The organism is Promicromonospora xylanilytica (genome assembly GCF_054782895.1).
Genome location: NZ_BAAGRP010000007.1, coordinates 740,353 through 855,032, shown reverse-complemented (window position 1 = coordinate 855,032; position 114,680 = coordinate 740,353). Strand labels below are relative to the sequence as shown.

Genomic DNA, 114,680 nt, shown 5'->3' with positions numbered 1-114,680 from the left:
CTACTGAACGCGGAACCGCTGAACCCGGAGGCCCGTCGTCGTGACCTGACGGTCCGGGAGCTGGCCCACCGCTGGTGGCGGCCGGCGACCGTGGTCCTGGTGCTGGCGGTCGCGGTGCTGTGGCGGCTGGTCGCCCCGGACCTGGGCGCGCCGCCGAACCTCGAGATCGCTACCGCCGCGACGTTCCTCGCGGTGCTGCTGCTGCGCAACCGGTGGGCCGCCGTGGTCCCGTTCGCGGTGGTCGCGGTGAGCGACGCCGTGCTCGGCAACACCCAGATCATGTGGTTCACCTGGTCGGCCTGGGCGGTGGTCGGTGCGGGTGCGATCCTCGCCCGCCACCTGCGGGGCCCCAGCCGGTATGTCGCGGCGCTCGGCCTCGGCGTGGGCGGCTCGCTCTGGTTCTTCGCCTGGACCAACTTCGGGGTCTGGCTCATGGACGGGATGTACCCGGCGACGCCGGACGGGCTGCTCGCCAGCTATGTGGCCGGGCTGCCGTTCCTGCGCACCATGCTGCTCGGCAACCTGGTGCTCGTTCCGCTCGCGGCCCTCGTCGCCTCGCTGGTGGAGCGCGCCGAGGTGGCTGCCGTCGCGGCGCCGGCGGCGGTCAAGGGCTAGGGACTCCGCGCCGGCGCCCGCGCCGGGTCCGCGCTGGCTCCGCGCTGGCTCCGCGCCCGCTCCGCGCTGGCTCCGCGCCGGCTCCTTGAGTTCGGTCGGTTGCTGCGCCGACACCTTGAGTTCGGTCGGTTGCGATGAGATCGGTCAATCAAATGACCGATCTCATCGCAACCGACCGAACTCATCTCTGCGGGCGGGCAACTGACCGAAGTCAGGAGGGCCGGGCACAGCAACGGGCCCCAGTTCTCGGCCGCCCTGGTGCGGGAAGAGCACTCAGCGTTTCTGCTGCGGCACTATTGCGGTTACAGTCAGTAGCGGTCCGCGCGCGGACCCTGGCGCTCAGGACCGAACGCCGGTGGACCTCAACGAGGAGATCCGATGCCGCTCGACACCGATTCGCACGCCCAGTTCGCGCCTCCGCCGGCTGCCCGACGTCGCAGGGCGCGCCGCTGGACCGCCGTCGTCGCGGCGCTGGCGGCGGTTGCGCTGCCGGCCGTGGCCGCCGTCCCTGCGACCGCAGCCCCGGCCCCCGCGATCGCACCCCTGGCCCCCGCGGCAGCCCTCGCGGCGGCCCCCGCGACAGCCGCGCCCGGTACCGCCCTCTCCGGCACAGCCCTCCCCGGCACAGCCCTCCCCGGCACCGACGTGCCCGACGTCCCCGTCATCCCGGACCAGGCCACCACCGCCGACGCGTTCTACACCCCGCCGTCGCCCCTGCCGGACGGGCAGGACGGGGAGGTGGTCCGGTGGCGCGAGGAGCCGCGGTGGCTCACTGCGCGCAACTACCTGCTGATGTACCACTCGACGAACGCGACCGGCGTGGACGTCCCCGTGACGGGGCGTGTCCTCGTGCCGAACACGCCGTGGCGCGGCGAGGGCCCGCGGCCGATCGTCTCGGTGGCGAGCGGCACGCGTGGTGTCGGTGACGCGTGTGCGCCGTCGCGCTGGCTCGACTACGAGCGCCCCTTCATCGAGCCGATGCTGCTGGCCGGCTGGGCGGTGGTGGTGACCGACTACGAGGGTCTCGGCACGCCGGGCATGCACACCTACGTCGTCGGGCAGTCGGAAGGGCGGGCCGTCATCGACATGGTGCGGGCTGCCACGAACCTGCCCGCCACCGGGCTCGAGGCCGGCGGCAAGGTGGCGTTCTCCGGCTACTCGCAGGGTGGCGGGGGAGCGATGTGGGCGGGTGAGCTCCAGCCGAGCTACGCGCCGGAGCTCGACCTGGTCGGCGTCGCGGCGGGCGGCGTGCCTGCCGACCTCAACGAGGTGGCCGAGGGGCTCGACGGAGGGGTCGGGTTCGGCTTTCTGCTGATGGCCGCCTACGGGCTGGACGCCGCCTACCCCGAGCTGGATCTCGAGGACTACCTCAACGAGCGCGGCCGCGAGACGTACGAGAGGGAGCAGGACGCCTGCGTGGACGCCGTCCTGGGGCACGCGTTCCAGAACATCGGCATGTTCACGACGACGAACCCGCTGCTGACGCCCGCCTGGCAGGCGCGGGCCGCCGAGAACCGGCTCGGGGCGAACCCGCCGGACGTCCCGATCCACCTCTATCACGGCACGCTCGACGAGATCGTCGCTCCGAGGCAGGCACGGACGCTGCGCGACGAGTACTGCGCGGCGGGTGCGGACGTGCGGTGGGAGTGGCACCTCGGGGAGCACGTCACGACGATGGTGACCGCTGCCCCCGGTGTGCTGGTGTTCCTCGACCGGCGGTTCAAGGACCGTCCGTTCCTGGCGCACTGCTGACCGGACTGTTCGACAGCCCTTGACAAAGCCCCTGGTGAGGGGCGCTTTTCTGGATCACGACGACAGCCCTCGGGTGAAACCGGGGGCCGTCGTCGGTGCGTCGTGCGCCGTTGGCTCGGCGTTCACGTCTGATTGGCCGTCCGGTTGGTCCGATTGGTGACGATTGCGAAGCACGAGTCCACGACACATGAACAGTCCACGACACGAACAAGGGGTCCCGCCATGGCCAACATCAAGGTCACCTTCCAGGAGATGGAAGACGCCGCACAGCGGATCAAGCAGGAGTCGGACGACATGCAGGCCAAGCTGGACCAGCTTCGGTCGATGGTGGACAACCTGGTGCAGGACGGCTACGTCACCGACAAGTCCTCCAAGCGGTTCGACGAGTCCTACAAGGAGCTCGACAAGGGTGGCAAGCAGGTCATGGAGGGCCTCACCGGCATCGGCGAGTACCTGAAGCAGGCCGCCGAGGCGCTGCGCAAGACCGATGAGGAACTCGCCAACGCCCTGAACAAGTAGCCGTGGCAGACCTTGTCGTCACCAAGGAGGTCCTCGAGGACTCCGCAAGGGATCTCAAGGCCATCAACGACGAGTTCAAGGACATGTCGAAGCTGTGGGACGGCGGCGCCGTCTGGGGTCATGAGGTCGTGAAGCGAGCCATGGACGACTTCATCGACGACTGGTGGGTCAAGCGGGAGAAGCTCCAGGAACAGCTCAGCAACCTCACCAAGAAGATGGACGAGGCCGCGAAGACCTGGACCGACACGGAGGACCAGCTGACCTCCACCTTCGACAAGAAGTAGAGCAGCAGAACAGGAGACGGATGAGCGCCGCCCGCCAGGGAAACTGGTCGCTGGTCGATCACGACTCGGACCCGGTCCCGGCCGATCCATCGGAGCTGGACAAGGTCATCGCCCACTACAAGAAGATCTCCGAGGCGATGACCGAGCAGGCAGCCCTGCTCAAGAGGATCGGCGACGGCGACGTCCGTCTCCTCAAGGGCCAGTCGGCGGACGCCCTGCGCAAGCGCGCACGGGAGAGCGCAGGGGCGCTCGACAAGGCGGCCGGCCGGTACGCCGACGTGTACACGGCGCTCGACGGCTACGAGCCGGCGCTGACCACGGCGCGTACCGACACCTGGAACGCCCTGACCGAGGCGGAGAGCGCCAGCAGTGACCTCCAGGCCGCCGAGAACATGCCCGATCCGGTCAGCGCGCCGCGGCCGGACGACGCCAAGCCGCTGACCGACACGGAGAAGAAGGAGTCGGCGGACCGCAAGGCTGCCATCGACAACGCCGGCTCCGGCATCGCGGCGGCGAAGCAGAAGGTGGCCTCTGCTCTCGAGGCGCTCCGGGTCGCCGCTGAGACGGCCGCCGCCAAGATCCGTGAGAACTGGCACGTCGACGGCCTGCACACCTCGGGCTGGGACGCCTTCGTGCACCGGCTCAACAAGTTCCTCAAGAAGCTGGTCGAGATCCTGACGTACATCGGGTTGGCGCTCGCGGTGCTGGCGATCCTGGTACCAGGGCTGAACTTCATCGCGTTCATCGGCATCGGGGTCGCCGTGGTGTCACTCGCCGCGAGCTTCATCCTCGCCGCCCAGGGTGAGGGCAGCTGGATCGGTGTGATCTTCGGCGTGCTCAGCCTCGTCGGGATCGGTATCGCGGCGAAGATGGCGAGCAACCTCAAGCACGTGCAGAAGCTCGGGCTGACGAAGGGGGCCACCGCGAAGCTGGACCGGCTGAACATCGACATCCTGAAGAACCTGCGGATCTTGCGCGTCAGCACGCAGGCGGGCCGCCCGAACATCAGCGCGATGATCAGCGAGCGGCTGTCGAAGGTGGTGCTCGAGGCCAAGAACATCAAGGCCTTTCTCGCCAAGACCGAGGTGAGTCCTGGCTGGTGGCACGTCTTCAAGGATCCGAAGTGGGTGTTCAGGGTGGACGTCAGCCGCTTCAAGGCGCAGTTCGCCGACGGCTTCAAGGGGATCCCTGGCAACTACCGCTGGGACCGCCTCATCGGCATCAGCGACATCAGGGACGTGAGCAAGATCGCGGGCAACGTCGGCCTGTTCGGCTCGATCTTCCAGATCAAGCCGTGGATGTACGTCGGCCCGATCTCGTACACGCTCGGCTGGTTCGGGCGGCCCTTCAGCATGTTGAACCCGTCCGTCCTGAACCCGAACGACCAGCGGAACAGCAACTCGGGCTGGCACGACGCCACCTATTCCGGGCCGACCAGTGAGAACCCGGTCTGATGGCGCGCGACGGATGGACCTGGCGGGTCGACCCGCCAGAGGGCTGGCTGCTCGTCCCTGCGACCGGTGCCCTGCCCCCCGACCTGATCGCGATGTGGGAGGCGGAGGCGGCAGCCATCGTCAGGGCATCGTTCGACGACGGCCCCGCACCCGAGGGTGACGAGGCACCGGACGAGGTCCTCGAGGCGCTCCGTGACCGTGTCGCCACCGAGTCGGTGGCCGGCCTGCGTGCGTTCGCCGACGGTGTGATCGACGCGGGCGCCGTCGTCGTGGCCACCTGGGGTGTGCTGGACCAGGCGCCCGTCCCTGTGCTGGTCACGGTTGGTGTCGAGCCGCCGGACGACCCAGGGGACGACCTGATGACGGCCCTCGGCGCGACCGGCGGCAGCCCGGTGGCCCCACCGAGGACCGAGCACCTCGCCCTGCCCGACGGCGACGGCATGCGCGTGATCCGGATGGACCTCGACCCCGAGACGGGCGCCGCCTGGATGAGCGTGGCACTGGGCCGGCGCACCGAGCATCCGGACGCCGTGGTCGACACGGTGCTCCAGTGGCGCTCGCACGACCTGCTCAACGGCCCGGCGATGGTCGAGCTGCTGGACGAGCTGCTGCCGGCCGTACTCATCACCAGGAGCACCCCGTGACCGACACGACCACCGACGCACGGCTCACCGACGGACGGCCGACCGACTCGTGGGCCCTCCTGCTCCCGCCCGGCTGGGTCCGCTTCCCGACCGCCGAGGAGTACCTCCGCGAGCTGGACGAGGCGATCGAGGAGGTCGTCGCCAGGGCGCTGCCCGCCGACCTGCCGCGCGACTCGGCGGAACCGCACCGGCGCATGCTGGCCGACGGCCTGCGTGCGTCACTCGCCGATGCGCGCGCGGCGGGAGCCGGCGCCGTCTACCTGCCGACCGAACCCATGAACGGCGTGATCGTCCCCGCCTCCCTCACCGAGCTGGAGCTGGTCAGCGATCCCGGTGCCAACCCGCTCGAGGTGGTGTCGGAGGTCGTGGCCGACGACTACGAGGAGAGCGAGCTGGTCGAGGTCGACGGTCGGCCGGGCGTCCGCGTCGTCGAGACGACGATCGACGCGCACCCGGAGGGTGACCTGCCCGAGGTGTCGACCCGGCAGGTCGTGTACGTGGTGTCCCGCGACGACGCGGAGGGCGAATGGCTCGCCCTCTCGTTCAGCACCGTCTGGAACAGCGACGAGGGTGAGCGGCTCGCCGAGGCCCTCGTCTTCTTCTTCGACGCCGTCATGACGACCTTCCGGTGGGCCGGCCCCGGGACGACCCCGCTGAACCTGCCCGAGCGAGGCGTCCCCGGCACCACCGTGTGAGCCCGGACGACCGGGACGACCGACCGAACCTCTTGCCCGACGCGACACATCTGAAGACGGAGCAACCGTGCACCACGCCCAACGAGCCGCTGCTGCACTCGCGGCGGCCGCCCTGTTCACGACGGCCGGCGCGGCCTGGCCGGCCACGGCGGGGCCTGGCGGCGCGCCCGCCCTGGACCGGCCGGCCCTGAGCAGGGAAGCCGCTGACGACGACGGCGCCACGGTCAAGTACTACGTGGTGAAGACCGGGCCGAACGGCGAGCAGGAGTTCCTGTTCGACATCGCCCAGCGGCTCCTCGGCGACGGCAACCGGTTCGAGGAGATCTTCCAGCTCAACGAGGGACGTACGCAGCCGGACGGCGGCTCCCTCACCGACCCCGCCGTCCTCCTGCCGGGCTGGGTGCTGCAGCTGCCCGACGACGCCACGGGGGAGGGCGTCGAGCTCGGTGCGCTGCCGAAGGCGCCGTCGATCGGGGGCGGCGCGGCGGAGGCGACGGCGGCACCCGCCGTGCCGTACTACGTGGTCGGCCGCACGCCGGAGGGCGAGACGGAGTACCTGTACCTGATCGCCGAGCGCTTTCTGGGCGACGGCGAGCGGCACCCGGAGATCTTCCGGCTCAACGAGGGCCGTACCCAGCCGGACGGCGGGGCGCTCACGGACATGGACGTCGTCGAGGTCGGCTGGGCGCTTCAGCTCCCGCCGGACGCGGAGGGCCCGGGGCTGCGGCGCGGTCCGCTGCCGGGACCGAGTCCGGCCGCCGAGGCGAGCGCTCCGGTCGAGGCGAGCGCTCCGGCGGGCGTCGCGGACGCAGCGGGCGGACCGTCCTGGCTGCTGCCCGTCCTTGTCACCGGTGGTGCGGTCGTGCTGCTGGGCGCCGCTGCCTTCGGCGGTCTGCTCCTGGTACGCCGCCGGCGGGCGGGCAGGGCGGAGCCGTTCGACGACAGCCTGCTGCGGACCGACACGTCGGCCGCGTGGATGGTGGACAGGGCCCTGCGGGTGCTGGTCGCCGCATGCGAACGGGACGGCCTGGACCTGCCGTCGGTCACCGGGGTGTTCATCGAGGGCGCGGCCATGCGGCTCCGCCTCGGCAGCCCGGCCTCGCCCGCGCCTGCGCCGTGGGTGGCGAACGAGGACGGGCAGAGCTGGTCGGCGCCGCTCGCGAGACTGCAGTCGGCACCGGCGTCGGAGGACTCGACCGTGCGGTTCGCGCGCCTGGTCACGATCGGTGTGGGCGAGAGCGGCAGGGTGCTGGTGGACTTCGCGTCGGCGCGTGGCGTGATCAGCCTGGACGGTCCGACCCGTGCGCGGCACGAGGTGCTGCGCCGCTGGTTGGGTGAGCTGACCGGCAACCCGTGGTCCGACGACCCGCGCGTGCTCATGGTCGGCAACGGACTGCCCCAGCCGGAGCTCGCGGAGCGGCTGTCCGCGATCGAGCAGGTGGTGCCGGAGCTCGACGCGGTGGGCGGTGGCGTGCTGGTGCTCTCGCAGGCGCCGTCGGCGGCGCAGCAGGACCTTCTCGCCGCCCGGTTCGCCACCCCCGGCTTCGGCTGGGTGGTGATCGTGCTGGGTGAGACCGCGTCGGCGAAGTGGCGGCTCACGGCGACCGAGGACGGCTGGTTGCGCAGCGGGTTCCTGCCCGACGTGCGGTACACCGAGCAGACGGCGGTGCGACGTGCGGGTGAGTGACGTGCGAGGAACCAGGGCCCTGCGCGCCCTCGTGGCCGCGACCCTGACGGTCCTGCTGGCCCCTGTGCTGGTTCCCGTGCTGCCTGCGGCGGCCGACGTGCCCGATCCGGTCCTGCTCTCGCAGGGCAGGCCCGCGGTGGCGTCGTCGCTCGAGAAGCCCGACTTTCCCGCGCGCCAGGCGGTGGACGGCGACCCCGGGACGCGCTGGTCCAGCGGTTTCAGCGACCCGCAGTGGCTGCGCGTCGACCTGGGGCGGTCCACGGTGGTGCGCCGGGTCGAGATCGACTGGGAGGTGTCCCACTCGACGGCGTACGCCATCGAGCTGTCCGCGGACGGCGAGATCTGGGAGCAGCACTGGTCCACGGCCGGCGCCGACGGCGGCACGGACGTGATCCTCATCGAGGGCAAGGGCCGGTTCGTGCGGATGTACTCCACCGCCAGGGTCGGTACCGCGGGCAACTCGATCTGGGAGATGCGGGTCTACGGCGACCCGGCGCCCCCGAAGAAGGAACCTGAGCCCACGCCGTCCAAGAAGGTCGCGGAACCCGAGCCGTCGGCCTCCGAGCCGGAGGCCGAGCCGTCGACGTCGTCGCCGGCACCAGCGGCCGCCCCGGCACCGGTGACGTCGGCCCCGCTGGTGCCGGAGCGCACCGGCCCGCCGGGATCCGTCCTCTACTACGTGGTCGGCAAGGAGCCGGACGGCAAGGTCGAGAAGCTGAACGACATCGCCGAGCGGTTCCTCCGGGACCGGAACCGGTGGCCCGAGATCGCGGAGCTGACCGAGGGGCACCGGCAGCCCGACGGGAAGTTCCTGACCGATCCGCGCACGCTGACGGCCGGGTGGGTGCTCAAGATGCCCAAGGACGCGTCGGGCGAGGAGCTGACGTTCGGCCCGTTGCCCGGCTTCGAGGAGCCGTCTCCGTCGGCCTCCGCGTCTCCGTCGGCCGAGCCGTCCCCCGAGCCGACCGTCGAGGTGGCCGGCATCGACGAGGCGACGAGCGCTACCCCCATCGGCCCGGCCTGGTACGTGGTCGGCGCGGGCCTGGCGCTCGCGGCGCTGGTCTGGCTGGCCGTCTGGCTCCTGCGGCGCCGCAAGCGCCAGGAACCGTTCGACGACAGCCTGCTGCGCACCGACACCTCGGCCGCGTGGACGGTCGACCGGTCGCTACGGGTGCTGATGGCCGCGTGCGAGCGGGACGGGCTGGAGCTGCCCGCCATCACCGGCGTGTTCATCGAGGGCAGCTCGCTGCGGCTGCGGCTGACCAACCCGGCGGCCCCGGCCCCTGAGCCGTGGGCGGTGAGCGAGGACGGGCAGAGCTGGGCGGCGCCGCTGGCGCGGCTGCAGTCGGGGCTGGCGTCGGACGGCTCGACGGCACGGTTCGCCCGGCTGGTCAACGTGGGCATGAGCGAGACGGGCCGGGTGCTGGTGGACTTCGCGTCGGCACGAGGCGTGATCAGCCTCGACGGCCCCACGCGGGCCCGGCACGAGGTGCTGCGCCGCTGGCTCGGCGAGCTGACCGGCAACCCCTGGTCGGACGACCCGCGCGTGGTCATGGTCGGCAACGGGCTGCCCCAGCCGGAGCAGGTGGAGCATCTCGCGGGGATCGAGCAGGTGGCCCCCGAGCTGGAGGTGGGGCAGGGCGGCGTACTGGTCCTGTCGCAGGCGCCCTCCGCGGCGCAGCAGGACATGCTCGCGGCCCGGTTCACCGCAGCGGAGTTCACGTGGGTGGTGATCGTGCTCGGCTCCGCGCCGTCGGCGCGGTGGCGGTTCACCGCGGGGGACGACGGCTGGCTGCGCAGCGGGTTCCTGCCCGACGTGCGCTACGACGAGCAGACCGCCGTGCGGCGGGGAGGCGAGTGAGATGCAGGCACTGATCACGGCGCGGTACGGGGTGCGCGACGTGCTGCTGTCCCTCGACCTGGACGAGCGCACGACGGCCGAGGACCTGGGCGAACGACTGGCCGCCGAGGTGGGCGCGCCACGAGGCAGCACGATGTACGTGGACGGGTTCCCCGTGCCCACGCGCTACGGCACGGGCGACGACGTGCTCGTGGCGTCGTCGGGGGTCCGGGACGGCGCCGTGGTCACGTTCACCGCCGACCCGGCCGGGGCGCACGGCGTGACGGGTGGTCCCGTCGACCTGTGCGTCACGGGCGGCGCCAGCGCCGGCGCGGTGGTCCGGCTCGGCGTCGGGGAGTCCGTCGTGCAGGTGGGGCACGACGGGCGGGTCCGCGTCGACGAGCCGCGCGAGGGCGGGCTGGCCGCGATCGCCGTCGTCGTCGCGCTGGACGGCGGGGTGCGGGTGCGCCGCGTGCCGGATCCCCGGTCCGCCGCGTCGCAGGTCCACCTGGACCGGCTGGATGATCCCCTGGGCGAGGACGAGGCCCCTTGGGCCACCGGCACGCAGCTCCGCATCGGCGGCTGCGTGCTCACGGTCCAGCCGGCCACACGGCCCGACGCCGACCTGCGTCCCGCCGCCCAGCCCGGCCACCTCGACTACAACCGGCCACCGCGGCTGCTGCCCCCCATGCCAGCGACGCACTTCCGCCTGCCCGCCGAGCCCTCCCCGCCCGCCCGCAACCCGCTGCCGTGGCTCGCCATGGCCATGCCCGCGGTGCTGGGCATCACGATGGCGTTCGTGTTCCAGTCGCCGTACTACCTGCTGTTCGCCCTGGCCTCACCGCTGATGGGATGGGGCAACTGGTGGATGCAGAAGCGCAACGGCGTCACCACGCACAAGGAGCGCCTGAAGGAGCACGCCGAGGAGCGTGCGGCCCTCGAGGAGGAGGTCCTGGACGCCGTGCGGCGCGAGCAGCACCGGCGCCGGGTCTCCAGCCCCGGAGCCGCCGAGCTGCGGCTGATCGCCACCACCCCGACGCGGCGTCTCTGGGAGCGTCGCAGTACCGACGGCGACCACCTGGTCGTCCGGCTCGGTCTCGCCGACGCGACCAGCCGGGTCGAGGTGGAGGACAGCGCCGAGCCGGAGCACCGCCGCAAGACGCGCGCGACCGTGCGGTCGGTGCCCGTGACGGTGCCGCTCCGGGAGGCCGGCGTGGTCGGCCTCGCCGGTCCGGGGGACTGGCCGCGGCGTCGTGCCCGCTGGATCGTGGGTCAGCTCGGGGTGCTGCAGAGCCCGCGCGACGTCCAGGTCTACGTGCTGACCAGCTCCGAGCACGTGCAGGAGTGGGCCTGGGCGGCGTGGCTGCCGCACGTGCGCCCGGCGTTCGGGCAGGCGGCCGTCGCACTGCTCGGGACCACCACGGAGACACTGGCGGCCCGCGTCGCCGAGGTGACCTCCCTGATCACCCAGCGCCGGGCCGCCATGGACGCGTCGAGCGCCAAGGTCCTGTCCGGCCCGCAGGTGGTCGTGGTGCTCGACGGCGCCCGGCGGCTGCGCGCGCTGCCCGGCGTGGTGTCGATCCTGCGGGACGGCCCCGGCGTGGGCGTGAGCGTCGTGTGCCTGGACGGCGACGAGCAGCTCCTGCCCGAGGAGTGCACCGCCGTCGCGCTGGCCCGTGTCGACGGCGGTATGACGCTGCGCAGGCAGGACGCCGACGACCTGCGCTCCGTGCTGGTCGACGAGGTGACCGACGACTGGTTCGAACCCGTGGCGCGCGCCGTCGCCGCCGTGCACGACGTGACCGCCGCCGAGGGCGAGGGCCTGATCCCCGACTCGGCCCGCCTGGTCGAGGTGCTCGGTATCGAGGAGGTCGACGCCGAGCAGATGGTGGCCAGGTGGCGCGCCATCTCGAACGGCGGGAAGGGCAGCACCGAGGCGGTGATCGGCGTGTCGCTGGACGGGCCGTTCGCCCTCGACATGGTGCGTGACGGGCCGCACGCCCTGGTCGGCGGCACCACCGGTTCGGGCAAGTCCGAGTTCCTGCAGACCGTCGTCGCGTCGCTCGCGGTGGTGAACACGCCCGAGACCATGAACTTCGTGCTCGTCGACTACAAGGGCGGCGCGGCGTTCAGCCAGTGCGAGCAGCTGCCGCACACCGTCGGCATGGTCACCGACCTGGACTCCCACCTCGTGGAACGTGCCCTGGACTCCCTCAAGGCCGAGCTCACGTTCCGGGAGCACGTGCTGGCGGACGCGGGTGCGAAGGACCTCGAGGACTACCTCGACGCGCAGAGCCGTGGGTACGTCGGCCCGACGCTGCCCCGGCTCCTGATCGTCATCGACGAGTTCGCCTCGATGGCACGGGAGCTGCCCGACTTCGTCTCCGGTCTGGTCAACATCGCCCAGCGGGGCCGGTCGCTCGGCATCCACCTCATCCTCGCCACGCAGCGCCCCTCCGGCGTCATCTCGCCCGAGATCCGCGCCAACACCAACCTGCGGGTCGCCCTGCGGATGACGGACAAGGGGGAGTCGAAGGACGTCATCGACGCGCCGGAGGCCGCGGAGATCGCCAAGTCGCAGCCCGGGCGGGCCTACGCCCGCCTCGGCCACGCCTCCGTGATCCCCTTCCAGTCGGCCCGCGTGGGTGGGCGCCGGCTGTCCCTGACCGACGTCGGGCAGGTGGAGGCCCCGTTCGTCGCGCGCGTGGCCGTCGCCGACCTCGGGGGCGCCCCGCCGATGCGGCCGCGCACCAAGCGCAAGCAGGACGTCGAGACCGACCTCGCCGCCCTCGTCGAGACCCTGCGGGAGACGGCGCGGGCGGGCGAGTGGCCGGAACCCCGCCGGCCGTGGCTGCCGCCGCTGGCAGACCTGCTGCAGCTCTCCGAGATCGAGCAGCCCGCGTCGCCGTCGGCGTTCGCCTGGGCCGTCGAGGACTCGCCGGCGGCCCAGCACCAGGGCCCGGCCGTCATCGACCTGGACAGCTTCGGTCACCGGTACGTGATCGGGGCGTCGGGCAGCGGGCGCTCGACCACGCTGCGCACCACGGCGTTCGCCGCGGCGTCCGCCATGCCGGTGGCCGACCTGCACCTGTACGCGATCGACTGCGGCAACGGAGCGCTGATGGTGCTCAACGAGCTGCCGCACACCGGCGCGGTGGTCCAGCGCGGGCAGACCGACCGGACCCAACGACTCCTCGCGCGGCTCCTGACCGAGCTCGGGCACCGTCAGCAGGTGCTCTCGGCAGGGAACTACGCGAGCGTCACCGAACAGCGCGAGCTCGCCGACCCCGCTGAGCGGCTGCCCCGGGTGCTCGTGCTGATCGACCGCTGGGAAAGCTTCATGAGCAGCTACGGGGAGGTCGACAGCGGTGCGCTCGTCGAGGCCGTCCACGAGCTCCTGCGCGACGGCGCGGGCGCAGGCATCCACCTCCTGGTGGCCGGCGACCGCAGCCTGCTCTCGAGCCGGATGAGCGTGCTGACCGACGACGCCGTCGTGCTGCGCCTCACCGACCGCTTCGACTACGGCATGGCCGGCATCAACCACAAGAAGCTGCCCGAGGAGATCCAGCCGGGCCGCGGCTTCAGGTCCGGCAACGGGCTGGAGGTCCAGGTGGCGATCCTCGGGGACGACCCGTCGGGTCGCGCGCAGACGGCGGCGGCCCGCCGGACGGCGGCCGAGATCCGTGAACGTTCGGACGTGGCCCCCGGCACCGGACCGTTCCGCGTGGACGACCTGCCGTCGACGATCACCGTGGACGCCGCCTACCAGTACGTCGGCCGGGAGGCGGCCCAGCCGATGTGGGCCCTGCTCGGCGTGGGCGGTGACGACCTGGCGGCGTTCGGCATGGACCTGGCGAACGACGCGCCGGCCTTCCTCGTGGCAGGGCCGTCCCGGTCCGGTCGGTCCACGATGCTCGCCGTCATGACGGAGTCCCTGCTGCGCGGCGGTACCCAGGTGGTGGTGCTGGCGCCACGGGCGAGCGTCCTGCGCGACTTCGCGGGCCGGGACGGTGTGCGCGCGGTCCTCACCGACCCCGAGGTCACCGAGGAGGACCTCGCGCCCCACCTCGACCCCGACGGCACGCCGGTGGTGCTGGTGGTCGACGACGGCGAGCTGGTGACCGACGCCCCCGCGAAGACGTGGCTGCGGGCCTACCTGCGCACCGCCTCCGACAACCAGCGCGGGCTGATCCTCGGCGGCGACGCCTCCGAGATCGCGGGAGGGTTCTCCGGCTGGCAGGTCGACGCCAAGAAGAGCCGCCGGGGCGCGCTGCTCAGCCCGCAGGACCGGTTCGACGGTGACCTGGTCGGGGTGAGCCTGCCGCGGTCGGCGGTCCAGTCCCAGGTCGCCCCCGGTAAGGCGTTGGTCCATCTCGGTTCGGGCGAGCTGAGCACGTTGCTGGTGCCGACGCTGTAGGGCCGGCTCTGCCCGGACAGCATGCCCTCCGACCGGCACCCGACCGGCGCCCGGCGGTCGCGTGGGGCGGCACCGTCGTGCCACCGTAGGAGCGTGCCAGCGCAGGACCCGACCGATCTCGACGCTGCCGTCGACGCGCTCTACACCCGAGCGCTCGACGAGTTCGTCGCTGCCCGCGACGCCGCCGTCCGGCAGGCCACCGACAGCGGCGACCGGGTCGGTGCCGAGCGCGTCAAGCGTCTGCCGAAGCCGTCGGTCGCCGCATGGGTGGTCAACCAGGTGGCACGGGACCACCCCGAGGAGATCGCGGCGCTCGCCGACCTCGGTGACGAGCTGCGGTCCGCGACCCAGGACCGGGACCGCGGCCGTCTCCGGGCTCTGGACCACCTGCGTCGGGAGCGCACCGACGCCCTGGTCCGTACGGTTCGCGAGGCCGGCGAGGTGCGTGGGCGGGCGGTGTCGTCCGCCGTGCTGGACCGCCTGACGGAGACGCTCACCGCGGCCGTGATGGACCCGGACGCCGCCACGGCGGTCCGGGCCGGGCGACTCTCGCGGGCCCTGCAGCACGTCGGGTTCGGGATCGTGGACGAGCAGGGCGAGGAGGCCGACCTCGTCACGCTGCACCCCGTGGAAGCCGACGAACCCGCCGATGACCGGGCCACCGCCGACGAAGACGCCGAGCTGGCCGCGGCGGAGCAGGCGGTCGAGGAGACCTCCGCCCGGGTCGACGAGCTGGAGTCGCGGCGCGACGCGGTCCGCGAACGGCTGCGCGCGGCCGCCGAGGCGATCGAGAGCGGGCAGGGCGACGTGGAGCACCTGGACCAGGAGATCGAGCGGATCACGGCGCAGCGCGACGAGGCCCGCCAGGCACTCGACGACGCGCGGGAGAGCGCTGACGAGGCACGAGCCGACCTCACCGCCGTGGAGGACGAGCTCGACGACGCCGTGGAGCGCGCCGCGGAGGCACGCCGCCGTCGGCGGGCGGCACGCGGGCGATGAGCCGCGGCGGGCTCGGCCAGGACCAGGAGACGCACGGATCCAGCAGATGCACGAACCTTTCTGTCGCGTCTTGAGCGTTGAAATGACTGTGGTTAGCGTCCCTCTCGATGCGCGGCACCGGCGCCGTGCGTGGAAGGAGAACGCCTGAGATGACTGGCTTCGAGAACGAGTTCCCTGTCGACCGGCGGTCGGTCCTCGCGGGCGCCGCGGGCCTTGCCGGCTCGCTGGCGCTGGGGTGGGCCCAGCCCGCTGCCGCGGCGTCGGGCACGGGAGCGGCGGGCACGGGGGCAGCCGCCGCCGGCGCACCGCACCGCGACCCCGCGAGCTACCCGGACAACTGGCCCGACCCCGAGCCGTACGGTGTCGCGGACACCCGGCTCGACCTGTGGCCCCGTGAGGACAACTCCTTCATCCTGCCGCTGGAGCTTCGTCCCCGTGACGAGGAGCGCGGTCAGGTCTGGATCCGCGACACGTACGTGAACTGCTTCGTCGTCGACGGGCGGCCCGTCTACGTCGCGACGGGCACCACGCGCGTTCCGGGACTGTCCGCGGCCGGGCCGTGGAACGACGGCATCTTCGTGTGGGTGGCCAGCTCCCTGCGCGGACCGTGGAAGCTGGTCGACACCACCGGCATCCGGCCCGACGCGGACAAGGGCAAGGTGTGGTCGCCCGAGTTCGTGGACGAGAACCGGCCGGGGCGCACCGTCGTCGCGCCGTGGCAGGAGTACTGGCACGACTCCGGCCAGTTCGGCAAGCGGGGCAACACCTGGGCCCCCGAGGTGCACTACTTCCGCGGCACCTGGTACATCGTGGCCTGCATGGGGGACCACTCGCGCAAGGTGGGCTCGTTCATGCTGGTGAGCGAGGGCGGTGTCGAAGGTCCGTACCGCCTGGTCGAGGGCAACCTCGAGAAGCCGTTCGGCGAGTCGTTCATCGGCGGGCCGCGCTTCATCGAGCCGGGTGCCTACCACCACATCGACGGCAGCCTCTTCTCCGAGGGCGACGACGCGTGGCTGGTGCTGCACAACGATCTCTACGCGAAGTTCCGGGACGACATGGAGGACATCGTCCCGGCCACGAACCTGCCGACGTTCCAGCAGACGCCGTACACGCCCGAGCCGTACCTGGAGGGCGCGTACATGTTCAAGCACGGCGGCAGGTACTACCTGTCGCACGCGGCGTGGGACCGCACGTCGACCAACCCCGACGGGAGCACGCGGAACGCCTACGACCCGCCGGGGCCCGGCCGCGTGCAGTACCAGTACGACCTCATCGTCGCCGTGTCCGACAGCTTCGAGGGTCCGTTCACCGAGCGCTGGACCGCCGGCGTGGGAGCCGGGCACAACAACATCTTCCTCGACCGCAGCGGCAAGCCCTGGGCGACGTTCTTCCGCAACCCGGCGCAGGGCTACTGGGCCGACCCGTCGCGCGTCGACGACGCCGCCGTGGCCGGCGTGGTCCGGCTGGAGTGGACAGGGCCGGAGGGCAACCGGCTCTACGTCCAGCGGCGCGCGGGCGGCGGCTCGGGCCGGTAGGCCTCTCGTCGGGAGCCGGCCAGAGCTACGCCCGCGGGAGGCGCACCGGGTCGACGGCGATCTGGAGCCGCTCGCGCACCCACCAGTCCCCGGTGCGCCCGCGCTCCTCCGGCGTGGTGTACCGGTACCGGTGCAGCACGGCGCGGACGGTGCGCGGCGGCCGGCCGTCGAACGGGTCGCGGTGCAGCAGTCGCAGGGTGGCAGGGTCTGCCTCCAGCAGCCGCCGCAGGAACACGGTGAACCACCGGGCGGGGTGCCCGAGGGGGAGGAACCACATGAGCCAGTCCAGCCGCAGGTGGTACGGCGCCACCTGCGGCGGACGCCGGCCCAGGGGACCGGGCTTGCCCCGGAACTCGTACTCGGCCCAGTCGTCGGGGCCCGGGTGCTCGGCGAGGGAGCCCTCCACGGTGATCTCGTCCCGGTGCCGGGTCATCGAACCGAAGGCGCCGTAGGCATTGACCAGACGGAACGGCTCGAAGCTCGCGTTCATCCGCTGGTGGCGCGACACCAGGTTGAGCGCGGGCCGTACGGACAGCACGAGCAGCAGCAGCGCCACGGCGCCGACCACGGCCACGAAGGCGAGCGGCGCTGAGGGTGCGGCGGCCGCGGGAGCCGCCGCGGCGCCGTCGGGCAGGCCGAGCAGCCCGCCGAGCAGCCCGCCGAGCCAGGCCCAGGTGCCGTCGTCGACCACCCCGAGGGCGAGCACGATGGTGGCCCAGTTGAGCCACGCGAAGTTGCCCGTCAGCACGAGCCAGCCCTGGGTGAGGGCGAACACCACGCCGGCGACGGACGGCAGCGGCTGGGGCAGGAAGAGGAGCCACGGCACCAGCAGCTGGCTCACGTGGGTGCCCACCACCTCGAACCGGTGCCACCGGGGGGGCAGGTGGTGCGCGTGCCACGAGAAGGGGCCGGGCAACGGCTGGGTCTCGTGGTGGTAGTACAGCGCGGTCAGGTCGCGCCACGCGGGGTCGCCGCGCCACTTGATCAGGCCGGCGCCGAACTCCAGGCGGAACAGCAGCCAGCGCACCGCGACGACCATCACGAACGGCACCGGTACGGCACCGGACCCGAGGAAGGCGACCAGCAGGCCGGCCTCGCACAGCAGCGTCTCCCAGCCGAACGCGTAGAAGGTCTGCCCCACGTTGACCAGCGACAGGTAGAGCCACCACAGCGTGAGGAACACGAGCGCGGGCACCCACCACGGTCCCGCCTGCGGCAGCCCCACGACGACGCTCGCCCCCAGCAGCACGCCGCACCACCCGACGCCGACGAGCAACCGGTCCGAGTAGCGCCAGCGGAACAGCGAGGGACCGTCGCGCCAGTGCGTGCGCGCCACGTAGGCAGGAACCGGCTGGAGCCCGCGCTCCCCGAGCAGGGGCCGGAACTGGCGCAGCGCGCCCCAGAACGCGAGGGCGTACAGCGCACCGAAGCCGCGCTGGAGCACCGTGCGCGCCACGTCGTAGTCCGCGCTCGTCCACCAGCCGAGCCAGTCGGGCAGGGTGCCTGCCATGCGACCACGCTAACCGGCGCCGGGCTGACGCAGCGCAGGCAGGACGCGCTCACCGAACGCCTCGACGAACGCGTCCTGCCGGCGCCCCACGTGGTGCAGGTAGAGACGGTCGGCTCCGGCGTCGCGCAGGGCGGCCAGGCGCGCCGTCAGCTCCCCGAGGTCGGCGGAGACCAGCACGGCGCGCCGGACCTCCGCGATCCCGACGTCCCGGGCCCTGGCGTCGAACGCGGCGGTCGTCGCGGTGTCGGCGGCGGCCTCCGGGGGGCCGGTGTTGGTGCGCCACTGGTCCAGCGCGACGGCCTCCGCCTCGGCCAGGTCCGGGGCCCACGAGAGGTGCACCTGCACCGTGACCTCGCCTCGGCCGCCCGCCTCCCGGTAGGCCTCGACCATCTGGCGCAGCTCCGGGACGGGCTTGTTCACGGTGATCAGGCCGTCCGCCCAGGCGGCGTGCCGGGCGGCCGTGGCCGGCGTCAGGGCAGGGCACAGGAGCGGCGGCACCACCTCGGGCAGCGTCCAGAGCCGCGCGCGGTGCGCGACCACCAGACCGGAGTGGTCCACCTCCTCGCCGCGCAGCAGGGCGCGGATCACCTCGACGCACTCCGTCAGCCGCGCGTCCCGGTCCGCCTTCGGTGGCCACGGATGCCCGGTCACGTGCTCGTTGAGGTTCTCGCCCGAGCCGAGGGCCACCCAGAACCTGCCGGGGAACATCGCCCCGAGGGTGGCCACCGCCTGCGCCACCACCACCGGGTGGTAGCGCTGACCCGGGGCGCACACGGTGCCGAACGACAGCCGGGTGCTCGCCAGTGCGGCCCCGAGCCACGGCCACGCGAGGCCGGACTCGCCCTGCCGTTCGCTCCACGGGGCGAGGTGGTCGGAGCACATGGCCGCGTCGAACCCGGCGTCCTGCGCGAGCCGGGCCACGCGCAGCCCTTCGTCCGGCGGGAGCTGCTCGTGGGAGACGTGAAGGCCGACGACCGTCACGCGCCGCCCCCGCCGCCGGCGGAGCTGCCCGCGCTGCCCGCCTCGCCGTCGATGGTGCGGCGCAGCCACCGGTAGCCGAACCCCGCGAGGGGGATCGTGCCGTCCGTCTCCACCGGCGGGTAGTCCTGGTCCACGTGCACGTCGACGTACCGTGCCGCCCCCGCGCGCAGGGCCGAGATCTCCTGGGCGGGCAGGACCGCCTCGACGTCCTCGTCGGCCAGGTTGGCCAGCAGCAGCACGCTGGACTCCTCGACCTGGTACCGCAGCGCCAGGACGGACGAGACGCCCACGTCCCACGGCTCGGGCCGGGTCCTGCCCAGCTCGCTCATCCCCAGCCGGGCCCGGACCAGCCCGCCGACCCGGTGCAGCAGCGACCCGGCGCGCACGTTCTGCTCGTCCACGCTCACCTGGTCGGGGCCGAAGGGGCCGGTGACCACGGGCGCCTGGAACCGGTCCTGCGGGGCGCGGGAGAAGCCGGCGGACGGCGTCGTGGACCACTGCATGGGCGTGCGGACGGCCTCCCGCTCCGGCAGGTCGAGGTTCTCGCCCATCCCGATCTCGTCGCCGTACCGCAGCACGGGCGGCCCCGGCAGGGAGAGCAGCACCGCGTGCGCCAGGGCGAGGTGGCGTGCGTCGCCGCCGAGCATCGGGGCGAGGCGACGCCGGATGCCCCGGCCGTAGACGCGCATCGAGTCCTCCGGGGCGAACGTGTCGAGCACCTCCTGGCGCTCGTCCTCGGTGAGCCGCTCCAGGTCCAGCTCGTCGTTGTTGCGCAGCCAGTGCGCGTACGTCGACCCCGGCGGGGGAGCCGGCTGCTCGCGCAGGGCCCGCTCCAGCGGCTCGGCCTCGCCGCGTGCCAGGGCGAGGAAGACGTGGTTGTTCGACCAGAAGTCGAGCAGCATCGTCATGCCGTGCTCGCCGTCGGCCCCGAAGTAGTCGGCGTAGCGGTCCGGCTCGACGTCGACCTCGCCGAGCAGCACCGCGCCGGTGCGCTGCGCGGACACCGCCGCACGCAGGTCGCGGACGAGCCACTGCCCGTCCGTGTCCGGGCGGGCGGCCATGGCGCGCTCGAGCATCAGGGGGACCGCGTCCACCCGGAAGCCCGAGACACCCATCCGCAGCCAGAACGACACGATCCGGTGCAGCTCGTCCCGCACCCGGGGGTTGTCGAGCGCCAGGTCCGGCTCGTGCGCGTAGAACGCGTGCCGGTAGAACTGCTGCGCCTCCTCGTCCCACGTCCACGTGTCCGGCTCCACGTCGGGGAACATCGGCTTGATGTCGGTGCGTGGCTCGTCCGACCACACGTAGTAGTCGCGGTACGGCGAGCTCCGGTCGCGCCGCGCCTCCTGGAACCACGGGTGCTGGTCCGACGTGTGCTGCGTGATGAGCTCGACGAGCACGTGCAGCCCCAGGTCGTCGGCCGTCTCCAGCAGCCGTGCGACGTCGGCCAGGTCGCCGAGGCGCGGGTCCACGGCGAGGTGGTCGACGACGTCGTAGCCGCCGTCGCGGAACGGCGACTCGTAGAACGGCAGCAGCCACACGCAGGTGGCGCCGAGCCCGCGCAGGTAGTGCAGGCGCTCGATGACGCCCGGCAGATCGCCCCAGCCGTCGTCGTCCGAGTCGACGAACAGGCGCGGGTCGAGCTGGTAGATGACCGCGTCGGTGAACCATGTGGAGCGCATCGGCGGTCAGCTCCCGGGGTGCGCGTGGTCGTCCGTCCTCGGGTTCATGGAGTCGGGGTCAGCGTCGGGGTCGGCGTCGGGGTCGGCGTCCGGGTCGTAGCCCTGGTCGGCGTCACCGCCGCCTCGGGCGGTGCCCGCGTTCTCGCTCGCCTCGCGGCCGGCGCCCGCCGCCGCGCCGGTGCGCGGGTTGAGCTGGGCGGGGTCGGCGTCCGGGTCCTCGGCAGGGTCGTAGCCGGGCTGGTCGGTCATCGTCGTCTCCTGTCCGGTAGGGCGTGGCCGGTACTGGACCGCTGGGCTCCCTCTCGCACCGTGTCACGGGACCGGGTGGCTCGCACTCGGCGGCGACCGAGCCGTCCCGCGTGGTCGGCAGAACGTCAGGAGGTCGGCATTCCGAGCTGCCGATCTTCTGACGTTCTACCGACCACGCGGGTTTCGGGGTGGACGGCACGGGCGCGGTGCGGTGAGGTTGCGGGCATGAGGTGGCGCAACGGCGAGCACGGGTACGGCATCGTCACCAAGGTCCTGCACTGGTCGACCGTCGCGTTGCTGCTCGCCCAGCTCGCCGTCGGGTACGTGATGGACGACGAGGCCGACCCGGCAGACGTCGACTGCGACCCGGCCGGCGAGGACCGCAGCGGCGGCGACACGTCCGATGCCGAGGAACAGCGGCTCGACCGAACCGAGGACCGGTGCGAAGGGGCCCAGGAGGCCCTGGAGGAGCGCGCGGACGACGCCGTCGGCGCGGCGTGGTCGGACCTGTGGGCGGGCGACCTGACGGGCGGCGGGCTGACCCTTCCCGGGTGGCACGTCCTGCTGGGGCTGGCGATCGTGGCGGTGGGCGTCCTGCGCGTGGTGTGGCGCCGGACGACGCCGCTGCCACCCTGGGACGACCGGCTCACGGAGACCGACCGCGTGGTGCTGCACCGGACCGAGCGTGTCCTGCTCGCGCTGCTCTTCGTGGTCCCGGCGACGGGGATCGTGCTGGTGGCCGGCGGCGGCGACCTCGTCCCGCTCCATGCCGTGGCGCACCTGTGCTTCTACGCCGCGCTCCTCGTGCACGTCGGCGTGGTCGTACGACGCAGGGTCGTGGGCCGGATGCTCTGATCAGGCCGCAAGGGGCAGCGTCAGCCGGAAGCAGGCGCCCTCCCCGACGCCGCTCTCCAGCTCGACGTCGCCGCCGTGGGCCCGTGCGATCGAGCGCGCGATGGCGAGCCCCAGTCCGGCACCCGCCCCGCCCTCCCGGTTGCGGGAGCGGTCGGCCCGGTAGAAGCGGTCGAAGGCGCGGTCGGCCTGTTCGGCGCTCATCCCCGGTCCCGCGTCCGCGACCTCGAGCACGGCGCGGCCACCGCAGGTGCCGACGCCGATGCGCACGGCGGTCCCCGCGGGCGTGTGGGCCGCGGCGTTCCCCACGAGGTTGGTGACGACCTGGCGCAGCCGGGCCTCGTCGGCGCGGACGGGGGCGGGCCCCGCCGCCCCGTCGCCGCCCGGTCCGGTGAGGTCGACCGAGCGGGTGGGGTCCAGCGCCCGCACGTCGAGCCGCGCGTCGCTCGCCAGGGTGCGCAGGTCCATCGGCGTCCGGTCGAGCTGGTCGGGCGCCTCGTCCAGCTGGGCGAGGACCAGGAGGTCCTCCGTGAGCGCCGCCAGGCGGGTGGCCTCGCGGTTGATCCGTCGCATGGCGTCGTCGACGTCGGCCCGGTCGGGCAGCGCGCCCATCTGGTAGAGCTCGGTGGAGCCCTTGATGCCGAAGAGCGGGGTCCGGAGCTCGTGGCTGACGTCCCAGACGAAGTCCCGCATCCGCGTCTCGGACGCGGCGCGGTCGGCGAAGGCCTGTTCGAGCTGCCCGAGCATGGTGTTCAGCGAGCCGGCGAGGTGGCCGATCTCCGTACCGGGCGGCGCGAGCTCGGGCACACGCTGGGTGAGGTCACCGCCGGCGATCGAGGCGGCCGTGTGCTCGATCTGGCGCAGCGGACGCAGGCCTCGCCCGAGGGCGAGCCAGCCCACCGCCGTCAGCAGGACGAGCAGCACGCCGCCGCTGAGCACGCTGCTGCGGCGGAGCGCTGCGATGGTGGCCTCGCTCTCGGTGAGCGGCGCGGCCGCGATCACGGTGCCGTCCTGGCCGAGGGTCGGCCGGGCGGCGGCGCGCCACCGTTCGGCGCCGTCGGCGCCCGGGAGGCCGACGACCTCGCCGTCGGTTGGCACGGTACGCAGGTCGTCCAGCGCCGGCAGGGTGTCGCCGTCGAGCTCGGCGGAGCGGAGGTCCTGGTCCACCTGCCCGTCCGCGTCCAGATATACGAGGTACGGGGCGCCGAGCAGGTCGAGCGCGGGACCGAAAAGGTCGTGGGCCGCGTCGAGCCGCAGGGGCGTACCCGGCGAGGCGCGCGAGACGAGCTCGGTGAAGGACCGCAGCTGGCCGTCGACGCGGTCGAGCTGGTACCGCTCCAGGTGCTGGGAGAGCAGCGCGCTGATGAGGCTGAGGCCCGCCAGCAGCAGACCGGTGGTGATCACCAGGAGCCGCGCGCGCAGGGACGACCGCCGCAGGGACAACCGACCCGACCGCTCCGGGGAGGACCGCCGCCGCGGCCTCACTGCCGCGGCTCCCGCATCACGTAGCCCACCCCGTGCACGGTGTGGATGAGCTTGGGCTCCTCGTTGTCCACCTTGCGCCGCAGGTAGGAGATGTACGTGTCGACGATGCTGACGTCGCCGCCGAAGTCGTAGCTCCATACCCGGTCGAGGATCTGCACCTTGGACACCACGTGCCCCGCGTTCTCCATCAGGTAGCGCAGCAGCCGGAACTCGGTGGGCGAGACCCGCAGAGGCCGTCCGGACCGGGTCACCTGGTGCCCCTCCGCGTCGAGCTCGAGCGCGCCGACCGTCAGCAGGTCGGCCGGGTGCTCCGCGGTGCGGCGCAGGATGGCGCGGATCCGGGCGATCAGCTCCTCCAGGTCGAACGGCTTGGTCACGTAGTCGTCGGCGCCGAGGGACAGCCCGGTGACCTTGTCGGCCTGGCGGCCCCGCGCGGTGAGGAACAGGACGGGTACGGGGCGTGCGCGGCCCGGGTGCTGCTCGCGCAGGCGCCGCACGACCTCGAACCCGTCCATGTCCGGCAGCATGACGTCGAGCAGCACCAGGTCGGGCGGCTCGGCGACGGCAGCGGCCACCGCCGCACCGGCGGTGGCCGCCGACGACACCTCGAACCCGGCGAACCGCAGGGTCGCGGAGAGCAGCTCGCGGACCGTGTCCTCGTCGTCGACCACCAGCAGGCGCTGGGCGCCCGCCGGCGGCCTGGGTGCCCCACCTGTTCGCTCCACGTCGCTCAGGGTACGGAGTTCCCGGGGGCGGCCGGCGGACGAACGGTCCCGTGCCGCAGGCGGCATCACACGTCACGCCGCCGGAAGAGGACGAACGCGACCGTCACCACCGCCGCGACCCCGAGGCACATCCCGGCCAGGTTCAGCCACGGGTCCGGGTAGGCGGGGTCGGGGACGGTGGCGAGGACGGCGGCCGCGCCCTGGCTCGGCCAGAAGTCCAGGACCCAGTCGAGCCACCCGGGGAACAGGCCCGAGAACCCAGGGACCAGGAAGACGATGGCCACCAGAGCGACGATCGCGCCCGCCGTGGCCCGCAGGATCGTGCCGAGGCCGACCGCGAGCAGTGCGATCGCCGTCAGATACACGCCGCCACCCAGAACGGCGGAGAGGACCCCCGGGTCGTCGAGGCTCGCGTTCGGCACGCCCTGCGCGGCGAGCATGGACTGCCCGAGGAGGAACGAGCTGAACATGAGAGCAGGCCCCGCCACCGCCGCGACGCCGGTGAGCAGCACCGCCTTGGCGGCCAGCAGCCGGTGCCTGCGGGGTGTGGCGGCCAGCGACGTCTGGACGAGGCCGGTCGCGTACTCCGAGGTGACGACCAGGATGCCCAGGACACCGAGGATCAGCTGGGCGATGAGGTACGTCGTCAGGCTCTGGTTGGTCGGGTCCCAGTCCGCGCGCTCCGCGGCGGTCAGGTCCGCGTACTCCACCCCGGCGGTACTCATGCCGAGAGCGGTGATACCCAGCCCGGCGAAGCCGAGGCAGGCCAGGGTGTACCAGGTGGAGCGCAGGCTGCGGAACTTGATCCACTCGGCGTGGACGGTGCGCGCGAAGGGCACCGTGCGGGCTGCGGCGGAGGCTTCGGGCGCGGCCGCGCCGCGGGCTCGGGCGAGCGTGGTCATGAGGTGGCTCCCAGGTACTCGAGGCTGTCCTTGGTCAGTTCCATGAAGGCGTCCTCCAGCGAGGCGAGCTGCGGGGCGAGCTCGCTGAGCACCACGTCGTGGTAGGCGGCGAGCCTGCCGATCTCCGTGCTGGTCATGCCCACCACGACGAGCGAGGACTCGAGCCCGTCGCGCACCGTGGCGCCAGCGGCCGTGAGCAGGCGGGCGAAGTCGGCCGGTTCCGAGCACCGGACCAGCACCGTGCCCTGACCGTTGGCGGCCATGAAGTCGCTCATGCTGGTGTCCGCGATCAGCTTTCCGCGGCCGATCACGACCAGGTGGTCGGCGGTCTGCGCCATCTCGCTCATCAGATGGCTGGAGACCAGCACCGCGCGGCCCTCGTGGGCGAGGGAGCGCATGAAGCCCCGGATCCACCGGATGCCCTCCGGGTCGAGCCCGTTCACCGGCTCGTCGAAGATGAGCACCCGCGGGTCGCCGAGCAGGGCCGCCGCGATCCCGAGCCGCTGCCGCATACCGAGCGAGAACTCGCCGGCGTGCTTGCGGGCGACGCTCGTCAGGCCGGTCCGTTCGAGCACCGCGCCGACCCGGCCGGCCGGTAGACCGTTGCTCACCGCCAGTGCCAGCAGGTGGTCGTGGGCGGTCCTGCTCCCGTGGACGGCGCCCGCGTCGAGCAGGGCACCCACGCGGGTCAGGGGCACGGGCAGGTCGCGATAGTCGCGGCCGCCGATCGTGACCGAGCCCCGGGTCGGCGTGGCCAGGCCCATGATCATCTTCATGGTCGTGGACTTGCCGGCGCCGTTGGGGCCGAGGAACCCGGTCACGTGGCCGGCCTCGACGGTGAACGAGAGGTCGTCCACCACGGTGTCGGGTCCGTAGCGTTTGGTCAGTCCGTGTACGTCGATCCTGTTCATGGGGGAGACGGTGCCGGGCGGTGCTGGCCGGGTTCTGGGGACCTCTGTGAGGTTCCGGTGAGTCGGGCGCGGCGCCGGCGCGCCGTGCGCCGGATACCGCGCCGCCGGAGGGCCGGCTCACAGGAAACCCGGAGGTCCGGTCTACCGGCCGGCCTCGTCGCTCGCCGGGTAGGTCACGTTCGTGGCCGCGTCCACCGACGGCGCCGCGCCCCACCGGCCCAGCTCGTGACGTCGGGGCGCGGCGCCGACGACGAGGTGCCAGACCGTCCAGCCCCGTGCGGCGAACGTGTTGGCGATGAGCAGGCGGTGGCAGCGCCAGGGCATCGGCTCACCGCAGAGGACCGCCACGCGCTGGTCCGTCGCCAGCCTCGTCAGCCGCTCGACCCCCTGCCGGTACGGGGCGGAGAGGGTGTAGTCCGCGTAGTTCCTGAAGCTCGTGTTCTGCCAGCCGGCGTTGATGCCGGGATCCACCTGCTGCTTGGGACGCCGTCCGCCCAGCTCGGAGAGGTGGAGGTAGTCGATCCCCGCGCGGGCCAGCCACCGCGGCATCCGGTCCTGGTCGAAGTGCGGGGTACGCCGTGACCCGGGCTGGGCCCGGACGTCGGCGATCAGCTCGATCCCCTCCTCGTCGAGCGGCCGCAGGAACTCCGGTTCCGGGCAGGTCCAGTGGCCGATCGTCCACAGCCGAGCGTCGTCCGGCGTCTCCGGTCTGGTCATCCCTGTCACCTCCGGTGGCGGGGCGCGCGTGGCACGGACCCCCGCCACCACGATGGCATGCCCCGCGGGCCGCGGCTCTGGCAGCCTGATCCGGTGCCGGCCGAGGGTGCCGCACGGAACGGAGCCGGTGTGGCATCGGACTACCTCACCGTCCCGGCCGGTTTCGCGGCCCGGACCGTCCGGCGTGAGCAAGCGGCAGGGCGGCAGTGGATCGACCGGCTCCCCGGAGTGGTCGGGCGGCTCCTGGAGGAGTGGGACCTCACGCTCGCCGGCCCGCCCGTCGCGGGGAACGTGGGCCTCGTGTGGGAGGTGCGACGCGGGGACGGGTCCCGCTGCGTGCTGAAGGTGGGCTGGCGGGACGCCGAGACCCGAGGCGAGGCCGCGGCGCTGCGCCGGTGGGACGGCAGGGGCGCGGCGCGGCTCTTGGCGTCGCGCGACGAGGCCGGGGCGCTGCTGCTGGAACGGCTCGACGCGGGAACGAGCCTGACGTCCGCCCCGATGGGCACGGCCGTCGAGGTCGCCGCCCGGCTGCTGAACCTCCTGCACGTTCCGCCGCGGTCGGGGTTCGACGACGCGCTCGGGCTGGAGTCGAAGGTGCTGGAGCCGGGCGAGGCGTACGGCGAGCGCATCCGCGAGCTGCGCCCCGACGTCGTGCGGGCCTTCCGGAGCGTGCCCCACGTGCTGCTCCACGGCGACTTCCACTACGAGAACGTGCTCCGCTCCGGCGCGTCCTGGAAGGCCATCGACCCCAAGCCGGTGCACGGCCCGCGGGAGTGGGACCTGGTGCCGCTGCTGCGGAACCGCTTCGCGGAGTATCCGGCGGGGCCGCGTCTGCTGCCGGGGATCCGGGAGCGCCTCGACTCCCTGGTCGCGGCCGCGGGGTGCGACCCCGGCCGGGCGTACCTGTTCGCCCGCTACCGGGCGCTCAGGGACGCCGACTACGCCCGCCGGATCGGTGACACCGGGTTCGAGGAGGTGGCCTCCGCGATCGCGGAGGCCACCTCGTGCTCACGCCGCCCGGGCGAGCCGGGCACGTAGGGTCAGCTCGCGCGGCGCAGCGCGACGGTCGGGAAGTCGACCGGGACGTCGAGCGCGATGTTGACGTAGTTGGTGAACAGGTTCAGGGCTACCTGCGCGATCACCTCGACGATGTGCTCGTCGCCCCAGCCCTGGTCGCGGACCGCCTGGACGTCCTCGGGGGTCACCTGCCCGCGCTGCTCCACGACCTTCAGGGCGAAGCCGAGGAGAGCGGCGGTACGCGGGTCGTCGGACGCACCCTCCTGCGCGGCGGTCAGCTCCTCCCGGCTGAGGCCGGCCTTGCGGCCGAGAGCGGTGTGGGCGGCGAGGCAGTACTCGCACGAGTTGCGGTTCGCGACGGCGACGGCGACCTGCTCGCCGAGCGCCGGCCCGAGCGTTCCACCGGCGAACGCCCCGAACGACGACCACATGCTCGTCAGTGCTGCGGGGGAGTTCGCGACGGCCCGGAACATCGCGGGCACCGTGCCGAACGCGGCGTGGATCTGGTCGAGCTGGTCCTTGACGCTGCCGGTGGTCGACTCGTGCTCAACAAGGTGGACAGTGGACATGGAGATGCTCCTTCAGCCGTGATCTGGACCGCCTCCCGCGAGGTGCCGCGGTGGCGTGCTCCTAGACTGGCCGCCGCAGATGGACGGATGGCGCACAATCGTCCGTGGTTCGTACCAGATCGTCTGGCACACTGGTCGAGTGGCTTCCATCGACCGGCTCTCGCCGCTTCTCGAACAGTTCCGGGTGCGCACGCACGTGTTCCACACGGGCCCGCTGTGCGGCGTGACGACGTTCGCCGCGACACCGGGCCGGGGCTTTCTGCACGTGCTGCGGCGCGGCGAGATGGCGCTGACCTATCAGGGGCCCGCCGGCCGGCTGGAACGCATGGAGGTCGACCGGCCGAGCCTGCTCCTCTACCCGCGGCCCTTGGAGCACTCGTTCCACAACGCGCCGACGGAGGAGTCCGACTTCGCCTGCGCGACGCTCGACTTCGACGGCGGTGTGACGCATCCGCTCGTGCGCACGCTCCCGCCCGTCCTGGTGCTGCCGCTCGAGGCGGTCGACAGTCTGGGCCCGTCGCTCGACCTGCTGTTCGCCGAGATCGACAACGTGCGCTGCGGCCGCCGGGTGCTGGCCGACCGGCTGTTCGAGGTGGTGCTCATCCAGCTCTTCCGCTGGGTGCTGGACCACACGGACCAGCTCGCACTGCCCGCGGGGCTGCTGACCGGGCTCGCCGACGAGCGCCTCGCTCGCGCGCTCGTCGCGGTGCACGAGGCCCCGGGCCGGCCGTGGACGCTGGCCACGATGGCGCGTGAGGCGAACATGTCGCGCAGCGCGTTCGCCGCCCGTTTCAAGGCGACGGTAGGGCGTCCGCCGGCCGAGTACGTCACCGGGTGGCGGCTCACGATCGCCCAGGACCGTCTGCGGGCAGGGGCGTCCGTCGCCCGGACCGCCACCGAGCTCGGCTACGCCAACTCGCCGGCGTTCTCCCGGGCGTTCACGCGCGAGCTGGGCCGCTCTCCCCGCGCGTGGCTCGCCGAGGCGCGCTGAGCGACGCCGGTCCGGGTTCCCGTCCGGCCCACCCGCGCGGCGGCGCCGCACGGGTGGGCCCGGCCGTCACGGGGTGGCGGCGGACTTCGCCGACGCGAGGCGGGTCGCCTCGGCGAACTCCTCCCGGACCGCGGCGGACGGCGCCGGGGTGAACAGGCTGACGACGATCGCGACGAGGGCGCCCAGCACGAAGCCGGGGACGAGCTCGTAGAGCGTGTCGGCCAGCGGGGACCGGCCCCAGGCGAACGCGACGACCGCGCCGACGACCATGCCGGACAGCGCGCCCCAGCGGGTGAGCCGGCTCCAGTACAGGCTCAGGATCACGATCGGCCCGAACGCCGCGCCGAAACCGGCCCAGGCGAACCCGACCAGGTCCAGGATCGTGTCGGTGCGGTCGAACGCGATGATCGCGGCCACCACGGCGACCAGCAGCACGCCGGCGCGGCCCAGCATCACCTCGGTGCGGGCCGTCATCGCCCGGCCGGTGATCTTGACCAGGTCCTCGACCAGGGCGGACGACGAGACGATGAGCTGGGACGAGATGGTCGACATGATCGCTGCGAGCACGGCGGCCAGGACCAGGCCCGCGACGAGCGGGTGGAACAGGATCTGCGACATGTAGAGGAACACCGTCTCGGGGTTCTCCAGCGTGTCGCCCTGGACGTTGACGTAGGCGACGCCGATCAGACCGGTCAGCACGGCGCCGAGAGCGGTGAGGATCATCCAGCTGATGCCGATGCGGCGACCGGCGACGGCGTCCTGCGGGGACCGGATCGCCATGAAGCGCACGATGATGTGCGGCTGGCCGAAGTAGCCGAGGCCCCACGCCGCGGCCGAGACGACCCCGGTGACGGAGGCGCCGGCGAGGAACGACAGGTGGTTCGTCGCGCCGCTGGTCTCGGCGGCGAGCAGGCCCTCGCGCACCGGACCCCAGCCGCCGATGTCGATGAAGGCCATGACCGGCACGGCGATGAGAGCGATCAGCATGAGGATGCCCTGCGCGACGTCGGTCCAGGTGGCACCGAGGAACCCGCCGAACAGCGTGTAGGCGAGCGTCACGCCGCCGACGACCCAGATGCCCGTCGTGTAGTCGAGGCCGAACGAGCCCTCGAAGAACGTGCCGCCGGCCACCATGCCGGACGAGACGTAGAACGTGAAGAACACCAGGATGATGACGCCGGACGAGGCGCGCAGCAGCCGTGACGTGTCGTGCAGGCGGTTCTCGAAGAAGCTCGGGATGGTGATCGAGTTCTTCGCCGTCTCCGTGTAGGCGCGCAGGCGGGGCGCCACGAACTTCCAGTTGAGCCACGCGCCGATCGTCAGGCCGATGGCGATCCAGGACTCGACGAGCCCGCTCAGGTAGATGGCGCCCGGCAGGCCCATCAGCAGCCAGCCGGACATGTCCGACGCGCCGGCGCTCAGCGCGGCGACGCCCGGGCTGAGCCGGCGCCCGCCGAGCATGTAGTCGTCCAGGTTGTCGTCCGTCCGGCGGAACGCCGCGTAGCCGATACCCAGCATCAGTGCGAGGTACGCGACGATCGCGATCGTCTTCCAGGCCTCGGGGGTCATGGAGTCGCTCCAGTTCGTTGCGGAAGAAAATTACGTGCGTTGGTCCTTGAGCCCGGAAGTCTCGCACGAAGAAATCTTGGCGACCGTCGTCATCGACACAACCGAATCTGGATCGTTAGATGGCCCTACGCCAGCACCGCACCCTTCGACGCCGACTGGACCAGCTTGGAGTACTTGGCGAGCACGCCCCGCGTGTACGCGTGGGGGAGCGGCGCCCAGCCCGCCGCGCGCGCGGCGAGCTCGGCCGGTTCCACGAGGATCTCCAGCGTCTTGGACGCCACGTCGAGCCGGATGCGGTCGCCGTCGCGCACGAACGCGATGGGCCCTGCGTCGACGGCCTCCGGGGCGATGTGGCCCACGCACAGCCCGGTGGTCCCGCCGGAGAACCTGCCGTCGGTGATGAGCAGCACGTCCTTGCCGAGGCCCGCGCCCTTGATGGCGCCGGTGATCGCGAGCATCTCGCGCATGCCCGGCCCGCCCTTCGGTCCCTCGTAGCGGATGACGACGACGTCGCCGGCCTGGATCGTCCCGTCCTCCAGGGCGTCGAGCGCACCGCGCTCGCGCTCGAACACGCGCGCGGTCCCCTCGAACACGTCGGAGTCGAAGCCGGCCGACTTCACGACGGCGCCCTCGGGCGCGAGCGAGCCGTTCAGGATCGTGATGCCACCGGTCTTGTGGATCGGGTCGTCCAGGGCACGCAGGATCTTGCCGTCCGGGTCGGGCGGGGCGATGTCGGCGAGGTTCTCGGCCATGGTGCGGCCGGTGACGGTCATGACGTCACCGTGCAGCAGTCCGGCGTCCAGCAGGGCCTTCATGACCACCGGCACACCGCCGATCCGGTCGACGTCGTTCATCACGTACTGCCCGAACGGCTTGAGGTCGCCCAGGTGCGGCACCCGGTCGGCGACGCGGGAGAAGTCGTCGAGGGTCAGGTCGACCTCGGCCTCGTAGGCGATCGCCAGCAGGTGCAGCACCGCGTTCGTGGACCCGCCGAACGCCATGACCACGGCGATCGCGTTCTCGAACGCTTCCTTGGTCATGATGTCGCGCGCGGTGATGCCCTGCTCCAGCAGGTTCACCACGGCCTCGCCGGACCGGTGCGCCCAGACGTCGCGCCGCCGGTCGGCCGACGGCGGGGCCGCCGAACCGGGCAGCGACATCCCGAGCGCCTCGGCCGCCGACGCCATCGTGTTGGCCGTGTACATGCCGCCGCACGCGCCCTCTCCGGGGCAGATCGCCCGTTCGATCCGGTCGACGTCACCCTGGCTCATAAGTCCGCGCGAGCACGCCCCGACGGCCTCGAAGGCGTCGATGATCGTGACCTGCTTCTCCGTACCGTCCTCGAGCTTGACCCAGCCCGGCATGATCGAGCCCGCGTAGAGGAACACGCTGGAGAGGTCCAGGCGCGCTGCCGCCATCAGCATGCCGGGCAGCGACTTGTCGCAGCCGGCCAGCAGCACCGAGCCGTCCAGGCGCTCGGCTTGCATCACGGTCTCGACGGAGTCGGCGATGACGTCGCGGGACACGAGCGAGAAGTGCATGCCCTCGTGGCCCATCGAGATGCCGTCGGAGACCGAGATGGTGCCGAACTCCAGGGGGTAGCCGCCCGCCGCGTGCACACCCGCCTTGGTGGCACCCGCCAGCCGGTCGAGCGAGAGGTTGCACGGCGTGATCTCGTTCCACGAGCTCGCGACGCCGATCTGGGGCTTGGCGAAGTCCTCGTCGCCGAGCCCGACGGCCCGGAGCATCCCGCGTGACGCCGTGGCCTCCAGGCCGTCGGTGACCTGGCGGGAACGGGGCTTGATGTCGGTCGTGCGCTCGGCGTGGCTCATGGGACCCATCCTGCATCCTGCCCGCCCGCGTGTCTCCTGCCGTTCGCGGGCGGGTCGCCACCCGTCGGGCACCCGGCCGGTCGGGGCCGTTCTCGTCTGCCGGGCATCGTGATATACATCGGATGTTTTCGCTCGAACGTCTCCGGAAAGCGAGCAACGGTGCCGCACGACGTCGTGGACGCACATCATCACCTGTGGGTGCGTTCGCGCGCGCCCCAGGACTGGATCGACCCAGTCACCATGGCCGCGATCGACGCCGACTTCACTCCTGCCGACCTGCCCGCCGCCGTGCACGGGGTGACCGCCACGGTCGTGGTCCAGTCCGCGAGCTTGTGGTCGGAGAGTCGCGAGCTGCTGGCGATCGCGGCGTCCGACGGCGGGCGCGCGGCCCGGATCCGCGGCGTCGTCGCCTGGGCCGACCTCCTGGACCCCGGCGTGGGGGACCACGTCGCCGCGCTGCGCGAGGGGCCCGGCGGCAGCGCGCTGGCCGGGCTACGGACCCAGGTGCAGGCCGAGCCGGACCCCGACTACCTGGACCGCGCCGACGTCCGCAGGGGTATCGCGGCGGCCTGCGGCGCCGGGGCCGGGCCCGGTCTCGTGTTCGACCTGGTGGTGCGTGCCGACCAGCTCCCGGCGTGCGCGCGGCTCGCCGCGGCGCTGCCGGAGGTCTCCTTCGTGCTCGACCACCTGGGCAAGCCGCGCCTCGACGCCGCCGAGCCCGGCGCAGCGCACGCCCTGGCCGCCTGGGAGCAAGGGCTGACCGAGCTCGCCGCCCGGCCGAACGTGACGGCCAAGCTGTCGGGTCTGGTCACCGAGGCCCGCTGGGACGGCTGGCGGGCCGACGACCTGCGGCCCGCCGTCGACCACGCGCTCGAGGTGTTCGGGCCGGACCGGCTCATGTTCGGCTCCGACTGGCCCGTGGTGCTCCTCGCGAGCGACTACGGCGCGTGGATGGCGGCCCTCGGGGACCTGCTGGCCGGGCTGAGCGCGGCCGAGTCCGCGGCGGTGTGGGCGGGGACCGCACGGCGTGCGTACCACCTGGGGCGCGCGCACGACCTCGACGACGCGCAGGACCTCGACGAAGGGCACGTATGACAGCCGGGACCACAGCAGGGGCCGTGCCCGCGGGCGAGCTCGCGGGCGTCCGCGCCGTCGTCACGGGCGGCGCGTCGGGCATCGGGGCGGCGATCGTGCGGGCCCTGCTCGCGCGGGGCGCGCGGGTCACGTCCCTCGACCGCGTGACCGACGGCGTCCCGCCGGGCGCCGGCGCCCAGGTCGCCGACGTGACCGACGACGCGGCGGTGCGCGCCGCCGTCGAGGCCGCCGCGCGGGCGATGGGCGGCATCGACGTCGTCGCCAACAACGCGGGGATCGGCGCGCAGGGCACCGTCGCGGACAACGACGACGCCGAGTGGCTGCGGGTGCTGGACGTGAACGTGCTCGGGATCGTGCGCGTGACCCGCGCCGCGCTGCCGTACCTGCGGGAGTCCCCGCACGCCGCCGTGGTGAACACCTGCTCCATCGCCGCGTGGACCGGCCTGCCGAACCGCGCCCTGTACTCGGCCTCCAAGGGGGCGGTGCAGGCCCTCACGCTCGCCATGGCGACGGACCACGTGCGGGACGGCATCCGCGTCAACTGCGTCAACCCGGGCACCGCCGACACCCCGTGGGTGAGCCGGCTGCTCGATGCCGCCGAGGACCCGGCCGCCGAACGGGCGGCGCTCGAGGCGCGGCAGCCCTCCGGCCGGCTCGTCAGCGCCGACGAGGTGGCGCACGCCGTCTGCTACCTCGCGAGCCCGCTCGCCGCCGCGACCACGGGCGCGGTGCTCGCCGTGGACGGCGGCTCGCACGCCCTGCGCACCCGAGCGCCCGGGCAGGGCTAGGCCGGGGGCGGGCCGAGATGGACACGACGGCGGTGCGCGCCACCGGGGTCCGGCTCACCACGCTCGGCCTCGGCGCCGCCCCGGCGGGCAACCTGTACCGGGCGACCACCGACGAGGAGGCGCACTCCACCTTCGAGGCCGCCTGGGCCGCGGGCGTCCGGTACTTCGACACCGCGCCGCACTACGGCCTCGGGCTCTCGGAACGACGGCTCGGCGCGTTCCTGCGCACCCGGCCGCGCGCCGAGCTCGTGGTCTCCACCAAGGTGGGGCGACTGCTGGTGCCGTCGCCCGGGACGGCGCACCGTCGCGACCCCGACATGTTCGAGGTGCCCGCCACCGCGCGCCGGGTCTGGGACTTCTCGCGCGACGGCGTGCTGCGGTCGCTGGAGTCGAGCCTGGAGCGCACCGGCCTGGACCGGGTCGACGTGGTGTACCTGCACGACCCCGACGAGCACTGGGAGCAGGCCGCGCACGAGGCGTTGCCCGCCCTGCTGGAGCTGCGCGACCAGAAGGTGGTCGGGGCGGTCGGTGCCGGGATGAACCAGTCGGCGATGCTCACCCGGTTCGTGCGCGAGACCGACGTCGACGTGGTCATGTGCGCCGGGCGGTTCACGCTCCTGGAGCAGCCCGCGCTCGCCGACCTGCTGCCCGCGGCGGCCGAGCGGGGTGTGGCGGTCGTCGCCGCGGCCGCCTACAACTCGGGCATCCTCGCGCACGACTCCCCGCCGTCGGACGCGACGTACGACTACGCGCCCGCCGCGGCGGGCCTGCTCGACCGGGCCCGCCGGATCGCCGCGGTCTGCGCCGACCACGGCGTGACGCTGCCGCAGGCGGCGCTCGCCTACGTGCGCACGCACCCGGCGGTCGCGAGCACGGTCGTCGGTCTCGGGACGCCCGAGCAGGCGCGACAGGCGGGGGAGCGAGCGGCGGCACGCGTGCCGGCGGACCTGTGGCGCGCGCTGGCCGACGCGGGCCTGCTCGCCGCCGCGGCCGTTCCGGTACATCCGTAGGACAGGCGAGTCATCTGATCTATCGTGGTCCCGAGGCGGCTCGAGGGGTCAGTTCGGTGTCGATCTGGCCAGGGATCTTGAGATGCATCCGATGTCTGCGGTATGAATGCGACTAACACGGAGGCAAAGGAGCATCACGTGTCGGACAGCCCAGCCCTCTTGCGCGCGACGGGGATCAGCAAGTCCTTTCCCGGGGTCCGCGCGCTCGACGACGTGCACCTCGACCTGCGGCACGGCGAGGTGCTGGCGCTCGTCGGCGAGAACGGAGCGGGCAAGTCGACCCTCCTGAAGCTCCTGTCCGGCATCTACCAGCCGGACGCCGGGGCCATGGAGCTCGACGGCACGCCGATGAGCCCCGCCGGCCCCCGGCAGGCGAACGAGCTGGGCATCAGCGTGATCCACCAGGAGTTCCACCTGATGCCCGACCTGAGCGTCGCGCAGAACATCTTCATCGGCCGCGAGCCCCGGCGGGCCGGCCTCATCCGGGACGACGAGCTCGTCCGCCGGGCAGCCGCGCTCTTCGAACGCCTCGGCATCCCGCTGGACCCGCGGCAGCCCGTCGCGCACCTCAGCGTGGCCGGGCAGCAGATGGTGGAGATCGCCAAGGCCCTCTCGTTCGACGCCCGCGTGCTGATCATGGACGAGCCCACGGCGGCGCTCACCGAGACCGAGGTCGCCACCCTGTTCCGGATCGTCCGCGACTTCGTCTCCCCGCGCACCGGCGTCATCTACGTCTCGCACCGCATGGACGAGGTCAAGGAGATCTCCGACCGCATCACCGTGCTGCGCGACGGCCGCTACGTGGACACCCTGCCGACCGACCGGACCGACACCCGGGAGGTCATCGCGGCGATGGTGGGCAGGCAGCTCGAGACCGGCGTGCGGCCCGACCCGGCGGCGTCCGGCACGAGCGAGCGGGAGGTGGCGCTCGCGGTGCGCGGGCTGAGCACGCGCAAGCTCCTCAAGGACGTGTCCTTCGAGCTGCACCGCGGCGAGATCCTCGGCTTCGCGGGGCTCATGGGCGCAGGGCGCACCGAGGTGGCCCGGGCGATCATCGGCGCGGACCGCTCGACCGGTGCGATCGAGGTGAACGGCCGCCGGGTCACCGTGCGCAACCCCGCTGACGCCGTGCGCCACGGCATCGGCTACCTCTCGGAGGACCGCAAGCGCTACGGCCTGCTCCTGGACCAGGACGTGGTGCGCAACGTGATGCTGTCCTCCCTGCCGGGGATGACCCGGGCGGGCTTCGTCCGCGACACCGCAGGGCGCCAGGTGGCCGCCGAGATGGTGGACCGGCTCGCGATCAGGACGCCGTCGGTCACCCAGACGGCCAAGAACCTCTCGGGAGGCAACCAGCAGAAGGTGGTCCTCGCCAAGTGGCTCGTGCGCGACTGCGACGTGCTGATCGTGGACGAGCCGACCCGCGGGATCGACGTGGGCGCGAAGGACGAGATCTACGGCCTGCTCACGAGCCTGGCCGCGCAAGGAAAGTCCATCATCGTGATCTCGTCCGAGCTGCCGGAGGTGCTGCGGCTCGCCGACCGGATAGTCGTCATGTGCGAGGGCCGCGTCACCGGCACCCTCGCCAACGCCGACGCGACCCAGCACGACATCATGGAGCTCGCGACGCGGTTCGGTGCCGACCGCTCGCTCGTCACGACCGGAGACGCACAATGACCGGAGACGCACAATGACGACGACGTCCACGACGACCCGCAGGCCCGCACGGTTCGGCAACCGGCAACAGCTCCAGCAGGTCCTCGCCTTCGCGGGGCTCGTGGTGATCTTCGCCTTCTTCTCGATCGCCAGCCCGTACTTCCTGGACTGGGCCAACGTGAAGGGCATCCTGCTGGCCACCGCCGTCACCGGGATCATGGCGCTGGGCGCGACGTTCGTCATCGCGACCGGCGGCATCGACCTGTCGGTCGGCACGGGCATGACCCTGTGCTCGGTGATGACGGGCGTGTTCCTGGCGAACCTCGGGCTGCCGCTCGTGGTCGGCGTGCTGGGCGGCCTGGCGATCGGGGCGCTGATCGGTCTGCTGAACGGCCTGAACGTCTCGTACCTGCGGCTGCCGCCGTTCATCGCGACGCTGGCGATGATGATGGTGGCGCAGGGCCTCTCGCTCGTCATCTCGGGGACCAAGCCCATCTACTTCAGCGACGTCGGCGGGTTCGACCAGCTCGCCGCCGGGGAGCTGGTGCCCGGCCTGCCGAACGCCGTCCTGATCTTCTTCGTCGCCGCCGTCATCGCCGGTGTCACGCTGAGCAGGACGCTCACCGGCCGCTACGCGCTCTCGATCGGTTCCAACGAGGAGGCGACGGCGATCTCGGGCGTCGACGTGCGGCGGTGGAAGGTGGTCATCTACACCGTCGCCGGACTGTTCACGGGCCTGGCCGGCGTCGTCATGGCCTCGCGGCTCAACTCCGCGCAGCCCGGCCTGGGCCTCGGGTACGAGCTCGAGGCGATCGCCGCCGTCGTCATCGGCGGCACCTCGCTGCGGGGCGGCAAGGCGACGATCCTCGGCACCGTGATCGGTGCGCTGATCATGGCGACGCTCACCAACGGCCTGCGGATCATGTCGATCCCGCAGGAGTGGCAGAAGGTCGCCGTCGGCATCGTGATCGTCCTGGCCGTCTACGCCGACATCCTGCGCCGGGGCAAGGAAGCCTGACGTGACCGTGACCACCGAAGGAGATGGACCCACATGAACAGCAACACCAGCACGCGCCGAAGGTTCGCCACCGTAACCGCCGCGTCCGTGGCCGCGGTCCTCGCGCTCGCCGCGTGCGGCTCGGAGGGCGAGCAGCCGGGAGCGGGGGACAAGCCCTACGTGGCCCTCGTCTCCAAGGGCTTCCAGCACCAGTTCTGGCAGGCGGTCAAGCAGGGGGCCGACGACGCGGCGGCCGAGCTGGACGTCGAGGTGACGTTCGAGGGCCCCGAGACGGAGACCGAGGTCGAGAAGCAGCTCACCATGCTGCAGACCGCCCTGGACAAGAACCCGGACGCGCTCGGCTATGCCGCCCTCGACTCCGAGGCGTCCATCCCGATGATGACCGACGCCGAGTCGCGGGGGATCCCCGTCATCGCGTTCGACTCCGGCGTGGAGTCGGACGTGCCGGTGACCACCGTGTCCACCGACAACCTGGCCGCCTCGGCCGAGGCGGCCAAGCACATGGCCGAGCTGGTCGGCAGCGGCAAGATCGCGATCGTCGGGCACGACCAGACGTCGCAGACCGGCCAGCAGCGGGTCGAGGGGTTCACCCAGTACGTCGAGGAGAACGCGCCCGACCTCGAGATCGTCGACACCCAGTTCGCCGGGGGCGACCACCTCAAGTCCGCGGACGCCGCGAAGGCGATCATGCAGGCCCACCCCGACCTCAAGGGCATCTACGGCACCAACGAGGGCTCCGCCATCGGCGTGGTCAAGGCGGTGCAGGAGTCCGGCAAGGCGGGCGAGCTCACGGTGATCGGCTTCGACTCGGGCACGGCGCAGACCGACGCGATCCGGGACGGCCTCATGGCGGGGGCGATCACCCAGGACCCGATCAAGATGGGCTACGAGACCGTCAGGGCGGCGGTGGCGGCCATCGAGGACGAGGAGCTGGAGCCGGTCATCGACTCGGGCTTCTACTGGTACGACAAGAAGAACATCGACGACGAGGAGATCGCCGCGGTCCTCTACGAGTAGCCCCGCGACGTGTCAGAGCCGGCTACCCGCGTCAGAGGCACAGGTCACTCCGGTGACCTGTGCTTCTGACACGTACGGCCTGACACGTACGGGAGGGGCTGACAGGTCGGTGGGTCAGGGGACCTCGTTCAGGTTCTCTGGTCTGGGGAGGGAGTCCTCCACGCCCAGGAGGTGGCTCGCCATACGGATCCGGGCCGCCTCCGGGTCGTGCGCGGCGAGCGCCCGCCAGATGGCCTCGTGCTCGTCGTGCGTGCGCTCCTCGATGCCCTCCGTGTGCAGCACCCGCCACAGGCGCGCCCGCACGGTGCGGCCGGCGAACGACTCGATGAGCGCCTCCAGCACGGGGTTGCCGGTGTGGGCCGCGATCACCCGGTGGAACGCGATGTCGATCTCGATGAACTTGTCGTGGTCCACGGGATTCGCGTGCAGCACGTCGCTGACCTGGTCCAGGATCGCCCGCGCCTCGGCCACGGCGGCGTCCGGCATGCGGCTCGCCGCGAGCCCGGCGGCCTCGGTCTCCAGCACGCGGCGCACGCTGTGGAACGCGGGCATGGCGCCGTCGTCCTGGAGGTCGAGGACCAGGGCCATGGGGGAGAGCAGGCGGCCGGGGTCGAGGCTGGTGACGTAGGTGCCGTCGCCCTGACGGGTGTGCACGACGCCGAGGATCGACAGGGCGCGCACGCCCTCCCGCAGCGAGCCGCGCGAGACCTGGAGCGTGTCGGCCAGGTCCTTCTCGATCGGCAGCCGGTCGCCGGGGCGGAGCCGGCCGTCGAGGATCATCCTGCGGATGCCGTCGACGACCTCGTCAGTGCGGGACATGGTCCGCAGTATCGCGCACCCAGTACGTCCCGTGCGGGAACCTGAACCGGTCCAGGGACGCCTCGTACATCCGGGTCGAGTAACCGGGGCGGGACGGCAGCACGTACGCGGTGCCGGCGCCCCGGTCGGCGACGAGGCACGGGTCGGTGAAGTGCTCGTGCAGGTGGTCCACGTACTCGGTCACGCGGCCGGTCAGGTCTCCGCCGACCGCCACGTAGTCGAGCACGGAGACGTGCTGCACCATCTCGCACAGGCCGACGCCGCCCGCGTGCGGGCACACCGGCACCCCGAACTTCGCCGCGAGCAGCAGCACGGCGACGATCTCGTTGACGCTCGCCAGCCGCCCGGTGTCGAGCTGGCAGTAGTCGATCGCGCCGGCCTGGAAGAGCTGCTTGAACATCACGCGGTTGTGGCAGTGCTCGCCCGTGGCCACCCCCACCGGCGCGACGGCGCGGCGGATCGCGGCGTGCCCCAGGATGTCGTCGGGCGAGGTCGGCTCCTCGATCCACAGCGGGTCGAACCGGGCCAGCACCCCCATCCACTCGATCGCCTGCGGCACGTCCCAGACCTGGTTGGCGTCGATCATCAGCGCGCGGTCCGGGCCCAGCACCTCACGTGCGATGGTGAGCCGGCGCACGTCCTCGGTGAGGCTCGCCCCGACCTTGAGCTTCACGTGCTGGTACCCGGCGTCGACGGCCTCCTGGCACAGCCGCCGGAGCTTGTCGTCGCTGTAGCCGAGCCACCCGGCCGACGTCGTGTACACCGGGTAGCCGGTCCGCTCCAGGTGCGCGAGCCGCTCCTGCTTGGTGCCCTCCCGTTCCCGGAGGATCGTGAGTGCGTCCTCGCGGGTCAGGGCGTCGGAGAGGTAGCGCAGGTCGGCGACGTCGACGAGCTGCTCCGGCGTCATGTCGACCAGCAGGCGCCACAGCGGCTTGCCCGCCCGGCGGGCGACCAGGTCCCAGAGCGCGTTGAGCACCGCGGCCAGCGACAGGTGCACCACGCCCTTCTCAGGCCCGAGCCAGCGCAGCTGGCTGTCGGCGGTCAGGCCGCGGTAGACGGCGCCCATGTCGGCGGCGAGCTCGTCGACGTCCCGGCCCACGAGCATCGCGGCCTGCTGGCGCGCGGCCTCGGCGACGATGTCGTTGCCGCGGCCGATGGTGAACGTCAGGCCGTAGCCGCTCAGGTGTGCGCCACCCGGGTCGTCCGGGTCGGGGGCGTCGGTCTCCAGCACGACGTAGGCCGCCGAGTAGTCGGCGTCCTTGTTCATCGCGTCGGAGCCGTCGGCCGTGACCGACGTGGGGAACCGCACGTCCTCGACGCGGACACCTCTGATCGTGGCCATGCCCGCTCCTTCGCAAACATCGGATGAACTGCCAGCAATCTACGGAGGACTGGCGCGAGGGTCAAGGTGTTGGAGTGGCGGATGAGGGGATTGGTTTGATCAATGAGGTAGGTGAGGGCGGGCAGTGCCTGAGTTCGGTCTCTTGCACCGCCCTCGGAACGACTTCGGTCCGTTGCCATGAGATCGGTCATTCAACCGACCGATCTCATGGCAACCGACCGAAGTCAGATCTCAACCGACCGATCTCATGGCAACCGACCGAAGTCGCTCGTACCCGCCCACAGTCACCCGCATCCGGTCCTCAGGTGTCGCCGGCGGTCAGACCAGTACCTCGCCGTCGCGTGCGACGACCCGGCCTCCGGCCACCACCAGCGCCCGGCGCGGAGCGCGGACCACGGCGTCCGGCACGTTCTCGGCGTCGACGAGCACGACGTCGGCCGGGGCGCCGGCCGCGAGGTCGTGCACGGCGCGGCCCACGAACCGCCCGGCGTCGGCCGAGGCGATCCGGGCCGCGGTGACCAGGTCCTCGTCGTACCGGAAGCCCGACAGCCGGGCGAGCTGCGTGGTCAGTGCCAGCAGGTCGCCGGTGCCGTACGGGGACCACAGGTCGCGGATCCCGTCGGTGCCCAGGCCGACGGCGACCCCGGCGTCTCGCAGCGCGTGCAGGGGCAGGGGAGCCCCGCCGATCGGTGCGACGGTGGTCATGGTGATCCCCGCCTCGCCCATCGCGGCGACCAGCTCGGCCTGGCGCGTCGGGGCCAGCTGACCGACGGCGAAGCCGTGCGCAACGTTCACCCGACCCTGAAGGCCGGTGCGCAGCGTCCGGTCGATGATCAGCTCGATCTGGAACGCGCCCAGGTCACCGCCGTCGTGCAGGTGGATGTCGATACCGACGTCGCGCCGCTCCGCGATCGCGAACAGGCCGTCGAGCTGGCCCACCGGGTCGCGGTCGACGGAGGCTGGATCGAGGCCGCCGACATGCTCGGCGCCCGCCATGGCGGCGGCGTCGAGCAGCTCGAGCACGCCCGGTCGGCGCAGCACGCCGTCCTGCGGGAACGCCACGATCTGAGCGGTCACGGCGCCGCCCAGCGCCGCGACCGCCGCACGTACCGTCTCGATGCCGCGCAGGCCCACGCCCAGGTCGACGTCCACGTGCGTGCGGACCGCCGTGGTGCCGGTGCGGACCGACTCGCGCAGCACGGCGAGGGTCACGTCCACGCCGGGGATGCCGAGCTCGTCGCGGTGCGCCCGCTCGTGCGCGATGCGGCCCTGCACGCCGCCCTCGCCGCCGTAGCTCACCCACGGCTTGCCCCACCACGACTTGTCCACGTGAGCGTGCGCGTTGACCAGCCCGGGCAGCGCGAGCAGCCCACCGCCCTCGATGACGCCGTCACCCGCGCCGTCCCGACCCGCGCCATCCCGACCCGCATCGCCCTCACTCGACTCGGCAGCCGCGGGTCCGGCCGGGTCGTGCGGGACGATGGCCGTGATCTGGCCGTCCTCGAAGTGCAGGTCGCTGCGCGCGCCGCCCCAGGGGCGTACGTCGCGCAGGACGGTGCCGGTGGTGGTGCTCATCGGGTTCCTCTCACTGTGGTCTCTCGGGCGCGGAGCGTGACCGGGACGATCGTCAGGACAAATGGTATCCCATTTGCGGGTAGCGGGGCCTGGCCCCCCGTCCGGGCGGGCACCCCTGGCAGGATGGCGACATGACCACGCCGCCGGCCGAGTCCTCCGGGCAGAGAGGTTTTGCGCCCGAGTCGGCGCGCGTCGCACGTGTCGTGCGCGAGCAGATCGTCGACGGCACGCGCGAGCCCGGCAGCCGGCTCGTCGAGCGTGACCTCGCCGCGGAGCTGGGTGTGAGCCGCATCCCGGTGCGGGACGCGCTGCGTGCGCTCGCCGCGGAGGGACTGGTGACCCCGCGCCCGCGCAGCTGGGCGGTCGTGCGAGAGTTCACGGATGCCGACGTCGCGCACCTGCAGGAGGTGCGCGAGGCCACGGAACCGCTGCACTTCCGGCTCGCCGCCCGGCGCCGTGCACCGGACCAGCTCGCCGCGATGACGGAGGCGTGGGAACGCGAGGCCGCCGCGGCGGCCGAGGGCGACGGGCCGGGCGCGCGCCGGGCGGCGGCCGACTTCCACGAGGCGGTGGTGGGTGCCGCCGGCAACCCCGTGCTCGCCGAGCTGCACGCCGTCACCGCCAGCCGGGTGCGGTGGCTGCTGGCCCAGCACTCCGACCTCGCCGGCATCGCGGACGAGCACCGGGCGCTCCTCGACGCCGTCCGTGACGGTGACGAGGAGACCGCTGCCCGGCTCGCGCGCGAGCACCTGCGCACGAGCCGGGCGGCGGCCGCCGAACGTACGCGCGCTGGAGCGCCCTGACACGTCGACGTGGCCGAGGCGGCTACCCGCGCCGTCGGCGGTCGGCCTTGCCTGTCCAGTGCCCCACCCAGACGGCGCCCAGCAGCGCCAGCACGCCGATCAGCACCGGCGCGGCGGCCAGCGGCGCGACGGCGGCCACCGCCGAGACGAGCAGGGGGCCGCCGGTGTTGCCGATGTCCCCGCACAGTCGCCAGCCGCCGAGGAACTGCGCGCGACCCTCCTGCGGCGCGGCGTCGGCTCCGAGGGTCATCACGATCCCGGAGCCGAGCCCGTTGCCGAGCGCGATGACCGCCATCACCAGGCCGACGCCCAGCGCGGAGTCGGTCAGCGGGAGCAGCAGGCACCCGACGCCGACCGCGAGCACCACCGGCACCGCCACGACCTGCCGGCCACGGGTGTCCAGCAGCCAGCCGCCCGGCAGGGTCAGCGCGATGTCGATGGTCGCGGCGACCGCGAACAGGAGCGAGACCACGGCGGCCGAGATGTGCACGTGGTCGGCCCACAGCGGCAGCAGCCCCGTGCGCACCGACCGCGAGGCGCCGATGATGATGACGGCCACGCCGAGGGTGAGCAGCGTGCGCCGGTGCTGCCACAGCACCGAGTGCACCGGGAGCGGTGCGGCGGTGCGGGCCACGCGCCCGAAGTCGGGCATCCGGGTCACGATCAGCGCCGACGCGAACGACGCGCACGCCGCGAGCACGAACACCGAGCGCACCCCGAGCAGGTGGATGAGCAGGGCGCCCAGCAGCGGGCCGATCAGCACCCCGAGGCGCATCGAGCCGCCCAGCAGCGCCATGCCGCGCGCGCGGTGGCTGACCGGCACGGCGTCGATCAGGAACCCCTGTCGGGCCAGCAGGAACGCCGTCCAGCTCATCCCGCTGACGAAGACGCACACGCACAGCAGCCAGACCGACGGCACCAGGAACGCGGCCGTCATCGCCACCGCGTCGATGATCCCGGCGATCACGAGGGTGCGCCGCTCGCCCAGTCGCGCCACCAGCGCGCCCGAGGGGAGGGAGTTGGCCAGCTGTCCGATCCCCAGGAGCGCCACCACGAAGGCCGCGACGGCTGTGCTCGCCCCGAGGTTGGCGGCGTGGATCACCAGGATCGGCAGCACTGCGCCGTGGCCGATCGAGCTGACCACGGACGGCAGGTAGGCGACGACGGCGATGTCGCGGAAGCGGAACGCCGGATCGTCAGCTGGGTCGCCGGTTCCGGTCACGCCAACATCCTGCCAGATAGTTAGCCGCGGCAACGACCCGGGCTATCGTGCGGACCGTTGACGCGCTCGACCGCCTCCGCTAGTGTTCCCGTTCATCGACACAGCAGTCCCGTTCAGTGGGACCGCACACAATGGGGTGGAGATGTGGAGATGAGTACGCTCACGCGCCGTACGGTCCTGCGGGCGATCGGGACGGCCGGGCTCGCCGGTGTCGCGGCCGCGGTCGCAGGCTGCGCGCCGACGATCGGGACCGGCGAGCTCCCGCGGATCGCCGCCGCCTATGACGGCCCGCCGATCAGGCTGCGGTTCTGGAACGGGCTCACGGGCGGTGACGGTCCGGTCATGCGGGCACTGATCGCCGAGTTCGCGCGCGAGCATCCGAACATCGCCATCGACATGTACGCCTTGCCGTGGACGGACTTCTACCAGAAGTTCCCCGCCGCGGTCACGAGTGGTCTGGCGCCGGACTTCGCACTCATGCACAACTTCCAGGTGGCGACGAACGCCGCGCGGAAGGTGATCATGCCCGTCGACGAGGTGCTTGACACCGTCGGCCTCGTGGAGGCCGACTACCTTCCGGTCGTCTGGGACTCCGGTGTCTACCGGGGCCAGCGCTGGTCGCTCCCGCTGGACATGTGGCCCGACTCGCTGTTCTACAACCGCCGGGTGCTGGAACAGGCCGGGCTGGATCCGGACGCGCCGCCGGTCGACCGTGCCGGGTACGAGCTCGCGCTGGACGCGCTGGCGTCGTCCGGGGTCCAGGGCCACTGGCTCCCGGCCGTGGACCCGCAGGGCGTGGGGAGAGGGTTCGACTCCCTGCTCTGGCAGTTCGGCGGCGAGCACTATGACAGCGCTGGCAGGACCGCGACGTTCGCCGAGCAGGCCGGTGTGGACGCGCTCGTATGGCAGCAGTCCCTGATCCGTGCGGGCTGGAGCCCGCGCAACGTCAGCGGCTCCGACGCCTCCATGGCGTTCAAGAACGACCAGAACGCGTTCCTCTGGGGCGGTCCCGGCGCCCTGATCAACGACCTGGGGTCGGTCGACGGGCTCGACTGGGACGTCGCCCCGCTGCCGCAGATCGGCGGTCAGCGCGCGGCGTTCTCCGGCTCGCACCAGTTCGTGGTCTCCCGCCAGCCGAGCTTCGACGCTGACCGCCTCGCCGCCGTCGTGACGTTTCTCGGGTGGATCCTCGCGAACTCGATCGGCTGGGCGACGGCGGGACCGGTGCCCGCCCGGCTGCCGATCCTGGCCTCGCCGGAGCTGGCGGACCTGCCCGCGCAGGCGCACGTCGCCGAGGGCGTCGAGCACATCCGGTTCTACCCGCTGGTGCCGGGGATCGCGGAGGTGCAGACGACCATCCTGTACCCGGCGGTCGGTGACGCCCTGCTCTCGCTCGGCGACCCGCGCGGCGCGCTGGACACCGCGACGACCCAGGCGTCCTTCCTGCTCCAGGAGAACGTCGAGAAGTACGGGAGGGCCTGACATGACCACCATCGCCTCGCCGCGCACGGGTCGCCCCCAGCGCTCTGCCGGCTCCGCGCGGGCTCGGTCCGCCGCGCGCTCGCCGCACCGGCCCCGGCCCTGGACGCCATACCTCTTCCTCGCGCCGTTCCTGCTGATCTTCGGGACGTTCGTGCTGGCGCCCGCAGTGTCCGGGATCTGGATGAGCCTGCACAACTGGGACTTCTTCCTGCCCGACCGGCCGTTCGTCGGGCTGCAGAACTACGTGGACCTGTTCACGCCCGACGCGCTCGTCGCGCAGCAGTTCTGGGAGAGCATGCGGGCGACCGGCCTGTTCGTGCTGTTCTCGGTCCCGCTGCTGATGGCGATCCCGCTCGGCCTCGCCCTCCTGCTCAACCAGCGCTTCCGCGGGCGCACCTTCTTCCGGGCGGTGTTCTTCGCGCCGTACGTGCTGGGCGTCAGCGTGATCGGCCTGCTCTGGCAGTACCTCCTCAACGGCAACACCGGTCTGGTGAACGGGTACCTGGCGGAGCTCGGCATCACGGAGGCGGTGCCGTGGCTGACCGCGACCCCGTGGGTCTGGGTGTCGCTCGTCGGCGTGACGGTCTGGTGGACGATGGGCTTCAACTCCGTGGTCTACCTCGCGGGACTGCAGAACGTCGACGAGGCGCTCTACGACGCGGCCAAGGTGGACGGCGCGGGCCGCTGGGCCCAGTTCGTGCACGTCACGATCCCGCAGCTGCGCCCGGTCCTCCTCTTCGTCCTCACGATGACGGTGCTCGCCTCGGCGAACATGTTCGGCCAGTCGTACCTGCTCACCTCTGGCAACCCGTCGAACGAGACGCGCACGGCGATCATGTTCATCGCCGAGGTCGGGCTCGAGCAGTTCCGCATGGGCCTCGCCGCAGCGATGAGCTACCTGCTCGCCCTGCTGCTGATCGCCGTCAGCGCGCTGAACTTCCTGTTCCTGCGACAGAAGGAGAGCTGAGATGGCAACGACGATCGAGCGGCCAGGCAGCACCGACCGGCCTGCGGCACCGCGGCCGGCCACGGCCCGCCGGAGCGGCGAGAGGGCGAGCGGCCGCGGCGTCGTCGGGACCCTGCTCCTCTACGCCATGCTGCTCATCCTGTCCGTGATCATCTTGGCCCCGATGCTGTGGATGCTGTCGACGTCGTTCAAGACGACCGGTGATGCCACGGCTCTCCCGCCGCAGTGGATACCGCCGACGCCGACCCTCGAGGGCTACACCAAGCTGTTCGCCGACGCGCAGGCGCCCCTGCTGCGGTGGCTCGGGAACTCGGTGCTCGTCGGCGTGCTGCACACTGCGCTCGTGCTCGTCACCGCCTCGATGGCGGCCTACCCGCTGGCCCGGATGCGGTTTCCGGGCAGGCGGGTGGTGTTCGCGCTGATCATCGCGACGCTGTTCGTCCCGGGATTCGTCTTCCTCATGCCGAACTACCTGATCGTCGACGGGCTCGGCTGGCTCGACAGCCTCTGGGCGCTGGTCGTGCCGGGCGCTGCCAGTGCGTTCGGCGTCTTCTTCCTGTGCCAGTTCTTCGCGAGCATCCCGGCGGAGCTCGAGGAGGCGGCTCTCATCGACGGCGCCAACCGCTGGCAGATCTTCTTCCGCGTCGTGCTGCCGCTCTCCAAGGCACCTCTCGCGACCCTCGGGCTCCTGTCCTTCCTCGCCAGCTGGAACGACTTCCTCTGGCCGCTGTACGTGCTGTTCAACCCGTCGCAGCTGACCCTGCCCGCCGGCCTGGCGACGCTCCGCGGCGCCTACGCGACCGACTTCCCCGCCGTCATGGCCGGAGCCGCGATCGCGAGCATCCCGGTGCTGATCCTGTTCGCCTTCGTGCAGCGCTTCGTGATCGCCGGCGTCGCCAGGTCCGGTCTCAAGGGATGAACGGACACCGGGAGAGAATGGCCGCGTGAATGACACGAGCAACCGGACCTCCGCCGACGGTGGGACCGTCGGCACCCTCGCACGTGGCCTCGACATCGTGGAATGGGTCGCCGCGACGCCGGGCGCGACAGTTCAGCGGCTCTCGGCGGACCTCGGTCTCAGCCGCAGCGCGGCGTACCGCATCGTCGGCATGCTCAAGGACCGCGGCTACGTGGTCGGCGAGACAGAGCTGCGCCTCGGGCCGGTCATCATGCGGCTCGGACTGCAGGCGCTGGAGGGCCTCGACATCCACGCCGTCGGGCCCGAGTACCTGCGCGAACTGGTCGAAGAGACCGAGGAGACGGCGTTCATCGCCGTCTTCGACGACGACCAGATGTGCTACGTGATGCAGGAGGAGGGACCGCAGGTCGTCCGGGTGCTCTCCAAGCTCGGCGGCCGGGCCCCGCTGCACGCGTCGGGCCTCGGCAAGGCCTATCTCTCTGCGTTGCCCGAGGCCGAGCGCGGACTCGTCGTCGAGCGCATCCCCCTGACCGGCTATACCGCGACGACCTTCACCACCGCACCAGCGCTGCACGCGGAGCTCGACCGGATCCGCGACCAGGGCTGGGCCCTCGACGATGCCGAACGCGAGCCAGGGGTGCGCTGCATCGCCGCGCCGATCCGTGGCGCCGGCGAGCTCCCGGTCGCCGCGATCAGCGTGGCAGGGCCGCGCGACCGCATCGTCGCCGCCCAGCCCGCGATCGTCACGGCGGTGGTCCGCACCGCCGCCCGTATCTCCGTCGCGCTCGGCGCGGCGCCACCGTCCCACCCGCTCTCTCACGACACCTGATCACGACACCTGATCACGACACCTGATCACGACACCTGATTGGACTCCATGGGCACCTCCGACCCTCGCATCCGTTCCGTCCGGCTCGCTCGGCTCGACACGCGCTATCCACGCACCGTTGGGCGCAACGCCCGGCTCGGCAGCCACGGCAGCGGCCCCGACTCGGACGTCGCGGTGCTGGTCACCGAGGACGGCCGAACCGGCTGGGGCCTGTTCGAGGGCCCACCGGGCGACGTCGGCCGGGTGGAGGGCCGCCTGCTCTCCGAGCTGATCGGCGCGGGCACCGGTGTCCTCGACGACGCGGACCGCTGGCTCGACATCGCCCTGCACGATCTGCTCGGAGTCGTGCTGGACGCTCCGGTGCACGCGCTGCTCGGCGGGCGTGGCTCGGTGGACGTCCCGGTCTACGACGGCGCGATCTACTTCGACGACCTCGACCCGCAGGACACGCCGCGCGGGATCGAGGTCCTGCTCGAGGAGTGCCGGGCCGACGCGGCTCGTGGCTACCGCGACTTCAAGCTCAAGATCGGCCGGGGCAACCGGTGGCTGCCTCGTGCCCAGGGCGACGTCCGTGACATCGAGGTAACGCGTGCCGTCCGCGACGCGTTCCCGGACGCGCGGATCCTCGTCGACGCGAACGACGGGTACGACCTCGACGGGTTCGTCACGTATCTCGAGGCCGTCGCCGACGTCGGGCTGTTCTGGGTCGAGGAGCCGTTCCTCGACGACGCGGACGACCTCGCCGCGCTCCGCGCGTGGCTCGACGCGAAGTCGCCGGAGACCCGCATCGCGGAGGGGGAGACCTCGCCCGACGTCGGCGCGCTGCTTCCCCTCGCAGCGGCGGGGTCCATCGACGTGCTGCTGATGGACGTGCTGTCATACGGCCTCACGGCGTGGCGGCGGCTGATGCCGGACCTCGCGGCGGCGGGTGTCCACGGTTCGCCGCACGCGTGGGGGCGGCCGCTCAAGACCCGCTACGCCGCACACCTCGCGGCGGGACTCGGTAACGTCGAGATCGTCGAGGGTGTGCCGGGCGACGTGGCCGGCGTCGACCGACGGCTGCTCCGTCCGGTGGACGGTGTGCTGCGGCTCGACGGCTCCCCGGGCTTCGGCGTCCCGCTGCCCGACGAGGCCCACCTGCGACAGCTCGTCCGATGACCTGACGAGCGGCTGCCCTGACGGGCACCGATGAGTCCGTCCGCGCTCCCGCGTCTACCTCCTGACCGCATCGACGAGCACGGGAGCACATGATGGGCCTCATCGAGATCGAGCTGTTCGCCACCCTCGACCTGGTCGCGCAGGCGCCCGGCGGCCCCGACGAGGACCCGGCTGCGTTCCGGTTCGGCGGCTGGCAGGCACCCCTGCTGGACGACGTCGCCGGTGCGCAGATCGATGCCGCGTACCGGGGCACCGACGCACTGCTGCTCGGCCGCCGGACCTACGACATCTTCGCCGCCTACTGGCCGCACCAGGAGGGCGGCCAGGCCAACCAGATCGCCACGCTCTTCAACAGCGTGCCCAAGTACGTCGCCTCCCGCGGTACGCCCGACCTGCCGTGGGCAGGGTCCACCCAGCTCGGCCCCGACCTGCCTGCGGCCGTGCGGAAGATCCGCGACCGGCACGAGCACATCAAGGTCGTCGGGAGCCTCGACCTGGTCCAGACGCTCCTGCGCGAGCAGCTCTTCGACCGGCTCGACCTCTGGCTGTACCCGATCGTGCTCGGTGAGGGCAAGAAGGTCTTCGACGGCGGCGAGGTGCCCACGAACCTGACACTCCTCGAGCCGCCCGAGGCGGGCCCGAAGGGCGGGGTGCAGCTGCGCTACGGGCTGGCCGAAGGCACCCCGGCGACCGGGGACATGGCCGCGCCCGACCGCGGCGTGGGGCGCGAGGGCTGACCGCGCCACCGCGCTCGCGGCCGTGGGCGGCGTCACGCCATCTCTGGCACGTGGAGGTGCGCGAACGCGACCTCCAGCTCCTCCACGTCGTCGATCCTGGCGCCGAGCTCTCCGGCGACCCGTTCCCGGAGCCCGGCGGCGAGCGCACGGCTGGCCGCGACGGCGTCGCGGTCGTCGAAGGCCGCCGTGCTGACGACCCGGCCGGCCTCCCGGTCGACCATCAGGCTGGCGCTGCAGAACCCGTCGAGGTCCTGGATCTGCGGCAGCACCACCATCCGGTACGTGTCGATGGCGTTCTCGACCATGTCCCGGTCGCAGCTCAGCCAGGTGAGGCGGGCGCAACCGCCGTCGGGAACGGCGTGGTCGCGGTGGACGACGGCGACCTCCCACTCGTGGACGTACCTGCCGGACGCGGCGCCGAGGGCGCGCTCGGCACGGTCACGCAGCGGACGCACGGAGGTGGCGCTCGCCTGCATCGCGTCCTGGGACGACCACGCCGTCGTGGTGACACAACGGGCGGACTCGCGGTCGACCAGCATGGACATCCCGACGCAGCCGTCCATCGCGGAGACGGCGGGGAAGATCTCCTCGCGAACGATCCGCAGCCCGTCGTCGACAGCGGCGGGCTCGCCGTGGATCTCGGTGGTGCGTATGTACATGGCGGACTCCCTGTGTTCGTCAGCAGCGTCCGGACGGCGCCGCCGTCCCTTCTCACGCTCCGCCGCCGGGCGGCCTGGGTCAAGCCCGGTCCGGCGCGGATTTCCGGGTCAGGCGGGGTCGGGCCGGGGTCGGGTCAGGCCGGCGGCACCGCGGTGCCCGTCGACTCCCGCCAGACGATGTGCTGGAGGGCAGGCCCCCGTTCCGGCGGTTCCTCGCCGCGCAGTGCCGCGACGAGGAACCGCATCGCGTGGCGGCCGGCGGCCCGGAAGTCGACGTCGACCGTGGTGAGCGACGGCAGGGTGTAGGCACCGAACCGGGCGTTGTCCCAGCCGGTCACCACGATGTCCCCCGGTACGGACCATCCGCGCTCGGCGGCGCCGCGCAGGACACCGATGGCCAGGTCGTCGTTGGCCGCGATGACGGCGACGGGAGGCGTGTCCTCGGCCAGCGCGAGGACAGCCTGCCGGCCGGTCTCCGGCGGCCACTCCCCGCCGAGCACACCGAGCGACTCGACGCCGAGGCGCTCGACGGCGGCGAGGTAGGTCTCCTGCCGGGCACGCGCGGACGAGAACCCCTGCGGCCCCGCGACGTGCACGAACCGGCGGTGACCTGCCGCGGCGAGCGCACGGACGAACACCTCGATCAGGCCGGCGTCGGCCAGCTCGCCCACGCTCCGCATCTGGTCGTCGAACGCCGTCGCGGCCAGGACGGGCGGCGTCTCCCGGCCGTCCGACAGGGCTGAGCCGAGCACCGGCACGAAGGTCAGGATGCCCTCGTACTGCCCGCCGGCGGCCAGCTCGAGCACCCGTTCGGTCCGGTCCTCCACGGTGCCCTCGACGCTGTGGGTCTCCATGACGTAGCCGGCCTCGTCGGCCACCTGGCTCGCGCCGTTGAGCATGCGCATCTGGTTGTCGAAGGCGACGCCCATGATCACGGCGAGCCTGCCGGAGCGGCGGGTGCGCATCGACCGTGCGGCGAGGTTCGGGCGGTACCCGATCGAGTCGGCGACCTCCAGCACGCGCTCGCGGGTGGTGGGGGAGATCGCGCCCTTTCCCGTGAGGACGTAGGACACGGTGGTCTGCGAGACGCCGGCAATGCGCGCGACGTCGCGGCTCGTAGGCGGTATTGACACGCTCACATTCTCCATCCCCTTGACAGTGGTCCCGGCAGCCCCCAACCATAGTGACACGTATCAGTGACACGTATCACCTGGCCCGGATCTTGGGCCGCGACCCTCAAGGAGGAGGTGTCCATGTCTGTCGTCGAGCTGCACAAGCTGGCGCGCAGGTCCCCGCGTACCTCGCAGGCCACGCCGGACAACAAGGCGGCGCTCGCGTTTCTCGGGCCATGGGTGCTCGGCGCGCTCCTGCTCACGCTCGGCCCGGTCCTTGCGTCCCTCTACCTGGCGTTCACCGACTACAACCTGCTGCAGGACGCGAGCTGGGTCGGACTCGCCAACTTCGAGCGCATGCTCACCGATGTCCGGCTGCATCAGTCGTTGGTGGTCACCTTCGTCTACGTGCTCGTCGGGGTGCCTGGCCAGCTACTGGTGGCCCTCGCGCTCGCCCTGCTGCTCGACCGCGGGCTCCGTGGCCGCGCGATCTACCGCTCGGCGTTCTACCTGCCCAGCCTGCTGGGCGCCTCCGTGGCCATCGCGGTGCTGTGGCGCCTGGTGTTCGGGGGCGAAGGGCTCGTGAACGCGATGCTGGGCCTCGTCGGGATCAACACCACCACGAGCTGGATCGGCAGTCCCGACACGGCCCTCGGAACGATCATCCTGCTGCACATCTGGACCTTCGGGTCGCCGATGGTGATCTTCCTGGCCGGCCTGCGACAGATCCCGGTCGAGCTCTACGAGGCCGCCGCAACGGACGGGGCAGGGCCGTGGCGCCGGTTCCGCGCCGTCACGCTGCCGCTGCTGACCCCGATCATCTTCTTCAACCTCGTGCTGGCGACCATCAACTCGTTCTCGTCCTTCACCCAGGCGTTCATCGTCTCGGGTGGAACCGGCGGGCCGTCCGACTCGCTGCTCTTCTACACGCTCTACCTCTACCAGGAGGGCTTCTCGTCCTTCCGCATGGGCTACGCGTCGGCGCTGGCCTGGCTGCTCGTCCTGATCATCGGCGTGTTCACCGCCATCAACTTCTGGCTCTCGAAGTACTGGGTGCACTATGAAAACTGAGTCCACTACCCGACCCCGACCCCAGCCGCACCGGCCCACCGCCATCGCGAGGGCAGCACGTCCGGTCACGGACCGGCGTCCGGAGGGCCGCCAGGTCCGGCAGGTGCTCCGCAGGGTCGCGAAGCACGCGCTGCTCGTCCTGGGCGTCATCACCACGCTGTACCCGGTGCTCTGGATGGTGGTGAGCTCGCTGCGCCCGGACGGCGAGATCTTCGGCAACCCGTCACTGCTGCTGACGACGTTTCACGTCGAGAACTACGTCTACGGCTGGACGGCACTGGGCAGGCCCTTCAGCGTGTACCTGCTCAACTCGGCGCTCGTCGTGATCGGCTCGATCATCGGCAACCTCGTGAGCTGTTCGATGGCGGCCTACGCGTTCGCCCGCCTGCGGTTCCGGTTCCAGGGACCGGCGTTCGCCTACATGCTCGTCACGATCATGCTGCCCGTGCACGTCGTGATCGTGCCGCAGTACATCCTGTGGGCGCAGGCGGGGCTGGTGAACTCGTTCTGGCCGCTCATCGTGCCCAAGCTGCTGGCGACCGACGCGTTCTTCATCTTCCTCATGGTCCAGTTCATCCGCGGGCTGCCCCGCGAGCTCGACGAGGCGGCCCGCATCGACGGGGCAGGACACGGCCGGATCTTCTTCCTGATCATCCTGCCGCTGATGAAGCCGGCTCTGGCCACCACGGCGATCTTCACGTTCATCTGGACGTGGAACGACTTCTTCTCCCAGCTCATCTACCTGACCGACCCGCAGCAGTACACGGTCCCGATCGCTCTGCGCTCCTTCATCGACGCGCAGTCGAGCTCGTCGTTCGGCGGGATGTTCGCGATGAGCGTCGTCGCCATCGTGCCTCTCGTCCTCGCCTTCGCCCTCGGCCAGAAGTACCTGGTGCAGGGCATCGCCACCACCGGGCTCAAATGAGCCCCCGGACACGAAGGAACCCCGCCATGAACCGGATCCGCCGGACCGTCGTCGGCACCGTCGCCGCGACCATGACGCTCACGCTCGCCGCGTGCGGCGTCGCGCAGTCACAGGGATCGACCGAGCTCGCCGACGAGCCCGTCACGCTCCGCGCCACGTGGTGGGGCGGAGACACCCGCCATGCGCGTACCCAGGAGGTCTTCGACCTCTTCGAGGAGAAGCACCCCAACATCACCGTCGAACCGGAGTTCTCCGACTGGACCGGTTACTGGGAGAAGCTCGCGACCGCCACTGCCGGGGGCAACGCGGCCGACGTCATCCAGATGGACCAGCTCTACCTGGCCTCGTACGCCTCGCGTGGCAGTCTCGTCGACCTCGGCACCCTGCCCCAGCTCGACACGTCGGGCCTGGAGCAGCCGGTGCTGGACATGGGCGCGTGGCAGGGGGCTCTCTACGGGATGCCGATCTCGACCACCTCGACCGGCCTGCTCGTGAACACCGACCTGATCGAGGACGTCGGGGTCCCGCTGCCCGACACCTCCACCTGGGACTGGACCGAGTTCGAGACCTGGGCACAAGAGGTCACCGAGAAGTCGTCGGGTGACACCGTCGGCACCGGCATCATGAACAACGAGTTCGCCCTGCAGCTCTTCGCCCGCCAGCACGGAGACCGGCTGTTCTCCGAGGACGACATCGTGATCAAGCCCGAGACGCTGACCGCCTTCTTCCAGCTCGCCCTCGACTGGACGTCGGGCGGCGCCGCCGCACCGGCGTCCAACCAGGCGGAGTCGACCGGCCTGGCGCTCGACCAGACACCGTTCGCGACCGGCAAGACCGCGGCCGTCTTCACGCCCTCGACCATGATCACCGCGTACGCGGCGGCCAGCGGCGCCGAGCTCGAGCTGGTACCCCTGCCGACCCCCGACGAGGACACCACGAAGTACGACTACTTCAAGCCCGGGATGTACTGGTCGGTGTCGTCCAAGTCGGAGCACCCCGCCGAGGCAGCGCTGCTCGTCGACTTCCTGGTGAACGACCCCGAGGCGGCCAAGATCATCGGCACGGAGCGGGGTATCCCGGCCAACGCCCAGACGCTCGAGTCGCTCGGCCAGGACCTCACGCCCGAGGAGCGGAAGGCCGCCGACTTCGCCGAGCAGCGTGCGCCGCACCTGGGCGAGGCGCCGGCGATCGTCCCGAACGGCGCCTCCGACATCGACACGATCCTGCAGCGCTACCTGCAGGAGGTCATGTTCGAGGAGCTGACACCGCTGGACGCGGCCGACGCGATGATCGCCGAGGTCCAGAGCTCCACCCAGGCTGCCAAGTGACCGGAGGAAACGTGCTCAAGATCGGCATCATCGGGACCGGTGGGATCGCCCGCACCCACATCGACGGCTATCGACGGTTCCCCGCCGAGTGCGAGGTCGTCGCCCTGTGCGACATCGCGCCGGGCAAGGCCGACGCCACCCGCGCCGAGCTCGGCCTTCCGGCGGCTCGGACGTACGAGCGGGCCGAGGACCTGCTCGCGGCCGAGGACCTGGACCTGGTCAGCATCGCGACGCCGCCGTCCACCCACGCCGAGCTGACGATCGCCGCCCTGCGAGCCGGCGTCGACGTGCTCGTCGAGAAGCCGATGGCGCCGTCGCTCGAGGAGTGCGACGCGATGATCGCGGCCGCCACCGAGAACGACCGGATCCTGTCCGTCGTCGCACAGAACCGGTTCCGCGACGACCTGGCCACGCTCAAGGAGGTGCTCGACTCGGGCCTGATCGGCGCCGTCTCCCACGCGCAGGTCTCGTCCGCCTGGTGGCGCGGCACCGCGTACTACGACCTGTGGTGGCGTGGCACGTGGGAGTCGGAGGGCGGTGGGTGCACGCTCAACCACGCCATCCACCACCTGGACCTCACCGCGTGGATGCTCGGCGAACCCCGCGCCGTCACCGCCGTACTGACCAACGCCGCGCACGAGAACTCCGAGGTCGAGGACCTGTCGGTCGCCGTCCTGCAGTACGACCGCGCGCTCGCCGAGGTGACCAGCTCGGTGGTGCACCACGGCGAGGAACAGGCGATCGTCGTCCAGGGCCGACACGCGCGGGTGTCCCAACCATGGAAGGTGGTCGCCGACGTCGCGGAGCCCAACGGCTTCCCGGCCTCCGGCGGAGACCCCGCGCGCGTCGCCAAGATCGAGGCGCTCGCCGCCTCGCACACCCCGCTGGAGCACGAGGGGCACGCGGGACAGATCGGCGACATGCTCGGGGCGGTACGGGACCGGCGGCGTCCCGCCGTCGACGGATCGGAGGGCCGCCGCGCCATCGAGCTCGTCACCGCGATCTACGTGGCGGGGATCGAGCGGCGCACCGTCGACCTGCCCCTGCCGGCGGCCGACCTCTACTATCGCGCGGGAACGCTCGTCCGGCGCGCCCCGCGCTTCTTCGAGAAGACGGCGGCGGTGGCCGCCCTGCCCGGCGAGATCACCGTCGGCAGCAGCAGCGACGACTGACCCGTTCCGAGAGACGTTCGAGAGAAAGAGGCCTCATGACGAAGACCAGCGGCGCCGCCTACGCGCCGGAGCCTGTCCCCGATCCGGTCGTGAAGTCCGGCGACTTCCCCTTCGCCGCGGTGCGCCTGGACCACGGGCACATCTACGGCATGTGCGAGGGCCTTGCCGGCGCCGGCGGGACCCTCAAGTGGGTGTACGACCCGGACCCCGCGAAGGTGGCGGCGTTCCGCGACAAGTTCCCGGACGTGCGGGTGGCGCGCAGCGAGGACGAGGTGCTCGACGACGACGAGGTCCGCCTCGTCGCCGGTGCGGCGGTCACGTCGGAACGGTGCGCACTCGGCCTGCGCGCCATCGAGGCGGGCAAGGACTACTTCACCGACAAGGCACCGCTGACGACCCTGGAGCAGCTCGCGGCGGCTCGGGAGGCGACCGCGAGGACCGGGCGCAAGTACGCCGTCTACTACTCCGAGCGGATCCACGTCGAGGCAGCGGTGCTGGCCGGCCAGCTCATCGACCAGGGAGCGATCGGCCGGGTGCTGCAGGTGATGGGGCTCGGCCCGCACCGCCTGGGCACCGGCCGTCCCGACTGGTTCTTCGAGAAGGAGAAGTACGGCGGGATCCTCTGTGACATCGGTAGCCACAACTTCGAGCAGATGCTGCACTTCGCCGGCGCCAAGGACGCCGAGGTCGGGTATTCGGCGATCGCGAACTACCACCACCCCGAGCACCCGGGGCTCGACGACTTCGGCGAGGCGACGATCGTCATGGACAACGGGGCCAGCGGCTACTGCCGCGTCGACTGGTTCACCCCGGACGGCCTGAGCACGTGGGGCGACGGACGTACCTTCGTGCTGGGCACCGATGGGTACGTCGAGCTGCGCAAGTACGCCAACATCGGCACCGACGAGGGCCCTGGTCACGTGTTCCTCGTCGACGGCAAGGGTGAGCACCACCTCGTCGCGGACGGGAACGTGGGCTTCCCGTTCTTCGGCCAGCTCATCCTCGACTGCCTCGAGCGCACGGAGTCCGCGATGACCCAGGAGCACGCGTTCAAGGCCGCCGAGCTCAGCGTGCTGGCCCAGCGGGGGGCGCGGGTCCTCACGCCGTGAGCCACCGCCTGCCCGCCCGGTGCGCCGGGCGGGCAGGCGGCTCGACGACAGGCCGAGGCTGCCGTCCCGGCTCAGGGCGCCGTGACGTGCGTGATGCTCACGATGTCGCCGCTGGGGTCGTAGAGGTAGGCGTGCTCCGTGCCGCTGTTGCCGAGCACGGCGCTCGTCCGCCCGTCGTACGTCGCGTCGGCGCGGTCGGTTCCCGGGCCGACGTAGACCCGGTAGAGGCTGCCGGGGTCGATCACCGCACCGTCGGCTACGCGCAGCACGGCGTTGCCGTAGTCGCGGACCACGTAGCCGGTGAGGTCGACGGGACGGTCGGAGGTGTTGCGCAGCACCACGTGCTCGCCGTTCTCGGGCTGGAGGTCGTCCCCCGGCGCGTCGGCGACGATCTTGTCGATGACGACGTCGCCGGCGCGCCGGAACGGGTCCTTGCCCGCGAGGACGGCACGGGCGACGTCGGGCACGTTCGTGAAGGCGACGTCGTACCCCTGGTCGGCGGCCATCTCGATCAGGACGGGGCTGTCGTCGACCTCGCTGACCACCTCCAGCCCGAAGGACTGCGCGCGGGCGACCTGCGTCGCGGTGGTCCGCGCCGGGTGCGCAGCGACGGCATCGGCCCAGGTGGCGAGCTCCGCCAGCACGTCGTCGTCGGCGTTGAAGTAGGTGTAGCCGCTGGCCAGGGCGAACAGCGGCACGTCGGGGAGCAGGGCGTCGAGCTCGCGCAGGGCGGGCTCGCTGAACGACTGCACGTAGATGAGCGGGGCGCCGTTCCTGGCCCGCAGATCCTGCGTGTAGCCCCAGTGCCGCAGCTCGTCGGCCACGTTGCGCACGATCCCCGGGTACAGGTCGGGGTTCTTGATCTCCGGTGCCAGCCCGGCCCGTCCGTCGTTGAGGGCGAACCACTCGCGCATCGTGAGGATCTTCTCCCCGGCGTGGGCGGGGGAGAACCACGAGCCGGCGTCGAGCTGCCTGATCTCCTCCAGGGTGAAGTCGCGGACGTTCCACGGCGCGCGGTCCGGGAACACCTCCTCGACGTCGGTGGTCCGGCTCAGGGTGTCGTCGTGGATGACGACGAGCTCCCCGTCCTTGGTCTGGGCGATGTCGCCCTCGAGCACGCCCGCGCGGTCGGCGAGCGCGCGCTGGTAGGCGGCGGTGGTCTCCTCCGGCGTGACCTTCGACGCGCCACGGTGCGCCCAGACCACCGGCGCGTCCGGCTTCGTGTGTGGTTCGGACCCGCTGGCGGGCGGCGTGCCCTCGCCGGGGGCCGCGAGCGCGGCGGTCAGTGCGAGTGCGGCAGCGGCTGCTGCCGCCGCGTGCGTGGCGCGTGCGAAGGTCAGACGCATGGTGGGACGTCCCCCGTGGTCGTTCGAGATCAGGTCGACCCGGACGCTAGGCCGCGGACGTGAACTGCCCCGTGCGTGGTCGTGAACGGGTGCTGAATGGCGCTCTGCCCGCCTGGTAGCGTGCCGACCTCACCGAACCGGCGACACGGTCGGCGGCCCGAAGGGGAGTGATCTCGACGATGGCGTTGGAGCGACACGGACTCGTGGTCGACGTGGTCCCGGAGAAGCGCGAGGAGTACCTGCGGCTGCACGCGGCGGTCTGGCCGCAGGTCGAGGCGACCCTCCAGGCCTGCAACGTGCACAACTACACGATCTTCGTGCTGGAGAACACGCTGTTCGCCTACTACGAGTACACGGGCTCGGACCACGCGGCCGACATGGCGCGGATCGCGCAGGACCCGGTCACGCGGGAGTGGTGGACGCACACCGACCCGTGCCAGACCCCGTTCGGGAAGGACGCCGCTCCCGGCGACACGTGGCGGGACATGCGGGAGGTCTGGCACCTGGAGTAGGCGCCTGTCCGACCCGGACCGCGCGGGAGCGGGTGAAGTCTGCCCGGCAGCCCGAGTGTTACCGGCCCTTTCGGGACCGGTTCATCCCGGGTTCACCCGGCCTGCCGATGCTGTGGACGCTCGTGGCCCGTGCGCCACCTGCCCCCATTGCACAGCGGCAAGGAGTCTGGGATGTTCGGTCATCGTCGTGCGGCAAGCCGCTGGACCCGAGGGGTGGGGGCTGGCCTCGCGGGGGCCTTCGTCCTCACGTCGCTCAACCCGGTGGCCGGGGCGGTCGCGGCGGAGCCCGACGACGCCGCGGCGCACCCGACGTTCCTCGGCAGCACGTTGTACACCGGTGAGTTCCACTCGCACACCTCGGTCAGCGACGGCGTGCAGCTGCCCCCCGACGCCTTCGGCCACGTGCACGAGGAGACCGACGCGGACTTCTTCACCGTCTCCGAGCACGACGTGATGTGGGACATCCGCAACGGCGACGACTTCATCACCGACCCGGCCCAGGCCGACTCCACCGAGTGGCGGCGGGTGCACGAGCAGGCCGAGGAGTTCAACGCGGCGCAGGACGACCTCGTGGCCATCCCGTCCATCGAGAACACCTGGTACGACGGGACCGGGCACATCAACACGTTCAACGCCCCCTGGCACGTGACCGCCCGGGCGACGTCGAAGGGCTCCGTCGACGGGTTCACGAACTCGTTCGGTACCGGCGACATGAAGTATGACCTGTACACCTACTTCGCCCGCCTCAAGCAGGACCAGGACGCGATCGGCCAGTTCAACCACCCGAGCCCGACGTCGAAGGGCAACTTCTTCGGCTTCAACGGCCTCACTGAGCAGGTCGACGCGAGCATGGGGCTCATCGAGGTGAAGTCGGCCGGCCAGGCGTCCCAGTACCAGGACGCCCTGGACAAGGGATGGCATCTCGGGCCCGTCTACAGCGGCGACGAGCACAGTGCGACGTGGGTCTCCGGCAACCCTGCCATCACCGGTGTGTGGGCGACGGACAAGTCGCCCGAAGGCCTCTACGCGGCGATGCGGAACCGCAGCACGTACTCCACGCTCGACGTCAACGCCCAGCTCGGGTTCGGCGCGAACGGCCGCCTCATGGGCTCGATCCTGCCCGGTGACACCCCCGAGATCGACGTCGAGGTCTGGCTCAAGGACCCGGACACCGCCGCGGCCGACCGGTTCACCTCGGTCACGCTGATCACGAACGACGGCGCGGTCGCGCACGACTTCGGAGACCCGGGCAGCAACGACGTCACGTTCGACGTGACGATTCCGGCCGACGACGGCGACTTCTTCTACGTCCGCGCCGAACAGGCCGACGGCAACCACGTCATCTCGGCGCCGGTCTGGGTCGGCGACAGGGTGCGCGGCGCGAACTACGCCCCAACCATCACCGTCCCCGATACGGTCCCGGCGACCGCGAGCTACGGCGACACCATCGAGCTGCCCGCCGCGACCGCGACCGACGATTCCGGTACGAAGCCGACGGTCGCCTACGAGGTGTTCGACTCGCGCGGCGAGGTCCCCGTGGTGGACGGGGCGTTCGAGATCCGCTCGTACGACGACGCGTTCGTGGTCGTCAAGGCCACCGACGACCAGGGGAACGTCTCCGCCGAGCTGGTCCGCGTCACGGTCGCCCAGGACGAGCTCGACCCGGCCGGCGTCTTCCAGCACTTCGGTTCCACCGCCGTCGTCGCCCAGCAGCCGGGCGGCGCCGGCCTCGCGGTCTCCACCGACCGCCGCATCGCCACGGTCTACGCACAGGTGCGCGAGGCCGGAGCAGGCTCCTGGTCCGACGCCGAGGTGCTGACCTCCGTGGACGACGAGGCGTACGAGGTCGACGCCGTCGGCAACGACGAGCCGGAGTACCAGCACTCGATCACCGGGCAGACCCTGCGCGGCCACGAGTTCGACGTCACCGGTCTGGTCGAGGGCATGTCCTACGAGTACCGCTTCGGCGTCGCCGTCGAGGGGCAGGCGCCGGCCGCGGACGATGCCGGCGCGTGGACGGGTATCAAGGGGGAGCTCGTCGCCGGTGGCGCGGCCGACGAGCCGCTGTACTGGCTCGGCGACCTCCAGGCGAGCAGCCACGACGCCGCCGACGTCGGGCTGCTGCGCGACGTGCTGGACCGGCTGCGCACCGAGGCGCCGGGCGGTACCACGCTCGTGCAGACCGGTGACCTGGTCGACAACGGGGGCCGGGGACAGTACTGGGACGAGGCCGCCGACCACGTCTTCGACGGCCTGGACCTGCAGTACGCGCCAGTCGTTGGCAACCACGAGACCTACGGCGACCTGGACTACGACTCGTTCACCGAGGACCGCGCCAAGATCTTCTCGAACATGTTCGCCACGCCCGACAACGGCGTGGTCGGGGAGAGCAACTACTCCTTCGACCGCGGCGACGTGCACGTCGCGGTGCTCAACTCGAACATCGACCTGGACCGGCAGCTCACCTGGCTCAAGGACGACATCCGCTCCTCGACCTCGAGGTGGAACGTCGTCACCGGCCACTTTTCCTACTACGGCGGCCGCCACGCCGACGACGCGAGCGTGGCGGCCGACCGGTCCGAGGTCACCAAGGTCCTCGCCGATCTCGGCGTCGACCTCTACCTCGGTGGGCACGACCACGTCTACAAGCGCTCCACGATCTACGACGGCCGGCTCGCCGCCACCGAGCGGGAGGAGGTGCTCGGCACCACGTACGTCACGCTGGGCTCGGCCGGCCCCAAGTTCTACGACAACACGGCGCACTGGTGGGACGACGTCGTCTTCGACGAGGACACCCAGGTCGGCACCGTGATGACAGCCGACGACGACGGCCTGGAGCTGACCACCTACACGCTCGACGGCCGCGTGGTCGACAGTCACACGGTCCGCAAGCCCACGGGGGAGTGGGCGCTCGGCTCGGTCGAGGTCGACCCCCGGACCCGGACCGTCGACGGCGTGGGCGTGCGCTCCTTCGAGGGCAGCCGCGACTCGCTGGCCGTCGCCGTCGGCACGTACGACGCCGACCAGGAGCGGCTGCGTGACCTGCGCGTGACGCAGGTCGAGCTCGACCACCGCGGCCGGGAGCAGTACGTCGAGCTCGACACGCCTCTGCCGGTCGACCCGAGCGACACCGTCAAGGCGTTCGTGTGGGACAGCCTTGCGGGCGGTATGCCGCTGCGGCCCGCCGTCACCGTCCGCGAGGGGATCGCCGGCAGCGGGACGGCCGAGGACCCGTATCTGCTCGAGACCGCCGACGACCTGCCGAAGATCGCGAACGACCCGGCCGGCCACTACCGGCTGGAGGCCGACCTCGACCTGTCGGGCGTCGCCATGGACCAGCTCGGCCGTGGTGCCGACTTCGAGGGCACGCTGGACGGCGCCGGCCACACCATCAGGGGTTATACGGCCCCGGCCGACCAGGGCACCGGCCTGTTCGCCGCGAACCACGGCACGATCAGGAACCTCGCGGTCGAGGGAGACGTCACCAACGACAAGACCACGGCGGGGCTCCTCGCCGACCTGAACCACGGCATCATCGAGAACGTCCGCACCGCGGGCCGGATCACCGCAAGGCAGCGCGTCGGCGGGATCGTCGGCGACTCCTACGGCGTCGTGCGGAACAGCTACTCGTCGGCCGACGTCCGGGCCGCCGCCCTGTACTCGGGCGGCGTCGTCGCGATCGCCATGGGCGGCTCGGTGACGGAGAACGTGTTCGCCACCGGCCACGTCTCCGCCGACACCCGCAACGCCGGCGGCGTGGTCGGGTACGGCTACGACGAGACGGCCGTCCACCACGTGGTCTCGATCAACGCCTCGGTCACCTCGCCGTCGTTCACGCACGGCGTCGTCGGGCGTGTGGGTGACGGCCAGGTGGCCGACCTCCAGGACAACTGGACCAGCGCTGCCACCCCCGTCTCCGCGCCGTACCTCACCGAGCCCGGCTCGCCCACGAACTGGAAGGGCGGCGTGGCCCCGGTGTCCGAGGTCCGCACGCGGGCGTTCTACGAGGCCCGCGGCTGGGACTTCGCCACCGTGTGGGACTGGAGTGCCACCGGTCTGCGGCCCGTCCTGCGCGCGGTGCCGGAGGAGGTGGCCTCGGTCCCGGCCCCGGACCTGCCTACCGACGAGCGCGGCTTCCACGTGATCGACAGCCCCGACGACCTCGCCGAGCTGCGCGAGTTCGGCGCGTACGACTACGTGCTGGGAGCGGACCTCGACCTGTCCGAGGTGGCGTACGAGACACCCACGGTGCCGTTGCTCGGAGAGCTCGACGGCGCTGGCCACACCATCACCGGCCTGACCAGCAGCACCGGCGGACTGCTCGGCACGGTCGGCGGCTACGTGCACGACCTGGCGGTCGTCGACGCGTCGGTGACCAAGGACGGGCAGGGCGCGGGCATCCTCGCGGCCGGCCTCGCGGACGACGGTGTGGTCGAGCGCGTGTACGTCACCGGCTCCGTCACCGCACGCACGTACGCGGGCGGCCTCGTCGGATCGTCGTTCGGCACCATCCGCGACGTCTACTCGACCGCCGCGGTGGCCACGACCACCGGAAACTACGCGGGCGGCCTCATCGGCGTCGACGACTCACGGAGCCTGCTCGAGAACAGCTACGCCACCGGCACGGTGGCCTCGGGCGGCACGACGGCGGGCGGGCTGACCGGGTACTGCCGCGACTCCACCTGCGAGGTGCGTGACAGCTTCGCGCTCAACCCGAGCGTGACCGCGTCGTCGATCGCGCACCGCGTCGTCGCCCGCGCCGCCGGTGGCCAGACGGCGACGCTCGCGAACAACTACGCCGTCGAGTCGATGACGTGGGGCGTGCAGTCCGTGCCCGCGACGGGGCCGGCCACGCTGAACGGTGAGACCAAGAGCGTCGCGGCCGCCCAGGACGTCACCACGTGGGACGAGGGGCTGGGCTGGGACTTCGAGTCGGTGTGGCGGTGGGACGAGAACTTGCGGCGTCCGGTCCTGCGCGGCGTCTCCCCGAGCGCACCAGGCACCGAGGGAGCCGGGACGGTCCGCGCGACGGCACCGATGTCGGCTCCGCGCACGGTGCAGGTGGTGGACGCCGACGGCGTCGCGATCTCGCACGAGGTGATCGCGGCCGACGGGCCCGCCGTGACGCTGGCGTTGCGGGCGGGCGCCGCCGCAGCGGGACAGCAGCTGTCGGTACTGGTCCAGGACCGTGGCTCAGACCTGGAGCGCCCCACGGCGGAGTCGGTCGTGTACCTCAACGAGGTCACGCTCGACGAGGCCGGGAACGCGGAGATCTCGATCGTGCTGCCCGACGGTGACGCGAGCGGCTACGACCTGGCGGCGAACTCCGAGGGCGCCGAGGCGCGGTACTCGAGTGGCTTCGAGCCGCCGCTGCGCACCTCGGTCCCGGTGATCACGTCGGACGACGGCAAGGGCCGGATCAGGCCGGGGGCATGGCTCTCGGTCGAGGTGGGCCACTGGTACCCGGCTCCGGACCTCTCCTACCAGTGGCTGGCGGACGGTGCGCCGATCGACGGAGCGACCGGCGAGCGGTTCCACCTCATCGGGCGCTGGAAGGGCCACGAGATCACCGTCGAGGTCACCGGCACGCTCGACGGCTACCGGACCGCCACGGTCGGGTCGGAGGCCGTTCGGACCAGCTGAGACCTGCCCGTGATGGACGCTTGTCCGGATCACTCGCGGATAAGGTTAGGCTTACCTGCGTGACTCCTACTGCTCTCCGTGGCGACGGCCTCGTGCTGGGCTACCAGCGCACCACCGTCGTGCACGGTGTCGCCGTGCACCTGACGCCGGGCGTCGTGACCGCCCTCGTGGGACCCAACGGGTCCGGCAAGTCGACGGTGCTCCGCTCGCTCGCACGCCTGCACCCGGTGCTGCAGGGCACGGTCAACCTCGGCGCCACCGCGGACGACGCCGTGGACGCCGCGCCGCTGTCCGCACGCGAGTTCGCCCGCCGCGTCACGCTGCTCGCCCAGTCCCGTCCGCACCCGGCCGGGCTGGAGGTGCGCGACGTCGTGGCGTTCGGTCGGCACCCGCACCGCCGGCGGTTCGCCCCGCTCGCCGATGGCGACCACGCCGCGATCGACCGGGCGATGGACATCACGGGTGTCGCCGCCATGGCGCGCCGGGGCGTCGACCAGCTCTCCGGCGGCGAGCTGCAGCGCGTGTGGCTGGCCACCTGCCTGGCCCAGGAGACCGGCGTCGTGCTGCTGGACGAGCCCACCAACCACCTCGACCTGCGCTACCAGGTCGAGACGCTCGACCTGGTGCGCGACCTCGCCGAGGAGCACGGCACCGCCGTCGGCATCGTGCTGCACGACCTGGACCACGCCGCCTCCGTCGCCGACGACGTCGTCCTGCTGCACCAGGGCCGCGTGCTCGCCGCCGGGCCGCCCGCGCAGGTCTTCACGGCCGAGCACCTGTCGCTCGCCTACGGCCTGCCCATCGACGTCACCACCGACCCCGGCACCGGGCGGGTCCGCGTGCATCCACGCGGCCGTCACCACGGCCGGACCCGCTGAGACCACCACCATCCCACCGGCCGCGCCGCGCACGGTCGGAACGCACAGACACGACGTGTCACGAACCTCAAGGAGACCCATGTCCCCGCGCTCCACCGCGTCCCTGGCGGGCGCCGCCCTGATCCTCCCGCTCCTGCTGGCGGGCTGCGGCACCACCGACCCGAGCGCGGCAGCGCCGGCCCCGACCGAGGCGGCCTCCGGCGACTGCGCCGACGCGTCGACCTCGAGCGGTCCGGTGTCGCTGACCGACTCGTTCGGCCGCACGGTGGAGCTCGACAAGCCGGCGGAGCGGGTGGCCGTGCTGGAGTGGCAGCAGACGGAGGACCTCCTCAGCCTCTGCGTGAACCCGGTGGCCGTCGCCGACATCGAGGGCTACACCACCTGGAACGACGCCGAGGAGCTGCCGGAGGGCGTGACCGACGTCGGCACGCGCGGCGAGCCCAACCTCGACGCCCTCTACGCGACGGACCCCGACCTCGTCGTCATCGAGGCGTACACACCGGACGACGAGATCATCGCCAAGCTCGAGGCGTACGACGTACCCGTGCTGGCCACCAAGGGCGGCGACGGCGCGGACCCGATCGCGAACATGTTCTCGACCTTCGACCTCATCGCGGAGGCCACCGGCCGCACCGAGCGCGCGGAGACCGTCACCGAGGAGTTCGAGCAGCACGTGGCCGACGCCGCGGCGACGATCGAGGAGGCCGCACCGGAGCACACCGAGTTCGTGTACTTCGACGGCTCGGTCGACGGCGGCAACGTCGCGCTGCGCCCGTTCGGCCAGGGCTCGCTGGTCGGCGAGCTGGGCGAGGAGCTCGGGCTCACCAACGCCTGGAAGGGCGAGGTCGACCCCGCCTACGGACTGGGGCAGTCCGACATCGAGGGCATGACCAAGGTCGGGTCGGCCACTCTCCTGCGGACCGGCACCAAGGAGGGCGAGGACGACTGGGCCACCGAGCTGGTCAAGAACGACGTCTGGGCCAACCTCCCCGCTGTCGCCGAGGACCGTTCCCACGCGTTCCCCGAGCACATCTGGACGTTCGGCGGCCCGCGTTCCGCCGAGAAGATCGTCGACGCGTACGTCGACGTCTTCGCGAAGTGACGCGATGACCGTCACCCGGTCGCCGTCCCCCGCGGACACCCTGCCCCAGGCCCCCGCCTCCCGGCCCGCCGCCTGGGCGACCGGTGCCGCCGCCCTGGTCGTGCTCGCGCTGGCCGTGCTCGTCGTGGGTGCGTGGCACCTGACGCAGGGCACGTCCGGCGTCGGTCTCGGTGACCTGCTGCGCCTGGCCACCGGGCAGAGCACGGACGACGCGGGTGCGGTCCGCGACATCCTCGTCGGCTCACGCCTGCCGCGCCTCGCGGCGGGCGTGGCCGTCGGGTTCGCGCTCGGGGTGGCCGGTGCGCTCTTCCAGTCGATCGCCCGCAACGCGCTCGCCTCGCCCGACACGCTCGCGGTGACAGCGGGCTCCTACCTCGCGGTCGTCGTCGTGTCCGCCTTCGGGCTGACCATCCCCTTCTGGGCCTCGGGGGCCGTCGCGTTCGCCGGCGGCATCGCCGCAGCGGGCCTGGTGCTCGGGCTGGCGGGCGGCGGCGGGACGTCGACCACGCGACTGGTACTGGCCGGCTCCGCGGTCGCGCTCGCGCTGCAGGCCGCCACCTCCGCGCTGCTCATCCTGTTCGAGGCCGAGACCACCGGGCTGTTCGCCTGGGGCAGCGGCTCGCTGAGCCAGCTCAACCTCACCGCGTTCTGGCGGGTGCTGCCCGTCGTCGTGCTCGTGACCGTGGCGGGGCTGGCGCTCTCCCGGCGACTGGACGTGCTGGGCCTCGGCGACGACACCGCTGGTGCGCTGGGCGTGCCGGTGCGCTCGACGCGCGTGCTCGGCGTGCTCCTGGCCGTGCTGCTCACCGCGGCGGCGGTGACGCTCGCGGGCCCGCTCGGGTTCGTCGGTCTCGCCGCGCCCGTGGTCGCCCGGCTGCTCGCGCGGGTGGTCCCGGCACTGCACCGGCACGCGATCCTGCTGCCGGCCGCCGGCCTGCTCGGGGCCTTCGTCGTGCTGCTCGCCGACGTCGTGGTGCGTGCCGTGCTGGGCGCCGAGGAGGCGCTGTCCGTGCCGACCGGCGTCGCGACGACGCTCGCGGGCGCCCTGGTCATGGTGCTGCTGGCGCGACACCTGCGCGACGCCGGACCGTCCCGCCGGCCGGCTGCCGCCACGACCGGGCCCCGCACCACACGCCGGTTCGTCGTCGTGCTGAGCGTCTGTGCCGCCCTCGCCGTCGGTGTGGCGCTGCTGGGTCTGCTCGCCGGGTCGACCTGGCTCCGCACCGGCGACATCGCCCTGTGGCTGCAGGGGCAGGGGCCCGCCGTGGTCCAGTTCGCGCTCGACGAGCGTGCGCCGCGCGTGCTGGCCGCCGTCGCCGCGGGGGCGGCCCTCGCCCTCGCCGGGACGATGGTGCAGGCGACGGCCCGCAACCCCCTGGCGGAGCCCGCCATCCTCGGGATCACCGGGGGAGCGGGCCTGGGCGCGGTGATCGTGGTGACGGCCGTCGCGGGCACCGCCTGGGGCAACGGGATCGCGGCGAGCGACGGCTCGATGCTCGTGGCCGCCGTCGCGGGCGGCCTGCTGGCCTTCGCCGCCGTCTACCTGCTGGCCTGGCGCGGCGGGCTCCACGCCGACCGGCTCGTGCTCGTCGGTATCGGCCTCGGCTACCTGACCACGGCTCTGACCACCTTCCTGCTGCTGAACTCCGACCCGTGGAACACCCCGCGCATCTACACCTGGTTGTCGGGCACCACGTACGGGCGCTCCTTCTCCCAGATCGTGCCCGTCCTCGTGGTGCTGGCGCTCGCCGTGCCGCTGGCGGTACTGGTGCGGCGTGAGCTGGACCTGCTCGCGGTCGACGACGACACGCCGCGCCTGGTCGGGGTCCGGCTGGAGCACAGCCGGCTGCTCGTGCTCGCCGTCGCGGCCGTGCTGGCCGCGACGAGCGTGACGGCCGTCGGCGTCGTGGGCTTCGTGGGCCTCGTGGCCCCGCACGCCGCGCGCGCCCTCGTGGGCGGCAGGCACGCGCGGGTGCTACCGGTGGCGATGCTGCTCGGGGCCGTCCTGCTCGGCCTGGCCGACACGCTCGGGAGGACCGTCATCGCGCCGGCCCAGCTGCCCGCCGGGCTGGCGGTCGCGCTGCTCGGGGCGCCCTACTTCGTGTGGCTGCTGGGCCGCACCCGGGCCTGACCGGCGGAGGCCGGCGCGGCAGGCCCCGTTCAGCCGGCGTTGCGGGCTCGCGCCATCCGCTCCTCGCGGAGCGCGACCTCGAGGGCCACGTACGCCAGCACGTCGAGGAACAGCCCGAACGCCGCGGTCCACTGCACGGCGCGGAACACCAGGAGCTGCGTGAACAGCAGGCTGATCAGCACCGCGCGACGCACCCAGACGGCGCCGCGCAGATGGTCCCGTCGCCAGACGGAGACCCCCACGGCGAGCAGCGCGAAGGACGCCCCGACGGCCGCGAGGATCGCGACCCCCGTCCACTCCGGCAGCCCCGGGACCAGCCCCCGCGCCACCCGGACACCCACCAGCGCCTGGGCGGTGCCGACGAGCAGGAGCACACAGACCACCAGCCACGCGGCCCAGGCCCGGTCCACGAGCGTGTCGAGCCACCTGACCACGCGGTCGACGCCGCCGCGGACCGGGTCGGGCACATCCGTGTCGTCGTCGGGCACCGCGTCGATCAGGCTCGCGACGCGCTCCGCACCGGGCTCACCGGCGCCCTTGGCGGCGAGCATGCGTGCCTCCTCGCGGGCGGCCGGGGTGAAGCCACCGGCAAGACCGGCGGTGAGCCGGTCGGCCGCCACGGCGAGGTACTCGGCCGGGTGGTGCGCCCTGCGACCGTGCAGCCCCTCGACGACCAGGACGAGCAGCACCGTGACGACGTAGATGATCGCGGCGGTGGGTGCGTAGAAGTAGTCGTTGTCGGCCGTGACGAACTTGCCGACCTCGTCGATGAACAGCCCGAAGCCGACACCGCCGAGCACCGCGCCGAGCGACCGCGGCGCCGGGCCCACGTAGGACAGCAGCAGCATGATCGCCAGCGCCATGAGGAGCCCGCCCCACAGGACGTGGGCGACATGGAGGCCGCCCCCACCGATCTGCGGGTAGCCCGTCGCGGCCAGCGCCGCCCGCGTGGTGAGCACAGTCACGACGCTCGCCACGAGGAAGGTCACCAGGTGCCGCACCGCCGCGGTGTCGCGGGGCGCCCCGAGGCGCAGCAGGTGACCGCGGCCGCCGAGCCCACCTGATCCGGTCCTCTGCATCACGCTCTCCCTCCGTGCCGCTCCACGACGACGCTTGCGCCGAGACCTCCAGTCTGTCCCGGCACACCCGCGCCGGCGACCATCATGGCAACGAACCGCGCGTACGGCGTGGAGCGGCACGGATGTCCAGGGGCCGGGATCAGGAGGCGGCGGCGCCGGCCTCGGCCGTGGTGACGTCGGTCGTCACGGCGAGGCCGCGTGATGCCTCGAAGTCGGCGCCCAGGGCCGCGAGGCGCCCGTCGGCAAGCGCCAGGGAGTCCGAGCCGAGCAGCTGGTGCAGCGGCGCCACGTCCGTGGTCGCGACCGTGATGACGGCCGCCGCGGCCTTCACCGGATCGCCGAGCTGCGTGCCCGGCATCGCCAGGTGCTGTTCGACCATCTCCCGGACAGCCGGGTAGGCGTCGCTGGTCGACGACGGCAGACCGATCGAGACCGGGCGCAGGAAGTCGGTACGCAGGTAGCCGGGCTCGACCAGGTGCACGCGGATGCCGAGGTCACCGACCTCGGCGGCCAGCGACTCCGTCAGCCCCTCCAGGGCGAACTTGCCGGCCGCGTACAGGCCCCAGCCCGGGAAGGGCACCAGCCCCACGATGGACGAGACGTTGATGACATGGCCACCTCTGCGCTCGCGGAATCCCGGCAGCACCGCGCGCAGCACGTTCCAGACGCCGAAGACCTGCACGTCGAACATCGCGCGGGCGTCGGCGTCGGAGACCTCCTCGACGGCGGCGAGGTAGCCGTAGCCGGCGTTGTTCACGACCACGTCGAGGGTGCCGAACCGCTCGGTCGCCGCGGCGACCGCCCGCGCGACCTGAGCCTCGTCGGCGAGGTCCGGAGCCAGCGCGAGGAGGCGAGAGGTGTCGGTCCCGTCGAGCGCCGCGGTCAGCCGGTCGGTCGAGCGGGTGGTGGCCGCGACGTTGTCGCCGCGTTCGAGCAGCTGCCGGACCAGCGCGAGGCCGAGGCCTCGTGAGGCGCCGGTGACGAACCAGGTGGCGGGACGGTCGGTGGGGTAGGTCATGGTGGTGTGCTCCTTGGGAGGTGGACGTCGGTACGTCGTGCCGACGCCTCAACCCTCCTGGTAGCGCGGGCGCCGGAACGCTCCATAGCCGGTCCCGTGCGTACTGGGTACGCCAGGACGAGGACCAGGAGTCCTACCCGTACCGGTGCCGCCCCGCAGGACGGACGCCCAGAATGGAGGCATGACCGAGAGGAACGCCGAGCTCGCGGACTTCCTGCGCCGGGCGCGCAGCCAGTGCGACCCCACCCGCGCCGGCCTGCCGGCCGACGGCCGGGTGCGCCGGGTGCCCGGGCTGCGCCGCGAGGAGGTCGCGTTCCTCGCCGGGGTGTCGACCGACTACTACGCGCGCCTCGAGCAGGGCAGGCGCATCGTCCCGTCCCCGTCGGTGGTGGACGCCGTCGGTCGTGCGCTGGGGCTGGACGAGGCGGGGCGGGCCCACCTCGCGGACCTGCTCGACCTGAGCTCCACGAGCCCGCGGCCCCGCACGCGTCCCGTCCAACGGGTGCGTCCGGGCCTCTACCAGCTGCTCGACGCCCTGGGGGACGTGCCGGTGCTCGTGCTCGGCCGCCGCGCCGACGTGCTCGCGCAGAACCGCATGGGCAGGGCGCTGTTCACCGACTTCGAGCGGTTCCCGGCGGCGCACCGCAACTACGCGCGCTGGATGCTCCTCGACGACGAGGCGCGCACCCTGTTCGTCGACTGGGAGGAGCAGGCGCGGGTCTCGGTGCAGAACCTGCGGCTGGAGGCGGGGAACGACCCCGCCGACCGGGCCACCGCCGAGCTGGTCGAGGAGCTGCGCGGGGCCGGCACCGAGTTCGGCCGCTGGTGGGACGAGCACCGGGTCAACCAGCGCACGCACGGCTCCAAGCGGCTGCGCCATCCCGTGGTCGGTGACCTCACGGTCGAGTACGAGACGCTCACGCCGCCCGGCGACGCCCACACGACGCTGTACGTCTACTCGGCCGAGCCGGGCTCGCCGTCCCAGCGGGCGTTGAGCCTCCTGGCGAGCTGGTCGCTGGCCGGCCCCGTCAGCGCACCACGGCCGCGATCGCGCTGACCTCGATGAGCGCGCCGGGCACCCCCAGCCCGGCGACGCGCGCCGCGAGGACCAGCGGCGGTTCGTCGGACGCGAGCAGCGGCGCGATCGCCCCGTACGCGGCGGCGAGGTCGACGCCGTCGACGAAGAGCACGGTCCACTGCACGACGTCGGCGAAGGTGGCACCGGCCGCGGCCAGCGCGGTCCCCGCGTTCTGCAGGGCACGCGTCGACTGTGCGGCGACGTCGCCCGCGCCGACGAGCGCGCCCTCCGCGTCCACGGAGTCCTGCCCGCCGACGTAGACGGTGGTCGCGCCCGGCGGCACGACGGCGACGTGGCTGAAGGCCGGGCTCGAGACGAGCCCCTCGGGTCGAAGTCGCTGTATGCGTTCCATGCCCGAGATGGTGGCACGAGCCACTGACACGGCACGGCGACTGACACGGCACGGCGACTGACACGGCACGGTGACCGGCCGTGCCTCCCTCAGTCGAACAGGCGCCTGAACACGTTCGTGTCCGCGAGGTCGATGAGCTCGTCGCCGCGCCCCGACATGACGGTACGGATCGCGTACAGCGTGAAGCCCCTGACCTGCTCGGCCGAGATCGCCGGCGGGATCGACAGCTCCTGGCGGGCGGTGACGACGTCGACCAGCGCCGGGCCGTCGTGGGCGAAGGCCGTGCGCAGGGCACCCTCGAGATCGTCGGGCTGCTCGACCCGCTGACCGTGGATACCCATCGCGTTGGCGACGTCGGCGAAGTTCGGGTTGTCGAGCCCGGTGCCGAAGTTCACGAAGCCGGCCGCCTTCATCTCCACCTCGACGAAGTTCAGCGAGGAGTTGTTGAACACGACGACCTTGACGGGCAGCTTGTTCTGCCGGATGGTCAGCAGCTCGCCGAAGAGCATCCCGAGGCCGCCGTCCCCGGACAGGGCGATCACCTGCCGGTCCGGGAACGCGGACTGGGCGCCGATGGCGTGCGGTACGGCGTTCGCCATGGTCCCGTGGCTGAACGACCCGAGCAGGCGGCGGCTGCCGTTCATCGTCAGGTATCGGGCCGCCCAGACGACCGGGGAGCCGACGTCCGGGATGAACACCGCGTCGTCGGTGGCCAGCTCGCTGACCAGCCGCGCGAGGTACTGCGGGTGGATCGGCGCACGGTTGCGGTCGTTGTCCGCCAGCTCGTCGAGGTCCTTGCGGGCTTTCGCGTAGTGCTTGAGCGAGGCGTCGAGGTGCCTGCGGTTCGTGCGGTCGTCGAGCAGCGGCAGCAGGGCGTCGACGGTGTCGCCGACGTCGCCGACCAGCCCGAGGTCGACCGGGGTGCGCCGCCCGAGCTGCTCACCGCGCAGGTCGACCTGCACGATCTTCGCCTTCGACGGGTAGAACTGCTGGTAGGGGAAGTCCGTACCGAGCATCAGCAGCGCGTCGCAGTCCTCCATCGCGCGGTAGCCCGACGTGAAGCCGAGCAGCCCGGTCATGCCGACGTCGTAGGGGTTGTCGTACTCGAGGAAGTCCTTGCCGCGCAGCGCGTGCACCACGGGCGCCTTGAGCTTCTCGGCGATCGCGACCACCTGCCGGTGGGCGCCCTCGGTGCCCGCGCCGCCGAGGATCGTCACCTTCTTGGCCGAGTTCAGGATGTCGGCGGCCCGCCTGAGCTCGTCGTCCGCCGGCCGTACGATGCTCCGCGTAGCGCGGATCGGCGCCGACTTCTTGCGGCCCACGCTCTCGGCGAGAAAGACCTCGCCAGGGATGACGACGACGGCGACGCCCCGCTTCTCCACCGCGGTGCGCATGGCGATCTCGAGGACGCGGGGCAGCTGCTCCGGGATGCTCACCAGCTCGGTGTAGACGCTGCACTCGCGGAAGAGGTCCTGCGGGTGCGTCTCCTGGAAGTAGTTGCTGCCGATCTCGGTCGTCGGGATCTGTGCCGCGATCGCGAGCACCGGCACCCGGCTGCGGTTGGCGTCGAACAACCCGTTGACCAGGTGCAGGTTGCCCGGTCCGCAGCTCCCCGCACACACCGTGAGCTCGCCGGTCAGGGTGGCCTCGGCAGCCGCCGCGAACGCGGCCGACTCCTCGTGCCGCACCTGTTCCCAGGTGACGCCCCCGCTGGTGCGGATCGCGTCGGTGAACCCGTTCAGGGAGTCTCCGGGCAGGCCGTAGACGCGTCGCACGCCCGCGTCCTTGATGATCTCCACGACGGTCTCGGCGACATTGGCCATGTGGGTGCACCTTCGCTCGTCAGCGGTCAGCTCTCGATCCAGCAGGGCCTCGAACCTAGTCCGGGCCGCATGCCGTCGCAATGCCAGGTGCCGCGAATCACAGCGGGGGCGGGCCGCGGCCCTACGGGCTGGATCCCCCTACGGGCTGGATCCCCTATGGGATGTACGACTCGGCGAGCTCCGCCACCTTGTGGGCGTAGGACACCGACTCGTTGTAGGTCCCCAGAGCCATGGACCAGCCGTCGTCGGTCGTGACGTCGCCGCCGCTCTCGCACAGGTAGAGCGCGGCCGTCAGGGCGGCGTCGTCGATCTGGTTCGGGTCCGCCTCGCCGTCCAGGTTCCCGTCCTCGGCGTAGTCCTTCCAGGTGGTCGGGATGAACTGCATGGGGCCCACGGCGCGGTCGTACTCCTCGTCACCGTCGAGCTCGCCCTCGTCGGTGTCGAGGATCTCCTTGACACCCTCCCTGCCGTCCAGCGCGATGCCGATGATGGACGGGCTCACGGTGCCGTCGGTGGCCGCGCTCGCGCCGCCGTAGCTGCCGTGGATGGTCTCGACGGCGCCGATCCCCGCCAGCGTGTTCCAGCCGACGCCGCACTCCGGCTGGGTCCGCGCCAGCCGGAGAGAGGCACCGGCGTAGGCTGCAAGGGCTCGCTCGGGGATCGCCGTGCGCTCGGCGACGTCCTGGATCCAGCCGGGCCGGGCCAGGTCGGCGAGGGGGACGTCGTCGGTGTCGGCGGAGGGGTCGTCGGCGGACTCGGGCACCAGCTGGACCGGTGCGGGTGGGAACTCAAGTACCGGCGGGCCCTGACGTGGTGCCGCGCCGGTGCCGCAGCCACTCACGAGCAGTGCGGTCGCGACGATAACGATCCCAGCTCTCGGTGTTCTCACGGTGCAGACATTACGGCCATCCGGAGTCGCCTCCGTCCATCCTGACAAGACCTCCAGCACATGTGCGCATCTGGACGCGGCCGCAGGTCACCGGCCGGACACTAGGCTCACGGCATGCCCGTGCCTCCCGCTTCCCCCACCGTCGCTGCCCCTACGGGCACCACCCCGGCCGCGCGATGACGGTGCTCGAGTACGCGGGGCCGGCCACGGAATGGCTGCACGCGCTCCCGCTCGGCAACGGACGGCTGGGCGCGATGTGCTGGGGCGGTGCCACGGCACGGTTCGACCTCAACCACGAGGGGGTGTGGTCCGGATCGCCTGTGGCCGAGGCGGCGTCCGTGCCCGGCACGGAGCGGGAGGCGCAGGCGCACCTGGCGCGGGCGCGCGGCGCGGTGGCGGCGGAGCGCTGGGGCGACACCACCGAGCCGCTCCAAGCCCTCCAGGCGCCCTACGCCCAGTCGTTCCCAGGGCCGCCCGGTCGCGGTGACCCGATCGAGCGCCATGGACCGCGCCCTGGTACGCGACGTGCTGCGGTCGGTCACGGAGCTCGCGCAGCGCGTCGGCCCGGACGCCGCCGACCTGGCCGGGCGAGCCGCCGCCGTTGCTGTCGGAGCTGCCCGGCATCGTGGTGGCGGCGGACGGCAGGGTCCAGGAGTGGGGCGCCGAACAGGTCGAGATCGACCCCCGTCACCGGCACGTGAGCCATCTCTACCCCCTGTTCCCCGGCGACGAGCCGCTGAGCCCGGCCGAGGAGGCCGCGATGGCGGCGTCGCTGGAGCACCGCGGCGACGACTCGTCCGGCTGGTCGCTCGCCTGGAAGATCGCCCTGTGGGCCCGGCTGCACCGACCCGACCGCGTCTCCGACCTGCTCGAGCTCGTGTTCCGCGACGCGACCGGCGTGCACGGGCAGTGGGCAGGCGGCCTCTACCGCAACCTGTTCGCCGCGCACCCACCGTTCCAGGTCGACGGCAACCTCGGGTACGCGGCGGCGCTCGCCGAGTGCCTGCTGCAGAGCCACCGCGGCTACGTCGAGCTCCTCCCGGCGCTCCCGGCCGAGCTCGGCTCCGGCTCCGCCGTCGGCCTGGTCGCACGGCCGGGCGTCGTCGTGGACCTGGACTGGGCGGACGGCGACCTCGTGCGGGCCGTGGCGCGGCCGCGCACGCCCGCACGGCAGGGAACGGTGACGCTGCGCTGGCAGGGGCGAGAGGTGCGGCGCCGGCTGGGGGACGGCGCTTTCGTCCTGAGGCCGGACGACTTCGCCGGCCACGACGGGAGCACCGATTCACCCGGGTGAGACGTCCAGGTGTGGGCCGTTCGGTCTCGGTCAGGGGACCACCGCGAGCGGATGCACCGTGCCGGTGCCCGCGTCGACGAGCGCGGCGTGCGTCAGCGCGCCCGTCAGCGGCACGATCTCGTAGGCGGCCTCGAGCACCAGCGGGGTCTGGTCCAGGCGGACGCGGGTCGCGACGGTGACGTGCGGTGTCCAGGTTCCCGGTACGTAGTGCTTGTGCAGCTCTTCCGGTGAGGCGCCGAGCACCTCGACGACCTGCTCCTGGCGCGCGGCGAGGCCGCTCGTCACCGCGGGGATCAGGCTCATCCGGCCGCGCCGGAAGGCCGCTACGGCGTCGAGCTGGACCGTGGTCGGGCCGGCGTCGGGCAGCGACTCTACGGCGGCGCGCACCGTGTCCAGGTCCCAGCTGCGGAGCACCGCGAGAGACAGGTGCGGCACGTGCCGGCCGTGCGTGTGCGTGGCCGGCGTGGGCACGCCCTTGACCTCCAGCCGCTGCCACAGCTGTCGCAGGACCCGCTCGGTCGGCCTGTCGAACAGCAGGCATACGGCCAGTGCCACGGGGTCCAGCCTAGGCCGCGGCCCGTAGGGGCTGTCGATGTCAGTGACTGGGGGCAGGATCGTGGTGACGGAACCGACCTGGAGGACATCATGGCTGACATACCCACGACGCCCCGGACCTATCCGCACGGCGTGCCCAGCTGGATCGACCTGGAGACGGAGGACGTCGACGCGGCGCTCGGGTTCTACGGCGACCTCTTCGCGTGGCGGTTCATCGAGAAGCAGCCGCCGGGGACGCCAGGACGCTATGTCGTCGGGTCGCTGGACGGCACGGAGGCGACGGCGGTCGCGGCCATCGCCACGCCCAGCGCCGGGTACGACGGGGAGGCGGCGTGGCACACCTACCTCGCCGTGGACGACGTCGACGCGGCCGCCGTACGGGTCGCGGAGCTGGGCGGCGTGGTGAGCTCTCCGCCGGAGTCCGTGGGACCACCGGAACAGCCGGCGGGCCGGATGGCGCGGATCGTCGACGCGCAGGGCGCGCCCTCCCGGCTGTGGCAGGCGGGTACCCGACTCGGGGCCCAGGCGGTCAACGGGCCGGGCACGTGGAACTTCAGCAACCTGCTCACACCGGACGTGGACGCCGCTCTGCGGTTCTACGGCCCGTTGCTCGGCTGGGAGCGCACGGACGACCTCGGTGCGGGCATGGCGCGCGTACCCGGGTACGGCGACCACCTGGCACGCACGGTCGATCCCGGCATCCATGAGCGCCAGGCGGCCGTCCCTCCGGGGTTCGCCGACGTCGCGGCAGGGGTGCTGCCGTCCGGCGGGCCGGCGCGCTGGTCGGTCGCCTTCGCGGTCGGCGACCGGGACGCCTCCGCCGAGGCCGCCGAGCGTTCGGGCGCGCGGATCCTGTCGACCGAGGACGGCGAGTGGAGCAAGGAGGCGACGATCCGCGACCCGTTCGGCGCCGAGCTCGTGCTCGCCCAGTTCGACCCGCCGGAGTCGTTCCTCGAGGCGATGGGGCGGGCATGAGCACAGGCCGGCACGTCGAGCCTCCCGCACGATGTTCCGGACAGGTTCTCGGCCGGGTCACGTGGGAGTCATCCTCGCGTCGCGTGGCCGGGGCAACGTCACGTCCTGCCCTGTTCCTGCCTCTCAGGAGATCGACCATGCGCCTGACCCCACGCCTTTCCGCCCTGCTCGCCGTCACCGCGACCGTCGCCGGTGCCTCCGCGGTGCTGCCCGCCTCGCCTGCCCTGGCAGCCGGTCCCCCTGAGCACGTCGACGTCGTCAACACCGCTCACCGCGGGGCCATGGGCCACGCGCCCGAGAACACGCTGGCCGCCTTCGCCGTGGGCGTCGAGATGGGCTCCGACCTGATCGAGTCGGACGTGCAGCGGTCCAAGGACGGCGTCCTGGTTCTCATGCACGACACGACGCTGACCCGCACCACCGACGTCGAGCAGGTCTTTCCCGACCGGGCGCCCTGGCGCGTCAGCGACTTCACGTACGAGGAGATCCAGCGGCTCGACGCCGGCTCCTGGTTCTCCGAGGAGTTCGCCGGTGAGCCGGTGCCGACGATGGCGCAGATGATCGAGCTGGTCCGGCCGACCCGCGCGGGCATCCTCATGGAGCTGAAGTCGCCGGCGCTCTACCCGGGGATCGAGCGGCAGGTCGCCGAGGAGTTCGCCGGCTACCCCGGTTACGTGGAGTCGGCGGTCCGCGCCGAGCGACTGGTCGTGCAGAGCTTCGACTGGGCGTCGATGGAGCGGTACCACGAGGCGCAGCCGTCCGTCCCCGTCGGCCTGCTGGGTCGCCCCGCCGAGGCACTCCTGCCCGAGCTGTCGACGTGGGCCGACCAGATCAACCCCGGCTACACCACGTTCGACGCGGCGTACGTCGAGACGGTCCACGAGCTCGGCATGGAGGTGCACACCTACACCGTCAACACGGCCGGCGACATGAACCGGGTGCTCGACCGGGGTGTCGACGGCGTGATCACCAACTTCCCCGACGTGCTCGAGGACGTGCTCGCCGAGCGCCGTACCGCGGGCTGACCCGCGGACCGTCCTGGCCCGGCCTGCGGAGGGCCGAGCCAGGACGGCGCACCACCGGACCGAGGCAGGCGACTCCGGTCACGCGTCGGCAGGGAACGCCTTGCCCGGGTTCAGCAGCCCGCGCGGGTCCAGCGCCCCCTTGATCGCCCGGTGCATCGCGAGCGCCACGGGGCTGAGCTCGGCCGCCGCTCCGGCCAGCTTGAGGAGCCCGACGCCGTGCTCGCCCGTGACCGTGCCGCCGAGCGCCCGGCACTCGTCGACGATGCGGTCGAACGCCGTCTTCGCGCGGGCCTTCGCCGCGTCGTCGCCCTCCGGGGCGATGATGAGCGGGTGCAGGTTGCCGTCGCCGGCGTGCGCGATGTTCGCGATCACGACGTCGGCCTCCGCCGCGATCTGCTCGATGCGGGCGAGCATCACGGGCACGGCGGCGCGCGGGACGCAGACGTCCTCCGTGAGCACGGGTCCGAGCCGTTCCAGCGCCGGGTACGCGAGCCGGCGGGCGAGGAAGAGCCGGTCGACCTCGTCCGCCGTGAAGGCGCGCTCCACGTGGGTGCCGCCTGCGTCCTCGAAGAGCGCGGCGACCTGCCCGGCCAGGGCCTCTCCCGCGCCTCCCGGCTCGTCGACCTTCGCGAGGAGCAGCGCGGCGGCACCCTGGGGGAGCGTCCACTCCTGCCAGTCGGCGACGGCGCGCAGGCACGTGCCGTCGATGAGCTCCAGCGCCGCGGGCACGATGCCGGCGGCGGAGACGGCGGCCACGGCGTTGCCGGCGTCCGCCAGCGACGAGAACCAGCCCACGACCGCCCGGTCCTCGCGGCCGCCGAGCGGCCGCAGCTTCAGCGTGACGTCCACGATGATGCCCAGCGTGCCCTCGGAGCCGACCATGAGTCCCGTCAGGTCGTAGCCCGTGACGCCCTTCGCGGTGGTGCGCCCGAGCCGGGCGACCGAGCCGTCGGCGAGCACGACGGTCATCCCGAGCACGTAGTCGCGCGTCACGCCGTACTTGACGCAGCAGAGCCCGCCCGCGTTCGTCGCGACGTTGCCGCCGATGGTCGAGATCGCCTGGCTCGCCGGGTCCGGGGGATACCAGAGTCCGTCCTCGGCCACGCGCCGGCGCAGGTCGTCGTTGAGCACGCCCGCCTCGACGACCGCGAAGCGTTCCGCGACGTCGACCTCGCGGACCCGGGTCATGCGTTCGAGCGACAGCACGACGGCACCGGTCATCGCGTTGGCGCCGCCGGACAGGCCCGTCCCGGCGCCGCGCGGCACGATCGGCGCGTCGTGCTCGGCGGCGATGCGCACCGTCGCCACGACGTCGTCGAGGCTCGTCGGGAGGACGACGGCGGCCGGCGTCGCGTAGTCGGCCCACTCGGCGTCGTCGTGGGCGTAGCGCTCGACGGCCGCCGCGTCGGTGAGAACGGCGTCGTCGGGCAGGGCGGAGGTGAGGGCCGCGGTCAGCGCGGCACGTTCGTCGTCGACCATGGCACCCGGATCGTAGCTTCCGGGACCCGGTTCAGTCCTCGCGCCGGGGCTTCGACGAACGCATCCGCTTGGTGGCGGACCGCTGCTTCTTGGCCGTCAGCCGCCGCTCCTGCGAGCCGCGGGTCGCCCGGGTGGGGCGGCGGGTCCGCGGGGGCGGAGCCAGCCCGTCGGCCACGAGGGCCGCGAGGCGCCGGGCGGCGGCGTCACGGTTGCGCCGCTGCTCCCGGTGCTCCGAGGCGACGACCGTCAGGGTGCCGTCCACCAGACGGTCCCCGAGACGCTCGACCAGGCGCCGGCGCTGCGCGTCGCTCAGGACGGCGGACCGCACGACGTCCCAGGACAGCTCGACGCGCGAGTCCGTCGTGTTCACGCCCTGGCCGCCGGGGCCGGAGGAGCGGGAGAACCGCTCCGTGAGCTCGGCCCGGGGGATGGTCAGCGCGGCGGTGACCGCGAGGCCGGGGCGGACGGGGGATGGCATGGGGCCATCATGCCGCCACCGGTCCAGCTCTCACTACCGTGGCGGACCCTGGAACAGGTCCAGGACCCGCCACGCGACGGTCGGGGCTCAGGCAGGCGCCTTGATCGCACCGCCGTGCAGCGCCCAGTTGGACCCGACGGCGCTGGGCAGCGTGGGGGAGGACAGCAGCACGATCACGCGGGCGATCTCGGACGGCTCGATCAGGCGCCCGGTCACCATGCCGTTCTGCTCGGGAAAGCCGTCCAGCACGGCGGCGTGGCTGACGCCCATCGCTGCGGCGACCTGGGCGGTCACGCCGTCGTCGCCGGTCAGGAGAGATGTGCGCGTCGCACCAGGGGTGATGACGTTGACCCGCACGCCCGCGCCACCGACCTGCTCGGCCAGCCCACGGGAGAAGGCGTTGACCGCCGCCTTTGCCGTGGAGTAGGACAGCGGTGCCCGGTGCGGCATCAGCGCCGAGTCGGAGCCGACGTTCACGACGGTGCCCCGTGCCCTCGTCAGCGCGGGCAGAGCGGCACGCGTGGTCCGCACGGCGCTGAAGAAGTTCAGGGCGAGAGCCTGCTCCCAGACGTCGTCGTCACCGCCGAACGGATCGGCGAGCACGCCGTCGGGCAGCACCCCGCCCCCGGCGTTGTTGACCAGCACGTCGAGCCGGGGGTCGTCCGCGAGGGCCGACTCGACCACGCGCAGCGGTCCGTCAGGCGTGGAGAGGTCCGCGGCCAGGAACGTGGCGCCGGTCGCCGCGAGTTCCGGGGTGCTGCGCCGGGAGACGGCGGTGACCGAGGCGCCCTCCGCGAGAAACGCCTGGACGGTGGCGAGGCCGATCCCTCTGCTCGCTCCGGTGACCAGGACGCGCTTACCTGCAAGGCCGAGATCCATCATGTTCTCCCGTTCGTGGGGCCGAGTTCCGACGTGCTAACTGGATCACATCCGACCCGATACGGTCAATAACCGAGACATCAATGTCTCGTATGGTCTCGGGACGGCTGCGCGCCCGGCTCGGATAACATGAGCGCGGGAGGCGATGCGTGATGAGCGAGGACGTCCGGTCCAGGCCGGTACGAGCGGATGCGCAGCAGAGCATCGCCCGGATCCTCGACGCGGCACAGCGCGTGCTCGCCGGCGACCCGGGCGCCTCGATGGAGCAGATCGCGGGGGCTGCGGGGCTGGGCCGGGCGACGGTGCACCGGCACTTCCCGTCCCGGCAGTCGCTGCTCGCGGCGCTGGTCGATGATCTCAACGCCCGCTACAGGAGCGCCTTCGACCAGGCCCGAGTGATGAACGGCCCGCCACTGGTAGGCCTGTACCGCCTCACCGAGACGGCCTTCGAGCTGAAGGTCAGCCATCCCTTCGTCATCAGCCTCACCCCCGGGCAGGGTCCGGGGAACCCCGCGTCGGACCCCGAGATCCAGGACGGGCTGGAGCGGCTCTTCGCCCGGCTCCGGGCGGCGGGCGAGATCGCGGTCGACGACCCGGCGTGGTGCCGGCGTCTCTACGTCGCGCTCCTGCACGAGGTCCACGAGCTGCCCGGTGACTCCCCTGTGCTGACCGGGGCGGGGGACGCGCCGGACGATGACCTCGACGCCCGGGTCGAGCTGCTGGTCAGGACGCTGCTGGGCGCGCTGGGCGGTCGCGTGGGGTGAACGGGGGGACCGGCCAGGTGGGGACACCTCGGTGGTCTCAACCGCCGACGGCGCGCTCCGCGAGCTGGTCGACGGCCCTCGCGATCCTCGGCCCGAACATGACCGCGTCGTTGTGCCCAGCCCCCGGGAGCACCACGTGCTCGACCAGCCGGGGTGCGGCGCGCGCCACGGCCTCGCTCTGCGCCGGTGGCACGACGTCGTCGCGGGTGCCGTGCACGACCGTGACCGGGACCTGCGTCGCGGCCACGTGGTCGAGGACCGGGTACCGGTCCCTGAGCAGGGTCTCCACGGGCAGGAAGGGGTAGTGGTGCGCGCCGAGGTCGGCGAGGGAGGTGAAGGGTGAACGCAGCAGGAGGCCGGCGGGTGGCACCTCGGCCTGGAGCGCGGCGACGACCCCGGTTCCGAGCGACTCGCCGAAGTAGATCGTCCGCTCGGGCGGGTAGCCCCGCTCGGCCAGTGCCCGCTGGGCGGCCCGAGCGTCGAGAGCGAGCCCGGCCTCCGACGGGCGGCCGGGGTTCGCACCATAACCGCGATAGTCCAGCAGGAGGATCGCGAAACCGTGCTCCGTGAGCAGCTCGGCAAGTCCCGCACGCCCGAGCCGGTTGCCGCCGTTGCCCGGCGCGACCAGGACGGCGACCTCGCGGTCGCGCACCTCGGGCGCCGGCGGGACGAACCAGGCCGCCAGGTCGAGCCCGTCGGCGGTGGCCAGCGTGACGTCGACGCCGCTGTCGAGCGTCGACGCCACCGGGCCCGGTGACGAGCGGTCGGGGTGGTACACGAGCTCGTCCTGACCGAGCCAGGCGGCGCAGACCGCCAGGCCGGCGACCCCCGCCAGGATGCCGGCCGTCAGTGCCGCCGTCCGCACCGCGCGTCGTAACGCTGCCATGCCCTCATCTTCCGCCGCCCTTGGCCGTCGCCGCCAAGCAGCCCCGCCGTGGCGTGCCAGGACCCGCCCCGGCGGTCTCGTCGTGCGTCACCTGCTCCTGGCGGTGAGGAACTGGTCGGGCCGCAGGGCACGGGAGACGATCCGGGTGTCGCCGATCCAGCCGTAGAAACCCTGCCCGTACCGTTCGGCGGACTGGGTGCCGCCGATCGCGAACGGCTTGCCGAGCGTCGAGATGCCGCGCGACTCCTCGGCGGCGTTGCGCACGATCTTCGAGCCGTCGACGTACATCACGGTGTGCCGGCCGTCGTTGACGATCGCGACGTGCATCCATCGGCCGACCGGGATCGCGTGGCTCCAGGACGTGGGGTCGGCGTCGACCGGCACGGGGTAGACGACGAACTGCAGGAACCGCTCGCCCGACAGGTTCAGGCTGCACGTGCTCTCGTCGTCGGACCAGCCGCTGTGCTTGCCGGCGTCGCCGGCGCGGCCCTCCCAGCTGAGGATGCCCATCCAGGCGTGGTCGCCCTCGAACGGCTCCGGCAGCTTGAGGAACGTCTCGATGGTGTAGCCGGACTCGAACGTCGCGCTGTTGATCGGGGCGTCGGGCCCGGTCCGCAGCACGGCGCCGCGGTCGGGCCCCTTGCCGCCGTCGAAGCGCAGGCTGGCGTGGGCCGGCTGGGCGTCGTGGTGCTCGGCCGACCAGGTCAGCGCCTCCGGCGCGCTGGCGTGCAGCAGCGACGAGGTCAGGTCGTTGCCGTTGCCGGTCAGGTCGCGGGCGATCGTCCCGGGCGCCACGGGGGCGCCGTCGGCCCCCGCCGCGGCCAGCCCGGCGTCGTCGAACCGCCAGTACGCGGCGGTGCCTCGCGGCATCACGGCCGACGGCGGCAGCGGGGCCGGCACCACCGGCGGCGCGAACGCGGCGAAGCGCTCGTCGAAGTCGATCTCGACGGTGAACCGGTCGACGTCCCCGCTGAGCTCGACGTGCTCCGTCTCCAGCGGCGTGGGGTCCTTCTTCGACTGCAGCCAGGGCGAGAACGTCTCGACGTCGATGACACCGCGCGCCAGGTCGAAACCGTAGTACCGCACCATGCCCGCGCCGCCGTAGTAGCGGTCCTGGTAGTTCGTGATGTGCAGGTGCACGGCGTTGCCGTCGTCGTTGGTGAGCGTGGTGCGGCCGGACGGCCAGTAGTGCCCGCCGAGCGCGAGGAAGATCTGGTCGTTGCCCCGGATCAGGCGGTCCCAGAGGCGCTGCCCGTTGTCGGACAGGTGGGCCTTGCCGTCGTCCTCGGCCCAGACGAGGTCGTGGGTGGTCAGGATCGTCGGCAGCGAGCCGTGCTCGTCCAGCACCCCCTGGGCCCAGGCGAGCCCGGCGTCGGAGGCCCGCCAGTCCAGGGCCAGGACCAGCCACTCCCTGCCGCCGCCACGCACCACGTGGTAGCTGTTGTAGCCGTCGGGGGACGAGCCGCCGTACGTCTTCATGCGGGAGAACCGCTGCGGCCCGAAGGCGCGCAGGTACGGCGAGTCGCCCCGCTGGTCGTCACCGCTGACGTCGTGGTTGCCGGCCAGCACGCTGTACGGCAGGCGGCCGGCGGCCTCGAACGCGTGGCTCGCCGCACGCATCTCGGTCGCGGTGCCGTGCTCGGTCACGTCGCCGAGCTGGGCCATGAAGACGATGTTGTCCCGGGCCTGCTCGCGCACCAGGTGGCGCAGTGTCGCGCGCACCGGCTCGGCGTCGGAGCCGCCGTCGTCCAGGAGGTACTGGGTGTCGGGAAGGACCGCGATCGTGAACCGCGGGTCGGTCGTGTCGGCCCGGCCGCCGTGCGGCGTGACGGGAGCCGGTGCGGCGGCGGCCGGCGTCGAGCCGGCAGCCGCCGAGGCTGCTGAGATGATCGGGACGGCCGCCGCTGCCTGGAGCAGGGACCGGCGGGAGAGCTTGTTTTCCACACCTCGCATCGTGGTGCGGGTTGCTGGCGCAAGGGTGACGTCGAGTGGAACGGTGGCTGACCAAACGATCACCGGCTGCCGGGACGCCCCGTCATGCGGCAGGCGTCCCGGCAGCCGGTGGTGTGGTGCTCAGACCTGGTTCGCGCCGCCGTCGACGGATCGCGCCGACGCGCACCACGGGCTCAGCGCACCAGGCTGTTGTCGTGCACGGCCGCCAGCCGCGCCTTCACACTGAGCAGGGTCTCGATGATCAGGTCCTCGCGCCCGTCGCCGAGCCGGCTGATCGGCACCGCGACACTCATGGCGTCCACGGCGCGATGGCCGAAGGGGAGCGCGACGCCGAAGCAGCGCACGCCCATGCACGACTCCTCGCTCTCGGTGGCGTAGCCCTGGTAGGCGGCGCGGTCGATGATCTCGAGCACGGCGTCCTTGTCGGTGGTCGTGTGCGGGGTGATCGCGGTGATCGACTCCGGCACCAGGCTGCTGCGGGACTCGACGGGCATCTCGGCGATCAGGGCGCGTCCGAGCGAGGTGGCGTACGCAGGGAGCCGGCGCCCGACGGCGGAGTGCATGCGCAGCGGGTGCACCGACTCGCGCTTGGCGGTGTAGATGACGTCGGCGCCGTCGAGCCGTCCCAGGTGGACCGTCTCCTGCGTGGCGGCGGCTACCTCGTCGAGCACGGACGTGGCACGGGCAAGCACCGGGTCTCCGTCGAGGTAGGCCGAGCTCACGACGAGCGAGTGGATGCCGAGCTGGTAGACGCTCCCGGTCGGGTCCGTCTGCAGCCAGCCCCGGTCGGTCATGGTCCGCAGCAGCGCGTGGAGGCTGCTCTTGGGAATGCTGAGACGCGTCGAGAGCTGTAGCTGGGTCCCGGGGCCGTTGGCCGCGATGTCGTCCAGCAGATCAAGGGCACGGGCGGCTGATTTGACCGGTCCGGCTTCGTTGGTGCTGGTCGTATCCCTCTGGAGCTCCCTCTGAAGCTGCATGAACACTCTCCTCTGGTCCTGTGACGGGGTACCGGGACCGCCCCGGGGGTGATTCTGACACTACCCCCCTGGTTCGCATACATGACCAGGTTTCGGCCCCTTGACCCGTGACCAGGTTCACGTCTATGGTCGGGGCAATTCACACTTACGAACGCAGTTCACACACTGAGGGGTAACTTCGTGATCCAGGTTCGATATTCGACATCTCCGTCCAGTGCGGAGACGGCCACTACTGCGGACCTGCGAGAGAACTTCCTCGTCGGCGACCTGTTCGTGAGCGGCGAGGTCCGCGGCACCTACACCCACGAGGACCGGATGGTGGTCGGTGGAGCAGTTCCCGGCACCGGCCAGGTCGGCCTGCCTGCCTGGACCGACGTGCTGGGCACGGAGACCCACCTCGAGCGTCGCGAGCTCGGCGTCATCAACGTCGGTGCCGCGGGCCACGTCGTCGTCGACGGCGAGAAGTTCGAGCTCGAACACCTCGACGGCCTCTTCGTCGGGCGGGGGAGCGACGTCTCCTTCGTCGGCGCGGAGGCGGCCTTCTACTTCGTGTCCGCCCCCGCCCACGCGACGTACCCGACGACGGCGCTCAGCCACAGCGAGGTGGTGCCGGTCGCGCTCGGCTCGACCGAGGCGGCGAACGAGCGCAACCTCTTTCGCTACGCCTGGGGACAGGAGCTGGAGACCTCCGTCCTCCAGTTCGGTGTGACCGTCATCGCCGACGGTTCGGTCTGGAACACCTTCCCGCCGCACCTGCATGCCCGCCGCACCGAGATCTACTGCTACGTCGACCTCGACGAGCAGGACCGCGTCTTCCACCTCATGGGCGAGCCCGGCGCCACCCGTCACCTCGTGGTCCGCAACCGCGAGGCCGTCATCGCGCCGCCGTGGTCGATCCACTCCGGGGTCGGTACCGGGTCGTACGCCTTCATCTGGGCCATGGCCGGTGAGAACAACGCCTACACCGACCTGAGCCCCGTGGCGGTGGAGGACCTGTGACCACCTACCCGGCCGCCGAGCCCACCACCGACACCCGCTCACCCTTCGACCTGCACGGTAGGTGCGCCGCGGTGACCGGTGCGGGGCGCGGCCTCGGCCAGGCCATCGCGCTCGGGCTCGCCCGGGCGGGTGCCGACGTCGTGCTGCTCGGCCGACCGGGCAACCAGGAGGCCACGCGCGACCTGGTCGCCGACCTCGGTGCCAAGGTCGACGTCGTCGACCTCGACGTCGGCGATCTCGAGGCGGTCGAGCAGGTCAGTGCCGAGCTGAACGGCTCGCGTCAGATCGACGTCGTGATCAACAACGCCGGGATCATCGACCGCGCCGACTCCGTCGACGTCGACCGCGCCTCCTGGCAGAAGGTGCTCGACGTCAACCTCAACGGGCTGTTCTTCCTCACTCAGCAGCTCGGCCGGCCGATGGTCGAACGAGGTCACGGCAAGGTCGTCAGCATCGCGAGCCTGCTGTCCTTCCAGGGCGGCCTGCGCGTGGTGTCGTACGCAGCCAGCAAGCACGGCGTCGCCGGGGTGACCAAGGCGCTGGCCAACGAGTGGGGGCCCCACGGCGTCCAGGTCAACGCGATCGCACCGGGTTATATGGTCACCGACAACACCAGAGCGCTCCGCGAGGACGCGGACCGCTCACGCTCCATCCTCGAACGCATCCCGGCCGGCCGCTGGGGAACCGCCGAGGACATCGCCGGTGCCGCCGTGTTCCTCAGCTCCTCCGCCGCCGACTACGTCAACGGCCACGTCCTGGCCGTCGACGGCGGCTGGATGGCCCGCTGACCGTCCCCCACAGCAGTCCCACCGCCGGACACCCGGCACAGAACGAAATCGAGGAATGACAATGAAGTTCACCTCTCGACCCACGGCCGCCGTCATCGGCGTCGCCCTTGCTGCCGCCACGCTCACCGGCTGTACCGAGACCGCCGCCGGAGGCGACGGCGCCGCCGCGGCCGGTGCCTCTGCGACCCGGCGGACGTCACCCTGGTCGGCCAGGTCCGCAACGAGTCCAACCCGTACGAGGCCGCGTGGCTGGACGGCGGCGACGCCTTCGCCGAGCAGGTCGGCCTCACCCAGGAGCGCCTCACCTACGACGGGGACTCGACACGCCAGCAGGAGCAGATCAGCCAGCTGCTCGCCGGCGACACCGAGTGCCTGGTCATGAACATCCTGCCCAACGGCGACTCGGACACCCCGCCCATCGTCGAGGGCGCACAGGAGGCCGGCGCCTACCTCGTCACCCAGTGGAACAAGCCGGCCGATCTCGCGGTCACCGACTACGACTCCTGGCTGTCGCACATCACCTACGACGGCGTGGAGTCGGGCAAGCAGATCGGCGACGCGCTCGCCGAGGCCATCGGCGGCTCGGGCGGCATCGTCGCGCTGCAGGGCATCCTGGACACGGGCGCGGCCAAGGACCGGTTCGCCGGGCTCGAGGAGTCGCTGGCCGGTAACCCGGACGTCGAGCTGCTCGACGACCAGACCGCCAACTTCTCCCGCGCCGAGGCCCTCGAGGTGACCAAGACGCTGCTCACCAAGCACGGTGACGACGTCAAGGGCATCTGGGCCGCCAACGACGACATGGCGCTCGGTGCGCTCGAGGCACTCCAGCAGGCGGGTCGTGACGACGTGGCGGTGGTCGGCATCGACGCCGTGCCGGACGCGCTCACGGCGATCGAGGACGGCACCATGACGGCCACCGTCTCCAGCGACGGGCCGTGGCAGGGCGGTATCGGCCTGGCCATCGGCTACTGCGTGGCCACGGGCGAGCTCGCCGTCGAGGACATCGCCGACGACGACCGCGCCTGGTTCGCCGAGCAGTTCCTCATCGAGCAGGACAACGTCGCCGACTTCGTCTCGCCGGAGGTCAGCGACTCCGACTTCGCCTGCGACAACGTCTTCAGCCGTTCGCAGGGCGCGATGTCGTGACCATGACATCCCCCACCGAGACCGGCAGAGAGGCCGGTAGCGAAGCCGGTACCGAAGCCGGCACCGACGTCGTGCAGGCGCAGCGCCCCCGGTCTCGGCGGGGGGTGTTGCTCAGGGACACCGGCCCGTCGATCGCCCTGATCGTCATCTTCGGGGTCTTCGCGATCCTCAGTCCCGACTTCCGCACGGTCTCCAACGTGCAGAACGTCCTGGACGCCGCGGCGGTCCTCGCCGTCGTGACCTGCGGCATCAGCTTCGTGCTGATGATGGGGTCCATCGACCTCTCCGCCCCTGGGATCATGGGGGCGTCCGCGATCACGGTCGCCCTCCTGGTCGCCAACAACCGCAACGACAACGACTTCGGGCTCCTCGGGATCGCCGCCGCCGTCGCCCTCGGGGCCGCGCTCGGCTGCCTCAGCGGGCTCGCCCTCGTCATGCTCAAGGTGCCGTCGTTCATGACGACCCTCGGCGTCTCCGCCGTGGGCCTCGGCATCGCGACCCTCCTGTTCGCTGGCGTGCAGCCCAACATCACCGACCCGATGCTCGAGGGCTGGGCGGTCGAGCGGTTCCTCGGTCTGGCGCGCCTGACCTGGATCGCCCTCGCCTGCGTGCTCGTGGGCTGGCTGATCCAGCGCTACACGCGCCTGGGCCGGTACGCCTTCGCGATCGGCGGCGCCGAGGAGGTGCTGGCGCTCTCCGGGGTGCGGGTCGCGCCCTACAAGGTGGCGGTCTTCACCATGGCCGGTGCGTTCTACGGCCTCGCAGGCGTGCTGGTCACCAGCCAGCTCGGCGCCGGCCTCGTCCAGGCGGGCAGAGGTTACGACTTCTCGTCCATCACCGCCGCGGTGGTCGGCGGCACCCTGCTCATCGGCGGCCGCGGGGGCATCCTCCACTCCGCGGTCGGCGTGCTGCTGGTGACCGTCCTCACCAACGGCCTCGTCCAGGTCGGGGTGAGCCCCTACTGGCAGGGCGGTGTCCAGGGCCTCATCGTCGTCGCGGCCGTCGCGGCGGCGGTCATCCCACAGCGTCGTAGGAACCAGGTGACCAAGTGACCACAAACCTGCAGACCCAGCCCGACCCGCTGGTGCCGGCCTCGGCGCCGGCCCTCGAGGTACGCGGTCTGGTCAAGCACTACCCGGGCGTCAAGGCCCTCGACGGCGTCGACCTCGTCGTGCGCAGGAACGAGGTGCTCGGCCTCGCCGGCGAGAACGGTGCAGGCAAGTCCACGCTGCTCAAGGCCCTGGTCGGACTGGTGCGGCCGGATGCGGGCGAGATCTGGGTGCGCGGTGAGCGGGTGCGGCTGGGGAGCATCGGCGACGCCGCCGACCACGGCATCGGCATGGTGTTCCAGGAGCAGTCCCTCGTGCCCAACCTCACCGCGGCCGAGAACATCGTGCTCGGCAGCGAAGGCCGGGGCGTGCGCCGCGGCATCTACCGCTGGGACACGATGCGCAAGCTCGCCCAGGAGCAGCTGGACAAGATCGGGTCGCACATCGACCCGCTCGCCCGCACCGACAGCCTGAGCTTCGCCGACCGGCAGATGGTCGAGATCGCCAAGGTGCTCCGCATCGAGGAGCGCACGTCCCACCCGCCGGTGATCATCCTCGACGAGCCCACCTCTGTGCTGGAGTCCAAGGAGATCGAGACCCTGTTCACCCAGGTGCGCCGGCTGCGCGAGCTCGCGTCCGTCGTCTTCGTCTCCCACCGGCTGGACGAGGTGCTCGACGTCTGCGACCGGGTCGCCGTGCTGCGCGGTGGCCAGTCGGTGGGCGAGGTGTCGGCAGCGGGCGCCGCCCCGGCCGAGCTGCACCGGATGATGATCGGATCGACCGGGTCCGACGACCACTACCACGGTGCGGCCGCCGGGCCGTCCGACGAGCCACGCAGACCTCGTCTCGTGGTGCGTGGCCTGACGGGCACGACGTTCCGCGACGTCGACCTCGACGTCCACGCCGGTGAGATCGTCGGCATCGTCGGTGTCCACGGCTCGGGCCGCGAGGACGTGTGCAGGGCCCTCTTCGGCGCCGAGCCCACCACGGCCGGCGAGGTCGTGCTCGACGGCAAGAAGCTCGACCTGTCCGGCACGCGCGCCGCGTGCGCGGCCGGCATCGGGTACGTACCGGCCGAGCGCAAGACCGAGGGCATGGTCGGCCCGATGTCGGTGGCCGACAACATGACGCTCACCAAGCAGCAGTCCCGCTGCACCGGCCCCCTGGTGCGGCCGCGGAAGCAGGCGAAGCTCGTGGACCGGTGGATCGAGCGGCTCTCGATCCGCACCCCGCACCGGGGCACCGCGATCCAGCGCCTGTCGGGCGGCAACCAGCAGAAGGTGGTCCTGGCTCGCTGGCTGGTGGCCGGCGACGTCCGGCTGCTGCTGCTCGACCACCCGACCCGTGGCCTCGACATCGGAGCACGCTCGGAGGTGTACCGCCTGATGCGGGAGCTCGCGGCGAGCGGAGTGGCCACGGTGCTGCTGGCCGACAGCCTCGAGGAGGCGATCGGCATGTCCGACCGGATCATCGTGATGAGCGATGGCCGCGCCACCACGGAGGTTGCCGCCCCCGCCGGCGGAAAGCCGACCCCGCTCGACCTCGTCAAGGAGATGGTCTGACCATGTCCGCACCCGTCCTCGCCAAGCCGGCCGGCGCCGACCCGGCGGTCACCGGCCGCCCGACCGTCGGCCAGCGCCTCACGTCGTTCATGCCGGTCATCGCGCTCGTCGTGCTCCTGGCGGCGCTCACCATCGCCGACCCGGACTTCCTGACGCTCAGCAGCCTCACGGCGGCGGTCCGCACCTCCGCACCCCTCGTCGTCCTCGCGGCGGGCGCCACGCTGGTGGTCCTGTGCGGCGGCATCGACCTGTCGATCGCCGCGCTCTGCTCGCTCGCGACGGTCTTCTTCGCGTTGTGGCTGCCCGACCTCGACGGGCTCACCACCGTCGCGGTCATCGCGGCCACCGGCGCGATCGGCGCGCTGCAGGGCGTCGCCCACGTGCTGTTCCGCATCCCGTCGTTCATCGTCACGCTCGGCGGGATGAGCATCTTCTCCGCGGTCGCGCTGGTGATCTCCGACGCCGGCCCGATCCGGGTGGTCGACCGCGACGCCACCAACTGGCTCACGCTCTACGTCGGTGGCGTGGTGCCGATGGCCTTCGTCGTCGCGCTGCTCGTCGTCGTGGTGGTCTCCCTGGTCCTCCGGCTCACCCCGCTCGAGACCTGGGTACGGTCCATCGGCTACTCCGAGTCCTCGGCGCGGCTGGCCGGCGCGCCGGTCGACCGGGTCAAGGTCGCCGCCTTCACCGTCTCCGGGGCCTGCGCCGGCCTGGCCGCGGTCATGCTCGTCTCCCGGAACTTCAGCGGCAGCCCCACCATGGCCGACAACCTGCTGCTCCCGGCGGTGGCGGCCATCGTGGTGGGCGGTACCGCCATCACCGGCGGGCACGGTTCGCTCTGGCGCAGCCTCGCCGGGGCGCTCGTGGTGACCCTGCTGCGCGTCGGGCTGCCGATCGTGGGCGTCCCGTCGGCGTACGAGCAGATTCTCTACGGTGCGATCATCGTCGCCGCCGTCGCGCTCACCCTCGACCGATCGAAGGTGCTGATCATCAAGTAGTCGTGGTCCTGCCCCGCCTCACCTCACGACCGTCCCTGAACCCCGAACCCAACCCACGGAAGGCTCGCCATGTCCGAGAGCTCCCATCTCCTGCCCGCAGTCTCCTCGTTCCTCTCCTCACCCAAGCAGCTGCTGATCGACGGCGAGTGGGTGGACGCCAAGGAAGGCCAGACCTTCGCCACGGTGAACCCCGCGACCGCAGAGGTCCTCGTCCAGGTCGCCCAGGCCTCGGCGGTCGACGCCGATCGTGCGGTCGTGGCCGCTCGCAACGCGTTCGAGACGGGCCCGTGGTCGACGATGACGCCGCGTGACCGTTCGCACCTGCTGTGGCGCATCGGCGACATGATCGACGAGCGCGCCGAGGAGTTCGCGCAGCTCGAGTCCCTCGACAACGGCAAGAGCCTCGCGTCCGCCCGGGGCGACGTCGGCGTGGCCGCCGAGCTGTTCCGCTACTTCGCCGGCTGGGCCACCAAGATGGAGGGCACGACGATCCCGATGTCGGTGCCCGGCCGCGACTTCCACGCCTACACCCGCCGCGAGGCCATCGGCGTCGTCGCGGGCATCGTGCCGTGGAACTTCCCCCTCACGATGGCCGCCTTCAAGATCGTCCCGTCGATCACGGCGGGCAACACCATCGTGCTCAAGCCGGCCGAGCAGACCCCGCTCACCGCGCTCCGGCTCGGCGAGCTGCTGCTGGAGGCCGGCGTCCCGGCCGGCGTCGTCAACATCCTGCCCGGGTTCGGTGACGCGGGCGCCGCCCTGGTCGACCACCCCGGCGTCGACAAGGTCGCCTTCACCGGCAGCACCGAGGTCGGCAAGAAGATCGCCGCCGGCGCCTCGAAGAACCTCAAGAAGGTGTCGCTGGAGCTCGGCGGCAAGGCACCCAACATCATCTTCGCGGACGCCGACCTCGACGCCGCGATCGCCGGAGCCGCGCTCGCGGGCTACTTCAACGAGGGCCAGTGCTGCGTCAACGGCTCGCGCCTCTACGTCCAGCGCGAGGTGTTCGACCAGGTGATCGAGGGAGTTGCCGCGGCGGCGCGGGCCATCAAGGTCGGCGACGCCTTCGACCCGGCGACCACGATGGGGCCGCTGGTCTCGCAGGAACAGCACGAGAAGGTCATGGGCTACGTCCGTGGCGCGGTCGCCGACGGCGCCACGCTCGCCGCGGGCAGCCCTGACCCGGCTGCCGAGAACGGCTACTTCTTCGCCCCGACCCTCATCACCGGTGTCACCGAGCAGATGGCCGTCCAGACCGACGAGATCTTCGGGCCCGTCATCACCGCGATCCCGTTCGACACGGAGGACGAGGTCGTCGCGGCGGCGAACAACACCGTCTACGGGCTGGCCGCAGGTGTGTGGTCGCGCGACCTCAGCACGGCTCACCGGGTCGGGAGCAGGCTCCGGGCCGGAACGGTCTGGCTCAACACCTGGCACGCCGACGACGTCACCCTCCCGCGGGGCGGCTTCAAGCAGTCCGGCTGGGGCCGCGAGCTGGGCTCGTTCGGCCTGGACGACTACACCGAGCTCAAGACCGTCATCGCAGAGCTGCGGTGACCGTGCGCCGCAGGCGCTGAGAGGAAGACGCAGGAACAACCCGGAGTGAGGTCTGGGCGGCCGCCCCTGTGCGGGGCCGGCCGTCCGGGCTGCCGTCATGCCCATGAACCACATGCGAAAAGGAATTCAACGATGAATTTGCTACGCAGAGCCGGCCGGCGCCGCGACGCGCGCCGCGTCCGCAGAGCGCCCGCCCACCTGGCCGCCATGCTGACCGCCCTCGCGGTGGCCGTGCCCCTCGGGGCCGGTGTCGCGCAGGCCGCACCCACGACGACGGCCTCCGCGGAGGCCGCCGTCGGATCCGTCGACGACGGCGAGCTGCGGGTGCTGCTGTTCTACAAGCCCAACTTCCACGCCTCGCACGTCCAGGCCCGCCAGGCCGTGCGCGACCTCGCCACGGATCTGGGCGAGGAGTACTCCCAGCCCGTCGACATCCAGGAGACCGACGACCCCGCCGCGTTCACCACGGAGAACCTCGCGACCAAGGACGCCGTGGTCTTCGCCCAGACCGGAGGCGTGCTGTTCGACGTGAACCAGCGTGCCGCGCTGGAGAGCTACATCCGTGGCGGCGGCGGATACATGGGCCTGCACTACGCAGGCTGGTCGGTCGGGCAGAGCGAGCACGACGTGAACCCGTTCTACGCCAAGCTCGTCGGCGCGATGTCCGAGGGTCACCCCGAGAACCCCGCGGTGCGCCCGGGCCGGGTCGTGGTCAAGGACACCGCGCACCCGCTGACCCAGGGGCTGCCCGCCGAGTTCACCCGCAGCGACGAGTGGTACGACTGGCTCGTCAACCCGGCCCCCAACGTGCGCACCCTGTTGGAGGCCGACGAGACGTCCTACGGCATGGGTGAGAACGGCACGACCCACCCGATCACCTGGTGCCAGGAGATCGACTCCGGCCGGTCCTGGTACTCGGGGATGGGTCACGAGGGCAGCGCGTACGCCGAGGCCCCGATCCGCACGCACATGAAGAACGGCCTGGCCTACTCCGCCGGCCTCCTCACGGCCGACTGCTCGGCGCCGGACAAGTCCGAGCAGGGCTCGTGGAGCGGCGTCACGCCCTGGCCGCTGGTCCCGATCAACGCGGCGCTGACGTCCGACGGCAAGGTCCAGTCCTTCGGCAGCGTCTCCTCCGGCTGCACCGACGGCACGCCCTACGACTTCGGCGGCAACTCGTGCGTCACCCAGGGCGGCCAGATGGAGGTCGACATCTGGGATCCTGACGAGCCGCGCACGGCGGCCAACGTCACCACGGGGCTCGTCGAGAACACGACGTACACCGACCTGTTCTGCTCGATGCAGGTCCAGATGCCGCACCGGCGAGCCACGCTGACCGTCGGTGGTGACGACGGACTGGGCGGCAACGCGCCCAACGACGCGGCTCTCGGCGTCACCAGCTACACGACCAACCAGGGGCTGCGCAACGAGGCCCCGATGAACTACCCGCGCTGGTACCCCACGGGCACCACCCTTCCCGACGGCTCCGTCGTCGTGCAGGGGGGCAGCCTCAAGGGTGGCCCCGGTGGCCCCGGCGTGCTGACCCCGGAGATCTACACCCCGGACGAGGGCAGCTCCTGGAAGCTGCTCGAGGGCGCCACGAGCGCGGCGGCCTACGGCGACGGCGGGAACGGCAACGGTCCCGACGAGAACCGCTGGTGGTACCCGCGCGCATTCGTCGCGCCGGGCAACGGCAACGTCTTCAACATCTCCGGCACCCAGATGTTCGAGCTCGACCCGTCGGGCGACGGCGCGGTGACCCTGCGGGGCACGCTGCCCGCCGAGATCGCCGACCAGGACGGGCTCGGCAACCCGGTGGGCGCCACGTCGACCGCGACCATGTACCGTCCCGGCAAGATCCTGCAGGTCGGCGGTGGCTGGTGGGTCAACGGCGGAGGCCCGGCCGGCGCGCGTGCCGGCTTCACCGTCGACATCACCGGCGGCACCGACGCGCCGGTGGTCGAGGCGACCGAGCCGATGAAGCACCAGCGGCACTGGGCCACCTCCACCGTGCTGCCCGACGGCAACGTGATCGTCACCGGCGGTTCCCGCGCCAACAACGGCAACGGGGGCTACGTCACCAACGCCGAGATCTGGAACCCCGACACCGGCAGGTGGACCGAGGTGGAGGTGCCCTACGAGCACGCCCGCCTCTACCACTCGACCGCGCTGCTCCTGCCCGACGGCCGCCTGATGCTGGGCGGCGGCGGGACGCCAGGCCCGCGCAACTACACGGACGTGGAGTTCTACTCCCCGTCCTACCTGTTCGACGGCGACGAGCCGGCCGTGCGCCCGGACGTCACGGCCGTCCCGAAGAAGGTCGGCTACGACGGCACGTTCGACGTGCGGACCGACGGTCCGGTCTCCCGCGTCACCCTGGTCCGCAACGGCTCCGTGACACACGGGTTCAACAACGACCAGAACTTCCAGGACCTGGCGTTCGCCCAGGACGGTGACAACCTCACGATCGAGACCCCGGTCGACGGCACCTACGCCCCGCCCGGTGCGTACATGCTGTTCGTCTTCGACGAGGACGGCACGCCGTCAGTGGCCGACATCGTCCAGATCGACCCGACGGTCGAGATGGACGCCCGCGCTCCGCACCTGGTCGACCAGCTCGAGTACCCGCGGATCCCGGCCGAGTGGCGCTCCGCCAACCCGCCGGCGGTCGTGGACGTCGCTCCCGGCGACGGCCGGATGTCCCCGTGGGAGGTCGACAGCACGGTCCAGCTGGTCCGCGCGGCCGCGCCCAGCCAGGGCGGTCTCGGCCTGACCGGGTACCACCTCGGTGTGGGGAGCGAGGGCAGCCTGACCCGCACGCTCAAGGGTCTCGACCCGGGCCGTGAGTACCGGATCTCCCTGCGCTACGCCCGCGACAGCCGGTCCGCCGGCACCGCACCGGGCACGGCGAACCTCTCGGTCGGCGACCTGTCGGCGACCCTGACGGCGGAGGCGGACGTGTCGTCGCAGGACGCGTTCGGGAAGTACGTCGGCACGTTCGTCGCGGGGGCGCGGTCGCAGGACCTGACGATCACCGCCGGAGACTCCGGTGCGGGCGTCATGATCGACGACCTCGTGGTCGTGGGCTCCGATCCCGGCGCCTCCGACATCCCGGTCCACTACGAGTTCGAAGAGGGCTCCGGAACCAGCGCCGCCAACACCGGCACGGAGATGTCCGTGGGCGCCGCCACGCTGACGGGGGAGAGCGGGTGGAGCGACAGCGGCGTGCTCGGCGGCGCGGTCGATCTCGCCGGCGGGACCAACGCCAACGCGGTGGACCTGCCCGACAACCTGCTCCAGGGCGAGGCGAGCTTCAGCACCTCGTTCTGGGTCAAGCCACGCACGACCTCGGACTGGGCCGGTCTGTTCCACCTCGGCGACGGTCTCGGTGACGCGGGGAGCTTCTTCCAGATCCAGACGCGGACCAACGCCTCCGGCGCCACCGGGCTCGCGGCCACGTTCAAGGCCAAGGGTGCGGCGCTGCAGGAGCGGGTCTACGCCACGCCGACTCGTGACGTGGCCGTGGACGAGTGGAACCACGTCGCCTTCACCCGGCAGGGTGCGACAGGGACGCTCTACCTCAACGGTGAGCCGATCGCCTCGCGCGACGACCTGACGATCGACATGACCGACGTCGGGCCGACGGCCAACAACTGGCTGGGGCGCAACGGCTACCCGGACCCTGCGTACGACGGCCTCATGGACGACGTGCGCGTCTACACCTCGACGCTGAGCGACGCCGACGTCGCGGCGATGCACGCCGACGGCACCGCGATCGCCACGACCACCACGGTCACCGTCGAGCAGGCCTCCCCGTCGCCGTTCGGCGAGCCGGTCGACGTCTCCGCCGTCATCGAGGCCGGTTCTGATGCGGCTCCCGCGGGCGTCGCGGAGCTGTGGGTCGACGGGACCCGCATCGGCGGCCAGGCCGACCTGGTCGACGGAGCGGTGCGGTTCACCGGCGTCGCCCTCTCACCGGGCGAGCACGACGTCGAGGTCCGCTTCCTCGCCGACGACGGATGGCGCGACTCGGCGCAGACCGTCAAGCACACGGTCGAGCGACCGCCGCCGGGTGAGGGCACGCCGATCCACTACGCCTTCGACGAGGGTCAGGGCACCACGGCGGCCAACACCGGTCTGGACGGTTCGGTCGGGGCGGCGACGCTCTCCGGAGCGGCCGGCTGGACCCCGGACGGCAAGTTCGGTGCGGGCATCAACCTGCCGGGCGGTGCCTCGGGCACGGGTAACCAGGTCGAGCTGCCGGACAACATCGAGGCGGGCATGGACGACCAGTTCAGCGTCTCGCTCTGGACCCGTCCGGACGCGCTGCCCATGTGGGTGCCGCTGCTGCAGATCGGCAGCAGCACCGACACGTTCTTCCTGCTGCAGTCCAACACCCAGGCCAGCGGCGCGACCGGCTTCGCCGCGACGTTCAAGGCGCCGGGCGGCGGACAGGAGCGTCTGGTGCTGGGGCAGGGCAACGACCTGCCGCTGAACGAGTGGACGCACGTGGTGTTCACCCAGAGCGGCTCGGTCGGCAAGATCTACTTCGACGGCGAGCTCCAGGCCACGCGCGACGACTTCACCGTCGACATCGGTGACGTCGGCGTGGGCGGCCAGACGACGACCAACCTCATAGGCGGCACCAGCTGGCCGGATGCCCGCTGGGACGGCCTGGTCGACGAGTTCCGCATGTTCGGGTACGAGCTGACCGCCGAGCAGGTGGGTGAGCTCCACACCGGTCCGGCCGCGAACGCGGCCCCGGTGGGTGCGGCGGACGCCTACGGCACCGTCGAGGACGAGCCGCTGACGGTGCAGGCGCCTGGCGTCCTGGCCAACGACACCGACGCCGACGGCGACGAGCTGACGGCGACGGGGCTCACGCAGCCCGCCCACGGTGTCGTCGACCTGGGAACGGACGGTTCGTTCACCTACACGCCGGACGCCGGGTTCGCCGGCACGGACACGTTCACCTACAAGGCCTCCGACGGCACAGCGGAGTCGGCGGCCACGACGGTGACGATCACCGTGGAGGAGGGCGAGCAGCCGCCGGTCAACACGGCTCCGGAGGCGGGTCATGACGCCTACGAGGCAGTGGGCGGGGAGCCGTTGACGCTCCCGGCACCGGGTGTGCTGGCCAACGACACCGACGCCGACGGCAACGTCCTCACCGCTACCGCGGTCACGCAGCCCGCCAACGGCGAGGTCACGCTGGCGGCGGACGGCTCGTTCACCTACACCTCCGACGCCGGGTTCTCCGGCAACGACGTCTTCACCTACCGGGCCGACGACGGGACGGACCTGTCCGCGCCGGCCAGGGTGACGATCACGGTGAAGTCGCCGGCGGTGACGGCGGTGGCCGGAGTCGCGCTGCCCATCACGTACGGCACGGCGGGCACGGTCTCGGTGGCGGTGTCACCGGACACGGCCGCGGGCGAGGTCGAGCTGTCCGACGGCGACACGAGCCTCGGGAAGGCCACGATCGCGGACGGACGAGGAACTCTCGTCCTGCCGGCCACCTCGCTCCTGCCGGGGGTGCACGACCTGACCCTGCGCTACGCGGGCGACGCCGATCACCGGGCCTCCTCGTCGGAGGTCAGGGTCACGGTGGAGAAGGTGGTGCCCACCATGGAGATCTCGGCGACGAAGGCCGCGGGCAAGCAGGCGGTCGTCGACGTGTCGCTCACCGCGGCGAACGAGGTTCCCGTGACGGGTGAGGTGCGGGTGGCGATCCAGGGCGGTGAGACCCTCGTCGGTACCGTCCAGAACGGTCGAGCGAGCTTCGAGGTGGCACGGCCCAAGGGCCGTGACCTGACGCTGACGGCGTCCTACCTCGGCAGCGAGCTCGCCCTGCGGGCGGAGACGAAGGTGACGGTCAGGGTGCGGTAGCACGGAGAGCGGCGTGGGCCCGGAGGAAGATCCTCCGGGCCCACGCCGTACGTCAGCCGGTCTGCTCAGGTTCTACGCCTGCGGCAGCGTCAGTCGTCGGCCAGCGAGGCGACCACGCCGGCGCGGCTCTCGTCCTCGCTGGCGAGCACGCCGCCGTTGGCGACGATGTCGGGGGTGATCTCGCTGAAGACCATGCGGACGTCCTGGCGCCGGGCGCCCAGGATCTCGACGGCGCAGTCGGCCACGGCCTTGGCGAAGTCGCGACGCTGCTCGAGGCTGCGGCCGCGGAGTAGCTCGACGTTGATGTTGGGCATGTCTTCCCTCCGGAGGCGGCCGCCCGCATAACACGCGTTCACGAGAGCGACCTTGATTCAGTGACATGAACCACCGTACGCGTCCCACGCCATACAGTCCACGTTTTCGACCGTCAGTTCACACTCTTGACAGCCGTTCGACCGGCTGGTTTGGTGTGCTGGCCACCTCCACCCCGGGAGCCACCATGAATCGCACGACCTTCGTTCGTCGCGTGACGCTGTCCGGACTCGTCGCCGTCGGCCTCGTCGCTCTCGGGTCGACACCGGCGACGGCCCACGTGACCATCACGCCGTCCACGACCGCGGCGGGTGCGACGGCCGTCCTCCGGGTCGAGATCCCGCACGGCTGCGGGGAGTCGGCGACGACCGCGATCTCCCTCCGGATGCCCGAGGAGGTCGCGGACGTGACCGCACCCGGCACGGACCGCTGGGCGGTCGACCAGGCCGCGGACGGTCTGACCTGGACGACCCAGGAACCGCTCCCGGACGGGGAGCACGCCGAGGTCGAGTTCTCCGTGCGCCTGCCCGACGACGTCGGCGCGACGCTCGTCTTCCCGGTCATCCAGCAGTGCGAGGACGGTGAGGCGGCCTGGACCGAGGTCGCCGAGCACGAGGAGGGGCACGACACGCTCGACCGGCCGGCGCCGGTCGTCGTCGTGACCTCCGGTGGCGCCGAGGCGGCAAGTCCCGCAGGCGACCCCGCGAGCCCGGCGGCCGACCGCGAGGCACCGAGCCCCGCGGGCGACCCCGGGGCGGCGAGCGCGGCCGCCGGCGCCGAGGAGCGCGACCCCCTGATCACCTACGGTGCGGCCGGTGTCCTGGTCGCGGGCATCCTGGTGGGCGCAGCGGTCCTCCTGCGGCGCCGCCGACGCCAGTGATGCGCCCCGACGCAGTGATGCGCCGGAGCGCGGGGCGGCGCACCGGCAGCTGGTTGCTCCTGTTCGCCCTCGTCTGCGCGCTTCTCCTCGGCCCGGGGATGGGCAGCGCCGCCGCCCACGCCACGCTCGTCAGCACCGACCCGGCAGAAGGCGCGGTGCTCGAGACCGCCCCCGAGCGCGTCACGTTCACCTTCAACGAGTCCGTGATCGGCGTCCCCGCGGGGATCAAGGTGTTCGACGCGACGGGCGACGAGGTGGACTCGTCGGCGTCCGTCCGTGGGTCGCGGCTGTTCGTCGACCTCGACGAGGCCGTCCCCGACGGCACGCTCGTGGTCCTGTGGCGGCTCGTGTCGGAGGACGGGCACCCGATCGGCGGCTCGCTGACCTTCGCCGTCGGCGCCCACAGCGAGGTGGTGGACGTGCCTGCCACCACCGCGGACGCCCGCACCGACGCACCCCTTCTGCTCGGCCTCGTCCGCGGGCTGGGCTACGTAGGCCTCCTCGTGGCCGCCGGAGTGGCGGCCTTCTCGGTCCTGCTCCTTCCGCCGGACCGCGGAGCCAACCGCTCGCGCACCCGGCTCCGCCCGGTCGCGCGCGCGGCAGCCGTCGCCGCTGCTCTCGGCTGGTCGCTGGCCGTACCCCTGGTCGCGCTCTACCAGCTCGGCCTCCCGGCGTCGGCGATCACCGAGGGTACGACCTGGTCGGCGCTCGCGCCGGCCGAGTACGTCGTCCCCGCCGTCGTGGTCGCGGGCCTCGCGCTCGCCGGCGCGTCGCTCCCGGCCGCCGGCGCCCCCGGCCGGACCAGGACCGCCCTGGTCCTGGTCGGATGCGTCCTCGCGGTCGCCGCGCCGGCGTTCACCGGCCACACGAGGGCAACGACTCCCGAGGCGCTGGTGATCGGCGTGGACGTGCTGCACCTGGCCGCGGGAACCCTGTGGCTCGGCGGGCTGGTAGCGATCGTCCTGGTGCTCGGAGACCTCGCGCGCGGCGACTCCGGCGCCGTCGTGCTCCGCAGATTCTCCACCTGGGCCGCCGGCCTGCTGGCGGTGCTCGTGCTCGCCGGGTCCTTCCTGGCCTGGCGGATCGCCGGATCCTGGGACGCGCTCGTCGAGACAGGCTACGGAACCCTCCTCCTCGTCAAGGTCCTGATCGCGCTGGTCGCGATCGCCCTCGCCGCGTGGAACCGGTACGCCTTGATGCCGCGCCTCCGCCCGCCCGCCCGGCGCCGCGACCGGGGGTCCGCAGCCACGCCGGTGGTCCGCACGGCGCTCGCGGAGGCAGGTGTGCTGGTCGCTGTCCTGGTCGTGACCGGGTTCCTGGTGGACCGGAGCCCCGAGGCAGAGGTGGCCGTCAGCTCCGTCGATGGGCAGGTCGACGGGCAGAGGGAGGTCGCAGGTGAGAGCGCGACGGAGTCGCTGCGGCTGGACGACATCTCCGCGCAGGTCGTCCTGGACCCGCTCGCCGTGGGGCCGGCCACCCTCACCATCGAGATGACCGACCAGGCCGGGGAGCCCGCAGAGGGCTACGCGGCGCCCCAGCTCAGCCTGACGGCCGACGAGGTGGACCTCGGAGTGGTGGAGGTCAGCTCGCTGGGCCCGGGCGTCTACGCCGGCGAGGTGGTGCTGCCGACCTCGGGGGAGTGGGAGGTGCGGGTGTCCCTGCGCACCACGGAGTTCGACAACCCGGTGGGGACGGTCACGTTCCGCGTCCCCTGACCGGCCACGTTCCGGCTGCCGGGCGCGGGTCAGCCGGCGACACGGGTGGTCCTGCGTGGGACGCCCAGGACGTGGCGGGTGACGGTCTCGAGGACGGTGAGGCCGTCGGCCGAGAGGACCGATTCCAGGTGGCCCTGCACCGAGGCGACCCCCCGGCCGCGCAGCGCCGTGAGCACGCCCTCGGCGTCGACCGACGGTTCCAGGGCGAGCCGGGCCACCGGGTTGTCGGCCGCGGCGGCGTCGACGGTGGTCAGGTGTGCGCCGAAGGTGTTGTAGTAGCCGACGGCGGCCGTGGTGCCGAACACGTCGGCGTCGAGCCGCACGCCCTGACGCGGTGCGGGCAGGGCGCGGAGCGGGAAGCCGGCGAGACCCGCCAGCACCTGGTGGCTGAGACAGACGGCCAGCAGCGGCCGGCCCGCGGTGACCCGCTCGTGGATCCGCCGCGCGATGCTCGCGATGCGGGGATCCTCGAGGTCACGCGGGTCGCCGGGTCCCGGCCCGAGGACCACGAGATCGTCCGCGAGCACGTCGTCCACGGCGTCCCACCGCACCACGCGGGCGGTCATCCCGAGGTGGCCCAGCTGATGGGCGAGCATGGTCGTGAACTGGTCCTCGTGATCGACCACGAGGACGCTCCGGCCGGTCAGCGGCGAGGCCTTCGCGGGTTCGAACGGCGCGGCCTCGGGTGGCGCGGTGGTCGTGGCGGCGTGCGCGGCGTCCTGCGGACGCACCCAGAACTCGGCGAGCTGGCGGTTGCGGGCGGTCAGCGCCTCGGCGACGCCGTCCTGCGCGTTCAGGTCGACGACGGTGTCCGGCCCGGCGCCGCGCGGCACCAGCCCGAGCGAGGCGAGCACCCCGGCCGCCTTGGCCCGGGTCTCCGCGACCTCGTGCTCGGGCACCGAGTGCCGCACCAGGGTGGCGCCGGCCGGGACAGACACCAGGCCGCCCTCGTGCAGGTAGGCCGTGCGGATGAGGATCGGGGCGTCGAGCGAGTAGCCCGCGGGGCCGAACGGGACGCTCCCGGCCGGCTCGCCGGCGCCGTCGGGCTCGAACAGCGCGAGGAACCCCGAGTAGTAGCCGCGCGGCCGAGTCTCGTGGCGGGCGATGACCGTGCAGGCGTTCTCCATCGGCGACCCGGTCACGGTGGGCGCGAACATCGTCAGCCGCAGCGCCTCGCGGGGGTCCACGGTGGTGCGGCCCTCCAGCAGGTACTCGGTGTGGCTGAGGCGCGCCATCTGCTTGAGGTACGGGCCGACGATCCGCCCGCCGTCCGGGCAGAGCGCGCTCATCATCTTCATCTCCTCGTCCACCACCATGAAGAGCTCCTCGTTCTCCTTGGTGTCGCGCAGGAACTCGAGCACGCCGTCCCGCGTGGGGCCCGACGCCGGGTGGCGGTACGTGCCGCTGATCGGGTTCATCCGGGCGACGCCGTCGTCGAGGGTCAGGTGCCGCTCGGGCGTGGCGCCTGCCAGGGACAGCGACTCGGCGCCGTCAGCCGGTGCGTGCACCGCGAACGTCCAGTACGAACCGACCTCGTGCGTGAGCAGGGCCCGGAACCACGACGTCAGCGTGGAAACCGGTGCTGCGGAGGTGCTGGCCTCGAAGCGGCGCATCACGACGAAGTTGGCTCCGGCGCCCTGCCCGATCTCGTCGTCGATGACGCGGCGCACGATGCCCGCGTACTCGTCGTCGGGCACGTCGAAGCCGAGCGGCTCGGCGGCCACCGGCTCGGGCGGGAGGGCGGCGACGGCGTCGGACAAGGGGACCTGCTCCGACTCGCGCACGACGAGGCAGCGCAGGGGCGCCCCGTCGTCGTGCACGGTGAACCCGCGCTCGCGGGCCTGGCGGAACGGGACCACGGCGAGCACCGGCGCACCGTCGAGCGGGATGTCGCGCAACAGGTCGACGTCGACGACGTCACCGGTCAGGACCTCGACCTCGGTGCCGCCGTGGCGGCGCAGGAGGGCGAAGGGGAGCGAGCCGTCGGAGGTCAGGACCCGGTCGAGGAGGGGGTGCTGGGCGGCGTCGGAGGTGGCGTCACGGGCGGGACGGGACATTCGGGGGCCTCTCGGTTTCGGGGTGCTCGCCCCGGACCGCTCGCCGCGTGGGAACACGAAACGACCGCCTCGGGGCGAGGCGGTCGTGGACGTGTGAGTGGATGCGTCGCGAGCCCGCCTAGTCGGCGGGCCACCAGTCCTGGCAGATCAGGTGCGACGTCATGGCCGGAACGTTAGCCGGGTGCGGGCCGAGTGTCCACAGGGAAGGCTCGGCCCACCACCGCTCACCGGCCGGCGGCCAGCACCGCCGCGAGCCCGTCCTGCAGGTCCTCGACGAAGTACCCGGGGACCTCCAGCGCCGGGAAGTGGCCCCCGGCCTCGGGCGTCGTCCACCGGACGATCTGCCGGTACCTCTCCTGTGCCCAGGGGAGCGGGCACTTCTCGATGTCCCGGGGGTACATGGTGATCGCCGCCGGGACGTCGACCCGCAGGCCGGGGTCCATCGAACTGTGGCTCTCGTGGTAGATCCGGGCCGCTGACGCTCCCGTACGCGTCAGCCAGTACAGGGTGACGTCGTCGAGGATCCGGTCCATCGAGATCGTCTCGAACGGGCTGTCCTCGGTGTCCGACCACTCCGCGAACTTGTCGAGGATCCAGGCGAGGAGCCCGACCGGTGAGTCGACGAGCGAGTACCCGATGGTCTGCGGCCGAGTCGCCTGCTGCTTCGCGTACGCCCCGCGCGGGCCCTCGTAGAAGGCGCGGGTCTCCTCGGCCCACGTGCGCTCGACGTCGCTCAGCCCGTCGGTGGTCAACCCGGGCGGCGCGTCCGCGAACGTCGTGTGGATGCCGAGCACCTGCTCGGGGAACCGGCCGGCGAGGACAGTGGTGATGTTGCCGCCCCAGTCGCCGCCGTGGGCGAGGAACGTGCCGTAGCCCAGCCGGTCCATCAGCTCGACCCAGGCGGCCGCGATCCGCTCCGTTCCCCACCCGGTGGTGGCCGGCCTGTCGCTGTAGCCGAACCCTGGCAGCGACGGGACGACGACGTGGAACGCCGGCGCACCGGGGTCCCGCGGATCAGCCAGGTCGTCGACGATGTGGGTGAACTCCGCGATGCTGCCCGGCCAGCCGTGGGTCATGATCAGCGCGGTGGCGTCCGCGCGGGGGGACCGGCGGTGCAGGAAGTGGATGCCCAGACCGTCGATGGTCGTGCGGAACTGGCCGAGCTGGTCGAGGCGTTCCTCGAACGACCGCCAGCTGTACCCGGTGCGCCAGTAGCTCACCACCTCCACGAGGTCGGCCAGGGGAACGCCCTGCCCCCATCGGCGCGGGCCGGGCGTCGTGCCCTGGACCGTCTCGGCCTCCGGCAGCCGCGCCGCGGCCAGACGCGCGCGGAGCTCGTCGAGGTCGGCCTCGGTCGCGCGGGCGTCGAACACCTGCACGTCGGTGGGGCGGGGCATCAGACCTCCAGGTCGTCGGAGAACCGGACCGCGACGGTCGCGGCCGACCGTGTCCGTTCTAGCAGACCCTTGCCCCGGACACATGAATCGGGCGACCCACGGCGGTCCCACTGCGGTGGTCTCACGGCGCCCCGCGCTCCCTGCGTGACCGGACCGCAGACGCGACCGCGGCCGCAGCCGCGATGACCAGGCCGGCCCCGAGCCCGATGCCGATGGCGACCATGCTGGTGTAGGCCCGCAGCGCCAGGTCGTAGAGCGCAGGGTCCACCGAGCGCGCGAAGGTGACAGCGGCGTCCGGAGGGTTGTGGCCCAGCGACGGGCCCACGTCCCACAGCACCTGGTGGACCAGGACGAGCGACACACCGTACAAGAGCCCGAGTGCGAGGAAGTCCATGACCGGACGCCGGGTAGGCCGTAGCACGGCGACGGCCAGCCAGGCCGCGAACGGAGCGAGCGCCAGCACGTAGCAGGCGCTCGTCCACCTGGAAATATCCCGGACCGACGAGCGTGGGGGATCCGGCGGCCGGCGGCACCTTCGCTACGTCGTCCGGCGGCCCACCGATCGCCCGAGTACGACGCCGGGCGTACGAGCCGGTTGGGTGGCCGAGCTACTCCTGCCAGTCCGCTGTCGCCGCTGCACGCTGCTGCCACTGCCGCACTCCCGGCCCGTCGGGCTCCCAGCGCCGACAGAACTCCTCGAGCGACTCGCACCCGGCGACCATGACCGCGCGCCGGTCGTGCCAGCTCGGCACGTCACCGCCGTAGGCGCGGAAGAAGTGGTCGATCGCGCGGCGTCGGTCGGGGTGGTGCATCCGCACGATCCACTCGCACCAGGCCAGGTCCTCGACCGGGTCACCGAGGTGCGCGAACTCCCAGTCGAGCACAGCGGTGGCTTCGAACGTCCCTGGATCGAGCAGCACGTTGTTCGGGCCGAAGTCGCCGTGCACCAGCACCTTGCCCGGCGGGAGAGGCTCCGGGCCGAGCAGGTCCGGCGGTGCGTCGTGGATGCGCCGGAGCACCCGGCCGCACGTCGTCATCACGGCATCCGAGTGCCCGTCGTCCAGTAGTTCCTGACCCTGCACGCCGGCCACGAAGCCGAGCGTCAGGGTGCCGGCTCTGACCGCACGTACCGGCGGCACGGGCACGATGCCGTCGAGTCGGGTCAGCAGGTCGTGCTCGCGAGCGAGCCGGGACGGAGCCTCGGGGCCCGCATAGGTCTTCTCCACCACGGTCCCGTCCCCGACGGTGTGGTTGGTGTAACCGTGCTTCAAGCGGCGCATCCACTCAGGATCGATGCCGGGGACGCTCAGCGCAGCGTCGGCCCTTCCACGTTCACCGGCCCGGGGGCAGCCCGGCGTTCGATCTGCAGGTTGACGGTGCTGCGCGACGTCGGGATCACGGCGAGCTGGGCCTCGTCGCCGCTGGTGTCGATGGCGCGCACGTGCAGGTGGCCGTCCTTGAGGCGCATGGCGAACTGGTCGGTCCCGGCGACGAAGCGCACCTCGCTGTCGTCGGTGATCACGGTGGGGCCAGTGGGCAGTGTCTTGGGCATGGGTACAGCATGCCAGCGCCGCGCGGCTGTGCGGCAGGTCGGCCATCCCTGTCCCGCGGGAAGTCTGTGTGCCCCGGTCAACCTGACGGGGTGCGTGCCAGACTGCCGACGTGCCCGCGCTGCTGCTCCCGTCACCGGTCGAGGTGCTCGACGACCAGCGTCTCGCCGCAGCTGGCGTGCGCCTGCTGCTCAAGCGGGACGACCTGATCCACCCGGACCTGCCGGGCAACAAGTGGCGCAAGCTGAAGTACAACCTGGCAGCCGCGCAGTCCGCCGGCGCTGCCCGGCTGTTGACGTTCGGCGGTGCCTACTCCAACCACATCCGGGCCGTGGCCGCCGCGGGAGCGCTGTTCGGGTTCGAGACGGTCGGCGTGGTCCGGGGCGAGGCGCACGACCCGCTGAACGCGTCACTGCGGTTCGCGGCCGACCACGGCATGCGCCTGACGTATCTGGATCGTCAGACGTACCGGCGCAAGACCGACCCGGACGTGATCGACCGGCTGCACGATCGGTTCGGCGACTTCTATCTGGTGCCCGAGGGTGGCAGCAACGCCTTGGCCGTGCGTGGCTGCGCGGAGCTGGTGGGCGAGATCAGTGACGGGTTCGACGTCATCTGCTGCGGCGTCGGTACCGGCGGGACCCTGGCGGGTATCGCCGCCGGGCTGGCGCCCGGGCAGCGGGCGGTCGGCTTCTCCTCGCTCAAGGGCGGGGACTTCCTGTCCGACGACGTCGCCGCGCTCCAGCGTGCCGCGCTGGGGGAGGCGACCGGGAGCTGGGGGATCGAGACCGGCTACCACTTCGGCGGGTATGCCAGGTCGAAGCCAGAGCTGGTCGCGTTCATCGACGACTTCGAGTCCCGCCACGGGCTGCGCCTGGACCGGGTGTACGTGGCGAAGATGATGTACGGCATCTACGACCTGGCGGCTCGGGGCGTACTCCCCGCCGGGACGAGGATCGTTGCCGTGATCACGGGGCCTGACTTCGAGGCTCGGACACGCTCGTAGTACCGCTGCTGGTCGGGGTATCGATCGAATCTCGTCGCTAATCGCTTGATTATCGAGCGATACCCAGTGATAATCGCTGTATGAATCGCATCGTCTTCGCCATGCTCACGGCACTGATCCTCGGCGGTATCGCCCTCAGCCTGTTCGCCCAGGTCGTGATCCTTCCTGGGATCGCCGCCGACGAGGTCAGGCACTTTCCCGCGTACGAGCCCTACCGCGTCCCGCTCCTGACCGTCGGGATCGCGTTCATCGCGTGCGCGCAGGTGGCGCTCGCGGCCCTCTGGGCCCTCGTGTTCCGCGCCCAGACGGGCGTCTTCTTCCGGCCGGGCACGCGGCGCTGGGTCGTGACGATCGGCGCGGCGATCGGGGTCGCGACGCTGCTCACCGGCGGCTTCTTCCTGTACCTGACGTTCGTGGGCATCCCGATGCCCGACGACATGGGGGACCTGGGGCTGTGGATGGCCAGCGGCCTGGGGTCCGTGGTCGGGGTCGCGCTGCTCGGGGTCGTGTTCGTGACCCATCGGCTCATCGAGCGGGCGACGGACGCGCAGACCGAGCTGGATGGCGTGCTCTGATGGCGATCGTCGTCGAGATCGACGTGCTCCTGGCCAAGCGGAAGATGTCGGTCGGCGACTTCGCCGACGCGATCGGTCTGAGCCCTGCCAACGTGTCGGTGCTGAAGAACGGCCGTGCGAAGGCGGTCCGGTTCTCGACGCTCGACGCGATCTGCAAGGCCCTCGGTTGTCAGCCGGGCGATGTGCTGCGGTGGGTCCCCGACGACGGTGACGGGTCCGGGGCAGCGTTCCAGGACGCGACGACCGAGACCCGCTGACCGGCACGCGCCACGGCTGACCTGCGCGACAGGTGCCGTGGCGCGTCGGGCTGCTGATCCGCTCAGGCCGCGGCATGACACATGTCACGGGTGGGGTGTGCGAAGCATCCGGAAGGCGGTGACAGGCCGGCACTTCTGTGCGGCGTCCCCAGGCGGTGGACTGGGGGCAGCACCGGGGACCACCCCGAAGCCCACAGCCAGCCACAACCACGGGAGCACACCATGGACCTCGTCGAAATCCTCCAGAACCTCCTCGGACAGGTGCCCGAGCTCGTCCAGCCACTCGTCGTCGCGCTCGCCGGCGCCATCCCGTTCGTCGAGGGTGAGGGCGGCGCGGCGATCGGCATCCTCGGTGGTATGCCGCCCGTCGTCGCCGCCATCGCCGCGATGGCCGGCAACTTCCTCGTCGTGGCGGCCCTGGTGCTGCTCAGCTCCGGCGCACGCAACGCCGTCGTGACCCGGCACCGCGAGAAGGTCCTGGCCCGCGACGGCGCGCCGGTACCCGCCGGGTCCACGCTGGAGGTCCCCCCGGGCGGGAAGGCCGACGGCGCTCGCAGCGCCGCTCGCCGGGCGAAGTTCCAGCGCGCCTACGAGCGCTACGGCGTCCCCGGCGTGAGCCTGCTCGGCCCCCTCCTGCTGCCTACCCACTTCACCGCCACCATGCTCGCCGCATCCGGCGTCGGCAAGGCCCGCATCCTGATCTGGCAGGCCGTCGCCATCGTCGCGTGGACCACCCTCACAGCACTCGTCATCAGCGGGGTCATCCAGGCCGTCCGATGAGCACCACGTGGCAGCCACCGATCCCGGGCGGGTAGGGCGCGGACACTCGTCGCGCTGCTCGACGGAAGTGAACTGCACCTTCGTCCGTGACGGCTGCGGCACCGCGGTGACCAGTGCCAAGGCCGTGCGGATGGATGAGCGGACCAAGGTGCGGGCCGGGCCCGGTCCCGGCTGGGCCGTGCCAGGATGCGACCGTGGAGATGACCGACGTCATGCGCGCGATTCTCTGGGTCCCCGTCGGAGCGGTCCTGATCCTTGATCCCTTGATCGTGTCGTTCACGAGCGGCTTCAGCTCCGGCGTTGTCGCGACGTTCCTGCTCGGCGTCCTCTACCTGTGGTGCGGTCTCTACCGGGGCGGGATCCGGGCCCGTACGAAACGGCTGATCGGCTGGGTGCGGATCCTCGTCCTGGTCGGCACTGCGCTGTCGCTCCTCCTCTTCGCGTCCATCGCGTTGCTCGGCCGGGCGGACACCGTCTCGCACCGGGAGGATGCCGTCATCGTCCTCGGGACGGCGCTGAAGGGCGACGAGGTGACGCCGTCGCTCCGCTCCCGGCTGGACGTGGCTGTCGAGTACTCCACCGCGAACCCGGACGCCGTCGTCGTCGTCACCGGTGGCCAGGGGCCCGGGGAGACCATCGCCGAAGCGCTCGCGATGGAGCGGTACCTGGTCGCGCACGGGGTCGCGGAGGGCCGGATCGTCCGGGAGGACCGGTCGACCAGCACCTACGAGAACTTCGTCCGCGCGAAGGTCCTCCTGGACGCGCGCCTCGACGCGGGCTACACGACGGCCTTCATCACGAGCGAATACCACGTGTTCCGGGCCGGCGAGATCGCTCAGGGAGCAGGAATCGGCAGCACCCATGCCCACGCGGACACCCCGTGGTACCAGGTCCCGGTCGACTACGTGCGGGAGCTCCTGGCGATCACGAAGCTCGTCGTGACGGGGCGGTGATCGGGTTCGAGCGCCACCACCCCGGACGTCCCACGGAGAGGTACTGCTCATCCTGGTGGTGACCGTTGCAAAGGTACTACGTGGTCCGGACTACTTGCTGTCGATACGGCCGAGTGCCGCACCGGTCTCGGCCATTGCTGCGGTGGCCTTCGCCCAACCTGTGTCGGCCGGGTCCAGGGTGCTGCGCAGGTAGGCGGTGGTCAGTCGCTGCAGGACCGCGACCCGCTCCGGGTTCTCGTCGGTGGTCTCGGCAGCTTCCCAGTTCGGGATGCCGCCCAGGGAGTGCTCGGCGCCGAACAGGGTCAACAGGTCGGTGGCACCCGGGCTGTGGGCGTAGGCGTCGGTGAACCAGTCCGGGCCGCGGTCGGACATCTTCGACTGGTCGTGGTCGCCGGCCACCACGAGCGTGGGCGTGGTCAGCTCAGTGAACGACGGGTTCATGAACGGGAAGTGCTCCTGGGCGAACGGGTGCAGCCCTGCGCCCCCGATCCCGGTCGCGGCCAGCAGCACGCCGGCCTGCACCCGCCGGTCCGCGTAGTCCTGGCCGGCCTTGCCCTTGCTGTCGAGAACGCGGGCACCGAGCAGCATCTGCACGGTCTGGGCGCCCCAGGAGTGTCCGGCCGCGACGACCTGGTCCCGGTCGACCCGCCCGGCAAGGCCCGGCACCGCACGTTCGATCGTCTCGAGCTGGTCCATGGTCCGCACGAGATCGGCATGCCGTTCGGTCCAGACCTCGCCGAACCCGGGGTGGTCGAACCCGATGCCGTCGCGACGGGAGTCGAGGTGCGTCGGTTGGACGACGACGAACCCACGAGACGCCCAGAAGGCCGTCAGGGGTGCGTATCCGTCGAGGGACCACCCGTTGCCGTGCGAGAACAGCAGCACCGGCAGGTGCTGCCCGGTCACGGGGGCAGAGACACGCACGTCGAGCGGGAGCGCGCGGCCCGGCGCGTCCAGGCGCACAGGGGCGACCGAGACGACCTGGTCTCCGACCCCCACGAGGTCGTCGAGGGCATGGATGATCGGGGTGTCGGTCGTTGCAGGAGTACCACTCATGGGAGATCGCTCGTCCTTTGCGGTCGAGGCCTCCGCCGACCAGAATGGAAGCGGAGCGCCGCTCCGAAACAATACGGAGCGCCGCTCCGGTTGGCAAGTATCGACGAAGGCTTCCCCATGACGACCGCTGGCCCCACTGACAACTCCACCGACTCGACTCCGCGCCTGAAGCGCAGCGATGCCAGGCGCAACGAGCAGGCCCTGCTCGAGGCCGCCGCCGCTGTCTTCGTGACGAACGGCGTGGACGCGCCGGTCCGGCTGATCGCCGAACGTGCGGGGGTGGGCATGGGGACGATCTACCGGCACTTCCCGACGCGTCCCGCGTTGGTGGCGGCGGTGTACCAGCACCAGGTGGAAGCGCTGGCCGAAGCGGGCCCCTCACTCCTGCGCGAGTCCGGCGACCCCGGAGTCGCCCTCCAACGATGGGCCGCGGGCTTCGTCGACTTCCTCGTGACCAAGCATGGGCTCGCTGGTGTGTTCGGGTCCGACACGGAGGGCGTGAACACGCTGCATCAGTACTTCGTCGACCGGCTCGTCCCGGTGTGCGACGCCCTGCTCGACGCCGCGCTCGAACCAGGCGACTCCGGGCGGGTTTCCGGGTACATGCTCATGCGCGGCATCGGCAACCTCTGCATCGGTGGCGCCAACGACCCCCACTACGACGCCGCCCGCATGGCCGCGCTGCTCGTGACCGGGGTGCTCACCGGAGAACCCAGACATGGATGAGGGCACGATCGGACTCCGTCAGGCGTGCGCCGGGGCCCGCGAGATCGGCTGGTTCGCGCGTGCTCC

General features: G+C 72.1%; 99 protein-coding genes (2 of these 99 only partly in view). 61 read left to right on the top strand and 38 right to left on the bottom strand.

What is annotated here, in order from left to right; translation table 11 throughout:
- Positions 1–7, top strand: the end of a protein-coding gene (locus tag ACYVK7_RS11635; RefSeq protein WP_460887840.1) for a DUF4430 domain-containing protein. 443 nt of this gene lie to the left of the window's left edge; 7 of the gene's 450 nt are visible here — the last part of the coding sequence; its start codon lies beyond the left edge, outside the window; its stop codon occupies positions 5–7.
- On the top strand, positions 1–615 hold the 3' portion of the coding sequence (locus ACYVK7_RS11630) for a DUF6580 family putative transport protein (protein ID WP_460887839.1). It extends 15 nt beyond the left edge of the window; 615 of the gene's 630 nt are visible here — the last part of the coding sequence; its start codon lies beyond the left edge, outside the window; its stop codon occupies positions 613–615. The genes ACYVK7_RS11635 and ACYVK7_RS11630 overlap by 22 nt, the downstream gene beginning before the upstream one ends.
- Before the next feature lie 378 nt (positions 616–993).
- Positions 994–2,367, top strand: a complete 1,374-nt coding sequence (locus ACYVK7_RS11625) for a lipase family protein (protein ID WP_460887838.1) — start codon at positions 994–996, stop codon at positions 2,365–2,367.
- A gap of 222 nt (positions 2,368–2,589) precedes the next feature.
- The gene (locus ACYVK7_RS11620; protein WP_460887837.1) at positions 2,590–2,886 is read left to right on the top strand and encodes a WXG100 family type VII secretion target; all 297 of its coding nucleotides are present in this window, start codon (positions 2,590–2,592) and stop codon (positions 2,884–2,886) included.
- Between the two features lie 2 nt (positions 2,887–2,888).
- Positions 2,889–3,170, top strand: coding sequence for a hypothetical protein (locus tag ACYVK7_RS11615; RefSeq protein WP_460887836.1), 282 nt, complete (start codon positions 2,889–2,891; stop codon positions 3,168–3,170).
- Positions 3,171–3,190: 20 nt separating this feature from the next.
- On the top strand, positions 3,191–4,624 hold the full coding sequence (locus ACYVK7_RS11610) for an NfeD family protein (protein ID WP_460887835.1): 1,434 nt from the start codon (positions 3,191–3,193) through the stop codon (positions 4,622–4,624).
- The gene (locus tag ACYVK7_RS11605) at positions 4,624–5,268 is read left to right on the top strand and encodes a hypothetical protein (RefSeq protein ID WP_460887834.1); all 645 of its coding nucleotides are present in this window, start codon (positions 4,624–4,626) and stop codon (positions 5,266–5,268) included. The genes ACYVK7_RS11610 and ACYVK7_RS11605 overlap by 1 nt, the downstream gene beginning before the upstream one ends.
- A complete protein-coding gene (locus ACYVK7_RS11600; protein ID WP_460887833.1) occupies positions 5,265–5,963 on the top strand; it encodes a hypothetical protein in 699 nt (232 codons plus the stop codon). Before ACYVK7_RS11605 ends, ACYVK7_RS11600 begins: the two co-directional genes overlap by 4 nt.
- 67 nt (positions 5,964–6,030) lie before the next feature.
- Positions 6,031–7,650 carry a LysM peptidoglycan-binding domain-containing protein gene (locus tag ACYVK7_RS11595; protein WP_460887832.1) on the top strand — a complete coding sequence of 540 codons (1,620 nt, stop codon included), beginning with the start codon at positions 6,031–6,033 and terminating at the stop codon, positions 7,648–7,650.
- A gap of 1 nt (position 7,651) precedes the next feature.
- On the top strand, positions 7,652–9,511 hold the full coding sequence (locus ACYVK7_RS11590; RefSeq protein ID WP_460887831.1) for a discoidin domain-containing protein: 1,860 nt from the start codon (positions 7,652–7,654) through the stop codon (positions 9,509–9,511).
- 1 nt (position 9,512) lies between these two features.
- Positions 9,513–13,907, top strand: a complete 4,395-nt coding sequence (locus ACYVK7_RS11585) for an FtsK/SpoIIIE domain-containing protein (RefSeq protein ID WP_460887830.1) — start codon at positions 9,513–9,515, stop codon at positions 13,905–13,907.
- A 93-nt stretch (positions 13,908–14,000) separates the two neighbouring features.
- Positions 14,001–14,906 (top strand): hypothetical protein, encoded by a 906-nt coding sequence (locus ACYVK7_RS11580; RefSeq protein ID WP_460887829.1) that lies wholly within the window; start codon positions 14,001–14,003, stop codon positions 14,904–14,906.
- Between the two features lie 149 nt (positions 14,907–15,055).
- Positions 15,056–16,441, top strand: coding sequence for a family 43 glycosylhydrolase (locus tag ACYVK7_RS11575; RefSeq protein ID WP_460887828.1), 1,386 nt, complete (start codon positions 15,056–15,058; stop codon positions 16,439–16,441).
- 25 nt (positions 16,442–16,466) lie between these two features.
- On the opposite strand, the gene ACYVK7_RS11570 is transcribed toward ACYVK7_RS11575, so the two are convergent.
- From ACYVK7_RS11570 to ACYVK7_RS11555, 4 genes are read right to left on the bottom strand one after another with little or no spacing between them, the layout of a single operon-like run.
- Positions 16,467–17,951 (bottom strand): lipase maturation factor family protein, encoded by a 1,485-nt coding sequence (locus ACYVK7_RS11570; protein ID WP_460887827.1) that lies wholly within the window; start codon positions 17,949–17,951, stop codon positions 16,467–16,469.
- 9 nt (positions 17,952–17,960) lie between these two features.
- Entirely contained in the window at positions 17,961–18,932 is a 972-nt protein-coding gene (locus ACYVK7_RS11565; protein WP_460887826.1) for a TIGR03885 family FMN-dependent LLM class oxidoreductase, read from the bottom strand.
- Positions 18,929–20,614: an alpha-amylase family protein gene (locus tag ACYVK7_RS11560; protein ID WP_460887825.1), complete on the bottom strand. Its 1,686-nt coding sequence runs from the start codon at positions 20,612–20,614 to the stop codon at positions 18,929–18,931. Before ACYVK7_RS11560 ends, ACYVK7_RS11565 begins: the two co-directional genes overlap by 4 nt.
- 6 nt (positions 20,615–20,620) lie before the next feature.
- Positions 20,621–20,863 (bottom strand): hypothetical protein, encoded by a 243-nt coding sequence (locus tag ACYVK7_RS11555; RefSeq protein ID WP_460887824.1) that lies wholly within the window; start codon positions 20,861–20,863, stop codon positions 20,621–20,623.
- A gap of 225 nt (positions 20,864–21,088) precedes the next feature.
- Here ACYVK7_RS11555 and ACYVK7_RS11550 point away from each other — a divergent pair, with 225 nt between their 5' ends.
- Positions 21,089–21,718 (top strand): cytochrome b, encoded by a 630-nt coding sequence (locus tag ACYVK7_RS11550; protein ID WP_460887823.1) that lies wholly within the window; start codon positions 21,089–21,091, stop codon positions 21,716–21,718.
- On the opposite strand, the gene ACYVK7_RS11545 is transcribed toward ACYVK7_RS11550, so the two are convergent.
- From ACYVK7_RS11545 to ACYVK7_RS11525, 5 genes are all read right to left on the bottom strand, one after another.
- Positions 21,719–23,158, bottom strand: coding sequence for a sensor histidine kinase (locus tag ACYVK7_RS11545; RefSeq protein ID WP_460887822.1), 1,440 nt, complete (start codon positions 23,156–23,158; stop codon positions 21,719–21,721).
- Between the two features lie 38 nt (positions 23,159–23,196).
- Positions 23,197–23,925, bottom strand: coding sequence for a response regulator transcription factor (locus tag ACYVK7_RS11540; protein ID WP_460887821.1), 729 nt, complete (start codon positions 23,923–23,925; stop codon positions 23,197–23,199).
- Positions 23,926–23,990: 65 nt separating this feature from the next.
- Entirely contained in the window at positions 23,991–24,827 is an 837-nt protein-coding gene (locus ACYVK7_RS11535) for an ABC transporter permease (RefSeq protein WP_460887820.1), read from the bottom strand.
- A complete protein-coding gene (locus ACYVK7_RS11530) occupies positions 24,824–25,738 on the bottom strand; it encodes an ABC transporter ATP-binding protein (RefSeq protein ID WP_460887819.1) in 915 nt (304 codons plus the stop codon). The genes ACYVK7_RS11535 and ACYVK7_RS11530 overlap by 4 nt, the downstream gene beginning before the upstream one ends.
- A 141-nt stretch (positions 25,739–25,879) precedes the next feature.
- On the bottom strand, positions 25,880–26,455 hold the full coding sequence (locus ACYVK7_RS11525) for a DUF488 domain-containing protein (RefSeq protein WP_460887818.1): 576 nt from the start codon (positions 26,453–26,455) through the stop codon (positions 25,880–25,882).
- A gap of 129 nt (positions 26,456–26,584) precedes the next feature.
- Between ACYVK7_RS11525 and ACYVK7_RS11520 the strand changes: the two genes are divergently transcribed.
- The gene (locus ACYVK7_RS11520) at positions 26,585–27,493 is read left to right on the top strand and encodes an aminoglycoside phosphotransferase family protein (RefSeq protein WP_460887817.1); all 909 of its coding nucleotides are present in this window, start codon (positions 26,585–26,587) and stop codon (positions 27,491–27,493) included.
- 2 nt (positions 27,494–27,495) lie between these two features.
- On the opposite strand, the gene ACYVK7_RS11515 is transcribed toward ACYVK7_RS11520, so the two are convergent.
- Positions 27,496–28,041, bottom strand: a complete 546-nt coding sequence (locus ACYVK7_RS11515; RefSeq protein ID WP_460887816.1) for a carboxymuconolactone decarboxylase family protein — start codon at positions 28,039–28,041, stop codon at positions 27,496–27,498.
- A gap of 139 nt (positions 28,042–28,180) precedes the next feature.
- Between ACYVK7_RS11515 and ACYVK7_RS11510 the strand changes: the two genes are divergently transcribed.
- Positions 28,181–29,032 carry an AraC family transcriptional regulator gene (locus ACYVK7_RS11510; protein ID WP_460887815.1) on the top strand — a complete coding sequence of 284 codons (852 nt, stop codon included), beginning with the start codon at positions 28,181–28,183 and terminating at the stop codon, positions 29,030–29,032.
- A gap of 66 nt (positions 29,033–29,098) precedes the next feature.
- On the opposite strand, the gene putP is transcribed toward ACYVK7_RS11510, so the two are convergent.
- Positions 29,099–30,601, bottom strand: coding sequence for a sodium/proline symporter PutP (putP, locus tag ACYVK7_RS11505; RefSeq protein WP_460887814.1), 1,503 nt, complete (start codon positions 30,599–30,601; stop codon positions 29,099–29,101).
- 125 nt (positions 30,602–30,726) lie between these two features.
- Positions 30,727–32,433 (bottom strand): dihydroxy-acid dehydratase, encoded by a 1,707-nt coding sequence (ilvD, locus tag ACYVK7_RS11500; RefSeq protein WP_460887813.1) that lies wholly within the window; start codon positions 32,431–32,433, stop codon positions 30,727–30,729.
- Positions 32,434–32,592: 159 nt separating this feature from the next.
- On the opposite strand from ilvD, the gene ACYVK7_RS11495 reads away from it, so the two are divergent.
- The 6 genes from ACYVK7_RS11495 (at position 32,593) to ACYVK7_RS11470 (ending at position 39,017) form a co-directional block, all read left to right on the top strand.
- Positions 32,593–33,528 carry an amidohydrolase family protein gene (locus ACYVK7_RS11495; RefSeq protein ID WP_460887812.1) on the top strand — a complete coding sequence of 312 codons (936 nt, stop codon included), beginning with the start codon at positions 32,593–32,595 and terminating at the stop codon, positions 33,526–33,528.
- Positions 33,525–34,316, top strand: coding sequence for an SDR family NAD(P)-dependent oxidoreductase (locus ACYVK7_RS11490; protein WP_460887811.1), 792 nt, complete (start codon positions 33,525–33,527; stop codon positions 34,314–34,316). The genes ACYVK7_RS11495 and ACYVK7_RS11490 overlap by 4 nt, the downstream gene beginning before the upstream one ends.
- A 17-nt stretch (positions 34,317–34,333) precedes the next feature.
- Entirely contained in the window at positions 34,334–35,326 is a 993-nt protein-coding gene (locus tag ACYVK7_RS11485) for an aldo/keto reductase (RefSeq protein ID WP_460887810.1), read from the top strand.
- Positions 35,327–35,464: 138 nt separating this feature from the next.
- Complete coding sequence (locus ACYVK7_RS11480) at positions 35,465–37,003, top strand: sugar ABC transporter ATP-binding protein (RefSeq protein WP_460887809.1); 1,539 nt, start codon at positions 35,465–35,467, stop codon at positions 37,001–37,003.
- A 13-nt stretch (positions 37,004–37,016) separates the two neighbouring features.
- Positions 37,017–38,000: an ABC transporter permease gene (locus tag ACYVK7_RS11475; protein ID WP_460887808.1), complete on the top strand. Its 984-nt coding sequence runs from the start codon at positions 37,017–37,019 to the stop codon at positions 37,998–38,000.
- A gap of 33 nt (positions 38,001–38,033) precedes the next feature.
- Positions 38,034–39,017 (top strand): substrate-binding domain-containing protein, encoded by a 984-nt coding sequence (locus ACYVK7_RS11470; RefSeq protein ID WP_460887807.1) that lies wholly within the window; start codon positions 38,034–38,036, stop codon positions 39,015–39,017.
- Between the two features lie 114 nt (positions 39,018–39,131).
- Here ACYVK7_RS11470 and ACYVK7_RS11465 read toward each other — a convergent pair whose 3' ends face one another.
- From ACYVK7_RS11465 to ACYVK7_RS11455, 3 genes are all read right to left on the bottom strand, one after another.
- Entirely contained in the window at positions 39,132–39,836 is a 705-nt protein-coding gene (locus ACYVK7_RS11465) for a FadR/GntR family transcriptional regulator (RefSeq protein WP_460887806.1), read from the bottom strand.
- A complete protein-coding gene (locus ACYVK7_RS11460; protein ID WP_460887805.1) occupies positions 39,823–41,178 on the bottom strand; it encodes an enolase C-terminal domain-like protein in 1,356 nt (451 codons plus the stop codon). The genes ACYVK7_RS11465 and ACYVK7_RS11460 overlap by 14 nt, the downstream gene beginning before the upstream one ends.
- Positions 41,179–41,496: 318 nt before the next feature.
- The gene (locus ACYVK7_RS11455) at positions 41,497–42,753 is read right to left on the bottom strand and encodes an amidohydrolase (RefSeq protein WP_460887804.1); all 1,257 of its coding nucleotides are present in this window, start codon (positions 42,751–42,753) and stop codon (positions 41,497–41,499) included.
- Between the two features lie 131 nt (positions 42,754–42,884).
- On the opposite strand from ACYVK7_RS11455, the gene ACYVK7_RS11450 reads away from it, so the two are divergent.
- On the top strand, positions 42,885–43,556 hold the full coding sequence (locus ACYVK7_RS11450; RefSeq protein WP_460887803.1) for a GntR family transcriptional regulator: 672 nt from the start codon (positions 42,885–42,887) through the stop codon (positions 43,554–43,556).
- Between the two features lie 22 nt (positions 43,557–43,578).
- Here ACYVK7_RS11450 and ACYVK7_RS11445 read toward each other — a convergent pair whose 3' ends face one another.
- Positions 43,579–44,778 (bottom strand): MFS transporter, encoded by a 1,200-nt coding sequence (locus tag ACYVK7_RS11445; RefSeq protein WP_460887802.1) that lies wholly within the window; start codon positions 44,776–44,778, stop codon positions 43,579–43,581.
- 150 nt (positions 44,779–44,928) lie between these two features.
- Here ACYVK7_RS11445 and ACYVK7_RS11440 point away from each other — a divergent pair, with 150 nt between their 5' ends.
- From ACYVK7_RS11440 to ACYVK7_RS11415, 6 genes are all read left to right on the top strand, one after another.
- Positions 44,929–46,260 carry an ABC transporter substrate-binding protein gene (locus ACYVK7_RS11440; protein ID WP_460887801.1) on the top strand — a complete coding sequence of 444 codons (1,332 nt, stop codon included), beginning with the start codon at positions 44,929–44,931 and terminating at the stop codon, positions 46,258–46,260.
- Between the two features lies 1 nt (position 46,261).
- Positions 46,262–47,227 carry a carbohydrate ABC transporter permease gene (locus tag ACYVK7_RS11435; protein WP_460887800.1) on the top strand — a complete coding sequence of 322 codons (966 nt, stop codon included), beginning with the start codon at positions 46,262–46,264 and terminating at the stop codon, positions 47,225–47,227.
- Position 47,228: 1 nt separating this feature from the next.
- Positions 47,229–48,146 (top strand): carbohydrate ABC transporter permease, encoded by a 918-nt coding sequence (locus ACYVK7_RS11430; RefSeq protein ID WP_460887799.1) that lies wholly within the window; start codon positions 47,229–47,231, stop codon positions 48,144–48,146.
- Positions 48,147–48,171: 25 nt separating this feature from the next.
- A complete protein-coding gene (locus ACYVK7_RS11425; protein WP_460887798.1) occupies positions 48,172–48,975 on the top strand; it encodes an IclR family transcriptional regulator in 804 nt (267 codons plus the stop codon).
- 48 nt (positions 48,976–49,023) lie between these two features.
- A complete protein-coding gene (locus ACYVK7_RS11420; protein WP_460887797.1) occupies positions 49,024–50,133 on the top strand; it encodes a mandelate racemase/muconate lactonizing enzyme family protein in 1,110 nt (369 codons plus the stop codon).
- A gap of 92 nt (positions 50,134–50,225) precedes the next feature.
- Complete coding sequence (locus ACYVK7_RS11415) at positions 50,226–50,870, top strand: dihydrofolate reductase family protein (RefSeq protein ID WP_460887796.1); 645 nt, start codon at positions 50,226–50,228, stop codon at positions 50,868–50,870.
- A gap of 32 nt (positions 50,871–50,902) precedes the next feature.
- Here the strand turns inward: ACYVK7_RS11415 and ACYVK7_RS11410 are convergent, their stop codons facing one another.
- Together ACYVK7_RS11410 and ACYVK7_RS11405 are read right to left on the bottom strand one after the other, a co-directional pair.
- Complete coding sequence (locus ACYVK7_RS11410; RefSeq protein ID WP_460887795.1) at positions 50,903–51,529, bottom strand: antibiotic biosynthesis monooxygenase; 627 nt, start codon at positions 51,527–51,529, stop codon at positions 50,903–50,905.
- 134 nt (positions 51,530–51,663) lie between these two features.
- Positions 51,664–52,662, bottom strand: a complete 999-nt coding sequence (locus ACYVK7_RS11405) for a LacI family DNA-binding transcriptional regulator (protein ID WP_460887794.1) — start codon at positions 52,660–52,662, stop codon at positions 51,664–51,666.
- A 120-nt stretch (positions 52,663–52,782) separates the two neighbouring features.
- On the opposite strand from ACYVK7_RS11405, the gene ACYVK7_RS11400 reads away from it, so the two are divergent.
- Genes ACYVK7_RS11400 through ACYVK7_RS11380 form a run of 5 tightly spaced genes read left to right on the top strand, consistent with a single transcriptional unit; the run spans position 52,783 to position 58,246 of the window.
- Positions 52,783–53,712: a carbohydrate ABC transporter permease gene (locus ACYVK7_RS11400; protein ID WP_460887793.1), complete on the top strand. Its 930-nt coding sequence runs from the start codon at positions 52,783–52,785 to the stop codon at positions 53,710–53,712.
- Entirely contained in the window at positions 53,702–54,637 is a 936-nt protein-coding gene (locus tag ACYVK7_RS11395; RefSeq protein ID WP_460887792.1) for a carbohydrate ABC transporter permease, read from the top strand. The genes ACYVK7_RS11400 and ACYVK7_RS11395 overlap by 11 nt, the downstream gene beginning before the upstream one ends.
- Before the next feature lie 26 nt (positions 54,638–54,663).
- On the top strand, positions 54,664–55,965 hold the full coding sequence (locus ACYVK7_RS11390) for an ABC transporter substrate-binding protein (RefSeq protein ID WP_460887791.1): 1,302 nt from the start codon (positions 54,664–54,666) through the stop codon (positions 55,963–55,965).
- Positions 55,962–57,137, top strand: a complete 1,176-nt coding sequence (locus tag ACYVK7_RS11385) for a Gfo/Idh/MocA family protein (protein ID WP_460887790.1) — start codon at positions 55,962–55,964, stop codon at positions 57,135–57,137. The genes ACYVK7_RS11390 and ACYVK7_RS11385 overlap by 4 nt, the downstream gene beginning before the upstream one ends.
- A 35-nt stretch (positions 57,138–57,172) precedes the next feature.
- Positions 57,173–58,246, top strand: a complete 1,074-nt coding sequence (locus ACYVK7_RS11380) for a Gfo/Idh/MocA family protein (RefSeq protein ID WP_460887789.1) — start codon at positions 57,173–57,175, stop codon at positions 58,244–58,246.
- Positions 58,247–58,317: 71 nt separating this feature from the next.
- On the opposite strand, the gene ACYVK7_RS11375 is transcribed toward ACYVK7_RS11380, so the two are convergent.
- Positions 58,318–59,592, bottom strand: a complete 1,275-nt coding sequence (locus tag ACYVK7_RS11375) for a glycerophosphodiester phosphodiesterase family protein (protein ID WP_460887788.1) — start codon at positions 59,590–59,592, stop codon at positions 58,318–58,320.
- 179 nt (positions 59,593–59,771) lie between these two features.
- Between ACYVK7_RS11375 and ACYVK7_RS11370 the strand changes: the two genes are divergently transcribed.
- The 5 genes from ACYVK7_RS11370 to ACYVK7_RS11350 all read left to right on the top strand — a co-directional run bounded on the left by ACYVK7_RS11370 (position 59,772) and on the right by ACYVK7_RS11350 (position 69,858).
- Positions 59,772–60,104, top strand: coding sequence for an L-rhamnose mutarotase (locus ACYVK7_RS11370; RefSeq protein WP_460887787.1), 333 nt, complete (start codon positions 59,772–59,774; stop codon positions 60,102–60,104).
- A 171-nt stretch (positions 60,105–60,275) separates the two neighbouring features.
- Complete coding sequence (locus tag ACYVK7_RS11365) at positions 60,276–65,747, top strand: metallophosphoesterase (protein ID WP_460887786.1); 5,472 nt, start codon at positions 60,276–60,278, stop codon at positions 65,745–65,747.
- Between the two features lie 59 nt (positions 65,748–65,806).
- Positions 65,807–66,625: an ABC transporter ATP-binding protein gene (locus ACYVK7_RS11360; protein ID WP_460887785.1), complete on the top strand. Its 819-nt coding sequence runs from the start codon at positions 65,807–65,809 to the stop codon at positions 66,623–66,625.
- Positions 66,626–66,704: 79 nt separating this feature from the next.
- Positions 66,705–67,727 carry an ABC transporter substrate-binding protein gene (locus ACYVK7_RS11355; protein WP_460887784.1) on the top strand — a complete coding sequence of 341 codons (1,023 nt, stop codon included), beginning with the start codon at positions 66,705–66,707 and terminating at the stop codon, positions 67,725–67,727.
- A gap of 4 nt (positions 67,728–67,731) precedes the next feature.
- The gene (locus tag ACYVK7_RS11350; RefSeq protein WP_460887783.1) at positions 67,732–69,858 is read left to right on the top strand and encodes an iron ABC transporter permease; all 2,127 of its coding nucleotides are present in this window, start codon (positions 67,732–67,734) and stop codon (positions 69,856–69,858) included.
- Positions 69,859–69,887: 29 nt separating this feature from the next.
- On the opposite strand, the gene ACYVK7_RS11345 is transcribed toward ACYVK7_RS11350, so the two are convergent.
- Together ACYVK7_RS11345 and ACYVK7_RS11340 are read right to left on the bottom strand one after the other, a co-directional pair.
- Positions 69,888–70,937, bottom strand: a complete 1,050-nt coding sequence (locus ACYVK7_RS11345) for a hypothetical protein (protein WP_460887782.1) — start codon at positions 70,935–70,937, stop codon at positions 69,888–69,890.
- Between the two features lie 139 nt (positions 70,938–71,076).
- On the bottom strand, positions 71,077–71,955 hold the full coding sequence (locus ACYVK7_RS11340) for an SDR family NAD(P)-dependent oxidoreductase (RefSeq protein WP_460887781.1): 879 nt from the start codon (positions 71,953–71,955) through the stop codon (positions 71,077–71,079).
- Positions 71,956–72,136: 181 nt separating this feature from the next.
- Here ACYVK7_RS11340 and ACYVK7_RS11335 point away from each other — a divergent pair, with 181 nt between their 5' ends.
- Positions 72,137–73,012: a helix-turn-helix transcriptional regulator gene (locus tag ACYVK7_RS11335; protein ID WP_460887780.1), complete on the top strand. Its 876-nt coding sequence runs from the start codon at positions 72,137–72,139 to the stop codon at positions 73,010–73,012.
- On the opposite strand, the gene ACYVK7_RS11330 is transcribed toward ACYVK7_RS11335, so the two are convergent.
- The 3 genes from ACYVK7_RS11330 to ACYVK7_RS11320 all read right to left on the bottom strand — a co-directional run bounded on the left by ACYVK7_RS11330 (position 72,984) and on the right by ACYVK7_RS11320 (position 76,097).
- A complete protein-coding gene (locus ACYVK7_RS11330; protein ID WP_460887779.1) occupies positions 72,984–73,385 on the bottom strand; it encodes a RidA family protein in 402 nt (133 codons plus the stop codon). The two genes, ACYVK7_RS11335 and ACYVK7_RS11330, sit on opposite strands and share 29 nt — an antisense overlap.
- An 89-nt stretch (positions 73,386–73,474) precedes the next feature.
- A complete protein-coding gene (gene poxB / locus ACYVK7_RS11325; protein ID WP_460887778.1) occupies positions 73,475–75,208 on the bottom strand; it encodes a ubiquinone-dependent pyruvate dehydrogenase in 1,734 nt (577 codons plus the stop codon).
- Between the two features lie 154 nt (positions 75,209–75,362).
- Positions 75,363–76,097, bottom strand: coding sequence for a lytic murein transglycosylase (locus ACYVK7_RS11320; RefSeq protein ID WP_460887777.1), 735 nt, complete (start codon positions 76,095–76,097; stop codon positions 75,363–75,365).
- Between the two features lie 176 nt (positions 76,098–76,273).
- Between ACYVK7_RS11320 and ACYVK7_RS11315 the strand changes: the two genes are divergently transcribed.
- Entirely contained in the window at positions 76,274–76,798 is a 525-nt protein-coding gene (locus ACYVK7_RS11315) for a glycoside hydrolase N-terminal domain-containing protein (RefSeq protein WP_460887776.1), read from the top strand.
- A complete protein-coding gene (locus ACYVK7_RS11310) occupies positions 76,699–77,391 on the top strand; it encodes a glycosyl hydrolase family 95 catalytic domain-containing protein (RefSeq protein ID WP_460887775.1) in 693 nt (230 codons plus the stop codon). The genes ACYVK7_RS11315 and ACYVK7_RS11310 overlap by 100 nt, the downstream gene beginning before the upstream one ends.
- Positions 77,392–77,421: 30 nt before the next feature.
- On the opposite strand, the gene ACYVK7_RS11305 is transcribed toward ACYVK7_RS11310, so the two are convergent.
- Positions 77,422–77,946, bottom strand: a complete 525-nt coding sequence (locus tag ACYVK7_RS11305; protein ID WP_460887774.1) for a 2'-5' RNA ligase family protein — start codon at positions 77,944–77,946, stop codon at positions 77,422–77,424.
- A gap of 90 nt (positions 77,947–78,036) precedes the next feature.
- Here ACYVK7_RS11305 and ACYVK7_RS11300 point away from each other — a divergent pair, with 90 nt between their 5' ends.
- Positions 78,037–78,921: a VOC family protein gene (locus tag ACYVK7_RS11300; protein ID WP_460887773.1), complete on the top strand. Its 885-nt coding sequence runs from the start codon at positions 78,037–78,039 to the stop codon at positions 78,919–78,921.
- Between the two features lie 137 nt (positions 78,922–79,058).
- The gene (locus ACYVK7_RS11295) at positions 79,059–79,946 is read left to right on the top strand and encodes a glycerophosphodiester phosphodiesterase (protein WP_460887772.1); all 888 of its coding nucleotides are present in this window, start codon (positions 79,059–79,061) and stop codon (positions 79,944–79,946) included.
- A gap of 78 nt (positions 79,947–80,024) precedes the next feature.
- Here the strand turns inward: ACYVK7_RS11295 and ACYVK7_RS11290 are convergent, their stop codons facing one another.
- The 3 genes from ACYVK7_RS11290 to ACYVK7_RS11280 form a co-directional block, all read right to left on the bottom strand.
- Positions 80,025–81,425, bottom strand: coding sequence for an FAD-binding oxidoreductase (locus ACYVK7_RS11290; protein ID WP_460887771.1), 1,401 nt, complete (start codon positions 81,423–81,425; stop codon positions 80,025–80,027).
- A 31-nt stretch (positions 81,426–81,456) separates the two neighbouring features.
- Positions 81,457–81,903: an alternative ribosome rescue aminoacyl-tRNA hydrolase ArfB gene (gene arfB / locus ACYVK7_RS11285; protein ID WP_460887770.1), complete on the bottom strand. Its 447-nt coding sequence runs from the start codon at positions 81,901–81,903 to the stop codon at positions 81,457–81,459.
- Positions 81,904–81,990: 87 nt separating this feature from the next.
- Positions 81,991–82,782 carry an SDR family NAD(P)-dependent oxidoreductase gene (locus ACYVK7_RS11280; protein WP_460887769.1) on the bottom strand — a complete coding sequence of 264 codons (792 nt, stop codon included), beginning with the start codon at positions 82,780–82,782 and terminating at the stop codon, positions 81,991–81,993.
- Between the two features lie 152 nt (positions 82,783–82,934).
- On the opposite strand from ACYVK7_RS11280, the gene ACYVK7_RS11275 reads away from it, so the two are divergent.
- Complete coding sequence (locus tag ACYVK7_RS11275) at positions 82,935–83,546, top strand: TetR/AcrR family transcriptional regulator (RefSeq protein ID WP_460887768.1); 612 nt, start codon at positions 82,935–82,937, stop codon at positions 83,544–83,546.
- Positions 83,547–83,583: 37 nt separating this feature from the next.
- On the opposite strand, the gene ACYVK7_RS11270 is transcribed toward ACYVK7_RS11275, so the two are convergent.
- The 3 genes from ACYVK7_RS11270 to ACYVK7_RS11260 all read right to left on the bottom strand — a co-directional run bounded on the left by ACYVK7_RS11270 (position 83,584) and on the right by ACYVK7_RS11260 (position 87,362).
- Positions 83,584–84,432 carry an alpha/beta hydrolase gene (locus tag ACYVK7_RS11270; protein WP_460887767.1) on the bottom strand — a complete coding sequence of 283 codons (849 nt, stop codon included), beginning with the start codon at positions 84,430–84,432 and terminating at the stop codon, positions 83,584–83,586.
- An 87-nt stretch (positions 84,433–84,519) separates the two neighbouring features.
- Positions 84,520–86,385, bottom strand: a complete 1,866-nt coding sequence (locus ACYVK7_RS11265; protein ID WP_460887766.1) for a LamG-like jellyroll fold domain-containing protein — start codon at positions 86,383–86,385, stop codon at positions 84,520–84,522.
- Between the two features lie 173 nt (positions 86,386–86,558).
- Positions 86,559–87,362, bottom strand: coding sequence for an IclR family transcriptional regulator (locus ACYVK7_RS11260; RefSeq protein WP_460887765.1), 804 nt, complete (start codon positions 87,360–87,362; stop codon positions 86,559–86,561).
- 180 nt (positions 87,363–87,542) lie between these two features.
- Here ACYVK7_RS11260 and kduI point away from each other — a divergent pair, with 180 nt between their 5' ends.
- The 8 genes from kduI (at position 87,543) to ACYVK7_RS11220 (ending at position 101,350) form a co-directional block, all read left to right on the top strand.
- The gene (gene kduI, locus ACYVK7_RS11255) at positions 87,543–88,361 is read left to right on the top strand and encodes a 5-dehydro-4-deoxy-D-glucuronate isomerase (protein ID WP_460887764.1); all 819 of its coding nucleotides are present in this window, start codon (positions 87,543–87,545) and stop codon (positions 88,359–88,361) included.
- Entirely contained in the window at positions 88,358–89,149 is a 792-nt protein-coding gene (gene kduD / locus ACYVK7_RS11250; RefSeq protein WP_460887763.1) for a 2-dehydro-3-deoxy-D-gluconate 5-dehydrogenase KduD, read from the top strand. The genes kduI and kduD overlap by 4 nt, the downstream gene beginning before the upstream one ends.
- A 129-nt stretch (positions 89,150–89,278) precedes the next feature.
- Positions 89,279–90,295 carry a sugar ABC transporter substrate-binding protein gene (locus ACYVK7_RS11245; protein WP_460887933.1) on the top strand — a complete coding sequence of 339 codons (1,017 nt, stop codon included), beginning with the start codon at positions 89,279–89,281 and terminating at the stop codon, positions 90,293–90,295.
- A 2-nt stretch (positions 90,296–90,297) separates the two neighbouring features.
- A complete protein-coding gene (locus ACYVK7_RS11240; RefSeq protein WP_460887762.1) occupies positions 90,298–91,347 on the top strand; it encodes an ABC transporter permease in 1,050 nt (349 codons plus the stop codon).
- Positions 91,344–92,906, top strand: coding sequence for a sugar ABC transporter ATP-binding protein (locus ACYVK7_RS11235; RefSeq protein WP_460887761.1), 1,563 nt, complete (start codon positions 91,344–91,346; stop codon positions 92,904–92,906). Before ACYVK7_RS11240 ends, ACYVK7_RS11235 begins: the two co-directional genes overlap by 4 nt.
- Positions 92,907–92,908: 2 nt before the next feature.
- On the top strand, positions 92,909–93,904 hold the full coding sequence (locus ACYVK7_RS11230) for an ABC transporter permease (protein WP_460887760.1): 996 nt from the start codon (positions 92,909–92,911) through the stop codon (positions 93,902–93,904).
- A 69-nt stretch (positions 93,905–93,973) separates the two neighbouring features.
- Positions 93,974–95,461: an aldehyde dehydrogenase family protein gene (locus tag ACYVK7_RS11225; RefSeq protein WP_460887759.1), complete on the top strand. Its 1,488-nt coding sequence runs from the start codon at positions 93,974–93,976 to the stop codon at positions 95,459–95,461.
- A 132-nt stretch (positions 95,462–95,593) separates the two neighbouring features.
- Positions 95,594–101,350 (top strand): LamG-like jellyroll fold domain-containing protein, encoded by a 5,757-nt coding sequence (locus ACYVK7_RS11220; RefSeq protein ID WP_460887758.1) that lies wholly within the window; start codon positions 95,594–95,596, stop codon positions 101,348–101,350.
- Positions 101,351–101,439: 89 nt separating this feature from the next.
- On the opposite strand, the gene ACYVK7_RS11215 is transcribed toward ACYVK7_RS11220, so the two are convergent.
- Positions 101,440–101,664 (bottom strand): tautomerase family protein, encoded by a 225-nt coding sequence (locus ACYVK7_RS11215; protein WP_460887757.1) that lies wholly within the window; start codon positions 101,662–101,664, stop codon positions 101,440–101,442.
- A gap of 185 nt (positions 101,665–101,849) precedes the next feature.
- Here ACYVK7_RS11215 and ACYVK7_RS11210 point away from each other — a divergent pair, with 185 nt between their 5' ends.
- The gene (locus ACYVK7_RS11210) at positions 101,850–102,542 is read left to right on the top strand and encodes a YcnI family copper-binding membrane protein (protein WP_460887756.1); all 693 of its coding nucleotides are present in this window, start codon (positions 101,850–101,852) and stop codon (positions 102,540–102,542) included.
- A complete protein-coding gene (locus ACYVK7_RS11205; RefSeq protein WP_460887755.1) occupies positions 102,542–104,257 on the top strand; it encodes a CopD family protein in 1,716 nt (571 codons plus the stop codon). The genes ACYVK7_RS11210 and ACYVK7_RS11205 overlap by 1 nt, the downstream gene beginning before the upstream one ends.
- A 29-nt stretch (positions 104,258–104,286) precedes the next feature.
- On the opposite strand, the gene ACYVK7_RS11200 is transcribed toward ACYVK7_RS11205, so the two are convergent.
- The 5 genes from ACYVK7_RS11200 to ACYVK7_RS11180 all read right to left on the bottom strand — a co-directional run bounded on the left by ACYVK7_RS11200 (position 104,287) and on the right by ACYVK7_RS11180 (position 109,263).
- Entirely contained in the window at positions 104,287–106,314 is a 2,028-nt protein-coding gene (locus ACYVK7_RS11200; protein ID WP_460887754.1) for a chorismate-binding protein, read from the bottom strand.
- Positions 106,315–106,538: 224 nt separating this feature from the next.
- Positions 106,539–107,711, bottom strand: coding sequence for an epoxide hydrolase family protein (locus ACYVK7_RS11195; RefSeq protein WP_460887753.1), 1,173 nt, complete (start codon positions 107,709–107,711; stop codon positions 106,539–106,541).
- A gap of 121 nt (positions 107,712–107,832) precedes the next feature.
- Positions 107,833–108,174 (bottom strand): hypothetical protein, encoded by a 342-nt coding sequence (locus ACYVK7_RS11190; protein ID WP_460887752.1) that lies wholly within the window; start codon positions 108,172–108,174, stop codon positions 107,833–107,835.
- 145 nt (positions 108,175–108,319) lie between these two features.
- Positions 108,320–108,991 carry a phosphotransferase family protein gene (locus ACYVK7_RS11185; protein ID WP_460887751.1) on the bottom strand — a complete coding sequence of 224 codons (672 nt, stop codon included), beginning with the start codon at positions 108,989–108,991 and terminating at the stop codon, positions 108,320–108,322.
- A 26-nt stretch (positions 108,992–109,017) separates the two neighbouring features.
- Positions 109,018–109,263, bottom strand: a complete 246-nt coding sequence (locus ACYVK7_RS11180) for a hypothetical protein (protein WP_460887750.1) — start codon at positions 109,261–109,263, stop codon at positions 109,018–109,020.
- Positions 109,264–109,373: 110 nt separating this feature from the next.
- On the opposite strand from ACYVK7_RS11180, the gene ACYVK7_RS11175 reads away from it, so the two are divergent.
- The 5 genes from ACYVK7_RS11175 to ACYVK7_RS11155 all read left to right on the top strand — a co-directional run bounded on the left by ACYVK7_RS11175 (position 109,374) and on the right by ACYVK7_RS11155 (position 112,832).
- On the top strand, positions 109,374–110,267 hold the full coding sequence (locus ACYVK7_RS11175; protein ID WP_460887749.1) for a 1-aminocyclopropane-1-carboxylate deaminase/D-cysteine desulfhydrase: 894 nt from the start codon (positions 109,374–109,376) through the stop codon (positions 110,265–110,267).
- Between the two features lie 80 nt (positions 110,268–110,347).
- Positions 110,348–110,842: a DUF2975 domain-containing protein gene (locus ACYVK7_RS11170; protein ID WP_460887748.1), complete on the top strand. Its 495-nt coding sequence runs from the start codon at positions 110,348–110,350 to the stop codon at positions 110,840–110,842.
- Positions 110,842–111,099, top strand: coding sequence for a helix-turn-helix domain-containing protein (locus ACYVK7_RS11165; RefSeq protein WP_460887747.1), 258 nt, complete (start codon positions 110,842–110,844; stop codon positions 111,097–111,099). Before ACYVK7_RS11170 ends, ACYVK7_RS11165 begins: the two co-directional genes overlap by 1 nt.
- A 222-nt stretch (positions 111,100–111,321) precedes the next feature.
- Positions 111,322–111,879 (top strand): small multidrug efflux protein, encoded by a 558-nt coding sequence (locus ACYVK7_RS11160; protein ID WP_460887746.1) that lies wholly within the window; start codon positions 111,322–111,324, stop codon positions 111,877–111,879.
- 200 nt (positions 111,880–112,079) lie between these two features.
- Positions 112,080–112,832, top strand: coding sequence for a YdcF family protein (locus ACYVK7_RS11155; protein ID WP_460887932.1), 753 nt, complete (start codon positions 112,080–112,082; stop codon positions 112,830–112,832).
- A 90-nt stretch (positions 112,833–112,922) separates the two neighbouring features.
- Here ACYVK7_RS11155 and ACYVK7_RS11150 read toward each other — a convergent pair whose 3' ends face one another.
- Positions 112,923–113,888 carry an alpha/beta hydrolase family protein gene (locus ACYVK7_RS11150; RefSeq protein WP_460887745.1) on the bottom strand — a complete coding sequence of 322 codons (966 nt, stop codon included), beginning with the start codon at positions 113,886–113,888 and terminating at the stop codon, positions 112,923–112,925.
- Positions 113,889–114,005: 117 nt separating this feature from the next.
- Between ACYVK7_RS11150 and ACYVK7_RS11145 the strand changes: the two genes are divergently transcribed.
- Positions 114,006–114,614 (top strand): TetR/AcrR family transcriptional regulator, encoded by a 609-nt coding sequence (locus ACYVK7_RS11145; RefSeq protein WP_460887744.1) that lies wholly within the window; start codon positions 114,006–114,008, stop codon positions 114,612–114,614.
- Positions 114,615–114,680: the final 66 nt, after the last annotated feature.

What these genes read in the sequence shown, in the direction of transcription:
- ACYVK7_RS11625 (WP_460887838.1), top strand. Translation starts at nt 994, where the DNA reads ATGCCGCTCGACACCGATTCGCACGCCCAGTTCGCGCCTCCGCCGGCT.
- ACYVK7_RS11620 (WP_460887837.1), top strand. Translation starts at nt 2,590, where the DNA reads ATGGCCAACATCAAGGTCACCTTCCAGGAGATGGAAGACGCCGCACAG.
- ACYVK7_RS11610 (WP_460887835.1), top strand. Translation starts at nt 3,191, where the DNA reads ATGAGCGCCGCCCGCCAGGGAAACTGGTCGCTGGTCGATCACGACTCG.
- ACYVK7_RS11605 (WP_460887834.1), top strand. Translation starts at nt 4,624, where the DNA reads ATGGCGCGCGACGGATGGACCTGGCGGGTCGACCCGCCAGAGGGCTGG.
- ACYVK7_RS11585 (WP_460887830.1), top strand. Translation starts at nt 9,513, where the DNA reads ATGCAGGCACTGATCACGGCGCGGTACGGGGTGCGCGACGTGCTGCTG.
- ACYVK7_RS11575 (WP_460887828.1), top strand. Translation starts at nt 15,056, where the DNA reads ATGACTGGCTTCGAGAACGAGTTCCCTGTCGACCGGCGGTCGGTCCTC.
- ACYVK7_RS11570 (WP_460887827.1), bottom strand. Translation starts at nt 17,951, where the DNA reads ATGGCAGGCACCCTGCCCGACTGGCTCGGCTGGTGGACGAGCGCGGAC.
- ACYVK7_RS11560 (WP_460887825.1), bottom strand. Translation starts at nt 20,614, where the DNA reads ATGCGCTCCACATGGTTCACCGACGCGGTCATCTACCAGCTCGACCCG.
- ACYVK7_RS11555 (WP_460887824.1), bottom strand. Translation starts at nt 20,863, where the DNA reads ATGACCGACCAGCCCGGCTACGACCCTGCCGAGGACCCGGACGCCGAC.
- ACYVK7_RS11550 (WP_460887823.1), top strand. Translation starts at nt 21,089, where the DNA reads ATGAGGTGGCGCAACGGCGAGCACGGGTACGGCATCGTCACCAAGGTC.
- ACYVK7_RS11535 (WP_460887820.1), bottom strand. Translation starts at nt 24,827, where the DNA reads ATGACCACGCTCGCCCGAGCCCGCGGCGCGGCCGCGCCCGAAGCCTCC.
- ACYVK7_RS11530 (WP_460887819.1), bottom strand. Translation starts at nt 25,738, where the DNA reads ATGAACAGGATCGACGTACACGGACTGACCAAACGCTACGGACCCGAC.
- ACYVK7_RS11525 (WP_460887818.1), bottom strand. Translation starts at nt 26,455, where the DNA reads ATGACCAGACCGGAGACGCCGGACGACGCTCGGCTGTGGACGATCGGC.
- ACYVK7_RS11515 (WP_460887816.1), bottom strand. Translation starts at nt 28,041, where the DNA reads ATGTCCACTGTCCACCTTGTTGAGCACGAGTCGACCACCGGCAGCGTC.
- putP (WP_460887814.1), bottom strand. Translation starts at nt 30,601, where the DNA reads ATGACCCCCGAGGCCTGGAAGACGATCGCGATCGTCGCGTACCTCGCA.
- ilvD (WP_460887813.1), bottom strand. Translation starts at nt 32,433, where the DNA reads ATGAGCCACGCCGAGCGCACGACCGACATCAAGCCCCGTTCCCGCCAG.
- ACYVK7_RS11490 (WP_460887811.1), top strand. Translation starts at nt 33,525, where the DNA reads ATGACAGCCGGGACCACAGCAGGGGCCGTGCCCGCGGGCGAGCTCGCG.
- ACYVK7_RS11485 (WP_460887810.1), top strand. Translation starts at nt 34,334, where the DNA reads ATGGACACGACGGCGGTGCGCGCCACCGGGGTCCGGCTCACCACGCTC.
- ACYVK7_RS11475 (WP_460887808.1), top strand. Translation starts at nt 37,017, where the DNA reads ATGACGACGACGTCCACGACGACCCGCAGGCCCGCACGGTTCGGCAAC.
- ACYVK7_RS11470 (WP_460887807.1), top strand. Translation starts at nt 38,034, where the DNA reads ATGAACAGCAACACCAGCACGCGCCGAAGGTTCGCCACCGTAACCGCC.
- ACYVK7_RS11465 (WP_460887806.1), bottom strand. Translation starts at nt 39,836, where the DNA reads ATGTCCCGCACTGACGAGGTCGTCGACGGCATCCGCAGGATGATCCTC.
- ACYVK7_RS11460 (WP_460887805.1), bottom strand. Translation starts at nt 41,178, where the DNA reads ATGGCCACGATCAGAGGTGTCCGCGTCGAGGACGTGCGGTTCCCCACG.
- ACYVK7_RS11455 (WP_460887804.1), bottom strand. Translation starts at nt 42,753, where the DNA reads ATGAGCACCACCACCGGCACCGTCCTGCGCGACGTACGCCCCTGGGGC.
- ACYVK7_RS11450 (WP_460887803.1), top strand. Translation starts at nt 42,885, where the DNA reads ATGACCACGCCGCCGGCCGAGTCCTCCGGGCAGAGAGGTTTTGCGCCC.
- ACYVK7_RS11440 (WP_460887801.1), top strand. Translation starts at nt 44,929, where the DNA reads ATGAGTACGCTCACGCGCCGTACGGTCCTGCGGGCGATCGGGACGGCC.
- ACYVK7_RS11435 (WP_460887800.1), top strand. Translation starts at nt 46,262, where the DNA reads ATGACCACCATCGCCTCGCCGCGCACGGGTCGCCCCCAGCGCTCTGCC.
- ACYVK7_RS11430 (WP_460887799.1), top strand. Translation starts at nt 47,229, where the DNA reads ATGGCAACGACGATCGAGCGGCCAGGCAGCACCGACCGGCCTGCGGCA.
- ACYVK7_RS11420 (WP_460887797.1), top strand. Translation starts at nt 49,024, where the DNA reads ATGGGCACCTCCGACCCTCGCATCCGTTCCGTCCGGCTCGCTCGGCTC.
- ACYVK7_RS11415 (WP_460887796.1), top strand. Translation starts at nt 50,226, where the DNA reads ATGGGCCTCATCGAGATCGAGCTGTTCGCCACCCTCGACCTGGTCGCG.
- ACYVK7_RS11410 (WP_460887795.1), bottom strand. Translation starts at nt 51,529, where the DNA reads ATGTACATACGCACCACCGAGATCCACGGCGAGCCCGCCGCTGTCGAC.
- ACYVK7_RS11400 (WP_460887793.1), top strand. Translation starts at nt 52,783, where the DNA reads ATGTCTGTCGTCGAGCTGCACAAGCTGGCGCGCAGGTCCCCGCGTACC.
- ACYVK7_RS11395 (WP_460887792.1), top strand. Translation starts at nt 53,702, where the DNA reads ATGAAAACTGAGTCCACTACCCGACCCCGACCCCAGCCGCACCGGCCC.
- ACYVK7_RS11390 (WP_460887791.1), top strand. Translation starts at nt 54,664, where the DNA reads ATGAACCGGATCCGCCGGACCGTCGTCGGCACCGTCGCCGCGACCATG.
- ACYVK7_RS11380 (WP_460887789.1), top strand. Translation starts at nt 57,173, where the DNA reads ATGACGAAGACCAGCGGCGCCGCCTACGCGCCGGAGCCTGTCCCCGAT.
- ACYVK7_RS11375 (WP_460887788.1), bottom strand. Translation starts at nt 59,592, where the DNA reads ATGCGTCTGACCTTCGCACGCGCCACGCACGCGGCGGCAGCAGCCGCT.
- ACYVK7_RS11370 (WP_460887787.1), top strand. Translation starts at nt 59,772, where the DNA reads ATGGCGTTGGAGCGACACGGACTCGTGGTCGACGTGGTCCCGGAGAAG.
- ACYVK7_RS11365 (WP_460887786.1), top strand. Translation starts at nt 60,276, where the DNA reads ATGTTCGGTCATCGTCGTGCGGCAAGCCGCTGGACCCGAGGGGTGGGG.
- ACYVK7_RS11355 (WP_460887784.1), top strand. Translation starts at nt 66,705, where the DNA reads ATGTCCCCGCGCTCCACCGCGTCCCTGGCGGGCGCCGCCCTGATCCTC.
- ACYVK7_RS11350 (WP_460887783.1), top strand. Translation starts at nt 67,732, where the DNA reads ATGACCGTCACCCGGTCGCCGTCCCCCGCGGACACCCTGCCCCAGGCC.
- ACYVK7_RS11345 (WP_460887782.1), bottom strand. Translation starts at nt 70,937, where the DNA reads ATGCAGAGGACCGGATCAGGTGGGCTCGGCGGCCGCGGTCACCTGCTG.
- ACYVK7_RS11340 (WP_460887781.1), bottom strand. Translation starts at nt 71,955, where the DNA reads ATGACCTACCCCACCGACCGTCCCGCCACCTGGTTCGTCACCGGCGCC.
- ACYVK7_RS11335 (WP_460887780.1), top strand. Translation starts at nt 72,137, where the DNA reads ATGACCGAGAGGAACGCCGAGCTCGCGGACTTCCTGCGCCGGGCGCGC.
- ACYVK7_RS11330 (WP_460887779.1), bottom strand. Translation starts at nt 73,385, where the DNA reads ATGGAACGCATACAGCGACTTCGACCCGAGGGGCTCGTCTCGAGCCCG.
- poxB (WP_460887778.1), bottom strand. Translation starts at nt 75,208, where the DNA reads ATGGCCAATGTCGCCGAGACCGTCGTGGAGATCATCAAGGACGCGGGC.
- ACYVK7_RS11315 (WP_460887776.1), top strand. Translation starts at nt 76,274, where the DNA reads ATGACGGTGCTCGAGTACGCGGGGCCGGCCACGGAATGGCTGCACGCG.
- ACYVK7_RS11300 (WP_460887773.1), top strand. Translation starts at nt 78,037, where the DNA reads ATGGCTGACATACCCACGACGCCCCGGACCTATCCGCACGGCGTGCCC.
- ACYVK7_RS11295 (WP_460887772.1), top strand. Translation starts at nt 79,059, where the DNA reads ATGCGCCTGACCCCACGCCTTTCCGCCCTGCTCGCCGTCACCGCGACC.
- ACYVK7_RS11290 (WP_460887771.1), bottom strand. Translation starts at nt 81,425, where the DNA reads ATGGTCGACGACGAACGTGCCGCGCTGACCGCGGCCCTCACCTCCGCC.
- arfB (WP_460887770.1), bottom strand. Translation starts at nt 81,903, where the DNA reads ATGCCATCCCCCGTCCGCCCCGGCCTCGCGGTCACCGCCGCGCTGACC.
- ACYVK7_RS11280 (WP_460887769.1), bottom strand. Translation starts at nt 82,782, where the DNA reads ATGGATCTCGGCCTTGCAGGTAAGCGCGTCCTGGTCACCGGAGCGAGC.
- ACYVK7_RS11275 (WP_460887768.1), top strand. Translation starts at nt 82,935, where the DNA reads ATGAGCGAGGACGTCCGGTCCAGGCCGGTACGAGCGGATGCGCAGCAG.
- ACYVK7_RS11270 (WP_460887767.1), bottom strand. Translation starts at nt 84,432, where the DNA reads ATGGCAGCGTTACGACGCGCGGTGCGGACGGCGGCACTGACGGCCGGC.
- ACYVK7_RS11265 (WP_460887766.1), bottom strand. Translation starts at nt 86,385, where the DNA reads ATGCGAGGTGTGGAAAACAAGCTCTCCCGCCGGTCCCTGCTCCAGGCA.
- ACYVK7_RS11260 (WP_460887765.1), bottom strand. Translation starts at nt 87,362, where the DNA reads ATGCAGCTTCAGAGGGAGCTCCAGAGGGATACGACCAGCACCAACGAA.
- ACYVK7_RS11240 (WP_460887762.1), top strand. Translation starts at nt 90,298, where the DNA reads ATGACATCCCCCACCGAGACCGGCAGAGAGGCCGGTAGCGAAGCCGGT.
- ACYVK7_RS11230 (WP_460887760.1), top strand. Translation starts at nt 92,909, where the DNA reads ATGTCCGCACCCGTCCTCGCCAAGCCGGCCGGCGCCGACCCGGCGGTC.
- ACYVK7_RS11225 (WP_460887759.1), top strand. Translation starts at nt 93,974, where the DNA reads ATGTCCGAGAGCTCCCATCTCCTGCCCGCAGTCTCCTCGTTCCTCTCC.
- ACYVK7_RS11220 (WP_460887758.1), top strand. Translation starts at nt 95,594, where the DNA reads ATGAATTTGCTACGCAGAGCCGGCCGGCGCCGCGACGCGCGCCGCGTC.
- ACYVK7_RS11215 (WP_460887757.1), bottom strand. Translation starts at nt 101,664, where the DNA reads ATGCCCAACATCAACGTCGAGCTACTCCGCGGCCGCAGCCTCGAGCAG.
- ACYVK7_RS11210 (WP_460887756.1), top strand. Translation starts at nt 101,850, where the DNA reads ATGAATCGCACGACCTTCGTTCGTCGCGTGACGCTGTCCGGACTCGTC.
- ACYVK7_RS11205 (WP_460887755.1), top strand. Translation starts at nt 102,542, where the DNA reads ATGCGCCCCGACGCAGTGATGCGCCGGAGCGCGGGGCGGCGCACCGGC.
- ACYVK7_RS11200 (WP_460887754.1), bottom strand. Translation starts at nt 106,314, where the DNA reads ATGTCCCGTCCCGCCCGTGACGCCACCTCCGACGCCGCCCAGCACCCC.
- ACYVK7_RS11195 (WP_460887753.1), bottom strand. Translation starts at nt 107,711, where the DNA reads ATGCCCCGCCCCACCGACGTGCAGGTGTTCGACGCCCGCGCGACCGAG.
- ACYVK7_RS11185 (WP_460887751.1), bottom strand. Translation starts at nt 108,991, where the DNA reads ATGCGCCGCTTGAAGCACGGTTACACCAACCACACCGTCGGGGACGGG.
- ACYVK7_RS11180 (WP_460887750.1), bottom strand. Translation starts at nt 109,263, where the DNA reads ATGCCCAAGACACTGCCCACTGGCCCCACCGTGATCACCGACGACAGC.
- ACYVK7_RS11170 (WP_460887748.1), top strand. Translation starts at nt 110,348, where the DNA reads ATGAATCGCATCGTCTTCGCCATGCTCACGGCACTGATCCTCGGCGGT.
- ACYVK7_RS11165 (WP_460887747.1), top strand. Translation starts at nt 110,842, where the DNA reads ATGGCGATCGTCGTCGAGATCGACGTGCTCCTGGCCAAGCGGAAGATG.
- ACYVK7_RS11160 (WP_460887746.1), top strand. Translation starts at nt 111,322, where the DNA reads ATGGACCTCGTCGAAATCCTCCAGAACCTCCTCGGACAGGTGCCCGAG.
- ACYVK7_RS11155 (WP_460887932.1), top strand. Translation starts at nt 112,080, where the DNA reads ATGACCGACGTCATGCGCGCGATTCTCTGGGTCCCCGTCGGAGCGGTC.
- ACYVK7_RS11150 (WP_460887745.1), bottom strand. Translation starts at nt 113,888, where the DNA reads ATGAGTGGTACTCCTGCAACGACCGACACCCCGATCATCCATGCCCTC.
- ACYVK7_RS11145 (WP_460887744.1), top strand. Translation starts at nt 114,006, where the DNA reads ATGACGACCGCTGGCCCCACTGACAACTCCACCGACTCGACTCCGCGC.